We start from the raw sequence: 111,386 nt of genomic DNA on the forward strand, positions 1-111,386 counted from the left end.
CGGCGACCTGGCCCGCTGGGTCGTCGGCCCGGACGGCGCCGGGGTGATCGAGTTTCTGGGCCGCATCGACCACCAGGTCAAGCTGCGCGGCCTGCGCATCGAGCTGGGCGAGATCGAGAGCGCGCTGCGCGAGCAGCCCGGCGTCACCGAGGCCACGGTGATCGTCCGCGAGGACAGCCCGGGCGACAAGCGGCTCACCGCGTACCTGGTCGGCGAGGCCGAGCACGCCGCGCTGAAGGCGGCGCTGAAGGACACGCTGCCGGAGTACATGGTGCCGGCCGCGTTCGTCACGCTCGACGCGCTGCCGCTGACCCCGAACGGCAAGCTGGACCGCAAGGCGCTACCGGCGCCGGTGGTCACCCGCGAGGCGTCGGTGGCGCTCGTCGAGCCGCGCGACGACACCGAGCGGGCGCTGGCCGCGATCTGGTCCGAGGTGCTGGGCGTGGACACGCTCGGCATCGACGACGACTTCTTCGACCTGGGCGGGCACTCGATGCTCGCCACCCAGGTCGTCGCCAGGATCCGCAAGGCGGAGCTGGGCGGCCGGGCGGTCGGCGTGATGGACCTGTTCCAGCAGCGCACCATCCGGGACCTCGCCGCGTTCATCTCCGGCGACGCCGACCAGGCGGGGCCGCGCCGGCTGCTCTACGAGCTGACAAAGCCGATCCCGGCGGGCAAGCGGGTGCTGACGTACGTCTGCGTCCCGTACGGCGGCGGCAGCGCCATCGTCTACCAGCCGCTGGCCGACGCGCTGCCGGCCGGGTACGGGCTGTGGTCGCTGGCGATCCCCGGCCACGACGTGGGTCTCAGCGAGGACGCGCTGCCGTTCGACGAGCTGACCAGCCGGGTCGCCGACGAGATCCTGGAGCGGGTCGAGGGGCCGATCGCGCTGTACGGCCACTGCGGCGTGGGCAGCGCCATCCTCGCCGACGTGGCCCGCAAGGTGGAGGCGGCCGGCCGGGAGCTGGAGGCCGTGTACATCGGCGCGATGTTCCCGTTCGCCCGCCCGAAGGGCGTGATCGCGGCGCTGCGCGACCGCCTGGAGCGGCTCAGCAGCAACAGGCACTCGGCGAGCTGGCTCAAGTCGATGGGTGTGGACACCGACGAGCTGGAGCCGGAGCAGGCCGACCGGATCATCAGCAACATGCGGGCCGACTCCCGCGCCTCGGAGGAGTACTTCACCCGGCTGCTGGACCAGCAGGCGACGAAGCTCCGTACGCCGATCATCTCGGTGGTCGGCTCCGAGGACCCGGTGACCGACTACTACCGCGAGCGGTACGCCGAGTGGCAGTTCCTCAGCGACACGCTCGGCCTCGTCGTGCTCGACCAGGCCGGGCACTTCTTCCTCAAGTACCGGGCCGAGGAACTGGCCGAGATCGTCACCCAGGTGCACCCGGCGGTGGCCGCCGGGGACGTCGGCGCGCTGACGCCGGAGGCCCGCGGTGAGGACGCCGGCTGGGTGGTGGCCGACACGCTGCGGGTGGGGGAGGACCGCAAGCCCACCAAGACGGTCAAGCCGAGCATGGGCCGGTTCATGGCCATCACGACCGGCCAGCTCATCTCCAGCACCGGTTCCGCGCTGACCGCGTTCGCGCTGCCGATCTGGTTGTTCAACCGCACCGGTTCGGTGGCGAACCTCGGCCTGCTCTGGGCGCTCGCGCTGATCTGCGGTGTGCTCATGCTGCCGGTGGCCGGCGCGCTGGTCGACCGGGTCAGCCGGCGCCGGATCATGATGACGGCGAGCTGCTTCGCCGGCTCGGTGCAGCTGGTGCTTGCCGTCCTGCTGTGGACCGACAACCTGGTGCTCTGGCACATCTACATGCTGGTGGCGCTGAGTTCGGTGGCCGGTTCGTTCCAGCGGATCGCGTTCCAGTCGGCGGTGCCGCAGCTGGTGCCCAAGCGCTACCTCGGGCACGCCATGGGCATCACCCAGCTCTCCACCGGTGTGGCCACGCTGCTCATGCCGGCGTTCGCGGCCGGTCTGCTCGCCACCATCGAGCTGAAGGGCATCCTGCTGGTCGACGTGGCCAGCTACGTGTTCGCGGTGCTCACCCTCGCCGTGGTCCGCTTCCCGGACGCGCTGGGCTGGCGGCCCAAGGAGCGCCTGCTGGTGGCCATCGCCAACGGCATGCGCTACTCCTGGCGGCACCGCGGGTTCCGGCTGATGCTCGGCTACTTCGCGCTGGGCAACATCTTCCTGGCGCCCGCGCTGGTGCTCATCACGCCGCTGGTGCTGTCGTTCGGCAGCCCGACGCAGGTGGCGCAGGTGGCGCTGGCCGAGGCGGTCGGCGCGGTGCTCGGCGGCGTGCTCATGTCGCTGTGGGGCGGTCCGCGCAAGCGCCGCATGATCGGTGTGCTGATCGGCAACCTGGGCACCGCCATCGGCTGCGTGCTGATCGGCCTGGACGCGTCGGTGGCGATGATCTGCGTCGGCTTCTGCTGGCTGGCCATGTCGATGACCACCGCGCAGTCGATCTACGCGACGATCGTCCAGGTGAAGGTGCCGCAGCGCTTCCACGGCCGGGTGTTCAGCCTCAACCAGACCATCTCCTGGTCGACGCTGCCGATCGGGTTCGCGCTGCTCGCGCCGGGCGCCACCGCGCTGTTCGAGCCGATGCTCGCCCCGGGCGGGGCGCTGGCCGGTTCGGTGGGCGCGGTGATCGGCACCGGGCCGGGCCGGGGCATCGGCTTCGCGTACATCTGCTTCGGCGCGGCGCTGATCCTCGTCACGCTCGGCGGGTTCGCGATCCGGCTGCTGCGCCGGTTCGACCTGGAGGTGGAGGACTCCCTGCCGGACGACCTGATCGGCGCCCAGGAGCGGGAGAAGCGCCTGGCCGCCAAGGCCGAGAAGAAGGAACTCGCCTCGGTCTGACCCCGCCGCCCACCTGGTTGATCAAGGAGTTCGTGTCCGTTCCGGGCCTTCCGGGCGGCACGAACTCCTTGATCACCGGGGCTAGCATCGGTGTGGTGAGCGACGACGTCATCGATGCGCTGCTGCGGGAGACGGGGCGCCTCGATCCGTGCGCCGCCGTGGTCGAGGCCGGTGAACAGGACGTCGACGGGCTCACCGACTACAGCCCGGACGGTCACCAGGCCCGCGCCGATCTCGCCGCCCGCGCCCTGCGCCGGATCGAGACGCTGCCCGCGACCCCGCTGCACGCCCACCTCGCCGAACGGCTGCGCGCCCGGATCGCCTTCCACGACGCCGGGGAGGACCTGCGGGAACTGCACGTGGCGGCCACCGGCCCGCTCCAGCTCATCCGCCAGTGCGTCGAGTCCGCGGTGCCGGGCCGCGACGCCGGGGGCACGGCCTACGAGGACGGATGGGCCCGCGTCGGCGCGCGCCAGGCCGCGATCCCGGCCGCACTCGACGGGTACGGCCAGAGCCTCCTGCTCGCCGCCGCGCGCGGCCACCTGCCGGCGCGGCGTCAGGTGGAACTGGTGACGCGGCGCTGCCGCGCCTGGCTCGACGACGACATCGCCCTGGTGAAGCGGTACGGCGACGGCCCGCAGTGCGCCTCGTTGCAGGCGGCGGCGCAGGACGCGCGGGAGGCGTACCGGAGATTCGCCGCGACGCTCGCCGCGGACCTGGCGCCCCGGGCGCACGACGACGAGGCGTTCGGCCCGGCGCGGTACGCCCTCTGGGTGCGGGCCTTTCTCGGCGCGGAACCGGACCTGCGCGAGCTGTACGCGTGGGGCTGGGACGAGTTCACCGCGATCGAGGCGGACATCGTCGCGGAGGCGAAGGCCCTGGGCGGCACCGTGCCCGAGGTGCGGGAACGGCTCGACCGCCCCGACGCGCCGGGCGTCCTGCGCAGCCGGGACGAGTTCGCCGCCTGGCTCCAGGAGCTGCTGGAGGCCACCACCGAGCGGCTGCACGGCGTCCACTTCGACATCCCCGCGCCGCTGCGGCGCATCGAGTCACGGGTCACCACGTCCGGCGGCACCGCCTACATCGGGCCGTCGCGGGACCTGACCCGGCCGGGCCGGGTCTCGTGGCTGCTGCCCGACGGGCAGGAGCGCTTCTCGACCTGGTGGGCGTACAGCACCGCGTACCACGAGGGCGTCCCCGGCCACCACCTGCACCTCGGCTCGGAGGCGTGCCGGGGTGGCCCCGGGCAGCGGCTGAACCTGCTCGGCGGGCTCTCCGGCGCCCAGGAGGGCTGGGCCCTGTACGCCGAGCGGCTCATGGACGAACTCGGATTCTACGAGCAGCCGGGCACCCGGCTGGGCCACCTGTTCATGCAACTGCTGCGGGCGGCCCGGGTGGTGCTCGACATCGGCCTGCACCTGCGCCTGCCGATGCCGTCCGGCAGCACGCCGTGGACGCCGGACGCCGCGCTGGACCTGCTGCGCGACCGCTGCCACCAGGGGCCCTACGCACCACTGGAACTGGCCCGGTACCTGGGCCGGCCCGGGCAGGCGCTGACCTACAAGGTGGGGGAGCGGGTGTGGCGCGACGGCCGCGCGGCCTTCCCGGGCGACCGGCGCGCGTTCCACAACCGGGCGCTGGAACTCGGTTCGCTGGGACTGGACCAGCTCGCGAGCGCGCTCGCCGTCTATCCGGCGTCGTCGGCGGGCAGCTCCTCCGGGTCGGCCACCCACGCGGAGTAGACGGGCAGGCCGTCCCACGGCCCGCCGGCCGGGTCGGTGGTCACCGCCACCACCGCGTACGGGTGACCGAACCGCAGCTCGGCGACGCGGGCGACACCCTCCGGCGGCATGCCGGCCACCATGCCGAACGCGGTCACCGCGGCGGCCTCGAAGCCGTAGCGGCCGAACCGGGCCACTGCGGACTGCGCGGCGTCGAAACCCGGCGCGGCCAGGCCCAGCAGCTCGCCGAGCGCCCGGGCCGCCGCGTCGAAGCCGATCCCGGGCGCGGTCAGATCGTGCCGGCTCCGCGCCGACCAGCAGGGCAGCACCGCCGTGGCGCGTTCCTCCCGGCCGTCCGCCGCGAACGTGCGGATCGGCTTCTCCCGCACCGTCCACAGCGGCGTCTCGCCAAGCGGCAGGTCGAACAGCGGCCGGCGGTCCGGCATGGAGTCCGGAACGAGCGCGGCGGTGCTCGCCAGCTCCTGCGCGGCGGCCAGCACCTCGGCGGCCGGCACCTCGGGCGCGGCAGCCACCGACACCACGAGCATGCCGGCGCCGTCGTCGCCGGTGCGGGCCGGCACCGCGTGCACCGCCACGTCACCGGCCCGGCCGGTGGCAGCCAGCCAGCAGCGGTGCCCGAACGGGGGCGTACGCAGCACCCGGCTCAGCCGGCCGGACCAGGCGCTGCCCGTGCCCAGCTCCGTGCCCGGGGCGGTGTCGAACGGGTCGGCCCACGACACCCGGGTCGCCAGCGCGCTGGCCAGGATCAGCAGCGTGTCCGGGCCGACGTCGACCGGAAAGCGGTCGATCAGCCCGCCGGTACGCTCCCGCGCCCAGGCGTCGAGCGCCGCCTGGTCGGGCAGCGCACCACGTTCGGTGTTCTCCGGCAGGGCGGCCCGCCAGGCGTCCAGCTCCGCCGCCGGGGCGAGTTCCCACAGCGCGGTGGCCGCGGCGACCATCGGGTGCGGCGCGGCGAGCAGCGCCCGGGCCTCGGCGGCGGCGTCGTCCGGGTCGACGCCCAGTGCCTCGGCCAGCGCCGCGCGGGCGTCGCCGGTGGCGGCCGGGCCGGTCAGCGCCAGCAGCAGCCAGGCGCCCAGCGGCGAGGCGACGTGGTGGGTGTCACCGGCGGCGCGGTGCAGCCGCTCGGCGTAACGGGCCAGGGGTGCGCGCAGTGGAGTCACCGCTCCACTGTGCCCGCCGGGACCCCCCGTGTCAGGACCACAGCTCGAACGGTTCGTCGATCTCCGCGCCGGCCAGGAACGCGGGCAGCAGTTCGGGCAGCCGCCCGGGATAGCAGCGCGGCCGCTCGGCGAGCACCTCGGCCAGCGGCCACCAGCGGAACCCGAAGTAGTCCTCCACCTCGTAGTCCAGCCGCAGCGCCTCGTCCACGTCCGGTCCGGGGCCGGGCAGCCGTACCGTCACGACCACCTCGTCCTGGAGGTGCCGGCGCTGCCGGTGCCGGAAGCTGGCCCGCCGCCGCCAGGTGGGAGCGCCCACCTCGTCCGGGCCGATGGCGATGCCGGTCTCCTCGCGGAGTTCGCGGACCGCCGTTTCCCGGTACGTCTCGCCCGGGTCCAGCCCGCCGCCGGGTAGCTCCCACCACACGCCGAGGTCCGGGTGGTCCGGGTCGCGGGTGTGGAACAGCAGCAGACGGTCGGCGGCGTCGAGCACCACCAGCCGTACCGCGCTGCGCTCGAACAGCGGCAGATCGTCGGGCAACTCCACGGTTAGAGAGTAAGGAAGGGCCCCCTGTTAACGCCTCCGGTAGTAGAAGGGCCCCTTATTAACATCGCCCAGCGCGGGGGACGCCCGGGTGCGCCGCCCGGCGCCGATCCCACTCAGCCGGTGTCGACGACGCGGGCCACCTCGCCGGTAGCGGACGCACCCCGCCCGATAGGCTGCCCGCCGTGGCAGGTCTGTTGAAGAACGTGGCGTCGAAGCTCGGCCGGATCACCCGGGTGGCGCCCGCCCCCGCCCGCACCGGCGGGCCGATCCCGGCGCAGGTCGCGCGCCGCCGCCAGGTCAACGCGTTGCAGCGCCGCGAACTGTCGTACGCCCCGGAGCCGGACGGGCAGGCCGACCCGGGCGAGATCGTCTGGACGTGGGTGCCGTACGAGGACGACCCGCGTCAGGGCAAGGACCGCCCGGTGCTGGTGGTGGGCCGGCACAGCCGCACGCTGTTCGGGCTGATGCTGTCGAGCCAGAGCGACCGGGACGGCCAGCGGCACTGGCTGGCGCTCGGCCCGGGGGAGTGGGACCGGGACAAGCGGCCGAGCTGGGTACGCCTGGACCGGGTGCTCACCATGCGCGAGGACGGCATCCGCCGCGAGGGTGCGGTGCTGGACCGGCCCCGGTTCGACCGGGTCGGTGCGGCGTTGCGCGCCGGCTACGGCTGGCGCTGACCACCGGGTAGGGCCCGGGTCAGCACTCCGCGACGAGCTGGCGGGTCGGGCGGGCGGCGCCGAGCGTCTTCGCCTCGTACATGGCCGCGTCGGCGCGGCAGAGCGCGTCGGTGAGCTGCGTGGGGCAGTGCACGGGCGCGAGCCCGACCGAGGCGGTGACCTGGATGCTGCGCGCCCCCAGCGGGATCGGCGCGGCGAGCGCCTCACAGAGCCGCCGGGTGGCGTGCTCGATCCACCAGCGGTCCGCCGTCGGGCTGGCCAGCAGGCCGGCGAACTCGTCGCCGCCGAGGCGGGCGACCGGGTTGTTGCCGGCGAACGCGGCCAGCCGTTGTGCCACGCTGACCAGCACCTGATCTCCGGCGGCGTGCCCGTAGCGGTCGTTCACCTGCTTGAAGTTGTCCAGGTCGAGCACGACCGCGACGAGGGGCTGACCGGCCGGGTCGGTGAGCAGGGCGGCGGCCAGGCGGAAGAACGCGCGGCGGTTTGGCAGCCCGGTGAGCGGGTCGTGGCTGGCGGCGTGCCGCTCGGCGGCCAGCTCGGCCTGGAGCAGCTCGATCTCGGCTTCGGCGCGTAGGGCGCGGCGGCGCAACTGCCAGGCGGAGACGAGCGCGCCCGCCGCGGAGATGCCGGAGGCGATGGTCATCGGATCCGCCAACGCGTCCTCCTCACCGCAGTCCCGTAGCCGCGCGAAGCGGCATCCCCGGGGCCGGGCTCGGGTCACCGTACGTGAGCGAACCGGCACACCGTATTTCGGTTATCATGCTCTCTGTCCATTGCAGATGCAATAGCAGATGCACGTGCATCTCACTCCTCAGTCGACAGACGTCGCCACCCACCGCCCCTCCCCGCGGCCTCGGCTGGCTCATTCCCGAAGGACGCCCATGCAGCAACCCCCGAACGGCGTGCCCGTGACCGAGTTGCCACCGATGCGCTGGTTGAAGAGCCGTCGCAGCAACCCCAGCGGCAACTGCGTCGAACTGGCCGAGCTGCCCGGTGGTGGCGGCATCGCGGTCCGCAACTCGCGGCACCCCGAAGGGCCGGCACTCATCTACACGGTGGACGAGATCGCCGCGTTCGTGCTCGGCGCCCGCGACGGCGACTTCGACCACCTCATCCCGCCGTCCCGTACACGGGACTGACTCCGTCCGTACGGAGGAGTTCACCTCACTGTCGGTTCATGGCATGCTTACTCGTCGGCCGGGAGGGTGCCCGGCCGGTGCGGCCGGGATGCGAGGGCGGTCAGGTGGCGACGGTGCCCGTCGAGGGTGGTCCGACAAGCGGTCCGACAGTGCTGCGCATGTTGCTCGGCGGGCAGTTGCGCCGGCTGCGGGAGAGTGCCGGGGTCAGCCGCGAGACCGCCGGCTGGGAGATCCGCTCGTCGGAGTCGAAGATCAGCCGGATGGAGCTCGGCCGGGTCGGCTTCAAGGAGCGCGACGTGGCCGACCTGCTCACGCTCTACGGCGTCACCGCCCCGGAGGACCGCGCCGCGCTGCTCAAGCTGGCGCAGGACGCGAACAACCCGGGCTGGTGGCACCGCTACGGCGACGTGCTCCCGCCCTGGTTCCAGTCCTATCTGGGCCTGGAGGCGGCCGCCGCGATGATCCGCACCTACGAGGTGCAGTTCGTGCCCGGCCTGCTGCAGACCGCCGCGTACGCCCGGGAGGTGATCCTGCTCGGCCACCGCGGCGCGTCGGTGGCGGAGCTGGACCGGCGGGTGGAGCTGCGGATGCAGCGCAAGGATCTGCTGCGGCGCGCGAACCCGCCGCAGTTGTGGGCGGTACTCGACGAGGCGGTGCTGCGTCGCCCGATCGGCGGCGCGGCGGTGATGCGGGAGCAGATGGACGCGCTGATCGAGGCGACCTCCGGCCCGCATGTGCGGTTGCAGATCGTTCCGTTCGCCGCCGGCGGGCACGCGGCGGCCAGTGGTGCGTTCAGCATCCTGCGCTTCGGCGACGCCGACCTGCCCGACATCGTCTACATCGAGCAGCTCACCAGCGCGATCTACCTGGACAAGCGCGACGACCTCGACTTCTACGCCGAGGCGATGGAACGGTTGTGCGTGGAGGCCGTGCCGCCGGAGCGGACGCCGGAGCTGCTGACCCGCCTGCGCGACGAGCTCTACCCGGCCTGACCGGCTCGATGGCGGGCCGTGGCATGATCGGCGACCGAAGACAGTGGACGGTGGCACGCGAGTCGTGGAGGCGGCCTTGACCAGCGAAGCACCAGGTACGGCACCCGAGTCCGGCCGGATAGACACCACGGTGGCGCACCCCGCCCGCCGGTACAACTACTGGCTCGGCGGGAAGGACAACTTCCAGGCCGACCGTGACTCCGGCGACGCCATGGCCGCGCGGTTCCCGACCATCCGGCTCAGCGCGCTGGAGAACCGGCGGTTCCTGCGCCGCGCGGTGCGCCACCTGGCCGGCGAGGCGGGCATCCGCCAGTTCCTGGACATCGGCACCGGCATCCCCACCGCCGACAACACGCACGAGGTGGCGCAGTCGACCGACCCGCGCGCCCGGGTGGTCTACGTCGACAACGACCCGATCGTGCTGGCCCACGCCCGCGCGTTGCTCACCAGCTCCGCCGAGGGCGCCACCGCCTACCTGGACGCGGACCTCGTCGACCCGGAACGCATCCTCGCCCACCCTGATCTGCGCCGCACGCTCGAACTGTCCCAGCCGGTGGCGTTGATGCTGCTGGCGGTGCTGCACTTCGTGCCGGACGGCGAGGATCCGTACACGATCGTCGGCCGCCTGCTGGACGCGTTGCCAGCCGGCAGCTACCTGGCGGCCTCGCACGCCACCCACGACTACCTGCCGTCCGACGTGGCCGTCGAGGCGAAGGCGGCGGCGCGCGGCGGCGGCCCGCACGGCGTGATCAACCTGCGCAGCCGGGAGGAGTTCGTCCGCTTCTTCGACGGGCTGGAACTGGTCGAGCCGGGTGTCTGCTCGGTGGCCGAGTGGCGTGCCGACGGCGAGCCGGAGCCGCGCCCGTCGGTGATCGACGTCAGCATGTACGGCGGGGTCGCCCGCAAACCCTGACCCGGGGCTGCGTGCCAGGCGGTTGACGGGCCGGGGGGCCGCACGGGCAGACTGGAGGCATCATGTCGCCGTTCACGCCCGCCCTGCGCCTGCACGACCGGTACGTCCTGCGCGAACGCATCGGCCTCGGCGGGATGTCCGAGGTGTGGCGGGCCGACGACGAGGTGCTGCACCGGCCCGTCGCGGTCAAGGCCCTCGCCGGGCAGCTCGCCGCCGACCCGAAACTGCGGGCGGTGATCCAGCGCGAGGCCCGCGCGGCGGCGCGGCTCACCCATCCGCACGTGACCCAGGTGTACGACTACGGCGAGGCGACGCTGGACGGCGGCGTCGTGGTTCCGTACCTGGTGATGGAGCTGGTGGAGGGGCAGACGCTCGCCGACCGGCTGGCGGGTGGTCCGTTGGCCTGGCCGGACGCCGTGCGCACCGCCGGGCAGGTGGCCGGGGCGCTGGCCGCGGCGCACCGGATCGGCGTGGTGCACCGCGACGTCAAGCCGGCGAACGTGATGCTCACCGAGACCGGCGCGAAGGTGCTCGACTTCGGCATCGCCGCGCCGGCCGGCCCGCACCCGGTCACCGGGCAGACCGGCGCGCTGCTGATGGGCACGCCCGCCTACTTCGCCCCGGAACGTCTCGACCCGGGCCCGGCGAACCCGGCCGGCGACGTGTACGCGCTCGGCGTACTGCTGTACCGCAGCCTCACCGGCCGGGCCCCGCTGCCGGTGCGCAGCTGGGACGACGTGCTGGACGTGCGGCGCAACCGGCCGGCGGTGCCGCCGCCGCGGGTGCCCGGCCTGCCGCCGGAGATCGCCGACCTGGTGCTCGCCTGCCTGGCGCTGGAACCGGACCGCCGGCCCACAGCGGCCCGGCTCGCCGAGCGGCTCGGTGCGGGGCGCCCGGTGGACCCGCCGACGGCGATCCTGCCCACCGTGGCGCCGGTGGCGCACCCGCCCACGCTCGTCGAGCGGCCCTCTGTCGCCGCGTCCCGCCCGCCGGGGCGTCCCGTCGCGCCGCCGCGTCCGGCGGTCTCGTCGAACCGGCTGTTCGGGCTGCTGGTGGCCGGTGCGGTGGTGCTGCTGCTCGCGGTGGTCGGCTCGCTGGTGTGGGGTGACGGCTCCGGTACGCCGCCGGCCGCCGAGCCCACCGCCGGCCCGTCGACCGGCGCCGCCGAACGGCCGGCCCCCGAGCCCAGCAGCGCCGCGCCCCCGTCGACGGCGTCCGAGCCGGTGACGCTGCGTCAGCTCGGCGACCGGTTCGGTGAGCTGCTCGACCGGGCCGAGTCGGTCGGGCTGATCGACCGCAAGACCGCCGCCGACCTGCGCAAGAAGGCCGCCGAGCTGGATCGGGGCAAGCCGAAGGACAGGGGCAAGCGGGTCGAGGACCTGCGCGAGAAGATCGACGACGCGGCCGAGGACGACAAGATCGATGCGGTCACCGCCGCCGCGCTGCGCAAGCTGCTCGACGGCTACGAGCGGCTGCGCGGCGCCGACGAGGGCTGACCCGCCGGAGGCGCGACAGCGCGGATCGTCTCCGTCACCAGGGCCGCCGCCTCGGGCAGCAGCTCCGGATCGGGCGCGTGACCGGCGGCACGGTGCCGCACCGCCTCCGCCAGCCGGTCGAGCGGCCCGGAGACGGCGGCGTACGCGGCCAGCAACTCACCTGCCGCCGCCGCCAGCGGGTGACCCGGAGCGCCGGCGACCTCCGCGAGGATCAGCGCTGTCGTCGTCCGGTCCAGCGCCGGCGGCCCCTCGGCGCTGTCGGTCCAGTCGATGACCACCGGACCGGTCGCGGCCAGCATGCGGGCGCCCGCTCGCGCGGTGACGGCGCCCGTGTGGAACGCCTCCACCAGCGTCGGGCCGGTGACCCGGTCGAGCACCAGGTCGGCGCCCTCGGCGTGGTGCACCCGGGGCACCGGATAGCCGGCCCGGTGCAGGTGCCGCATCACCTCGGCCTCGGCCCGCACGTCGCCACCGTCGCGGTAGCGGCGCAGCACCTGCCCGCCGGGCAGCAGCCACACGTCGGCGGTGCGGCCGGTGGCGAGTGGGGTCGCCACCGGGAAGCCGGCCGGTGCCGGGCCGGTGCCCTCCGACGGTGCCATCCCGCCGAGCGTAGGCGATCCGTCCTCAGTGCAACGTCCCGGTGACCACCTCACCGGCGCCGGTGCCGGCACGGGCCACCGGCTCGCCCGCCGGTGACCAGATCCCCGAGCCACCCGCGGCCCGCGCGTACCCGCCGCCGGTCGAGCCGGCGAAGCTGGCCGTCACCACCCAGACGCCGTGCGCGGCGGCGACCCGGCGGGCACGCTCGTCCGGCACCGCCGCGTCGTCGGCGGACTCCAGCACCCCGGCCAGGTAGGCGTCCGCGCCGAGCGCCACCGTCGCCGCCGCGTGCTCCGGCGTCCCGGTGTCCTTGCACACGGCAAGCCCCAGCCGCCAGCCGTCCACATCGAGCACCGCCGGCTCCCGGCCCGGCCGCATGTGCCGCGGCTCCGCGCCACCAAGGCACATCTTCCGGTACGCCACCCGCACGCCCTCGCCGTCGACGGCGAGCACCCCGATGTGCGGCCCGGGCACCGGCGCCCCGGCCAGCGCCAGGGTGCCGGTTTCGGCGCAGGCCGCGCGCAGCGGTGCGAGCCGGGGATCGTCCGGGTCCAGCGGCGCGGCGGTCAGCTCGTAGCCGGTCAGTGACATCTCCGGGAAGACCACCACCCGGGCCGACGCGGCGCGTACGGCCTCGGCGTGGCGTACCGCGTTGCCCTCGACGTCGTCGGAGCGGGTGAGCGGCTGGGCGACGGCGATCCGCAGCGGCGTACGCATGACGTACACGATAATGGTTTCCATCACGCGTGGCCGTCCCCAGCTTCGCCCCGTAACGTTGGTCCGATGATCGGAAACGCACAGCTGCTCGCCGGCCCCCGGGTGAGCGCCGCGCGGGCGGCGGAGCCGTCCGGCGACGGAGTGGCCGGCTGGGTCACCGGCCTGATGGAACGGCTCGGTGGACCGGGTGCCGGCCTCGCGGTGGCGCTGGAGAACCTGTTCCCGCCCATCCCCAGCGAGGTGATCCTGCCGCTGGCCGGCTTCACCGCGAGCCAGGGCAAGATGAGCCTGGCCGGCGCCATCTTCTGGACCACGCTCGGGTCGGTGGTGGGCGCGCTGGCGCTCTACTACATCGGGGCGGCCCTCGGGCGGGACCGGATGCGTGCCCTGGCCGCGCGGCTGCCGCTGATCAAGCTGGAGGACGTGGACCGCACCGAGGCGTGGTTCCTGCGCCACGGCGTCAAGGCGGTGTTCTTCGGCCGGATGATTCCGATCTTCCGAAGTCTCATCTCCATCCCGGCCGGGGTGGAACGGATGCCGGTTCCGGTGTTCCTGCTCTACACCACGCTGGGCAGCCTGATCTGGAACACCACGTTCGTGCTCGCCGGCTTCCTGCTCGGCGAGCAGTGGCACGTGGTCGAGGCGTACGCGGGCACGTTCCAGAAGGTCGTCATCGTGGCCGTGGTGGCCGGGCTCTGCTGGTTCGTGGTCAGCCGGGTCCGCCGCTCCCGCCGGATCGCCGCCGCGCCGCCGGAACCGGAGCCGGCCCCGCAGTCGGAGCCGGCCCCGCAGGGCACCGTCTACCGGGGCGGCTGGTACACCCGGGCGGAGGACTGAGCGCCGGCCGGGCACGGCGGGTAGAGCGGGCGGGTGCCGGCGCCGGCGGCCCGGGCGGCCTCGTCGCTGAACCGGCAGCCGAAGTCCGGCGCCGCCACCGCGCTCCGGTCGGTGACCGGGTCACCGGCGGGGCGCTTGCCGGTGCGCACCCAGCGGACCAGGTCGTCCCAGGCGGCGCCGGCCTCGGCCGGGCTGAACTCGCAGTGCTGCGCGGTGCGCACCGCCCGCTGCACCAGCAGCCGGGACCGGCCGTTGCGGGCGACGTCCCGGGCGTACGCCTGCTCCATGCCCAACGGCACGAACAGGTCGCCGAGGCCGTGCAGGCTCAGCACCGGCGCGGTGGGCCGCCCGGCGATCCGGGGCACCTCGGTCAGGCCGGGTGAGAGCCGCTGGCGCAGGTTCTCCGGCGCGACCCGCCGCACGGTGGCGTTGAGGTTCACCGGCTGGTTCGGCGTGTACCTGGTGAACAGGTTCGTGGCGAGCTGGCCGGGACGCCGGGCGGGGGAGCCGTCCGCCTCGCTGACCGCGATGCCGAACAGGAAGTCCTTCCAGATCGCGAACGCGGCGTCGGTGCCCGGCCGCGGCCCGCCGGAGCGGTCCACGGTGACCGCGCGTAGCTGTTTGCCGAGGTCGTTCGTGGTGTCCGGGCCGCCCGGGGTCAGCCCGGCCAGGCCGAGCGTGACCTGGATCCGGGGCACCGCCGAGGTCAGGTAGTCGGGCGGCGTCGGGTACGCGCGCACCCCGGCCAGCGCCTGCGCGGCCAGGTTGTAGTCCAGGAAGAAGTCGAACAGCTCCTGGTCGCCGAGCACCCCGCACATCGGCAGCGCCCCGGCGTAGAAGCCCGGGTACTGCTCCAGCGACCGGCCGATGACGTGGCCGCCCATCGACACCCCGGCGACGAACACCCGGTGCGGGCGCCGGACGGTACGGGAGAACAGGTCGGCCAGGGCACGGGTGCCGCGTACGCCGGAGCGCACGTCGTAGCCGTTGCGGTCGTACGACGACGACGCCCACGCGTACCCCTGGGCGACCAGGCGCTGCCGCAGGTCGAAGCCGGGCGGCTCCGGCGACAGCTCGGTGCCCTGCCCGCGGTAGCCGTGCGCCCACATCACCAGCTCGCCGTTCCAGCGCCTGGGGATCTCGATGATGTATCCGGCGTTCGCGTGCACGCCCTGCCGCACGGTGGTGGCGGCGCCGTTCACGACCAGTGGCGGCAGCGGCGGGTTGACGATGGTGTAGCCGGGCAGCGGGCCGCTGCCGTCGGCGCTGCCGCCGGCGGCGGCGGGCGCCGCGCCGGTGAGGCCGAGCGCCAGCGTGAGGGCCGCGCCGACGGCGAGCAGCCGGCGGCGGACGGGTGAGGGCTGCATCGCTGCTCCCCGGGGGGACGGGTGCCACCCCGGGACGGGGGGTGACGACGCGGGACGGATGCCTACCGGCCGGTAGCGCACTGAACCTAGGCCGGGGGTCGAGCACTGTCAATCGCTGACCGGCCGCTCGGTCTGCGTCCGTCCCGCGGTCCGCTCAGACCAGGCCGTGCGCCAGCATCGCCTCGGCCACCCGCCGGAAACCCTGGATGTTCGCCCCGGCCACGTAGTCGCCGGGCAGGCCGAACTCCTCGGCCGTCGCCCAGCACCTGTCGTGCACGTCCCGCATGATCTCGCGCAGCCGCTGCTCGGACTCGCCGAACGTCCACGTGTCGCGGCTGGCGTTCTGCTGCATCTCCAGCCCGCTCACCGCCACCCCGCCGGCGTTTGCCGCCTTGCCCGGGGCGAACCGCACCCCGGCCCGGCCGAGGATCCGCACCGCCTCCGGCGTGGTGGGCATGTTCGCCCCCTCCACCACCGCGACGCAGCCGCCGGCGACCAGCGCGGCGGCCTCCGCGCCGCCGATCTCGTTCTGCGTGGCGCAGGGCAGCGCCAGGTCGCAGGGCACCTCCCAGACGTTGCGGTCCGCGACCGCCACCGCGTTGCGGGCGTGCTCCGCGTACTCGGCCAGCCGGCCCCGCCGCTGCTCCTTCAGCTCGCGCAGCAACGCCAGGTCGATGCCCTTCTCGTCGACCACGTAGCCGCCGGAGTCCGAGCACGCCACCACGGTGCCGCCGAGCTGGTGCACCTTCTCGATGGCGTAGATGGCCACGTTGCCGGAGCCGGACACCACGACCCGCTTGCCCTCCAGGCTGTCCCCGGCCTGACGCAGCATCTCGTCGGCGAAGAACACCGCCCCGTACCCGGTCGCCTCGCGGCGCACCTGCGCGCCCCCGTACGCCAGGCCCTTGCCGGTGAGCACGCCCGCGTCGTACCGGTTGGTGATCCGCTTGTACTGCCCGAACAGGTAGCCGATCTCCCGGCCGCCCACCCCGATGTCACCGGCGGGCACGTCGGTCTGCGGGCCGATGTGCCGGTACAGCTCGGTCATGAAGCTCTGGCAGAACCGCATCACCTCGCGGTCGGAGCGGCCCTTCGGGTCGAAGTCCGCGCCGCCCTTGCCGCCGCCGATGGCCAGCCCGGTCAGCGCGTTCTTGAAGATCTGCTCGAAACCGAGGAACTTCACGATGCCCAGGTAGACCGACGGGTGGAAGCGCAGGCCACCCTTGTACGGGCCGAGCGCGCTGTTGAACTCCACCCGGAACCCACGGTTGACCCGTACCCGGCCCTGGTCGTCCTCCCACGGCACGCGGAAGATGACCTGCCGCTCCGGTTCGCAGACGCGCTCGACCACCTCGGCGTACTCCGGATGCCGGGCCAGGGCCGGACCGATGCTCTCCAGTACCTCGCGGACCGCTTGGTGGAACTCCGGCTCTCCCGGGTTCCGGGCGACCACGCCGGCGAACACCGACTCGACGGTCTCCGGCATCACGGGCACCTCCTCTCGCCTGGGACGCAGGCCCTCTGGCCTGCGTCGCCCCAGGATACGAACGGTCTGCGGGGTGCGGTTCACTGGTCCGCGTGGACGCCACCATCTGGACGACGGCGCGGGACGCGCGCGCCTGGCTCGACGCCGCGAACGGCCGCGGCGACACCGAACTGACCTGTCGCATCCTCAAGATCGGCGAGGAGGCCGGCGAGGTCGCCGCGGCCTGGATCGGGCTGCTCGGGCAGAACCCGCGCAAGGGGGTGACGCACACCCGCGAGGACGTCGCCGCCGAGCTGGCCGACGTGGCGTTCACCGCGCTCGTCGCGATCGAGAGTCTCGGTCTGGACGCGCACGCCGTGCTGGCCGCGTGTGCCGGCAAGGTGCGGGAACGCACCGGAGTGGGAATGAACCGGGACGCCGAACCAGACGTATGACCCGGTGGGGACCGGCGAGAGGGGACGAGCATGACCGCATCCGAGGACGACCCCGACCTGGCCCGGCCCCGCTGGTCCGGCGGCGCCCGGCTGCTGGCCGCCGCCGCCGTGCTGGTGGTGGTGCTCGGCGCGGTGGCGGTCGCGGTGACGCTGTCCAACCCGGGCCGCCTCGGCGTGGTCTTCTCCGGCGGCGAGCCGTCGCCCCTTCCCGGGCGCGGCGGATCCGGCGGGGCGGGCGCCGCCGAGGTGGCCGGCGCCGAGACCCTCGCCGCGCCGCGCGGTGGCCGGCAGCTCGCCCAGTTCGAGCTGGTGGACGGGCTGACCCGGTTCACGCTGCGCGCCGCCGACCTCGGCGACGACCTGTACCGGATCGGCACGCCGGACGGTTCGGGTGTGACGCCGCGCCCGCAACTGGCCGGCGATCGGGTCCGGCTGCGGATCGAGGAGAACGGCCGCCCCGGTCCGGCCGCGGTCGAGGTGGTGCTCAACTCCCGGGTCACCTGGCGGCTGCGGCTGATCGGCGGCGTCAGCGAGCAGCGGCTCGACCTGGGCGAGGCCCGGCTCGCCGGAGTAGACCTGGTCGGCGGCGCCTCGCGTACCCGGCTGCTGCTGCCCCGGCTCGACGGCTCCCTCACCGTCCGGATGACCGGCGGGGTCAGCGAACTCACTGTGACGGTGCCCGGCGAGCCGCCGGCCCGGGTGCGGGTGGCCTCCGGCGCCGGCTCCCTGACCCTGTACGACGAGCGTCGCGGCGGGATCGCCGCCGGCGACCTGGTCAGCTCGCCGGGCTGGGACCGGGCCACCGACCGGCTCTACCTCGACCTGGTGGGCGGCGCGAACGCGGTGAGCGTCAGCGCGGACTGAGCGTACAGTCGGGGCGGTGGACCGTACCGAATCCCTGCCCGCGCAGACGCTCCCACCCGGCGTCGGCCCGACCGACCCGGGCAGCGTGCTGCTACCGGGCCACGACGTGCCGCTGGGTCGCTACACCACGGTGCGGCGGCTGCTGCCGCAGCGGCAGCGCCGGATGGTCGGCGCCTGGTGCTTCGTCGACCACTTCGGGCCCGACGACGTGGCCGACCGGCCCGGCATGGAGGTGCCACCGCACCCGCACACCGGCCTCCAGACCGTCACCTGGCTGCTCGACGGGGAGATCCTGCACCGCGACAGCCTCGGCAACGTGCAGCCCATCCGTCCCGGCCAGCTCAACGTGATGACCTCCGGGCGCGGCATCGCCCACTCCGAGCGCTCCCCGCTGGTGCACCCGCCGCTGATGCACGGCGTGCAGCTCTGGGTGGCACTGCCCGACCCGGCCCGGGCCGGCGACCCGGCCTTCGCCCACCACGCCGACCTGCCCCGCTGGCGCGACGGCGACCTGGACGTGACGCTGCTCGTCGGCGACCTCGGCGGGGAACGCTCGCCCGCGCTCGTGCACACCCCGCTGGTCGGCGCGCAGCTCGAGGTCCGGGGCACGGCGCCGGCCACGCTGCCGCTGCGTCCGGACTTCGAGTACGGGCTGCTGGCCATGTCCGGCGCCGCCGAGTGCGACGGCGTGGCGCTGGCCCCCGGCGCGCTGCTCTACCTGGGCCTCGGGCGGGACGCGCTGACGCTGGTCGCCGAGCCGGGCACCCGGCTGCTGCTGCTCGGCGGCACCCCGTTCGAGGAGCCACTGGTGATGTGGTGGAACTTCGTCGGCCGCTCGCACGAGGAGGTGGCGGCCGCCCGGGAGGACTGGATGGCCGGCCGCCGCTTCGGCGTGGTCGCCGACGACGCGGCCCCGCCGCTGCCCGCGCCCGCGCTGCCCACCACCCGGCTCAAGGCCCGCGACCGCAGCGGTGGCGTACGCGGCTGAATGCCGGGCCCGCACCGGGGTAGTCGGCGGCATGCCGACAACCACCACCAGGCCCGGCCTCGCGGACCGCAAGCGCCTCGCCCGCCGGCTCGCCGGGGACGGCCGAGGGTTCGCCGAGTGCTTCGGGTTCCGGGTGACGAACAACCCGGCCCAGTTGTTCCAGGTGCTGTACCTGGCCGTCCTGCTGGCCCGCCGGGGTGACTTCCACCGGGCGGTCGACGCGGCCACCGCGCTGCGCGACGTCGGCTGGGACACCGCCGCCCGGATGGCCCGCTCCCGGCACGAGGACCGGGTACGCGTGCTGCGCGCCGCCGGGCTGCGCGGTGACCTGGCGGGGATCGCCGACACGCTCGGCGACCTGGCCCGCACGATCGTCGAGACGTACCGGGGCGACCTGCGCCGGCTGCGGACCGCGGCGCACCAGGACCCGGGCGAGGAACGGCGGTTGCTCATCGCTCTGCCCGGAGTGGACGACGAGGTGTGCGACCTGTTCCTGCGGGAGGCGCAGGCGCTGTGGCGCGAGGCGGCGCCGGTGGCCGACCGGCGGGCGCTCGCGGCGGCCCGGCGGCTCGGGCTGGGACGCACCGCACACGACCTCGCCGGACTGACCGGCAGTGGCGAGTCGGAGCAACTGTCGTGGCTGGTCGGAGCGCTGGCGCGAGTGGACCTCGAGCGGCGCTACGCCGAGGTGACCGCCTGAGCGCGTACGTGCGCCCGGACACACTTCCGCGATTCTCACCCGTTCGGCTGATGCCGCGTCGTATGATGATCGTGGCAGCGATGCCCGCCCGGTTCGGGCGAACATCTCACCGCCGCGCGGTCGCGACCCGGTTCGGGCGTGAACCGCGCAGGGCAGGTGCTGCGTGGCGCCCCAGGTCGCGGTTCGCGACCCGGGGCGCTCGCCTGTCCGGGGCACGCGGACCAGCCACAGGGGAACGGCCACCTGCGACTGTCGCACGTCGTCCCCGGCACGCGCAGAGGCCGGCGGCCGTGTCGCCGCCGGCTCTCCCGCGGTGCTCAGATGCCGCGCAGATGCTGCGACACGCGCGGGTGGTTGTCCCGGGCCTGCGCCGCGCGCTGCGAGCGGCTCACCTCGGGGGCCGCGTCGATGCCGGCCGAGCGGGCCACCTCGGTGCCGTTGGCGTAGTCCACCGGGGGCAGCGCGCGCAACGCCCGCAACACGTCCGGCGGCGCGCCCTCCCGCTCCGCCTCGCGGATGACGTCGTCCTTCCCGGCCGGGTAGTCCAGCGCGGACAGGTACTCCAGGACATCCGAGTAACTCGCCATGGGTCGGGCTCCTCGCGGCAGTAGTTCGGGTCGTGACCGGGCGGCGGTTACCCGTCGCGCCGCTGCTCACGCCCGCGAACGCGGAAATCCCGCCCCCCGTTTCCGCCGCGCCGTCGCGGGTAGCCGCGGTGGCGCACCGAAGGGGGTACCACCGATGCACTACCTGACCTTCGTGAGCCGGGTCGCCCGGCTCACCGGCACCGGCGAGGACCGGGCCGCCACGCTCACCGCGGCCACGCTTCAGACGTTCGCGGAGCGGCTGACCGGTGGCGAGGTGCTGGACCTGGCCGCGCAACTGCCGAAGCCGCTGCGGGGGTTGCTCAGCCCCTATCCGCGTGACGAGGCGGCCGAACGGTTCGGCGCGGCCGAGTTCGTGGCCCGGGTCGCCCGCCGCGCCGGATGCGACGAGAACACCGCCCGGGGCGCGGTACGCGCCGTGTTCGTCACGTTGCGCGAGGCGATCAGCGGCGGCGAGTTCCAGGACGTCGTGGTGCAGTTCCCCCGCGACTACCGCGAACTGGTGGAACCGGCACTCGCCCCGGCCGCCACGCACCGGCGCTGACCCGGCCGGTAGGCGTCAGCCGATCACACCGGCGGCGCGCAGCGCGGTGATCCGGTCGGCCGCCATGCCGGCGGCCTCGGCGAGGACCTCGTCGGTGTGCTCGCCCGGCGTCGGCGGCGGCCGCCGCACGCCGGTAGGGGTGGCCGAGAAGCGCGGCGCGGGCGCGGGCTGGGTGACCCCGTCCGGCGCGACGAACGTGTCCCGGGCGCGCAGGTGCGGGTGCTCCGGTGCCTCGGCCCAGTCGAGCACCGGCGCCACGCAGGCGTCCGTGCCGGCGAGCAGCTCCGTCCACTCGTCCCGGGTCCGGGTGCGGAACAGCCGCGCCCAGGCGGCCCGTAACGCCGGCCAGTTCGCCGGGTCGTCCCGGTCCGGCGCGTCGTCGCCGTCGGGCGGGAAACCGGTGAGCCGGACCAGTTCGGCGTAGAACTGCGGCTCCAGCGAGCCCACCGCCACGTAGCGCCCGTCGGCGCACTCGTACGTGTCGTAGAAGGGCGCGCCGCCGTCGAGCAGGTTCACCCCGCGCGGGTCCTGCCACAGCCCGATGCCGCGCAGCGCGTGGATCTGGGTCGCCAGCACCGACACGCCGTCCACGATCGCGGCGTCGACCACCTGGCCGGGCCCGTCGGCGCGCACCGCGTGCAGCGCCGCCACCACCCCGAGGGCCAGCATCATGCCGCCGCCGCCGAAGTCGCCGAGCAGGTTCATCGGTGGCACCGGACGCTCACCGGCCCGGCCAACCCCGTGCAGCGCGCCGGTCAGCGCCAGGTAGTCGATGTCGTGCCCGGCGCTGTGGGCGAGCGGGCCCTCCTGCCCCCAGCCGGTCATCCGCCCGTACACCAGCTTGGGGCTGACGGCGAAACAGTCGTCCGGGCCGATGCCGAGCCGCTCGGCCACCCCCGGCCGGAAGCCCTCCACCAGCGCGTCCGCGCCGGCGACGAGCGCCAGCACGAGGTCACGGCCCGCGGGCTGCTTCAGGTCCACGGCGATCGAGCGGCGGTTGCGGTTCAGCAGGTCGCCGGGAAAGGCGCCGAACCCGCCGCCGCCGAGCCGGTCGACGCGTATCACGTCGGCGCCGAGGTCGGCCAGCATCATCGCCGCGAACGGCACGGGGCCGATGCCGGCCAGCTCGATCACCCGTACGCCGGTCAGTGGTCCGTGGTTCGTCACCCGCGTCACCATAGGGGCCCGGGTGACCCGGCGCCACGCCTCGCCGCCGCACAACGGTTGACCAGGGCAATCAACCCTGTCCCGACTTGGCGTCCGGTCCGGCGGTGACCTAGCCTTGTCCAGGCGAGGGGAGTACTTCCCACGAATCATTCCGGTCAGTACGGCAAGCCGCCGAGGCGAGCCCCGGGTGGTTGCCCACGGAAAACGTGGGTGAAGGAGACCTCGAACATGACACGGTGTTCGAGGAGGTTCCATGCCCGAATTGTCCCCGCTGGCTGCGTCCGAGCTGTCGTCGATCGGCACGCCCACGCTGTGGGCGGTCACCATCGTCGGCGTGCTCGTCCTGCTGGTGCTCGACTTCCTGGTCACCCGCAAGCCGCACGAGGTCTCCATCCGTGAGGCCCTGGGCTGGTCGGCCTTCTACATCGCCCTGCCGCTGGCCTTCGGCGCCTGGGTCTGGTCCCGCTGGGGCAGCCAGCAGGGCATCGAGTACCTCACCGGTTACCTGGTCGAGAAGTCGCTGTCGGTCGACAACCTCTTCGTCTTCATGCTGCTGCTCGCCGCCTTCGCGGTGCCCTCGGTGCTGGCCCAGCGAGTGCTGCTCTACGGCATCGCGGGCGCCCTGGTGCTGCGCGGCGTGTTCATCGCGCTCGGCGCCGCCGCGCTCAAGACGCTCGACTTCGCCTTCCTGCTGTTCGCGCTCATCCTCGTCGCCACCGCGGTGAAGCTGCTGCGCGACGCCCTCACCGGGCACGAGCAGGAGGTCGACATCAACAAGATGCGGTCGGTGCGGCTCCTGCGCAAGGTCATGCCGGTGGTCGACGAGTACCACGGCACCCGGATGACCATCCGGCAGAACGGCCGGCGGGCGCTCACCCCGTTCGCGCTCGTCGTCGTCGCCGTGCTGGCCACCGACATCGTGTTCGCCGTCGACTCGGTACCCGCCGTCTACGGCATCACCGAGGATCCGTACCTGGTCTTCGCGACGAACGCCTTCGCGCTGCTGGGCCTGCGGGCGCTGTACTTCGTGCTGCACGCCGCGCTGAGCCGGCTGGTGCACCTCAGCTACGGCCTGGCCGTCATCCTGGCCTTCATCGGCCTCAAGCTCGGCCTGCACTGGGCGCACGGCATCTGGGAGAGCGTGCCGGAGATCCCGACGGTGGCCTCGCTCGGCGTGATCATCGGCGTCCTGGTGATCGTCACCATCACCAGCCTGCGGGCCACCCGCGACAGCGGCGACGGCAAGCGCACTGTGGTGCACGAGACCCGGGGCGGCGGCTCGGCCTGAGGGAACCCCTGCCCCGGCGGGACCGGCGGTGGTACGACTGACGGGTGGGAATCGTCTCGCCCGGCTTCCAGGGCCGGCCCCGTACGTCCGCTCCCGACCTGCCGCCGGGGCAGTACCTCACCGAGGACTTCCCGGTGCTCTCCGCCGGCCCGACCCCGCGTGTCCCGCTGGACACCTGGGAGTTCGTGCTGACCGGTGAGGACGGCGCGGAGTACCGCTGGTCCTGGGACGAACTGATGGGCCTGCCGCAGGACACCCCGACGGTGGACCTGCACTGCGTCACCCGCTGGTCCAAGCTCGGCACCACCTGGCAGGGCGTCTCCCTGGACACGCTGCTCGACGGCGTCGACACCGACGCCCGGTACGCGCTCGCGCACTCCTACGGCGGCTACACCACGAACCTGCCGCTGGACGACCTGCGCGGCGGGCGGGCCTGGGTGGTGCACACGTACGACGGCGGGCCGCTGCCGGCCGAACACGGCGGACCGGCGCGGCTGCTCGTACCGCACCTGTACCTGTGGAAGTCGGCGAAGTGGGTGCACGGCATCCGGCTGCTCGTCGACGACCGGCCCGGCTTCTGGGAGACCGCCGGCTACCACGACTACGGCGACCCGTGGCGAGCAGCGCTACCAGGGCGACTGAGGTGGCGGCACCGGCCGAGGGGCGCCGCGTCGCGCCGCTGATGTGGCGGGTGGCCCGGCTGGCCGAGCGGCGGATCGAGACGCCCACCGCGCAGACCCTGGTGCTGGACGTGCCCGGCTGGCCCGGACACCTGCCCGGGCAGCACGTCGACGTGCGCCTGACCGCCGAGGACGGCTACCAGGCCGCCCGCTCGTACTCGCTGGCCGGCCCCGCCGACGGCGAGCGGATCGAGGTGACGGTGCAGCGGGTGCCCGACGGCGAGGTGTCGCCGTACCTGACCGGCACCTACGCCGAGGGCGACCCGGTGGAGGTGCGCGGGCCGGTCGGCGGCTGGTTCGTCTGGCGTACCGCCGACACCGCGCCGGTGCTGCTGGTGGCCGGCGGCTCCGGCGTGGTGCCGCTGATGGCGATGATCCGCGCGCGCCGGGCCGCCGGCAGCCGCACCCCGTTCCGGCTCGTCTACTCGGTGCGCACCCCCGACGACGTCATCTACGCCGACGAGTTGCGCCGCCGTGCCCGCGACGACCAGGGCCTGGACGTCGCGTACGTCTACACCCGGTCCGCGCCGCAGGGCTGGCGCGGCGAGCCGCACCGGATCGGCCTGGCCGACGTGAACAGCCACGGCTGGCCGCCCGAGATGGAGCCGCTGTGCTACGTGTGCGGTCCCACCGGATTCGTGGAGACCGTGGCCGACCTGCTGGTGGGGCTGGGTCACCCGACCCGGCGCGTGCGGACCGAACGGTTCGGCCCGACCGGCTGAGCACCCGAGGAGGGCGTATGACAGACCTGTCGTACCTGGACGGCAACATGCTCGACGGGCCGTTGCGCGAGCTGTTCGCCGTCGACCTCAGCGCCACCACCGGCCGCTGCGACGCCTGCGGGACGACCGGCCCGATGGCCGGGCTACACGTCTACTCGCACGCCCCGGGCCTGGTCGGGCGCTGTCCGGCCTGCGCCGGGGTGATGGTGCGGCTGGTCCGCGCGCCGCAGCGGGCCTGGCTGGACCTGCGTGGCACCACGTACCTCCAGGTGCCCATGCCGGCCGAGCAGGGCTTCCGCGCCGCGCCCTGACGCCTGCGCCGCCGCGGCGCGCTCCGGCACCCGCGCCTCGGCCGGGCCGCGCCGGCCGCGCCGGCGCAGCCGTCCGACCAGCTGCCCGACCGTCACCGGCACCACCGACAGCACGAGCTGGCCGTTGCGCGGGTCGACTGTCGCGGCCACCCCGTACAGCCGGGCGCCGTGCCGCAGCAGCCGGGGCCGCCCGGCGGCGAGCCGAGGGGCGCGCACCGCGGCGCCGCCGCGCCCGTGACCGCCGTCCACCTCGGCGCGCACCGGGTGGCGCTGCCCGCTCGCGCAGCTCGCGGCCAGGAGCCGGTCGAGGGCGAAGTCCGTGCGCAGCGTGCGGCCGGTCGGGTCGCCGGCGTCCATCCTCGTGGCGCCCACGACCGGACCGGCCAGCAGCCGCACCGGCCCGGCCTCCGAGGCGAACCGGGGGTACGGGCTGCGCGTGGTCACCGTCAGCGTGTGCCGGTCGGTCCAGCCCACCTCGACGGTGTCCAGCCGGGCCAGCCAGTCCGCGCGCACGTCGGTGACGTCGGTCCACCGGGCCGGGGCGCCCGGGTAGCCCGCGTGCCACCGGTCACCGGCGAACACCGTCGTCGGCACGCCCCGCCCGGTGTCCTGCTCGATGACCGCCAACAGGTCGTCGACCCCGCCCGCGGCCACCACGCCCAGGCGCAGCCGGGCCTCGACACCGAGCCGGTCCCGCAGGCCGTCGGTGACGTGCCGCCGCACCAGCCGGGCGACAGTGGCGTGTACCCGCTCCTGCGCGCCCCGGTCCAGGTGCCGGAAGTCGTCGCCGACGAGGTTCGCCAGTTCCAGCCCGGCGTGGCGGCGCAGCACCGCGTCCCGGCCCGCCCCGGCGGGGATCAGGTCGGCCACGTACGCGAACAGCCGCTCCACGCTGACCAGGCGCTGCTCCACCCGGCTGTGGTACGTGATGTTGCGGGCGTCCAGCCGTCGTACCGCGTGGTAGTAGTCGTAGTCGGCGAGCACCGAGATCCGCCGCGCGTGGTAGCAGGCGGCGAGCGTGAACGGCTGGTCGCTGAGGACCGGCATGTCCTCCGGGAAGCGCAGCCCGAGCCGGTCCACCAGGTCGCGCCGGAACAGCTTCGTGTTCGCCAGCGACCAGGGCAGCGCCGAGTCGAACAGGCTCACGTCCACCGCGTTGCCGCCGGCGAACACGTCGGAGAAGACGTGCCGGCCGTTGACCCCCACCACCTTGCCGACCACCACGTCCGAGCCGTACCGGTCGGCGGCGGCGAGCAGACGCTCCAGGGCCTCCGGGCCGAGCCGGTCGTCCGAGCCGAGGAAGAAGACGTACCGGCCGGTGGCCAGGTCCAGTCCCCGGTTGCAGGGCGCCGCCGGACCACCCGAGTTGGGCTGATGGACCACCCGTACCGTGCCGGGGTACTTCGCGGCGTACCGGTCCAGCAGGCGGCCACTGCCGTCGGTGGACCCGTCGTCCACCGCCACGATCTCCATCCGGTCCGGCCCGATGGTCTGCCGCAGCACCGAGTCGAGGCAGGACCGCAGGTAGCGCAGCGTGTTGTAGACGGGTACGACGACGCTCACGTCGGGGTGGCTCGTCGCGGGTGGGCGGTGCGTGGTGGGTGGGCGGTGCGTCGCCTCCTCGGCTGCCACAGCTGCTCCTTCACGGTCGCCCGGACGATCCGGCGCGACCCAGCGTGGTGGAGCGACCCGTCCGGGTGACGACACCGGCGTGACGGCGAGGTGACCGGCAGGCAGCCGTTGGATACGCGCGAAAGGGCCCGACCCCCGCGGTGGGGGTCGGGCCCTTTGTCGTTGTCGTTGTCGTTCGGTCAGGAGCTGTAGCCGCGGCTGGCGATCCAGCGGGCGAGCTCGTCGACGTCCATTCGGTAGGAGGCCTGGTTCGGGTTGGCCGAGTCGGCGATCGTCACGACCTTGCCGTTGTCGCGGTAGCCGACGACGCTGATGTAGTGGCCGCCCTCGAAGGAGTGGGTGTTGCCGTCGGTGTCGGTGGCGGTGCCGGCGATGTTGGCGACCACGGCGCGGCCGTCGTCGACGGTCTTGACCACGTCGGCGCGCAGCTTGTCGACCTTGTCCCGGTCGCGGGCCTTGTCCACGGGGATCTCGGTGGACTTGTAGACGTCCTTACCGGTCTCCTTGTTCAGCACCGGGGTGATGTCGTTGATGGAGTTGGTGCCGGACTCGGTGGTGCCCATCTCCTTGGCCATGGCGTGCACGTCGATGTTCTTGCCCTGCACGCTCAGGGCGTTACGCGCGGCGGCGGGGCCGCAGAAGTAGAAGTTGGGCTGGGCTTCGTAGCGCACGTCCAGCTCCCGCTCGCCGTGGCCCTTGCGGTCGGCCACCACGGTGGTGGTGCTGGTGGTGGGGGCGGCGTGGGCGGCGATGGCGGGACCGGCGATGCCTCCAGCGGTGGCGGCGATACCGGCAGCGGTCAGAGCGGTCTTGCGCAGCAGAGTGGTAGCCATGATGGTTGCCTCCCTGAAGTGGGGGATGACGCGGCAAACGGGGGGTGCCGCGAAAAGGGGGGAAAGTCTTCGGGGTGCCCGTCGAAGGGCTGGCACGCGGGCGCCCTGGAGGGGCCTGCTGTGCGCGGCTCGGGGATGTAACGACGACCGGCCCGGTGTCATTCCCGGCGGTGGTGACTCCGTCCGGGGCTGACGGCCCGAGGGCGTTGCCTGCTGTCCGCGGCTCGGGGATGTAACGACCGGCGGGCCGGGGCCATTCCCTGACCTGGCGATCCGCTCGACGCCCCGGTGGGCCGGTGCGCGGCGCTCGACCCGGTGCCTCGGCGGCCAGTCATGTACAACGCCCCGCGCCCGCCACCGATTCCAGCCTCACGATGGCACCGACCACAGCCCGTCAGGGCCACCGCAGCCGAACCGGACACCCGACCCGATACGGACCGACCTTCGCTGTTAGCCCGACAGGCCCGCGCGGACCTCGCAGACCTCGCCGAACGGGCGCTCGTAGACACGAACGGCAGGACCTGCTCCCAACAAGCGAGATCCGCAGGCCACATGACAGGAACTGAAGAGATCTTGGTACGAAAGGGCCCCTATGGGGCCGTTTCCTACCAAGATCTGCGGGCTGGCTCCGGAGCGAGGCGGTCACGCGGTCGCGGTCCGCCGGAATGGGCGGCGGGTGGAGTGCATCCCGGGTGGGGCGGGACAGGGGCGGTGGCCGAGAGTGGAGCGGTGCGATATCTGCGCAGCGACGGCCGCGTCGCCATCCGCCGTCCCCGCCCCGCCGACGAGGCGGAGTTCGTCGCCGCCGCCCGGCGCAGCCGCGACCTGCACCATCCGTGGCTGTCAGCGCCGGACGACGCGCAGATGTACGCGGCGTACCTGCGTAAGATCCGGCGGCGGGACAGCTCCGGGTTCCTGTTCTGCGACCGGGAGAGCGGCGAGATCGCCGGGTACGCGAACATCAGCGGCATCGTGCTGGGCGCGCTGCGCGGCGGCTACCTCGGGTACGCGGCGTTCCGCCCGTACGCCGGGACCGGGCACGCCTCGGCCGGGGTGCGGCTGGTGATCGGGTACGCGTTCGGGCCGCTGGGGCTGCACCGGCTGGAGGCGAACATCCAGCCCGGCAACGAGCCGTCGAAGCGGCTGGCGCGACGGCTCGGCTTCCGGCTGGAGGGGTTCTCCCCGGACTATCTGTTCATCGACGGCGCGTGGCGCGACCACGAACGCTGGGCGATCACCGCCCCGGACCGGGCGGACCCGGCGCCGGGACGGTGACCGAGCGGCCTCAGCTACCGGGCTTCGGGAAGGCGACCGGGCTGCGGTGCCCGGCCCGGTCGACCGCGCGTACGCCGAAGAACACGTTGTCCTTGGACAGGTCGATGGTCACCTCGGTGACGTCGCCGACCGGCAGCACCTTCTGCCGTCGGCGCCGGGTGCGTCGCTGACCGCGTCCATCACGTCGGTGGCACGGGAGTCGTAGTGGCCGGTGATGACGTACACCCGCTCTGGTGTGACGTCGCCGCGCAGGGTCGCCACCACGTTGGTGATGGTGGTCGGCTCGGGAATGCGGGAGGCGGGCTGCTGCACGTACGACTGGAGTTCGACAGTCATCCGGCCGCCGGACGCGGCCGCGTACCCGGACAGTTGGGCGTGGATCCAGTCGCGGGCGGCGCCGATGCCGCGTACCGGATCGGTCTGGCTGGACAGGGTGTGGCGGGTGCCGAACGCGGCGAGCCGGCGCACGACGGCCTCGATCCGGCGGCTGTCGATCTCGCGCAGCAGCGCGGTCAGCTCGGCCGGGGCGTTGCGGCCGGGCGGGGCGGCCCGGACCCGGGGGAGCGCCGGTCGCGGCGGCGGCCGGGGCGGCGGTGAGCGGGGTCGCGACGGCGGCGGCGGTGGCCGCCGCTGAGGCGGTGAGGAAGGTACGCCGGCTGGGCCTTGTGGGCCGGCCCTCGGCGGTCTCGTGGTTTCCCATCCCGGCATCCTCGCGCCGCTCGCGTGGAATGTCCATATAGCTGCCGATGGATGGATCATGGGCACGTTTGTCGCAGGTCTGCCCGGGAACCGCAGAAGGCATGACGAAACCACGTGTGGTGATCGTGGGGGCCGGGTTCGCCGGGTACCACGCGGCCAAGACGTTGCGCCGGCTGGCCCGCGACCGGGCCGAGATCGTCCTGCTGAACACGACCGACTACTTCCTCTACCTGCCGCTGCTGCCGGAGGTGGCGGCCGGCGTGGTGGAGCCGACCCGGATCGCCGTGCCGCTGGCCGGCACGCTCGACGGCGTTCGCGTGGTGGTCGGCGAGGCGGACCGGGTCGACCTGCAGAACCGGTGGGTCGGCTACCGCTCGGTCGAGGGCGAGCACGGGCAGCTCGCGTACGACCGTCTCGTGCTCAGCGTCGGCAGCGTCAACAAGCTGCTGCCCATCCCCGGCGTGACCGAGTACGCCCACGGCTTCCGTGGCCTGCCCGAGGCGCTGTTCCTGCACGACCACGTGGTCCGGCAGATCGAGCTGGCCGAGCTGACCGAGGACCCGGCCGAGCAGCGGGCCCGTGCCACGTTCGTGGTGGTCGGCGCCGGCTACACCGGTACGGAGGTGGCCGCGCACGGGCAGCTGTTCACCGACCGCCTGATGGCCCAGCGCCCGCACCTGAAGGTCCGGCCGCGCTGGATGCTGCTGGACGTGGCGCCCCGGGTGCTGCCCGAACTGGACCGGCGGATGTCCGTCACCGCCGACCGGGTGCTGCGCAAACGCGGTGTTGACGTGCGGATGGGCACCTCCGTCGCCGAGGCCACCCCGGACGGCGTGATGCTCACCGACGGCGAGTACGTCCCGACGTGCAGCCTCATCTGGTGCGTCGGCGTACGCCCCGACCCGTTCGTGGCCGAGCTGGGCCTGCGCACCGAGAAGGGCCGGCTGGTGGTCGACGAGTTCCTCAACGTCCCCGGCTACCCGGATGTGTTCGCCTGCGGCGACGCCGCCGCCGTGCCCGACCCGACCCGCCCCGGGCAGGTGTGCGCGATGACCGCGCAGCACGCCCAGCGGCAGGGCAAGCTGGCCGCGCACAACATCGCCGCCTCGTACGGCCAGGGCGAGCGCAAGTCGTACAAGCACCACGACCTGGGCTGGGTGGTGGACCTCGGCGGCAAGGACGCGGCGGCGAACCCGCTGAAGGTGCCGCTCGCAGGGCTGCCCGCCAAGGCCGTCACCCGGGGCTACCACCTGCTGGCCATGCCGGGCAACCGGCCCCGCGTCGCGGCGGACTGGGCGCTGGACGCGACGCTGCCCCGCCCCGCCGTGCAACTCGGCCTGGTGCCCGCGAACGCGGTGCCGCTGGAGAGCGAGTCACCGGAACTGGCCCGCCGCCACTGAGCGCCGCCCGTACGCCGGCCGGCTCTCACCCGCCGGCCGGCGGCCGTTCGGGTGTTCTGGCGCTACCGGCCGGACCTGTGTCGGGCGGCTCGGCCGGATCGCCGTCGGCGGGCTGCGGCAGGGCCTGCCGCCCGGCCGGGACGAACTCACGCAGCAGCACCTGGACGATGCCCGCCGCCGGGATCGCCAGCAGCGCGCCCACCAGGCCGGCCAGCTCGACCGACAGCAGGACGCTCACCAGCACCGTCAACGGGTTCAGCCGGACCGCGCGGGCCATGATGACCGGTTGCAGCAGATGGTTCTCCACCTGCTGGTAGACCACGAAGAAGACAAGCACGACGAGGCCGGCGGTGGGGGAGTGCAGGAACCCCGCGCCGGCCGCGACGGTCGCCCCGAGCGTGGCGCCGACCAGCGGGATCAGGTCGAACACGGCCACCGCCAGCGCGATCACCGCGGCGAACGGCACACCGAGCAGGAACAGCACGAGGAACGTCAGGCCGCCGCAGATCACGCTGATCAGCAGGTTGCCGCTCAGGTAGCCGGTGACGATCCGGGACGAGTCACGCCCGATGCGCCGCAGCCGCGCCGCTGTGCCGTCGCCTGTCAAGCGCAGTGTGGCGGCCACGATCCGCGGCGCCTCCAGGACCATCAGGTATGCCAGCACCACCACGGTGACCAGGGCGGCGACTGCCTGCACCACGCTGCGGACCACCCCCACCGTGGGGTCGCCGAGCCGGGCGCCGTACCGGCGCAGCCGGCCGGGTTCGGCGTACCGGAGCAGGTGGAAGCGGTCCAGCAGCCGCCCGACCGGCCCCTGCCCGGCCTGCGCCTCGCGCACCAGGTCCGGCACCCGGTCGGCGAAGCGGCCCACCTCGTCCACCAGCGGCACCACGATCAGCGCGCCGAGGGCGGCGAACAGCGCGAACGCGGCCAGGAAGACGAGCAGGGTCGCCAGCGCCCGGCGGCGTACCCGGCGTTCGAGACGGTCCACGAGCGGTTTGAGGGCGACCGCGAAGAACACCGCCACCAGCCCCCACACCAGCACCCGGCGGGTGGCCCAGACCAGCGCCAACGCGACCACCGTCGCGAGGACGAGACCGATCACGATCAGCGTCCGGCGCGCGGTGGACCGGTCGTCGGCGGCGCTCATCCGGCGCGGCTACCCGCCGCACCCCAGGGGAAACCGGCTCAGCCCAGGTCGGCGTCGGTGACCGGGTGGGCGCCGGCGGCGAACGCGTCGAGCGTCGCGGCGTGCAGCACGGTCCCGGGCACCGGGTCGGCGGCGACGCGGTTGGCGAGCCGGCGTACCGGGAGACGGTCCGGCGCGGGCGAGGCGGCGAGCACCACGTTGCCGTACCGCCGGCCGCGCAGCATCCGCCGGTCGGCGATGAGGCAGACGTCGGCGAACACCGCGCGCAGCGTGGCCACCTGCGCCCGGGTGTGCGCCAGCGGCGGCAGGTCGGTGAGGTTGATCAGGTAGAGGCCGTCCGGGCGCAGCACCCGGGCCACCTGCGCCGCGAACTCGACCGCCGCCACCTGAGGCGGCATCCGGGCCGCCCGGTAGACGTCGGCCACCACCACGTCGTACGTCCCGGACGGTGCCTCGGCGACCGCCTCCCGCGCGTCGCCGAGCGCCACCACCACCGCGGGCGGCAGGGGCGGCAGCTTACGCCGGACCAGCTCGACCACGCCCGGATCGCGCTCGATCACCCGCTGCGCCGAACCGGGCCGGGTGCTCGCCATCCAGCGCGGCAGCGTGAGCGCGCCGCCGCCGAGGTGCAGCGCGCACAGCGCCGCGCCACGCGGGGCGGCCACGTCGATCGCGGCGGCGATCCGCCGCACGTACTCGAAGTGCAGGTACCGGGCGTCGGCCACGTCGACGTACGACTGCTCGACCCCGTCGGCCAGCAGCGTGCGCCCGGACGGACGGGCCGGGTCCACCACGATCTCCAGGGTCTCGGTGTCGTCGTGATCCACGGCGGGACACGGTACCGCGCGGTCGCGGGCGGCCCCGGCCCGCGTGGGACCGGGGCCGTTCCGCCGCCGGCTCAGCCGGCCGCCATCCCGGCGCCGGCCTCGTCGATCGCCGCGTCCACCCGGTGCGCGAGGTCCACGTCCGCCGCGGTCACGCCGTCGACCTGCTGGGTCCGGACGGTCAGCACGGCGTTGTCCGGGTCCGGCCGCCCGATCTGCGGCGACCGTCCGACGTCGGACTTGAGCCGGTCCAGCCGGTCGAGGACCCGGTCCAGGTTGCCGCCGGGCAGCTCGATCGTGCGCACCAGCGACCGCCTGTCGCTGGACCAGTAGGGCAGCGTGGCGAGCGCGTCACGCAGCTCCGCCTCGGTCAGCGGCGCGGTGGCCGAGGACGCGCCCACCAGGCCGCCGCCGAAGTCGGTCGGCCCGAGCAGGTCGCGCAACCCGTCGGGTACGCGCAGCGACTCGACCAGTTCCGCGTCGGCCTCGGCGAGCGCGGCGAGCGTCGCCTCGGCCTGGTAGCGCGCCTGCTCCGGGGTGAGGCGGCTGTACCGGCCGACCTCGGCCAGGAAGCCGGGCAGGTCGCGGCGGCGTTCCATGCCGTGCACCGGCACCACGTCGTGCAGGGTCAGCGGCACCGCCTCCAGCAGCCGCTCCCGTTCCGCCTCGTCCAGCGCCCGCGCCAGGGCCAGCACGGTGGCCTCCGCCGCTACCTTGGCTTCGCGGAAGTCCACCCCGGCGCGCCGGCTCACGTCGTCGACGAGATCCCGGTAGCCCATCGAGACTCCGGGTGACGGCACCGGGTCCGGCAGCGGGCGCGGACGCTCCGCGACGGCGACCGGCGGCGGCGCGGGACCACCCCGGGTGCTGTCCGGCTTGTGCCGTCCGGCCGGCGGCGGGCCGGACCGGTCGTGCTGGTCCAGCGAGGTGACCTGCTTGGACGCGCTCAGGCTGGCGCCGGTCTGGCTCGGCCGCCGCCCTCGCTCGCGGGCCTCGCGGGCCAGGGTCCGGCGGCGCTGGTTGTCGCCCTCCATCTGCTTGCGCATCGTCGCACCTCGTTCCTGGGTCGGTTGCGCTTGCGCCGATCGCGTTCCCGGCGCTGGCGGGAAGGTAACGGCGGACCGCCCGGCGGACGCTTCACTCGCTGCGGGTGAGGAGTGCTCACCCTGGCGGGCGGCAGGCTCGGACGGACCGGACAACTTCCGACGCACGCGGAAGGGCAGGTCGACATGAAACGGATCGTGGAGATCGTCCCCGCCCGTCCCGGCTGGTACGCCCGCTGGCGGATCGGCCCGGACGCCACCCGCTCGTACCCGGTGACCCTGTGGGCGCTGCTGGAGCAGCACGACGGCAGCGGACGCGAGGTCGTCGGCGTCGACTGTGTCGGGCAGTGGCCCGGAGCGGACGACGACGACATGAGCGGGGACTTCGTCCGTTATCTGTTCCAGACGCCCGATTCCGGTGCTCCGGAGGACGTCGAGGCGCCGGTCACGCCGCACCGGCAGGCCGCGCCCGCCGCCTGAGCCTTCCTCCCGGCCCCCGGCCCCTGGTCCCAGGGTCGGGGGCCACCCCTGTCCACCGGCTGGTCAGCCCGCTTCGCGGGGGTCAGCCGACCTCGCGGGCGCCGCGGGTCAGGTCGCGCGGCGGGGCGGCCAGCAACTCGGCCAGGCCGGTGCGGTCCAGCAGGTGCTTGATCTGCGGGTTCAGGTGCAGCAGGCGGATCGCCCCGGTGCCGGCGCGGTGGATCACCACGAGCGCGCTCAGGCCGGAGGAGTCGCAGAGGTCCACCCCGGCGAAGTCGAGTTCCAACTCCTGGTGACCCTCGCGGCGCAGGTGGGCCACGGCGTCGACGAGCTCGGGCGCGGTGTCGAAGTCCAGTTCCCCGGCCAGCCGCACCCGGGCGGAACCGGCGCCGAGCCGGTCCACCTCGATGGTCAACATCTGGGAGGGCACATGTCCATGTTCCCAGCCGGGCCCGGCCGGGAAACCCCCGGGGTCACGCGGACGCGGTCGATCCCGGCGCGGGACGGCCGGGCGCGTCGTCGACCGGCGAACGCTCGAGCAGGCCGGTGACGCCGGTCAGGTCGAGGATGGTCTCCAGGAAGCGCGGGACCGCACGCAGCTCGATGGCGGTGCCCGCCTGCTGGCCCTCCCGCCAGGCGTGCACGATCACGGACAGGCCGGTGCTGTCCATGAACTGCAGGTCGCCGAAGTCGAACACCAGCGTCGCGGGGCACCCGGCGAGCAGCCGGTCGATCTCGGCGCGCAGCGGGGCCGCCGTGGCGTACGCCAGGTCGCCGCCGACGACGACGACCGGGACGGCCGGGTCGGAGCGGTCCACGGAGACGCTCAGCGGGCTCGCCTCGGGCCTTCTCCGTTGAGGAACCACGTCACGCCTTTCCGCGGGCTGCCGGCCGGGCCGGGATTGACAGGATCGTAACAACAGCGGCCTCACCTCGCTGGACGCGCGAGCCGGCCGGCAGCGCCGCGGGGTGGCGGTCCCGGCACACCGGCGTAGGGTGGTCGGTGAGACGTGACCACAGGCGCCAGGTCCGGCGCCCCCGGGTGTCGACGAGGAGAGTGGGGCTCAGCTGGTGACTGCTGCCGACGTCAGGGGTGCCGACCCGGGCGACGGACGGATCTCCACGCCGAGCGCCGCACGGGCCCCGGCGTGGTCCTCCGCCGCGCCGGTGCCGTCCGCCCTGCCGCCGCTGGCAGCCGACCGCGACCTCACCGTGCCGAACTGGTCCGAGGTGGTCGAGCACTTCCGCGAGGGCCTTGTCGTCTGCGACGCCGACGGCGTCGTCCAGCACGTGAGCCCGGTCGCGGAGCGGCTGATCCCCGAGGTGACCCCCGGCGAGCTGCTGGCCGCCGCCGGGCCGGCCCCGCTGCGCGGCGACAGCCCGGCCGAGTTCACCCACCACGGGCGCCGGCTGCGCGTACGGCCGGTCGCGCTGTCCCACCGCCGCCGCTGCTGGTACGTCGACGACGTCACCGAGATCGTCAGCCGGGCCGACGCGCTGCTCGCCGAGCGGGCCCGATCCGCCTTCCTCGCCGTGGTCGGCGAGAAGCTCGGCAATCCGCTGCACCCGGATCGCGCCGCCGCCGCCGTGGTGCGCCTGGCGGTGCCCACCGCTGCCGACGTGGCGGTCCTCGTGCTCGCCCCGCGCTCCGGCCGGGCACGCTGGTGGCGGGCGGTACGCGCGGACGACCGGGCGCCGGTCGTGGACAGCGGGATGCTGGCCGCCCCGGCGCTTCCCGCGGCCATCGAGGCGGGCCTGGCCGGCACCGAGCCGCACGAGCTGGACTGGCTGGTCGAGCAGGCCGCCGAGGCGGGCTGGCTGCCCGGCCTGGACGCCTCCGGCGCCACCGCGCGGGTGGTGCCGCTGCCCGGCCGGGAGGCGCCGGCCGGTGCGCTGCTGGTGGTCCGGCGTGCCGACCGCTGGTACGACGAGGCCGACGTGGACCTGGTCCGCGCGTTCGCGGCCCGGGCCGGCGCGGCGCTGACCACCGCCATGCTCTACCGCGACCAGGCCGAGGTCGCCGACACGTTGCAGGCCAGCCTGCTGCCGGTCGAGCCGGCCGCCGCGACCGGCGTGCAGTGGGGCACCGCGTACCGGCCGGCGCAGGCGGGTCTGCGCATCGGCGGCGACTTCTACGGCTCGCACCGGCTCGCCGACGGCGGCTCGGTCTTCTTCCTCGGCGACGTGTCCGGCAAGGGCGTGGAGGCGGCCGTGTTCACCGGCCAGCTGCGTCAGTGCCTGCAGGCGCTGCACCGGGTCGAGACCCAGCCGGGGCGGCTGCTGAAGCTGCTCAACGACGCGCTGCTGGAGACCACGCAGGCGCACGGGCAGGGCCGGTTCGCCACCATGGTGCTCGGCGTGGCCCGGCCGCAACGCGACGGCGGCCTGACGCTCACCCTGGCCGGCGGCGGGCACCTGCCGCCGCTGGTGCTGCGGGAGTCCGGCGACGTCGAGGTGGTGCCGCTGCGCGGCATGCTGATCGGCGTGGTGCCCGATCCCCGCATCGGCGAGGTGACGGTGCACCTGGCGCCGGGGGAGACCTGCCTGTTCTACAGCGACGGGGTGACCGAGGCGCGCGGCGGCCGGCGCGGTGACGAGCAGTTCGGCGCCGAGCGGCTGCTCAACGCCGTGACCGGTTGCCACCGGATGCCCGCGCCGGCGCTCGCCGAGCGGATCGAGCAGGTGACCTGCGACTGGCTCGCGCACGGCGACCACGACGACATCGCGGTGCTGGCGCTGCGGGCCACCGGTCCGGCCGGTCGCGCGCCGCGACACCTGCACGCTGTGCCGGATCCGGCCGGGACCGAACGACCGAGGGAGTTGTCCGCGTGACAGTGCCGACCGTGGAGGCCGACCCGGGTCACGCCTTCGCCAGCTACCTGGAGTGCCTGGCCGACGCCGACGAGGCCGCCGCCGTGGCGGTGGCGCGTGGGCTGCTGGAGGCGGGCGTGCCGGCCGAGCGGGTGCTGCTGGACCTGGTCGCCCCGGCCCAGGCCGAGGTGGGTGAACGCTGGGCCCGCAACGAGTGGAGCGTCGCCCAGGAGCACGCCGCGACCCACATCAGCGAGCGGGTGGTGGCCGCGGTGGCCGCGTACGCCGATCCGCGCCCGACCCGGGGGCGGATCGTGATGGCCTGCATGGACGGGGAGTGGCACGCGTTGCCGGCCCGGCTGGTGGCCGAGGTGCTGCGGCTGCGCGGCTGGCAGGTGATCTTCCTGGGCGCCAGCGTCCCGGCCGCGCACCTGGTGTCCTACCTGCACCGCTACGACGCGGAGGCGGTCGCGCTGGCCTGCGCCCTGCCGATGCGGCTGCCGCACGCCCACCGGATGGTGGAGGCGTGCCGCCGCTCCGACGTGCCGGTGGTGGTCGGTGGCCGGGGCTTCGGCGACGACGGCCGCTGGGCGCGCGTGCTCGGTGTGCCCTGGGCGCCCGACGCGCCGGCCGCGGCGGATCTGGTGGCCGACGAGCGGGCGCTGCGCGAGACACCGCCCGCGCGGCTGGACCACCTGGCCGACGACGAGTACGCCAGCCTGGTCAAGCGGCGCGGCGAGCTGATCGACAGCGCCCTGGCCGATCTGCGGGAGCGGGTGCCGTCGACCGCCGACTACACCCCCGCGCAGCTCGACTCCACGATCAGCGACCTCGGCTACATCGTGGACTTCCTGGCCGCGGCGCTCTACGTGGACGACGCGACGCTGTTCACCGGCTTCGTCGAGTGGCTGGTGGAGATCCTGGTCAGCCGCGGGGTGCCGGCCGGCGCGGTGGGGTTGACGCTGGAGCACTATGGACACCAGCTTCGCGACTTCCCGCGCGCGGCCGCCTTCCTCGACCGGGGCCGGGCCCTGGTGGGCGGGTTGTCGGCGGCGGGCCGCTGACGGGCCCGCGGCTGGCCGTCGCATATACTTGCACCACTGCAAGGGTTCGCCTGCGGTGGGAGCGAGAGGGGCCACTGTGACGTTCACCGTCACGTACGCCCAGCGGGACGGGGGCGGCGCCCGCCTCCTGCTGGCCGGCGAACTCGATCTCAGCACGGCCGGCGAGCTGAACTCGACGATCGACCGGCTGGTCGCCGAGGGGCGGCGCGAGCTGCTGCTCGATCTCACCGGCCTGACGTTCTGCGACTCCACCGGCATCGCGGCGTTCGTCCGCGGGGACAACCTCGTCGCCGCCGACGGCGGCTGGCTGCGGCTCACCGGGGCGACCGGCCGGGTCGCCCGGGTGCTCCAGGTGACCGGGCTGGCCGAGGTGCTCCACCACGACCGCGACACGGTCGACCCGACCGCGTCGGCCGCCTCCTGATCCGGTACATTTCCCCGCCAGCAGCCGGCCGTGTGCCGGGCGCCCTCCTCACCACGAAGCAGGTAACCCGATGGGTCAGACCAGCCCCAGCCCCGTTCGCATCCTCGTGGTGGACGACGACCCGGGTGACGTCCTGATGATCGAGGAGGCGCTCGCCGACTCGGACGTCGACAAGGTCATCGACGTGGTCGCCGACGGCCAGGAGGCGATGGAGTTCCTCCGCCGCGAGGGCCGGCACGCCGAGGCGCAGCGCCCGGACGTGATCCTGCTCGACCTGAACATGCCCCGGATGGACGGGCGGCAGGTGCTCGGCGAGGTCAAGGGTGACGAGAGCCTGCGGACCATCCCGATCGTCGTGCTGACCACCTCCAACGCCGACACCGACGTGGTCAGCAGCTACACGTTGCAGGCGAACGCGTACGTGACGAAGCCGATCGACCTGGACGACTTCAACGACGTGGTGCGCCGGATCGACGAGTTCTTCGGCCGGGTGGTCGTGCTCCCGAAGCACCAGTAGGGGCGCGGAGTCCGGGCCCCCGCATCCTGAACATTTTGCGGGAACGGCCGCGCCGGGCGCGTACCGACCCGCAGGATCGGCAGGTGGGGGACGTACCGGCTGCCTGGGGGGCGACGCATGAGGTTCTCGGTGGTGGAGGCCGGCTACGACCGGCGGCAGGTCGACGCCTGCCTGGACGAGCTGAGCCTGCGGCTGGGTCGGCTGGCGGCGCGAGCGGAGGGCGCCGCCGGGGCCGGCCGGGAGTGGGACCAGATCCGGTCGGACGCCCTGCACCTGTGCGACTTCCTGCACCGTCGTACCGCCCCGGTCGAGGAGGGCGCGTCGCGCCCCTCGCCGGCCGAACGGGAGGCCGCCGAGCTGCTGGCGGCGGCCCGCGCCGAGTTGGAGGCCGCCCGCGAGGAGGCCCGCCGGTTGCGGGAGGAGGCGTACGCCGAGGCGGTGCGCGCGCGCCGCGAGTTCGAGGCGGCCCTGCTGGCCCGCCGCCGCCGGGAGTCCCGGATCGACGAGATCCTGGCCGGTGCGCGGGGCGAGCGGGTGCCGGTGGACACCCCGGCCGCCGCGGCGAGCGTGCGGCCCGCCGGCACCGGGAGCAGCGCCGCCTGACCCGGGTCAGACCAGCGCCGCCACCACCGTCGAGGCGCGCTTCTCGTGCCGGGCGTACGCGTCCGGGTAGGCGGACACCTGCACCGCCTGGGCGGCGGCGGTGACGCTCATGTCCTCCCAGCCCGGCACCTCGCGAAGCGCGGCGTAGAAGGCGCGGGCGGCGTACGCCGGTCGCATGAGCTGGGCGACGGTGCCCCAGCCGCTGCTGGGCCGCTGCTGGAACAGCCCGACCGAGTCGTGGTCGGAGCCGCTGCCCTGGTGCGGGTGGTCGAAGGACTGCGGCAGCGCGTCGCTGGCCAGGTTGTAGAGGTCGCTCTCCTGCATGGCGGTGGCCACCGCCACGACCATGGCCCGGCGGGGCATCCTCATGTCCCGTCCCACGTCGACGATGGCCTTGGCGTTGTCCATCTGCCGCTGGTCCAGGCCGGCGACCGGGCGGGGGCGCTGCGCGCGTACCGGCTTCTGCGGCGGCTTCGTCGTCGCCGGGGCCGTGCTGGGCGTGGGAGCCGGCGGCGGCAGGGCCGCGGCGGCCGGTGGCGCGACCCGGGTGAAGTCGCGGGAGGCCCGCTGCTCGGCGGCGGCCCGGTCGGCGACCGCCTCGCGTACCTCCAGGTGCGCCGGGCCGCTCTCGCCGACGCCCGCCACGCCGATCAGGCCGAGGCAGCAGGTGACGCCGGTGGCCACCGCGACCCGGCCGGACACGGTCCGGGACGGGCCGCGCCGGGGCGGTTCCGGGGCACGGTGACGTCCCACCCGCCGTTCGGCTGATGCCGGGTCAATCGTTCGGCGAACCGGGCGGTTGGCGGGCGGCGGCTGATGATCGGACTCGTCGGGATGCACCCGCCGAGGCTAGAAAGCCTGCGGGCCGTTGCCATCGGGGTGATTGGTGGCATGCGCCACAATCCGCCGCATTGGCGGGCGACATTAAGTACTGCCGATCATGAGAAGCGCTAATGGTGCGTACCCGAAAGAATGCCTATGTCGGTTTCGGCAGTGCGAAACGGGCGTTCGGCGGCGCCGGTGGCGACTGACGCGCACCTCCACCGTTCGGCCGACGGTGCCGTGGTCGGCCGGCCCGCGCCCGCCGGCGGTCCGCCGACCCGCCGGATCGACCCCCGGCGATCCGGCGGCGCCCGCACCGGAGCCTCGTGGATCATGGCACGCCGCCGCGCGGCGTCCCGGGCGCTCGCTACGATTCCGACGGTGACGCAGCGGATGGCCGACGAGCGCCCGCCCGGCCCCCGCAGCCGGCGCGGCGCCCTCGTCATCGCCTGCGCCGTGCTGCTCGCGCTGCTGCTGGCCGGGCACCGGGCGGTGCCGAACGTACACGGCCTGGGCAGCCTGGTGGACAGCGTCACCCCGCTGCTCGGCGTCGCCGTACCGCTGCTCGCGCTCGTGGCGCTGCTGCGCCGCTCCCGGGCGGCGTTGCTGGCGGTGCTGCTGCCGGCCCTGGTGTGGGCGGCGCTCTACGGGCGCGCGTGGCTGCCCCCGGCGGCCGCCGCGGACGGCGTCACGGTCCGGGTGGCCAGCCAGAACCTGCGTGCGGGCAACCCCGACCCGGCCGCCACGCTGGGCGCGCTCACCGGCGAGGCCCCGGACCTGATCGGGCTCCAGGAGGTCGCCGACGGCGACCGGGTGGCGTCGGCGCTGGCCGGGCGCTACCCGCACCGGGCGGTGGTGTCGACTGTCGCGCTGTGGAGCCGGTGGCCGATCCGTGAGGCGCGCGGCGTGGACACCGGGCTGGGCTGGGACCGCGCGCTGCGGGCCGTGGTCGCCGGGCCCCGGGGCGACCTGACCGTGTACGTGGTCCACCTCGGGTCCGCGCGGGCCGGGCACACCGCCACCCGGGACCAGACCGTCGCCGCGCTCGCCGACGCGGTGCGCGCCGACCGGTCCGACCGGCTGGTGGTGCTCGGCGACCTGAACACCGCCACCACCGACCGGGTCTTCGACCCGCTGACCCGGCTGCTCGGCGACGCGCAGGCCGAGGCCGGGCAGGGATTCGGCTTCACCTGGCCGGCGGAACTGCCTGTCACCCGGCCGGACCACGTCCTCTACCGGGGGCTGACCCCGGCCACCGCCGGGGTGCTGCACACCCCGGCCAGCGACCACCGCGCGGTGACCGCCGGCTTCCGCTGGTGAGCGCTCAGTGCCGGCCGTTCTCCGCCGGGGTCACGGTGAGCCGGTGCCGGCTCGGGTCGCCGCTGGAGAAGGGCCAGAGCCGGTCGGCGTACGCGACCAGGTCGGCCAGCTGTTCGCGGGTCAGTCCCGCCGAGGAGATCTCGGCGTGCACGTCGGCCCGGTAGCGGCCGTCGTCGTCGCGGCCCAGCTTCGCCTCGGCGGTCACCTGCACGGTGTGCGCCTCGTCGGTGATCTCCCCGGCCGCCTCCACCGCCGCGTGGTGCAGGCAGGAGGCGAACGCCGCGGCCAGGAGCTGCTCCGGCGTCAGGCCGGTGCAGTGCGGCGCCAGCGGGGACGCCAGGGCGGAGGAGAGCCCGCCGTCATCGGTGCGTACGTGACCGCCCGCCGCGGTCGCCGTGGCCGTCTCGGCCAGCCAGGAACTCGGATCCGGCATCGCGTTCCTCCCGTCACTCACCGGCCCGCGTTCCCGGACCCGCGGCGGCGAAACCGTGCCCGGGCCGGCAGTAGGAGCGCTCAGCCGACCCGGCCGCTGGTCGCGGCGTCGACGGCCATCGCCTCGGTGGCCTCGGCGGCGGCCCGGCTGGTCCACGGCGACACCTGCGGGACGCGCTGCCGGGGCAGGATCGCCGTCATCGGCACGTAGACCCGGGCGTCCACGGCCTCGGCCAGCAGCAACGCGGCCATCGGGCTGGTCGGCCGGGCACCCGGGTCGGCGTCGAGGCAGCTCCGGCACAGCTCGGCCACCTCGCCCGGCAGGCCGGGCACGTCGGGCAGCGGGCGGGGCGGCCGGCGGCGGCGCGACCCGAGCAGCTGTGTGGTGCTGGCGGCCTCGTACGGCAGTTCACCGGTGAGGCAGTAGTACAGCAGCACGCCGAGGGCGTACATGTCCGCGGCCGGGGTGGCCGGCTGCCGGTCGAGCTGCTCCGGAGCCAGGTACGCGGGGGTGCCCACCACGACGCCGTCCGGGGTGTGGTCCGGTGCGCCGGCCGGGGTGGCGATGCCGAAGTCGAGCACCTTCACCCCGCACGGGGTGAGGATCACGTTCGCGGGCTTCACGTCCCGGTGCACGATGCCGTGGGCGTGCGCGGCGGCCAGCGCGGCGCACACCTCGGCGCAGACCCGTACCGCGATGCGCCAGTCCAGCGGCCCGCCACGCAGGTGCGCGGCGAGGGTCTCGCCCTCGGCCAGCTCCATCACGATGTACGGCACCGGCCGCCCGTCCGGCAGCGTCGCGGTGCCGAAGTCGTGCACGCTGGCCACGTTCGGGTGCACCAGCCGCGCCGCCGAACGCGCCTCGGCCCGGATCCGGTCCACCGAGCCGGCGTCGCCGTCCAGCGCGGGGGAGATGAGCTTCACCGCGACGGTACGGTCCAGCACGCGGTCGTGCGCGCGCCACACCTCCGACATGCCACCCAGGCCGGCTCGCTGTTCGAGCTCGTACCGCCCGCCCAGCGTCCTCATCGCCCACTCCTCGCCTCGTCCGGTGTGCCCTCCGGTCCCGCTACCCGGCCCCGGAGCTGTGCAAACCGCCGGGGGCCGCCGCTCCGGCGGGGTAGCTTCGCGGCGGGGGACTCGACGGACGGAGGGCGGCGGTGGCTCTGGTGCGCGTACGGTTCGTCGGCGGACCGGCCGACGAGCTGACCCGGGATCTGCCAGCCGGTCCGGGCGGCGCGCCGCCGCCCCGGTGGGTGCTGCGGCATCCGGAGGAACCGGCCGAGGGTGTGGCCGACCATCTCTACGAGCGCGACGACCACGCGTCGCCCGGTGGCTGGACGATGCGGTACGTGCACACGTTCCCGTTCGGCGCGACCGAGTGAGGCGGCACGGCGGCGCCGCCCGGGACGTCAGGCCGGCCGGACACCTGTGGTGCCGAGGATGACCGAGGCGACCAGTTCCGGATCGTCGTGCATCGGCACGTGCCCGCAGCCGGGCAGGTCCAGGTGCCGCGCGGCGGGCAGCCGGGTACGCGCCAGCGCCGCCTGCCGGTAGGGCAGTATCCGGTCCCGCGTACCCCAGGCCACCGTGACCGGCACCGTGGGCGCGCCCGCGTAGGCGTACCCCCGGCCCGCGCGGGCGACGGCGCGGAACGCCCGTGCCTGGCGCAGCGCGCGGGCGTCGGCGAGCGCGTCGTCGAGCGCCATCCGGTTCGGCCGGGCCAGGATCATGCCCATCGCCAGCATCCGCAGCGCGGGCGCGGCGAACAGGCGGCGCAGCACCGGCTCGGGCAGCCGGGCCGCGTTGCGGTGCAGGGACAGCACGGTCAGCGCCCAGCGCAGTTCGCGTGCGGTGCAGAAGCCGGCCGGTGACAGGGCGGTCGCGGAGGTGACCGCGCCGAGCGCGGCCAGCTCCAACGCGATCGCGCCGCCGAGGCTGTTGCCCGCGACGTGCGGGCGTTCCAGCCCGAACGCGGCGAACAGCTCGGCCATGGCGGCGGCCAGGCCGGACATGTCGGCGGGCAGCCCGGCGGCGGGCACCGGGGAGCGGCCGAAGCCCGGCAGGTCGACGGCGATGACGTCGTGCGCCTCGGCGAGGCGGTCCAGCACCGGCCGCCAGGCGCCACAGTGGTGACCGATGCCGTGCAGCAGCACCAGCGGCGGTCCGGCGCCCCGCCGCTCGTAGACGACGTTCACCGGCGTGGTCACGACCGCGCCCGCGGGGTGCTGGCGCCGAAGCCCCGGCCCAGCGCCCGGGACTGTTCCTCGATCAGCGGCACGGTGGCCCGGGCGGTCCGGCCCACCAGCCGGTCGGCCAGCGGGCTGACCAGCACCGACCGCACGGCCTGCACGCCCGCTACGGCGCGCGGCACGTACACCCGGCGGCTGCGGCGCTCGATCGCCCGGACGAACGCCTCGGCGCACTCGGTCACGGTGGTGGTGCGGCGCAGCGGCCACGGCAGCTTCGCCAGGGCCGTGGAGAAGGCCGGCAGATCGGCGCGCGCCTCGCGGACCAGGTCGGTGTCCACCCACGACGGATGGGCGGTGCCGACCGCCACCCCCCGGTGCGCCAGCTCCAGCCGGACCGCGTTGCCGAACTGCTCGACGCCCGCCTTGGAGGCGCAGTACGCGGCCATGCCGGGCAGCGCGGCGAACGCCGCCGCCGAGGAGACGATCAGCAGGTAGCCGCCCCGGTCGACGAGCGCCGGCACGGTCGCCGCGGCGGTGCGCATCACCCCGATCAGGTTGACCTCGACGGTACGCACCAGCGCCTCGACGTCGCCGACGGCGATCGTGCCCCGGTTGGCGACCCCGGCGTTGGCGACCACCGCGTCGATCCCGCCCAGTGCCGCCACGGTGCCGTCGACCGCCTCGGCCAGCGCCTGCTGGTCGGTGACGTCGGCGGCGAACCAGGCGTGTCCCGGGCCCAGCTCGGCGGCGAGCGCGGCGAGCCGGTCGGGTTCCAGCCCGACCAGTGCCAACCGGGCGCCGCGTGCGGCGGCGAGGCGGGCGGTGTGCTCGCCGATGCCCCGGGCCGCCCCGGTCACCAGCACCACCTTGCCGGCCAGCCGGCCGGACAAACGACCGTCGATGGACATGCCGGGAAGTTACCACTGGGTAGCCGGGGTGCGGAAGACCTCGCCGGACCTGGCCGGAACGCCGCCGCGCGGCGCGCACAGCTGGTACACAGGATCGGGACAGCCCGGCGACAGCGGGTCCGCCCACGATGGGGGCATGGTCATGAACGCGCAGTCCGCGCAGGGTCGCATCGAGCTGCGCCGACCGGACGGCGAACCGGTGCGGGTGCTTGTCGTCGACGACGAGCCGACACTCACCGACCTGCTCTCGATGGCCCTGCGCTACGAGGGCTGGCAGGTCGCCACCGCCGGCAGCGGCATGTCCGCGGTCACCACCGCCCGCCAGTTCCGCCCGGACGCGGTGGTGCTCGACGTGATGCTGCCCGACCTGGACGGCTTCCAGGTGCTGCGCCGCCTGCGCGAGCAGTTCCCGAGCGTGCCGGTGCTGTTCCTGACCGCCCGCGACGCCGTGGAGGAGCGCGTCGCGGGGCTCACCGTCGGCGGCGACGACTACGTCACCAAGCCGTTCAGTCTGGAGGAGGTGATCGCCCGGCTGCGCGCGCTGCTGCGCCGCTCCGGCTTCGCGGTCGCCGCCCGCGAGGAGGCGGTGCTCACCGTCGGCGACCTCACGCTGGACGAGGACAGCCACGAGGTGCGCCGCGGCGACGACCTGATTACGCTCACCGCCACCGAGTTCGAGCTGCTGCGCTACCTCATGCGCAACCCGCGCCGGGTGCTCAGCAAGGCGCAGATCCTCGACCGGGTCTGGAACTACGACTTCGGCGGCCAGGCCAACGTGGTCGAGCTGTACATCTCGTACCTGCGCAAGAAGATCGACGCGGGCCGCGCGCCCATGATCCACACATTGCGCGGGGCGGGTTATGTCCTCAAGCCCGCCGAGTGACGGGCGCGGCCGGCTGCGCAGCCGCCTGGCCGGCTGGTCGCTGCGCCGCCGCCTGGTGCTGTCCGTGGTGGCGCTGCTCGCGCTGGTCAGCGTCGGCATCGGCGGCCTGACCACAGTCGCGCTGCGACACTTCCTGATCGACCAGATCGACAACCAGCTCAGCTTCGGCGACCGCCGGCCCGACGACCTCGAACGCTGGGCCCGGCGGGGCATGGACCCGCCGCGCCCGGGCCAGCGGCCCGGCCAACCGGACTCCGACGAGGTGGCGCCGGACCCCCCGGGCGGCTTCCCGCCGGGCTCGATCGCGGTCCGGGTGCCGGTCACCGGAGAACCCGTCGGCCGGGTCCGGTCGGAGAACGGCGACAGCGAGGAGGTGCCCAGCGCCGACCTGGCCGCGCTGGTCCGCGTACCCGTCGGCGAACGCCCGCGCACGGTCGTCGTCGGCGGCGACCGGGGCGAGTACCGGGCGGTCGCGCTGCGGTCGCCGCGCGGCGACGGCGACGTGCTGGCCCTCGCGATCCCGCTGGCCCAGGTGGACGACACGGTCATGTGGATGCTCGTCGCGCAGGCCGGGGTCATCGGCGCCGGACTGGTCATCGCCGGGGCCCTCGGCATGCTCATCGTCCGGGTCACGCTGCGCCCGCTCAACCGCGTCGCCGCCACCGCCGCCCGGGTCACCGAACTGCCGCTCGACCGCGGCGAGGTCGCCCTGTCCGTGCGGGTGCCGGCCGCCGACACCGACCCCCGCACCGAGGTCGGGCAGGTCGGCGGCGCGCTCAACCGGATGCTCGGCCACGTGGCCGCCGCGCTCGCCGCCCGGCAGGCCAGCGAGACCCGGGTACGCCAGTTCGTCGCCGACGCAAGCCACGAGCTGCGCACCCCCCTCGCGGCCATCCGCGGGTACGCCGAGGTGGCCCGCCGGGGCCGCCAGGAGGTGCCGCCCGACGTGGCGCACGCGCTGCGCCGCGTCGAGTCGGAGAGCACCCGGATGACCAGCCTCGTCGACGACCTGCTGCTGCTGGCCCGGCTGGACTCCGGCCGTCCGCTCGCCGCCGAGCCGGTCGACCTGACCGCCACGGCGGTGAACGCGGTCAGCGACGCGCACGTCGCCGGACCCGACCACCGCTGGCAGCTCGACCTGCCCGACGAACCGCTCACCGTCACCGGCGACGCCCACCGGCTGCACCAGGTGCTGGCGAACCTGCTGGCGAACGCGCGGGTGCACACCCCGGCCGGAACCACTGTCACCGTCCGGCTCGCGCCCGCGCCCGGCGGCGTCGAGCTGCGCGTCACCGACGACGGGCCGGGCATCCCGGAGCAGCTACAGCCGGAGGTCTTCGAGCGGTTCGCGCGCGGCGACAGCTCCCGCTCCCGCGCCCAGGGCAGCACCGGCCTGGGGCTGGCCATCGTCGCCGCCGTGGTGGAGGCGCACCACGGGCGCGTCGACGTGGTCAGCCGGCCCGGCCACACCGCATTCACCGTCTGGCTCCCCGGATCCACAGCAGACGCATAGGCCACGCATGGCAGCGGGTCAGCGGGCGCTCCGAGGCTTGCCGGCATGGACAGAACCGAGAGCCTGCCGACCGCGCCCACGGCCGATCCACCCGGCGTCGAGCCGGCCCCCGCGCCCGTACCCCTGGAGACCCGCGCCGGCCGCGACCCGCGCTGGGCCCGGCCGGCCCTGCTCGGCCTGCTGGTCGTGACCACGCTGCTCTACCTGTGGGGACTGGGCGCCTCCGGCTGGGCCAACGCGTTCTACTCCGCCGCCGTGCAGGCCGGGTCGCAGAACTGGACCGCGTTCTTCTACGGCTCGTCCGACGCCGCCAACTCGATCACCGTGGACAAGACCCCGGCCTCGCTCTGGCTGATGGCGCTCTCGGTGCGCATCTTCGGCCTGAGCAGCTGGTCGATCCTGGTGCCGCAGGCGCTGCTCGGCGTCGCCTCGGTCGGCGTGCTGTACGCGACGGTCCGCCGCTGGCACGGCCCGGCCGCCGGACTGCTCGCCGGGGCGGTGCTCGCGCTCACCCCGGTGGCGACGCTGATGTTCCGGTTCAACAACCCGGACGCGCTACTGGTGTTCCTGCTGGTCGCCGCCGCGTACGCCACGGTGCGCGCGGTCGAGACGGCGAGCACCCGGTGGATAGCGCTGACCGGCGTGCTCGTCGGCTTCGGCTTCCTCACCAAGATGCTCCAGGCGTTCCTGGTGATCCCGGTCTTCGCCGGGGTCTACCTGCTGGCCGCGCCGACCGGCCTCGGACGGCGCATCCGCCAGCTCCTGCTGGCCGGGCTCGCCGTGGTCGTCTCCGCGGGCTGGTGGGTGGCGATCGTCGAGCTGGTGCCGGCGAGCGCCCGCCCCTACATCGGCGGCTCGCAGAACAACAGCATCCTGGAGCTGACGCTCGGCTACAACGGCCTGGGCCGTATCACCGGCGACGAGGTGGGCAGCGTCGGCGGCGGTGGTGCACGGCCCGGCGGCGGTGGACCGTTCTCCGGTCAGGCCGGGCTGCTGCGGATGTTCGACACCGAGGTCGGCGGGCAGATCTCCTGGCTGCTGCCCGCCGCGCTGATCCTGCTGGTCGCCGGGCTGTGGCTGGCCGGGCGGGCGCCACGTACCGACCGGACCCGGGCCGGTCTGCTGCTCTGGGGCGGCTGGCTGCTGGTTACCGGGCTGATCTTCAGCTTCATGTCCGGCATCTTCCACGCCTACTACACGGTCGCCCTGGCTCCGGCGGTCGGCGCGCTGGCCGGCATCGGCGTCACCGGGCTGTGGCGGGCCCGTTCCGGTGCGGCTTCGGCTGCGCTCGGCCCGGCCGCGCCGGCCCGGTGGCGTGGGTTCGCCGCCACGCTGGTCCTGGCCGCCACGCTCGCGGTCACCGCCTGGTGGTCCTGGCGCCTGCTCGGCCGCACCCCCGACTGGCATTCCTGGCTGCGCCCCACGGTGCTGGCCGTGGGCCTGACCGCAGCCGTCTTCCTGGCCGCGCCGGCGTTCCTCACCCGCCCCCACCGGCCCGTTCCGCCGTCTCCCACCTCCCCGCCGTCTCCCACCTCCCCGCCCTTGCCCGGCTCCCCGCCCTCCTCGTTGATCAAGGAGTCTATGTCCGGGAGCGGCGATCACGATGACGCGAACTCCTTGGTCAACTCGGGGGCAGGGGAGGGGGCGGCTGGGCCTCGGGGAGGGTTTGCCGGGCGGGTTGTGCGGTGGGTGGCGCCGGTGGTGTCCGTCGCCGGGATCGCGGTGGCGCTGGCCGGGCCGGCCGCGTACGCGATGCAGACCGCCGCCACCCCGCACAGCGGCTCCATTCCGAGCGCGGGGCCGGCCGGAGCGGGTGGCCTCGGTGGCCCGGGCGGCCCGGGCGGGCGGATGCCGGGCGGCGGGAACGGGCAGTTCCCCGGTGGCCCGGGCGGCGGGAACGGGCAGTTCCCGGGCTTCCCTGGCGGCCCGAACGGCACCGGCTCCAGCGGCACGGGCCCGGACGGCGGGGCGAACGCCGGTGGATTCCCCGGATTCCCGGGCGGTGGTTCGGCTCCGGGCGCGCCCGGCGGCGCCGGCACCGGCACCGGCACCGGCACCGGCGGCGCCGGTCCGGAGCGTGGCACGGGCCCGGACGGCCGGGGCCAGCGCGGCGGGGGCATGGGCGGGCTGCTCGACGCCCGCGAGCCGAGCGCCGAGATGACCGCGCTGCTCACCGCCGACGCGGACCGCCACACCTGGGTCGCCGCCACGGTCGGCTCGAACAACGCCTCCGGCTACCAGCTGGCCACCGGCCGGCCGGTCATGCCGATCGGCGGCTTCAACGGCAGCGACCCGTCGCCGACGCTGGCCCAGTTCCAGCGGTACGTCGCCGACGGGCGGATCCACTACTTCCTCGGCGGCGGCGGGTTCCGCGCCAACGGCGGCAGCAACGCCTCGGCCGAGATCGCCGCGTGGGTCGCCGACAACTTCACCGCGACCACCGTCGACGGCGTGACCGTGTACGACCTGAGCAGCGGAAAGCAGGGCTGAGCGGTGGCGGAGACGTACGCGCCCCGGGCGGCTGTGCAGGCCCGGCCCGCCGCTGGCAGCGCGGTGCTCGACGTGGTGGTTCCGGTCTACAACGAGGAGGCCGACCTCGGGCCCTGTGTCCGGCGGTTGCACGCGCACCTGACCGCGCACTTCCCGTACCCGTTCCAGATCACGGTGGCCGACAACGCCAGCGTGGACGGCACCCCGGCGGTGGCGCGGGCGCTCGCCGACGAGCTGCCCGGGGTGGGGGTGCTGCGCCTGGACGAGAAGGGACGCGGACGGGCGCTGCGCGCCGCGTGGTCGGCGTCGCCCGCGCCGGTGCTCGCGTACATGGACGTGGACCTGTCCACCGACCTGGCCGCGTTGCTGCCGCTGGTGGCGCCGCTCATCTCGGGGCACTCGGACCTGGCCATCGGCACCCGGCTGGCGCGGACGAGCCGGGTGGTCCGGGGCGCGAAGCGGGAGGTGATCTCGCGGGGCTACAACCTGCTGCTGCGGGGTGCGCTCGCGGCGCGGTTCTCCGACGCGCAGTGCGGGTTCAAGGCGATCCGTGCCGACGTGGCCGCCGGGCTGCTGCCACTGGTACGGGACACCGGCTGGTTCTTCGACACCGAGCTGCTGGTGCTGGCGCAGCGGGCCGGGCTGCGCATCCACGAGGTGCCGGTGGACTGGGTGGACGACCCGGACAGCCGCGTCGACATCGTCGCCACCGCGCTGGCCGACCTGCGGGGCATCGGCCGGCTGGGCCGGGCGCTGGCCACCGGGGCGCTGCCGCTGGCGCAGCTACGCGCCCAGCTCGGCCGGGGACCGTTGTCGGCGCCGCCCGCGCGCGTGCCGGCCGGTCTGCCGCGCCAGCTCGTGCGGTTCGCCGCGGTGGGCGTGGCGAGCACGCTCGCGTACCTGCTGTTGTTCCTGCTGGCCCGCGGACCGCTCGGGGCGCAGCCGGCGAACCTGCTGGCGTTGCTGCTCACGGCGGTGGCGAACACGGCGGCCAACCGGCGACTCACGTTCGGGGTCAGCGGGCGGCGGCACGCCGGCCGCCACCACCTCCAGGGCCTGCTGGCGTTCGCGCTGGGCCTGGCCCTGACCAGCGGCTCCCTGGCCGCGCTGCACGCCGCCATCACCACCCCGAACCGCGCGCTGGAGCTGACCGTCCTGACAACGGCCAACCTGGCCGCGACAGCCCTGCGCTTCCTCCTGCTCCGCCTGGCCATGCACCACCGCCGGTAACCCCTTCCACCCGTCGATCATGAGGTTGACGGCGCGACACGCCGGGCGCCGACACGGTCAACTTCATGATCGACGGGCGGGTGGCAGGGTTGGGGCGTGTACCGGGAGTGGGCGGCAGTGGGGGTTCCGGGCGGGGTGCTGTGGAGCAGCGTGTCCGGCGGCAGCGAGACGCGGGTGCTGCCGGACGGGTGCGTCGACCTGCTCTGGTCCAGCCGGTCCGGGCTGCTGGTCGCCGGTCCGGACCGCACCGCGCACCTGTCGCGGTCGGCGCCGGGGGACCTGTGGATCGGGCTGCGCCTGCCGCCGGGCACCGGCCCGGCCGTGTTCGGGGTGCCGGCCGAGGAGCTGCGGGACCGCCGTGTACCGCTGGCCGACCTGTGGGGCCGTGCCGCCGCCGAGGTGACCGAGCGGGTCGAGGCGGCGCTGGCCGCGCCGGGCGGCGAGGCCGCCGGGGTGCTGACCCGGGTCGCCCGCGACCGGCTGCGCGCGGCCGGCGGCCCCGACCCGCTCGGCGCGCGGGTCGCCGCCCGCCTGGCCGCCGGGGCCACCGTGGCCGCGACCGCCGCCGAGGTCGGCCTCGGCCCGCGCGCCCTGCACCGGCGCAGCCGGGCCCTGTTCGGGTACGGCCCGAAGACGCTGGCCCGCATCCTGCGGATGCGCCGCGCGCTGGACCTGGCCCGCGCCGGTGCGCCGCTCGCCGAGGTGGCGGTGCGCATCGGGTACGCCGACCAGGCCCACCTGACCCGCGAGGTACGCGAGCTGGCCGGGGTGCCGCCCACCCGGCTGCTCGGCCGCGACTGAGCGCCGGTCAGCCGGCGGCGGGCAGCGGGGCGAACAGGTCCACCCCGTTGCCGTCCGGGTCGTGCAGGACCGCGTACCGCTGGCCCCAGAACGCGTCCCACGGCGGCAGCTCACCGTGATGCCCCGCGCCGGTCAGCTCGGCGTACCAGCGGTCCACCTCGGCCGGGTCGGCGCAGCGGAAGGCCAGGCTCATCCGGTTGTTGCCGCCGGACGGGTCGAAGTCGGGGTGGAAGCTGCGGATCACCTCGACCGTGTCCCAGGCCAGCCGTACGCCGTTCGGCAGGGTGACCTCGACGTGCCCTTCCGTCTCGGTGCCGGCCGGGATCGGCAGCCCCAGCCGCCGGTAGAAGTCGAGCGTGCGGGCCATGTCGGTGACCACGGCCCCGATCAGATCGAACTGCGGTGTCATGCCGGCCACGGTAGACACGACCGGCCCGGCCCGTCTTGAACGGATCGGACGGGGGACGAGTGGCCGGTGTGGCCGCGCGGCCGCTCGCCGAGACGTTACGGTGGGGGACAAGCCCGGCTTAGAGCAATAAAGCTCCCATTCCGGGCGTGCACATGATGACCGGCGACGGAAGGAAAGCAGCCGTGACGCATCTGGCCTACCTGGACGCGGGATCCGGCAGTCTCATCGTGCAGGCGGTGGTCGGCGGGGTGGCCGGGGTGGCCGTGGCCGCCAAGCTCTACTGGCGTCGCCTGACGTCCCGGTTCCGGCGTCAGCCCACCGACCAGGGCCCGGCGGCGTGACGATCCCCGACACCGGCGTCCGCGTCGAACCCGGATCCTTCCGCGACCCCGGCAACCGGGTGTTCCACCGGGGCGAAGAGGTGCTGCGCGGGCTCGACGAGCGCTCCACCCGCGACTGGCGGGCGCTGTCGGTCACCGACTTCTTCCGGCGGGCCACTGCCCGGGGACAGATCGTCGGCACCGAGGAGCTGACCCCGACCCCTGTCGACGCGCCCTGGACCACGATGCTGCGGCACGAGCGGATCCCGTTCGTCTCGCACCCGTACGAGTGGTCGTCAGCAATGCTGCGCGACGCCGCGCTGCTGCACCTGGACGTGCTGCGGGCCGCCCTGGAAGCCGGCTTCACCACGAAGGACGGCTCCGCCTACAACGTGCAGTGGCGCGGCGCGCGGCCGGTCTTCATCGACGTCGGCTCGTTCGAGGCGCTGCGTGACGGCGAACCCTGGGCCGGCTACCGGCAGTTCTGCCAGACGCTGCTCTACCCGCTGCTCATCCAGGCCCACCTCGGGCTGGACTTCCAGCCGTTCCTGCGCGCCCGCGTCGACGGCGTCGAACCGGACCAGATGCGCCGGCTGTTCGGCGGCACCCGGCGCTGGCGGGCCGGCGTGCCCACCCACGTGCACCTGCACGGGGCCATGCAGGCCCGCAACTCCGCCGCGAGCACCACCGACGTCCGCGCCCAGCTGCGCGCCGCCGGGTTCTCCCGCGAGCTGGCCCTGACCACGGTACGCGGACTGACGAAGCTGGTCCGCCGCCTCGACCACCGGCCCGGCGGCAGCCACTGGTCGGACTACCAGCGCACCTGCGCGTACTCGGTGCCGGACCGCCAGGCCAAGGAGGAGTTCGTCGACCGGGCGGTGGCCGCCGTCGGTGGCGGCTCGGCGCTGGATCTGGGCGCCAACGACGGCCGGTACGCCCGTATCGCCGCCCGGCACGCCGCGCACGTCGTCGCCGTCGAGCAGGACCCCGCGGTCGTCGACACGCTCTACCGCGCGCTGCGCGACGAGGGCGAGACACGGATCCTGCCGCTGGTGATGGACCTGGCCGACCCGTCGCCGGGCGGCGGCTGGCGCGGCGTCGAGCGGGCCGCGTTCGCCGACCGGGCCCGCGCGGACACCGTCCTGGCCCTGGCCGTCGTGCACCACCTCGCGATCGGGCGCAACGTGCCGCTGCCCGAGGTGCTCGACCAGCTCACCGCGCTCACCGCCACCGGCGGCAGCCTGGTGGTGGAGTTCGTCCACCCGGACGACCCGATGGCCCGTCGGCTGCTGGCCAACAAGCCCGACGGCCTGTTCCCGGACTACCGGCGCGACGCCTTCGAGACGCTGCTCGCCCGCCGGGGCCGGGTGGTCGCCCGCACCGAGCTGCCCTCCGGCACCCGCACGCTCTACCAGGTGGTGGTGGGTGGCTGAGGACACCCTCGCACCACCCCGGGACCACGCCGCCGTCCAGGTCCGGCGGGAACGCCGGCAGTGGTGGCGGGCCGAGGCGGCCCGGCTGGCCGAGGTGGTGGCGCTGGCCGGGCTGGTGGTCACCCAGCCGCTGCTCGACGTGCTCGGCCGCAGCCCCGACTTCTTCCTGTTCCACCGCGCCTCCCGGACCGACGTGCTGCTGCTTGTCGCCCTGATCACGCTCGCGCCGACGATGGTGCTCGCGCTGCTGGGCGCGCTGGCGCTGCTCGGCACGCTCGCGCTGCCCGCCGGGCGTCTCATCCGGGCCGCCGTGCACTCCGCGTTCGTGGGCCTGCTGCTCGCCGCGCTGGCGGTCCAGGTCGGCCGGCACGTCACGCCGCTTCGGGGCGTACCCCTGCTCGTCGTCGCCGGTGTGGCCGGTGCCGCCGGGGTGGCCGCGCACCGGCGGTGGCGGGCCCTCCGGCGGGTGCTGCGGGTGGCCGCCGCCGGGCCGCTGGTGTTCGTCGGGTTGTTCCTGTTCGCCTCGCCCGCCTCGGCGGTGGTGCTGCCGCGCGGCGAGGGCGGCGCGGCCGGTGTGGCCGGCGCGGGCGCGCACCCGCCGGTGGTCATGATCGTGCTGGACGAGCTGCCGCTGGTGTCCCTGCTCGGCCCGGACGGACGGATCGACGCCACCCGCTACCCGAACTTCGCGGCGCTGGCCGGCGGGTCGACGTGGTACCGCAACGCCACCGGCGTCAGCGGCTGGACGCCCTACGCGCTGCCCGCGATGCTCACCGGACGCTACCCGGAGCGGGGCGTGGCGCCGCACTACTCGCAGTACCCGGACAACCTGTTCACCGCGCTCGGCGGCCTCTACCGGATCAAGGCCGAGGAGAGCATCACCCGGCTCTGCCCGCCGAGCCGCTGCGAGCAGGCCACCACCCCGGAACAGGGGCTCGGCGTGCTGGTCCGGGAGAGCGGCAGGCTGCTGGGCCGGATCGCCGCGCCGGTGGACAGCCGGATCGACCCCGAGGACTCCTACCGCGAGCGGACCGCCGCCGAGGCCGGGCTGGACGCCGCCGAGCCGGTGCCTGACGACCCGAAGTTCCGCTGGGACACGCTCGACGACAACCAGCCGGCCCGGTTCACCTCGTTCCTGGCCGGGCTGCGCCCCGACAGCCGGCCCACGCTGCACTTCCTGCACCTGCTGATGCCGCACTCGCCGTGGGCGTACCTGCCGTCCGGGGCGCACTACACGGCGCCGGAGGACCTGCCGAACGACGGCGCCGGCTGGGTCGACCTGGCCCGTGCCCGGCACCTGGCCCAGCTCGGCTACACCGACCGGCTGATCGGCGAGACGCTGCGGACGCTGCGCGCCTCCGGCCTCTACGACAAGGCGCTGGTGGTGGTCACCGCCGACCACGGGGTGAGCTTCCGCCGCGACTGGCAGGGGCGGGGGATGGACGCCATCGACCACGCGGCGAACGAGGTGGCCTGGGTGCCGATGTTCGTCAAGGAGCCCGGCCAGCGCGCCGGACGCGTGGACGACCGCAACTGGGAGCACGTCGACCTGCTGCCCACCATCGCCGACGAGACGCACATGCGGGTGCCCTGGCGGATGGACGGCCGGTCGGCCAAGGCGGCCCCGCGCGAGCGGGCCGACAAACGCTTCTACGACCGCCCCGGCCAGCCGGTCACCGTCACCGGCGGTGTGCCCGCCCCGCTCCCGCCGCTTCCCGTCGACCCGCTCGTCGGCACCCGGGTCGGTGACGTACCGGTCGGCGGGACCGCCACGGTCGCGAACCGGGACGCATTCGACGCTGTCGACCCGGCCCGTGGCGGGCTGCCCGCGCTGGTCTGGGGCACCGTGCCGGACGGCGTACCCGACGGCACCCGGCTCGCCGTGGCGGTCAACGGGACGGTCGGCGCGGTGGTGCCCGTGGTGCCGCCGGACGCCGGTGGGCGGCGGTTCGCGGCACTGCTCGCCGACGACCGTCTCTTCGCCGCCGGAGCCAACCGGCTCGACCTCTACCGGGTCGGTGACGGCGGGACGCTGCGGCGGCTCACGCTGTCGTGACGGACCTCCCGAACGTGCCCATGGCCGCGCTCCCAACCGGTTTCCGAACCGGCTGGCCGGGAAACAGGTGACGCACACCTCACCCTCAAACCATGACGAGCGGTGTTCTCCGCGCCGTGATTACGGTAGAAGCGAAGGCAATTCAACGAAGATCTTGCCGGCGAAGCGAGGAACAGATGACGGAAGTCAAGCTCGACCACCCCGGTGGGCAGCTGTCGATGCCGGTGCAGTCCGCGGTTGAGGGCCCCGCCGGGATCGGGGTGAGCAAGCTGCTCAAGGAAACCGGGATGACCACGTACGACCCCGGTTTCGTGAACACCGCGTCCTGCTCGTCCGCCATCACCTACATCGACGGTGATGCCGGCATCCTGCGGTACCGGGGTTACCCGATCGACCAGCTGGCCGAGAAGTCCTCCTTCCTGGAGGTCTCCTACCTGCTGATCTACGGCGAGCTGCCGTCCCAGACGCAGCTCACCGACTTCAGCGAGCGGATCCGGCGGCACTCGCTGCTGCACGAGGAGATGCGCCGCTTCTTCGACGGCTTCCCCCGCGACGCGCACCCGATGGCCGTGCTCTCCTCGGCCGTCAGCGCCATCTCCACCTTCTACCAGGACAGCCTGGACCCGTTCGACTCCGAGCACGTGGAGATGTCCACGGTGCGCCTGATGGCGAAGGTTCCCACCATCGCCTCGTACGCGTACAAGAAGTCGATCGGGCAGCCGCTGCTGTACCCGGACAACTCGCTGGGCTACGTCGAGAACTTCCTGCGCATGACGTTCGGCGTACCGGCCGAGCCGTACGAGGTCGACCCGGTGGTCGCCCGGGTGCTGGACATGCTGTTCATCCTGCACGCCGACCACGAGCAGAACTGCTCCACCTCGACCGTGCGGCTGGTCGGCTCCAGCAACGCCAACCTGTTCGCCTCGGTCTCGGCCGGCGTGAACGCGCTGTTCGGGCCGCTGCACGGCGGCGCCAACCAGGCCGTGCTGGAGATGCTCCAGAAGATCCAGGCCGACGGCGGCGACGTCCGCTCCTTCGTGCAGAAGGTGAAGGACAAGCAGGACGGCGTGAAGCTGATGGGCTTCGGGCACCGGGTCTACAAGAACTACGACCCGCGCGCCGCCATCGTGAAGAAGGCCGCCCAGGACGTGCTCGGCCGGATGGCCAAGCCGGACCCACTGCTGGACCTCGCGGTGCAGCTGGAGGAGATCGCGCTCGCCGACGACTTCTTCGTGTCCCGGCGGCTCTACCCGAACGTGGACTTCTACACCGGCCTGATCTACAAGGCCATGGGCTTCCCGACGAAGATGTTCACGGTGCTGTTCGCGCTCGGCCGGCTGCCCGGCTGGATCGCGCAGTGGCGCGAGATGATCAACGACCCGGAGACGAAGATCGGCCGCCCGCGGCAGATCTACACCGGCGCCGCCGAGCGGGACTACGTCCCCGCCGCCCAGCGCTGAGGTGCAAGGAAGGGCCCCTTCTTAACGCCTCCGGTAGAGGAGGGGCCCTTTTTAACACGCGGACGACGAAGGCCGCCGACCCTGCTCGGGTCGGCGGCCTTCGTCCTGTGCACCGGGGTGCGGGGCGTTAACAAGGTGCCCTTCCTCTACCCGGGGCGTTAAGAGGGGGCCCTTCCTTACCGCAGGCCGGCGGCGGTGAGGAGGTTGCCCTCGGGGAGGGCCGGCACTGGGTGGCCGTGGGCCATGCGGTGCTGGGCGCGGGCGGCGGTGAACGCCGGGTCGCCGGCGATGGCGGCGGCGTACGCGGCGGCCGTGCGGGACGCGATGGCCGCCCAGCCGTACTGCTCGTGCACCATGGCGCGGGCCCGACGGGCGAGCGCGCGGGCGTGGTCCCGGTCGGACAGCAGCGTGTGTACCGCCTCGGCCAGCCCGTCCGGGTCGTGCGGGGCGAACGTCATCCCGGTGACGCCCGGCTCGACGATCTCGGCCAGCCCGCCGGTACGGGCGACGGCGAGCGGCGCGCCCGCGGCGGCCCCCTCCAGCGCGACCATGCCGAACGGCTCGTAGATGCTCGGCACCGCGAAGCAGTCCGAGGCGGCCATCACGGCGGGCAGCTCGGTGCCGCCGAGGAACCCGGGCATGCTCACAGTGCCGCCGAGCCCGAGGCGGTGCACCTCGCGCTCCAGGTCGGCCTTGTACGGCCCGTCGCCGACGATCACCGCGCGCAGGCCGGGGTGCCGGTCGCGCAGCCGGGGCAGCCCGGCCAGCAGGTGCTGCACGCCCTTCTCGTACACCAGGCGGCCGGCGAACGTCACAAGCGGGCCGTCGGCGGCGAACCGGGCCCGCGCGGCGGCGACCGCCGAGGCGGGCACCCGCCAGCGGTGCGGCTCGACGCCGTTGGGCACCACGTCCACCCGGGCCGCGTCCACCCCGAACAGCGCGCCCACCTCGTCGCGCATGTAGCCGGAGCAGACGATCACCCGGCCGGACTCGCCGGCCAGCCAGTGCTCGACACCGTGGATGGTGCGGTTCATCTCCTCCGGCAGCCACCCCTGGTGCCGGCCCGCCTCGGTGGCGTGGATGGTGCTGACCAGCGGCACGTCCAGGTGCTCGCGCAGCGTCATCGCGGTGTGTGCGACGAGCCAGTCGTGGGCGTGGATGACGTCGTACGAGCCGGACTCGGTGGCGCGCAGGGCGGCCCGGGTGAGCGTGTGGTTGAAGGCCATGGTCCAGGCCAGCAGCGACGAGGTGGCGAGCGGGAACCGGACCGGGTCCTCGGCGGCGCGGACGACGCGTACGCCGTCGGCGTACTCCTCCAGGGGAGCGCCCTCGGCGTGGCGGGTGACGACTGTGACCTCGTGCCCGGCGGCGGCCAGCGCCACTGACAGCGCGTGCACGTGGCGGCCGAGCCCGCCGACGAGCACCGGCGGGTACTCCCACGACAGCATCAGGATGCGCCGGGACCGGGGCGCGGACCCGACCGGCGACGGGGGCGCCGGGCGGGAGGTGAGGGTGGGCCGGTGGAGCCGGTCCGTCGCGGTGGCGGGCTGCGCGCCGACCCGCAGAGTGGTCACGTGGATCTCCGTCCATGCATGGTGAGGCACGCCGGCTTCGGTGGCGGCGTCGAGCGATGGTGAGGGGTGGCCGAACGGCCGGGCGGGCCCGCGGGCGCAGGTCCGGATCCAGGAAAGTCCATCCGCGGCCGGCGCGCATCTCGAAAGGGGCGATCGTGACGGATGACACCCGAACGTCTATCCGTTCTCAGGAGGGTGGATTCGGTTACGGTCCGAACGGATGGATTGGTCGTGGCGACGACTGGGCATCACCGGCGTGCGCATCGGCGGTCTCCCCTGTCCGGTGCGCTCACGATCATGGGCCGAAGGAGCGACATGCAGGTCTGGCCGGGCGAGAGCTACCCCCTCGGCGCCACGTACGACGGGATGGGCACCAACTTCGCGATCTTCTCCGAGGTGGCGGAGAAGATCGAGCTCTGCCTGTTCGACGAGTGGGACATCGGCACCGAGCGCCGGGTGGAGCTGCGCGAGGTCGACGCGTACGTCTGGCACGCCTACATCCCCGGCGTCGAGCCCGGCCAGCGCTACGGCTACCGCGTGCACGGGCCGTGGAACCCGGCCGAAGGGCTGCGCTGCAACCCGCACAAGCTGCTGCTCGACCCGTACGCGAAGGCGGTCGACGGGGAGGTCACCTGGCACCCGTCGGTCTACGACTACGAGGTCGGCGGCGACCCGGACCGGATGAACACCGTCGACTCGGCGCCGTACATGCCGAAGTCGGTGGTGGTGAACCCGTACTTCGACTGGGGCAACGACCGGCCGCCGCGCACCCCGTACCACCACTCGGTGATCTACGAGGCGCACGTGCGCGGGCTGACCATGCGCCACCCGGGCATCCCGGAGGAGCTGCGCGGCACGTACGCGGCGATCGCCTCACCGGTGATGATCGAGCACTTCAAGCGGCTCGGCGTGACGGCTGTGGAGCTGATGCCGGTGCACGAGTTCGTGCACGACCACCGCCTGGCCGACCTGGGGCTGCGCAACTACTGGGGCTACAACACCATCGGCTTCTTCGCCCCGCACCACGGCTACTCCGCGCTGGGCCGCCTCGGCCAGCAGGTGCAGGAGTTCCGGGGCATGGTCAAGGCGCTGCACGCCGCCGGCATCGAGGTCATCCTCGACGTGGTCTACAACCACACCGCCGAGGGCAACCACCTCGGGCCGTCGCTGAGCTTCAAGGGCATCGACACACCCAGCTACTACCGGCTCTCCGAGTCCGACCGGCGCTACTTCGTCGACTACACCGGCACCGGCAACAGCCTCAACGTGCGCAGCCCGCACTCGCTGCAACTGATCATGGATTCGCTGCGCTACTGGGTGACCGAGATGCACGTCGACGGCTTCCGGTTCGACCTGGCGGCCACGCTGGCCCGCGAGTTCTACGAGGTGGACCGGCTGTCCACGTTCTTCGAGGTGGTGCAGCAGGACCCGGTGGTCGGCCGGGTCAAGCTCATCGCCGAGCCGTGGGACGTCGGCCCCGGCGGCTACCAGGTCGGCAACTTCCCGCCGCAGTGGACCGAGTGGAACGGAAAATACCGCGACACGGTCCGTGACTTCTGGCGCGGCGAGCCGGCCACGCTCGCCGAGTTCGCCTCCCGCATCTCCGGCTCGGCCGACCTCTACCAGGACGACGGCCGACGCCCGTTCCACAGCATCAACTTCGTCACCTGCCACGACGGGTTCACGCTCACCGACCTGGTCTCCTACAACGACAAGCACAACGAGGCCAACGGCGAGGACAACCGGGACGGCGAGAGCCACAACCGGTCCTGGAACTGCGGCGTCGAGGGGGAGACCGACGACCCGGGCGTACGCGCGCTGCGTGCCCGGCAGCGGCGCAACTTCCTGGCCACGCTGATGCTGTCCCAGGGCGTGCCGATGCTCGGCCACGGCGACGAGCTGGGCCGCACCCAGCGCGGCAACAACAACGCCTACTGCCAGGACAGCGAGATCGCCTGGGTCGACTGGGACCGGGCCGACGACGAGCTGCTGGACTTCGTCCGCCGGCTCACCGACTTCCGCAACCGGCACCAGGTGTTCCGCCGCCGCCGGTTCTTCACCGGCCTGCCGGTGGGCGGCCGGGCCACCGGTTCCGGGCTGCCGGACCTGGCCTGGTACACCCCGGACGGCCGGGAGATGACCGGCGAGGACTGGGGCAACGACTTCGGGCGTTCGGTGGCCCTGTTCGTCAACGGCGACGGCATCGGCGAGCGCGGCCAGTACGGCCAGCGCCACCGGGACGACTCGTTCCTGCTGCTGTTCAACGCGCACGACGCGCCGCTGGACTTCACGCTGCCGGGCGAGGAGTTCGGCAGCGGGTGGGAACTGGTGATCAGCACCGCGGAACCCGACCCGGAGAAGACGACGCTCGTCGAGGCGGGCGGCACGGTCTGCGTGCCGGACCGCTCGCTGCTGGTCCTGGAGAGGACGGCCTGACCGATGCCCGACACCCCTCGCTCGACCTACCGGGTCCAGGTGCGGCCCGGCTTCGACCTGGACACCACCGCCGAGCTGACGGGCTACCTCGCCGCGCTCGGCGTCACCCACCTCTACACCGCGCCCCTGCTCACCGCCACCCCTGGCTCCACGCACGGCTACGACGTGGTCGACCACCGCGCGGTCAACCCGCAGCTGGGCGGCGAGGCCGCGCGGGCGCGGCTGGTCCGGGCGCTGCGCGCGGCCGGGCTGGGCCTGGTCGTGGACATCGTGCCCAACCACGCCGGGGTGGCCCGGCCGGAGGCCAACCCGGCCTGGTGGGACGTGCTGCGGCGGGGACGCGACTCGGCGTACGCGCGCTGGTTCGACATCGACTGGGAGCGCGGGCGGCTGCTGCTGCCGGTGCTCGCCGACACCGCCGACGCGCTCGACGACCTCAAACTCGTCGGCGGGGAGCTGCGCTACCACGAGCACCGCTTCCCGGTCGCCGACGGCACCGGCGACGGCACGCCCCGCCAGGTGCACGACCGGCAGCACTACGAGCTGGTGAACTGGCGGCGCGGCGACGCCGAACTGACGTACCGCCGGTTCTTCGCCGTGTCCGACCTGGCCGGCCTGCGGGTGGAGGACCCGGAGGTGTTCGACGCCACCCACGCGGAGATCCTGCGCTGGGTCGACGCCGGGGAGGTCGACGGCATCCGCGTCGACCACCCGGACGGGCTGCGCGACCCGGCCGGCTACCTCGCCCGGTTGCGCGCCGCCGCGCCCGGGAGCTGGCTGGTGGTGGAGAAGATCCTGGAGTACGGCGAGGACCTCCCGGACTGGCCGGTCGACGGCACCACCGGCTACGACGCGCTGGCCGCCGTGTCCGGGTTGTTCGTCGACCCGGACGCCGAGGCCGACTTCACCGCGCTGGACGGCCGCCTCACCGGGCGGCACACCTCGTGGGAGGACCTGACGCACGCCACCAAGCTGGAGGCCGCCACCCGGCTGCTCGCCGCCGAGCTGACCCGGCTGGCCGCGCTCGTGCCCGAGGTGCCCGGCGAGCAGGTCCGCGCCGCCCTGGCCGAACTGGCCGCGTGCTTCCCGGTCTACCGCGGCTACCCGCCCTCCGGCGCCCGGCACCTGGCCGCCGCCCGCAGCGAGGCAGGCCGCCGCCGTCCCGACCTGACCGGCGTGCTGGACGCGGTCACCGCCCGGCTACGCGACCCCGGACACGAGCTGGCCGCCCGGTTCCCGCAGCTCACCGGCGCGGTGATGGCCAAGGGCGTGGAGGACACCGCCTACTACAGGTGGAGCCGGTTCGTCGCCCTCAACGAGGTCGGCGGCAGCCCGGCCCACTTCGGCGTGCCAGCGGCCGAGCTGCACCGCTTCGCCGCCGCCCGGCACGTGCGCTGGCCGGCGAGCATGACCGCGCTCTCCACCCACGACACCAAACGCGGCGAGGACGTCCGCGCCCGCCTCGCGGTGCTGTCCGAGCTGCCCGGCCGCTGGGCCGAGCGGGTCGCCGACTGGATGTCCCGGGCGCCGCTGGCCGACCCCGCGCTGGCCCACCTGCTCTGGCAGACCGCCGTCGGGGCGTGGCCGATCGAACGGGACCGGCTGCACGGGTACGCCGAGAAGGCCGCCCGGGAGGCGTCGGTCGCCACGAGCTGGGCCGATCCGGACCCGACCTTCGAGCACGAGCTGCACGCCCTGGTCGACCGGATGTACGACGACCCGGAACTGCACGCGCAGATCACCGCGTTCGCCGCCGAGATCACCCCGCCCGGCTGGTCGAACGCGCTCGGGCAGAAGCTGGTGCAGCTCGCCATGCCCGGCGTGCCGGACGTCTACCAGGGCACCGAACTGTGGGAGAACTCGCTCGTCGATCCGGACAACAGGCGGCCGGTCGACTTCGCCGTACGCCGGGACCTGCTGGCCCGGCTCGACGCCGGCTGGCGGCCCGCGGTGGCCGCCGACGGCGCGGCCAAGCTGCTCGTGGTGTCCCGGACGCTGCGGTTGCGCCGAGACCGCCCGGACCTGTTCGGCGGCTACCGGCCGGTGCCGGCGCGCGGCCCGGCCGCCGCGCACGCGGTGGCCTTCGACAGGGGCGGCGCGGTGGCGGTGGCGACCCGGCTGCCGCTGCGGCTGGCCCGCTCCGGCGGCTGGCGGGACACGGCGGTGTCACTTCCCGTTCACGAGTGCACCGACTTGTTCACCGGACGGGTCTACAGTGGTTCTGAGCTGCTCCTGGATGATCTGCTGAGCACCTACCCCGTCGCCCTCCTCGCACCCACCGACTCTGTGGAGGCCGCCGCATGACCGAGTTCACGGTATGGGCGCCCGAGGCCACCCGGATGCGGCTGCGCCTGCCCGGCGTCGCCGACCACGAGATGCGTCAGGGGCCGGACGGCTGGTGGCGGGCCGAGGTGCCCGACGCCGGGCCGGGCACCGACTACGCGTTCCTGCTCGACGACGACGAGCAGGCCCTGCCCGACCCCCGCTCGGCCTGGCAGCCGGCCGGGGTGCACGGGCCCAGCCGGCTCTACGACCACGCCGCGTTCGCCTGGACCGACGCCGGCTGGACCGGCCGGCAACTGCCCGGCAGCGTGCTGTACGAGCTGCACATCGGCACGTTCACCCTCCAGGGCACGTTCGACGGGGCGATCGCGAAGCTCGACCACCTGGTCGACCTCGGCGTGGACATGGTCGAGCTGCTGCCCGTCAACGCGTTCAACGGCGAGTACAACTGGGGTTACGACGGCGTCTGCTGGTACGCCCCGCACGAGCCGTACGGCGGCCCGGACGGCCTGAAACGGTTCGTCGACGCCGCCCACGCCAAGGGCCTGGGGGTGATCCTCGACGTCGTCTACAACCATTTCGGGCCCTCCGGGGCCTACGCGCCGCGATTCGCGCCGTACCTCACCGAGCAGAGCAACACCTGGGGCCGCACCGTCAACCTGGACGGCCCGCACTCCGACGGGGTACGCCGCTACATCGCCGACAGCGTGCTGGGCTGGCTGCGCGACTACCACGTCGACGGGCTGCGGCTGGACGCCGTGCACGCCATGCCGGACGGCCGGGCCGTGCACTGGCTGGAGGAGGTCGCCGCCGAGGTCGAGGCGCTGTCGGCGCACCTGGGCCGGCCGCTGTCGCTGATCGCCGAGAGCGACCTCAACGACCCGCGCCTGATCACGCCCCGCGAGGCGGGCGGGTACGGCCTGCACGCCCAGTGGAACGACGACGCCCACCACGCGCTGCACACGCTGCTCACCGGCGAGCGGCAGGGCTACTACGGCGACTTCGGCTCCCTGGAATGCCTCACCGACGTGCTGACCGGCGGGTTCTTCCACGCCGGCACCTGGTCCAGCTTCCGGGGCCGCAGTCACGGCCGCCCGGTCGACAGGCAGCGCACGCCCGGCCACCGCTTCGTGGCGTACCTGCAGAACCACGACCAGATCGGCAACCGGGCCACCGGCGACCGGATCTCCGCCACGCTCTCGCCCGGCCTGCTGCGCGTCGGCGCGACGCTGCTGATGACCGCGCCGTTCACGCCGATGCTGTTCATGGGGGAGGAGTGGGCCGCCGCCACGCCGTGGCAGTTCTTCACCAGCCATCCCGAGCCGGAACTGGCCGCGGCGGTCGCCACCGGCCGCCGGCGGGAGTTCGCCGACCACGGCTGGGCCACCGACGACGTGCCCGACCCGCAGGACCCGCAGACGTTCCTGCGGTCCCGGCTGGACTGGGCCGAGCTGGACAAGCCCGAACACCGCGAGACGTACGACCTCTACCGGCGGCTGATCGCGCTGCGCCGCTCCCGGGCCGACCTGTCCGACCCCCGGCTGGACCGGGTCGACGTCCGTCACGGCGACCGGTTCCTGGTGATGCGGCGCGGCGACACGCTCGTGGTGGCGAACCTGGCCGACCGGGCGCAGCGGATCAACCTGCCCGGTGTGGTACGCCGCGTGCTGCTCACCACCTCCGAGGGCGTCACGGTGATGCGCGACGGCATCGAGCTGCCGCCCGAGTCGGCAGCCATCGCGGCGCTCTGACCGCTCACCGGTGAAGTTTGCGCCGTACCGCCTCGGCGTCGGCGTGACCGAGCTCCTCGTACAGCGCGAGTGACCGCCGCCAGGCGTCCCGGGCCGCGTCCGCCCGCCCGGCCGCGGCCCATGTGTCGCCGAGGTGGTCCAGCACGATGCCTTCGGCGTGCCGGTCACCGATCTCGGCGAACAGGGCGAGGGCCTGCTGGTAGCAGTCCACGGCGTGCTCGTACTCGCCCAGGTGGTGGTGGGCGAAGCCGATGCTGTCCCACGTGTTCGCCTGCCCGTACGCGCTCCCTGCCTGCTCGGACAGGGCGAGCGCGCGGCGGCAGAAGGTGATCGCGTCGTGGTGCTCGCCGAGCTGCGAGTGGTACCAGCCGATCGCGTTGAGCGCGACCGCCTGCTTGAGCGGGCTGCCGACCCGTTCGTAGAGGGCGAGACTTCGCCGCGCGTGCGGCAGGGCCTCCCGGGGCTGCCGCTGCCGGTCGTGCAGCATGCTGAGGTCGAAGTGGGTGTGCGCCCGCCCCTCGTCGTCGCCCAGCGCGGCGAACAGATCCAGCGCGGCGAGCAGGTTGCGCTGCGCCTCGGCGTACCGGCCGAGGTTGGAGCAGGCCCCGGCCAGGAGCCGGTGTGCCTGGGCCTGGGCCGGGCGGTCGCCGGACCGCCGGGTCGACTCGACCGCCCGGCGGGCCACCGCGGCCCAGTCGTGCCAGTGGCCCTGCCTGTCGAAGTAGGTCGCCAGGGTCCACGAGAGCTGACCGGTGGCGACGTCGAGGCCGGCGCCGGCGGCGTACTCGATGGTCGCGAGGAGCACCTGATGTTCGCCGGTGAACCAGGCCAGCGCCGCCGCCAGGTCGTCGAGCCGTTCGGCGGTCACCCCCGGCGCGGCGGGGGCCAGGGTCAGCGGATCGCGCTGCGGGGACAGCAACAGCGCGGCCGCGTGCGCGGTGTGCAGGTGGTGGTCGACCAGCCGGCGCAACGCGGACCGGGAACCGGCCGGGTCGCCTCTCGCCCGCTCGACCGCGAAGCTCCGGACCAGGTCGTGCATGCGGTACCGGCCGGCGACGTGTTCCTGCACCAGGTGCGCGTCGAGCAGTTCGCGCAGCGGCCGGCGCAGCTCGTCGGGCGTACGGGCGGTCAGGCTGGCCGCCGCGGCCCGGCCGATGTCCGGGCCCGGGGCGAGGCCGAGCAGCGCGAACACCTCGGCCGCAGCCGGGGTGAGCGCCGCCAGCGATCGGGACAGCACCACCCGCAGGTTCGTCGTCACCTCGTCGCCGGCCAGCACGTCCAGCGGGCTGACCGCTGTGGTCAGCTCGGCCGCGACGGACGACAGGGCCAGTTCGGGGTTGAGTGCGGCGCGGGCCGCCACGATCCCGAGCGCCAGGGGCAGACCCCCGCAGAACCGCAGGATGTCCGCGACGGCGTCCGGCTGTCCCGCCACCCGCGTGGCGCCCACCTGCCGGACGATCAGCTCGCGGGCCTCGTCGTCGGGCAGCACGTCCAGCGGCAGCGGTCGCGCGCCGTGGGTGGTGACGAGACCGGCCAGCTGCCGTCGGCTGGTCACCAGGACCGCGCTCGTGGGGGTGCCGGGCAGCAGCGGGATCACCGTGGCGGCGTCGCGGGCGTCGTCGAGGACCACCAGCAGCCGGCGGCCGGCGACGAGCGTGCGGTACAGCGACGCCTGGGCCTCCGGATCGGCCGGGACACGCGCCGACTCGACGCCGAGCGCCTCGAGGAAGCCGCGCACCGCGACCGGCCACCCCACCGGGTCCGAGGTCGGGTCGAAGCCGCGCAGGTTGACGTAGAGCTGCCCGTCGGGGAAGCGATCGGCGTTGGCGTGCGCCCACCGCAGGGCGAGCCAGGTCTTGCCGACACCACCGCCGCCACCGATGGACGAGATCACCACCGGGGACCCGGCGCCGTCCGGGCGTCCCGCGTCGCCGAGTTGTTCGTCGAGGCGCGCGAGCTGGGCGGTCCGGCCGGCGAAGACGCCTGGTGACGCGGGTAGCTGCCGGGGCACGGTGCCCCCACCCCGTGCCGTGCCGGTCGGGCCGGTGGCCGTCGCGCTCGGTTCTTCGCCGCCCGCCGGCTCCGGCGGTGCGACCGCCGTGTCGGCGGTGAGGATCTGCTGGTAGAGCTGTGCCAGCGGCGGGCTGGGGTCGGCGCCGATCTCGGCGGCCAGCCGGCGGCGCAGCCGGTGGAAGTGTTCGAGGGCGTCCGCCTGCCGCCCGCACCGGTACAACGCGAGCATCGCCTGCGCCGCGAGGCGCTCGTCCCACGGGTGCCGGCCGCTCAGATCCAGCAGGTCGGGGAGAAGGCGGGCGTGCGCGCCCCGGCGCAGCGCGATGTCGTTGCGGTCCAGCGCGGCCGCGAGCCGCTGCCGGTCGAGGGTCTGCCGGTAGGCCGTCAGCCACGGCGTGGTCAGCCCGTCGAACGCGTCGCCGCGCCAGAGCCCCAGCGCCCGCTCCAGGCAGCCGATCGCCGTCGCGTCGTCCGCGGCGCGCCGGGCCCGCTCGGTCAGCGCGCGGAAGCGGTGCAGATCGACGCGGTCCGGATCGACGGCGAGCAGGTAGCCGGGATGGCGCCGGACGATACGGACCTCGTCGGCGCCGGCCAGCGCCTGCCGCAGCCGGGACAGGTAACCACGCAGCGTGGTGGCGGCCCCGTCCGGCACCTCGTCGCCCCAGACCCGGTTGATGAGCTGTCCGGTCGGGACGACACGGTTGGGCTCGACCAGAAGAGCGGCGAGGACGCACTGCTGACGGGCGTGACCGATCCGGACCGTCCGGCCGTCGACCCGGACGTCCAGGTCGCCGAGCACCCGGAACTCCACCGCCACGGGCTGTCACGGTAGCCGCGTGCGGTCATGGTCGGACCGGGCTTGACGACGATCCGACAGGCGGGGGCGCGACGGTGCGCGGGGCCCGTTCTCCGAGCCCCGCGCACCGCCGTGCCGACGGGGTCACGGGCAGTTGACCACGATTTCCACACTGGGCCGGCAGTCGTCGAACACCACGTCCGGGCCGCCGTCACCGTCGTCCACGCCGGGACCGCCGACCAGGGTGTCCCCGCCCTTGTCGCCGAAGAGGTGGTCGTCGTTGCTGCCGCCGTCCACGCGGTCGTTGCCGTCCAGGGCGCTGGGCCCGATGAACCGGTCCCCGTGGATGGTGTCGGCGCCGCCGTCGCCGTGGAGGTTGTCGTCACCCAGGTCGCCCCAGATGTCGTCGCCGTTCAGCCCGCCGTAGACGATGTCGTCGCCGGTGTTGGCCTTGATGTCGTCGTTGCCGGCGAGGCCGCAGATGATGTCGTCGTAGACGCTTCCGACGATGACGTCGCGAAGGGTCGTGCCGATGATGAACTCCGGGCCGTTGGTGTTGGGGCTGACGTAGCGCCCTCCGGCGACGACGTACACCGTGGTGTACCCGGCCGGCACGGGCGCCCCGGAGTACGGGCCGCAGTCGGCGGGGACCACATAGGCCGCCGACGCCGGGGTGGCGCCGCCGGCCAGGCCCGCGGCGGCCAGGCCGAGCGCCCCGATCACCGAAGCGACGGTACGCGGGGTGAAGAGGTGATTGTGTGACATGACGCTTCTCCTTGCGGTTGTTGTGTACGAGAAGCGTCACCGGCGAGCGTTCAGCGGACGTGCAGCAAACGTGCAACCGGGGCGGGGAGCGGTGAGTTCGTCCGGGGGGCGTGGTTCCATCTCTGACGACCCGACCCTGGAGGCTTCATGTCCGACACGCTGACCCGCCGTGAGCTGTGGGCGCTCGCGCACGCCGAGCGCGCCGCACTCGCCGACGACCTCGCCGGACTCGACGCGGCTCAGTGGGCGCGGCGCTCGCTGTGCGGCCGGTGGACGGTGCAGGAGGTGGTCGCGCACCTGACCGCGGCGGCGAGCGTCGGCCGCGCCCGCTGGGTCGCCAGCGTGGTCGGCGCCCGGTTCGACTTCGACCTGCACAACGACCGCCGGCTGGCCGAGCACCGGGGCGCCGGCCCGGGGGAGACGCTCGACCGGTTCCGCCGGATCATCGGCAGCACCACGTCGACGTTCGGCCCGACCGAGGCGTGGCTCGGTGAGGTGGTCGTGCACGCCCAGGACATCCGGCGTCCGCTCGGCCTGGCAGGGACGCCCTCGGTCGAGGCGGTCACGCCGGTCGCCCGGTTCTACGCCGGGCGGGACTTCACAGTGAACGGTCGCAGCGCCATCGACGGCCTGCGGGTGGAGGCGACCGACGGGCCGTTCACCGCCGGCACCGGTCCGTTGGTCAGCGGCACCACCCTCGCGCTGACGATGGCGATGGCCGGGCGGGCCGCCTATTGCGACGACCTCACCGGGCCGGGCGTGCAGACGCTGCGGGAACGCTGCACGCCTGCTTGACGACGGCCGGCGGCGTCGGGAACGCGGGAGAGCCGCCGGTCGGGTGCTTGCGGCGGGTCCGGTCGGCGCGGCGGATCCCGATCACCGCGGGCGAGACCGATCGGCGCGGGCAGGGTGCCAGGGCGTCGGCGGCCCGGGTCACGACCTCGGCAGTGTCAGGATCTCCGCGCCGTCGTCGGTGATGGCGATGGTGTGCTCGCTGTGCGCGGTGCGGCAGCCGGTCGCGCTGCGCAGCGTCCACCCGTCGGCGTCGGTGACCAGCGTGGCGGTGTCCGCCATCACCCACGGTTCCAGCGCCAGCAGCAGCCCGGGGCGCAGCGGGTAGCCGCGCCCGGGCCGGCCGGTGTTCGACACGTGCGGGTCCTGGTGCATGGTCGAGCCGACACCGTGACCGCCGAACTCGGTGTTGACCGAGTAGCCGGCTTCGGTGAGGACCGAGCCGATGGCGTACGAGAGGTCGCCGACGCGCGCGCCGGGACGGGCCGCGGCGATCCCGGCGCGCAGCGCCCGCTCGGTGGCGTCGATCAGCGCGACGCTCTCCGCGGGCCGGGCCTCGCCGACGAGGAAGCTGATCGCGGAGTCGGCCACCACCCCGCCCAGCGAGATGGCCAGGTCGAGGCTGAGCAGGTCGCCGTCGGCGAGCGCGTAGTCGTGCGGCAGCCCGTGCAGCACCGCGTCGTTCACCGAGGTGCAGATGTAGTGGCCGAACGGTCCGCGCCCGAACGACGGCTCGTAGTCGACGTAGCAGGACTGCGCCCCGGCCTCGGTGATCATGCACTGTGCCTGCCTGTCGATGTCGAGCAGGTTCGTGCCGACGGTGGTGCGGCTGCGCAGCGTCCGCAGGATGTGGGCGACCAGGGCGCCGGTGTCCCGCGCCCGCCGTACGTCGGTGGGGCTCAGGATCTCGATCATGCGGGCGCCTTCCTCGCGCGACCAATAAGTATCCCGGTCATGTTATCCCGGTATTAGAATCCTGGCATGGTCCGGTTGCCCCTCACCCCCGCCGAGGTCGAGCGCGGGCAGCGTCTGGGCGCGCTCCTGCGCCGTGCCCGTGGGGAGCGCTCGATGCTGCTCACCGCGCTCGACGCCGGCGTGTCGCCGGAGACGCTCCGGAAGATCGAGTCCGGCCGGGTCGCCACGCCCGCGTTCCCCACCATCGCGGCCATCGCCGACGTCCTCGGTCTCTCCCTCGACGAGGTGTGGTCCGAGATCAACCGATCCGACGCCGCGGTGCGTCTTGCGCCGTCCGAGCGGCGGCTGGCCTCGTAGGGCCGCCCCGTCGACGGGGGAGCATACCGAGTATGTATGCTCCCGGCATGCCACCCTCGCGTCGCGCCGTCACCCTCGTCGTCCCCGTCGCCGGATTCCTGCTCGGCTTCCTGGACTTCGTCTGGATCAAGTGGGTGCCGTACCCGTTCGCCGAACTCGGCAACTCCACAGCCACCTGGGCCGTGGCCGCGTTCGCGCTGGGCTGGTGGATCCGGTCGGGCGCGGTACGCGCCGCCGTCGCCGCCAGCATCCTGCTGATCGTCGCGGTGCCCAGCTACTACCTGGCGGCGACGCTGCTCCAGGGCGACGACCTCGCGATGATCTGGGCGCTCACCTCGTTCGTCTGGATGGCTTTCGGCGTGGTGGCGGGCGTGGTGTTCGGTGTCGCCGGGATCTGGGCGCGGACCGACGGGTGGCGGCGCGTCGTGGGGGTCGCGCTGCCGGTGGCCGTGTTCGTCGAGGAGGCGCTGCGGTTCGCGCTGAAGTCCGGGTCCTATCCCGGAGCCTGGTGGAACGTGGCGATCGACCTCGGACTCGCCGCGTTGCTGGTGGTGCTGATCGGCCGGTCCGCCCGGGTGCGGCTGCTGGCCGCCGCCACGGCGCTCCCGCTGGCCGCGCTCGGCGCGCTCACGTTCACCGTCGTCGCCGGCTGACTAGACTCGCAGGCCATGGGATCGCTCGTCTTCAGCCTCAACCTCACACTGGACGGTTGCGTCGACCACCGGGAGGGGGTCGTCGACGACGAGTCGCACGCCTATTTCACCCGCCTCATGGACGAGTGCGGGGCGGTGCTGTGGGGTCGCGTCACCTACGAGTTGATGGAGGCCTACTGGCCGGCCGTCGCCCGCGGCGACCGGGAGGCGGCGCCGGCGATGCGTGAGTGGGCGGCCAAGCTGGAGGCCAAACCCAAAGTCGTGGTGTCGGCGACGCGCACGGACTTCCCGTGGGCCAACAGCCACCACATCGCCGGCGACCTGCGCGAAGGGGTGCGGAAGCTGAAGGACGCGACCCCGGCCGGCGTCCTTCTCGGAAGCGGCGGGCTCGCGGCCGAGCTCGACCGGCTGGACCTGATCGACGAGTACAGGCTGCTCATCCATCCCCGGATCGCCGGTCACGGCCCGACGCTGTACGAGGACGGGCTGCCCGGCACACGCCGGCTCGAACTGCTCTCGGCGCAGCCGTTCCGCAGCGGCGTGGTGGCCATGCACTACCGCCGCGCGTGCTGACCCACCGGAGTCCGTCGCCGTCAGCTCGCCATCGGCCGCGACCGGTGACGACGACGCCCGGCCGGGGGAGAGGCCGATGAGGCGACGGCAGGCGATCGCGGCGGTGCTCACGACGGCTCTGGCGGCCGGCTGCACGACGGACCGGCCCGCCTCCGCGCCCCGGACCACCGCGTCGGCCGCATCGACCACCTCGGCGACGCAGAGCCCCTCGCCGGTGCCCGCGCCGCCGGAACTGGCGGCCCTGGAACGGCGCTCCGGCGCCCGGATCGGCGTCTACGCCGTCGACACCGGCACCGGCCGCACCCTGGCGCACCGCGCCGACGAGCGGTTCGCGTACGCGTCGACCTGCAAGGCGCTCGCGGCGGGTGCGATGCTCGCCGCCACGTCCGACGCCGAGCGGGACCGGGTGGTCCGCTACCGGCGCGCCGACCTGGTGGCGCACTCGCCGGTGACCGAACGGCACGTGGACACCGGGATCACGCTGCGGGACGCCGCCGAGGCGGCGGTGCGGTACAGCGACAACACCGCCGGCAACCTGCTGTTCGACGCGCTCGGCGGTCCGGACGGCTTCGCGCGGGCGCTCCGCGACGTGGGCGACCGGGTCACCCGGCCCGCCCGCACCGAGCCGGAGCTGAACGCGGCCACACCGGGCGACGAGCGCGACACCAGCACGCCCCGCGCGCTGGCCGGTTCGCTGCGCGCGTACACGCTGGGTGACGCCCTGCGGCCCGCGGACCGCGACCTGCTGCTGGGCTGGATGCGGGCCAGCACCACCGGGAGTGGCCTGGTCCGGGCCGGCGTGCCGGACGGCTGGCAGGTGGCGGACAAGTCCGGCACCGGCGGGTACGGCACCCGCAACGACATCGCCGTGATCTGGCCGCCCGGCCGGGCGCCGATCGTGCTGGCCGTCCTGTCGAGCCGGGACGGCCGCGACGCGAAGCCCGACGACGCAGTGGTCGCCGAGGCCGCGAAGGCGGCAGTGACGGCGCTGCGCTGACCTCCCGCCCGGTCAGGGGATCGGCCACTCGTGCACCGGCCGGTTGCTGTGCATCAGGTCGACGTAGTGGCGGACCACCTCGCGCAGGGCCGCCGGCCGGTCCATGTGGTCGGCCGACTCCAGCCGGTGCAGCGTCTCCACCTGCCACGTCGCGCCGTTGCGGCCGGTCAGGCAGCGCTGCTCGACGATGCCGAGCAGCCGGTCCCGTTCCGCCGGGTCCAGGCCCCACCGGTCCAGTCCCAGATGGGCCAGCGGCAGCAGCCGGCGCAGCACCAGCTCGGTCACCGGCAGGTAGCCCAGCCCGGGCCAGAACACCTGCGCGTCGATGCCGTGCCGGGCGCAGGCGTGGAAGTTCTCCTCGGCCGCGCTGAAGGACATCTGCGACCACAGCGGACGGTCGGCCTCGGCGAGCGCCCGTACCAGGCCGAAGTAGAACGCGCCGTTGGCGACCGTGTCCAGCACGGTCGGCCCGGCCGGCAGCACGCGGTTCTCCACCCGCAGGTGCGGCCGGCCCTTGGGCGCGTCGTACACCGGGCGGTTCCACCGGTAGACGGTGCCGTTGTGCAGGCGCAGCTCGGCCAGCTTCGGCACCCCGCCGCTGTGCAGCGTGGCCGCCGGGTCCTCCGGGTCGCAGACCGGCAGCAGCGCCGGGAAGTAGCGCACGTTCTCCTCGAACAGGTCGAACACCGAGGTGATCCAGCGCTCGCCGAACCACACCCGCGGGCGTACGCCCTGGGCCTTGATCTCCTCCGCCCGGGTGTCGGTGGCCTGCTGGAACAACGGCACCCGGGTCTCGCGCCACAGCTCCCGGCCGAAGAACAGCGGAGAGTTCGCGCCGAGCGCCACCTGGATGCCGGCTATCGCCTGGGCCGAGTTCCAGTAGTCGGCGAACTGCGCCGGGCTGACCTGGAGGTGGAACTGGGTGCTGGTGCACGCCGCCTCCGGCGTGATCGTGTCGGCGGTGGTGGCCAGCCGCTCGACCCCGCTGATCGCGATCGGCAGGTCCTCCCCGCGGGCGGCGAAGATCTGCTCGTTGAGCAGCGCGTACCGGGGGTTCGCCGACAGCGTCTCGGCGGTCAGGTGCTCGGGACGCAACGTCGGCAGGATCCCGATCATCACCATGTGCGCGCCGACCGTGCGGGCCTTGGACTCGGCGGCGTTCAGGCTGGCCCGCACGTGCTCCTCGAACGCGGCGGTGCCGGTGCCGGCCAGCCGTCGCGGCTCGACGTTGATCTCCACGTTGAACTGGCCCAGCTCGGTCTGGAACGCCGGGTCGGCGATCGCCTCCAGCACGTCGGCGTTGCGCATGGCCGGGTCGAAGCCGTCGTCGACCAGATTCAGCTCGATCTCCACGCCGGTCATCGGCCGCTCCACGTCGAACCGGGACTCGCGCAACATCTCGGCGAACACGTCCAGGCACCGCCGGACCTTCTCGCGGTAGCGGGCCCGATCCTCCCGGCTGAAGGTCCGCACGCCGACGTCCTCGCCCATGGTCACCACCCTGTCACAGTTGGTTCTTCCCAACCTCGCACGGAGCGGCGGGTCAGGAAAGGCCCGGGGGCCTTTCTGTACCCCGTGTCGGCCCCGGTGACCCCCGTCGCGGCGGTCCGGGTTGCGTCCGGACGGACCGGTCCGGGCGGCTAGCATGGGCGGCCGACGGCGAAGGGGAGTGGCTGATGCGCGACGGGTGGACCCGGGCGTTCGTGGTGGTGGCGTTCGCCGAGGCGTGCTCCTGGGCGGCGCTGCTGGCCGGCATGGCGGTCAAGTACGGCCCGCCCGGAAACGAGATCGGCGTCAAGATCTTCGGGCCGATCCACGGCGGGCTGTTCGTGCTCTACGGGCTGCTGACGCTCCTGGTGGCCCGCCGGCGCCGCTGGACCCTCGTGCAGACCGGGCTGGCCCTGGCCGCCGCCGTGCCGCCGTTCGCCACAGTGCTGTTCGAGCGCTGGGCGCAGCGCCGGGGTCTGCTCGACACGCCCGCCGCGGCCGAGCGGCCGCTCACTCCCGCCGGTCGCTGAGCGCGGCCGCTCACCCCCGCCGGTCGCAGCGCGCGACAGGCTCCTCGGTGAGGGAGACGGCGAGCTCCGGGCGGATCACCGTGTGCCGCGACACGCCCTACGTGAGCGCCGAGCAGGCGGCCACGCCGAACAGCAGCACGGCACCCAGCGTCGCCTGCAGCAGCAGCGCCGGCCCCAGGTGCGACCAGAGCGTGGCCGTACGCGGGGTCAGCAGTTGCCCGGTGGTCAGGTTGACGATCCGCTCGATCCGCGGCGGCAGGTCCTCGTCGCGCTGCCCCCGCAGCGTGAGCTGGACGTGGTCGCCCGGGTGCAGCGCGCTCTGCGGCAGGTGGCCGTGCAGCTCGACCTCGACGAGCCGGCCGGTGGTGTCGCGTACCCGGACCGGGGTGACCAGGAACTCCGGCCCCTTCTTCAGGTCCTTGAAGCTGCGCCGGGCCCCGCCGCCGCCACTGCTGAGCAACGCGCGCACCACCTTCAGCAGCAGCCCCACCACTCCCGCGGCGGTGAGTACCGCGACCAGCACGGGCTGCCCGACCCGGACCTCCCGGGCATAGCCCTCCAGCAACCGGACCAGACGCCCGGTGACGACGCGTTCCGTCGGGTGGACGACGCGTCGGTCGTACAGCTCCGTGCCCATGTTCACCACCGAGAGTCCCGTTGCGTGCACAGATGGTATCGATCCTTCGGGTTGAACGACGTGAATGAACAGCGGTCACGCCCGGGCCGCCGGCAGGTGAACTCCGCCGGGGCGCGGGTATGCGTGCGGCCGAGCCGGAAAGGGGTCGAGCATGCAGCTGTCCTTCCTGCGCCCGCTCTACGACCGTCCCGGGCCGTGGTGCTCGGTCTACATGGACGCCTCCCGCGACACCCAGGACGCGCGAGCGCAGGTCGACCTGCGCTGGCGGGCCCTCAAGGGCGACCTGCTGGGGCAGGGCGCCGACCCGCTCACCGTCGAGGCGGTGGAGGAGGTCGTCCGCCGGCACCAGCCGATGCCCGGCGACTACGGCATAGCCGTGTTCGCCAGCCGGGGTCGCGTGGTGCTCACCGAGTACCTGTCCGCGCCACCGCTGCGCGACCTGGCCAGCTGGTCGGCGCTGCCGCACACCATGCCGCTGGTGGCCCAGCGCGGCGAGCAGGTGGCCTGGGTGCGGGTGCTGGCCGACCGTACCGGCGCGGACGCGATGGCGGTCAGCGCCGGCGGGGTGCCCCGGCGGGCCCAGGTGCGGGGCGGGCAGAGCCGCCAGCTGCGCCGGGTGCAGCCGGGCGGCTGGTCGCAGTCCCGCTACCAGCGTGCCGCCATGGAGGCGTGGCACCAGAACGCCGGTGACGCCGCCGCGGCCACCGCCGACCTGGCCGAGCGGGTCGGTGCCGACGTCGTCGTGGTGGCCGGGGACGTCCGGGCCACCGGCATGATCGCCGCCCAGCTGCCCGCGCGGTGGCAGGACGTGCTGGTCCGCACCGACGCCGGCGCCCGCGACGTGGGCGCTGACGACACGCTGATGGACGACATCACGGTGCAGACCGTCGCCGAGGTCGCCGACCGGCGCGTCACCGCCGCGCTGGACCGTTTCGGCGTTCAGGAGGACGTCGGCGCCGGCCTGGACGCCGTGGTCTCCGCGCTGCAACGCAACCAGGTCGACACCATGCTCATCGTGGACGACGCGTCGGCCGACGGCGAGCTGTGGGTGGGCCCCGAGCCGACCGAGATCGCCACCGACCGGGCGCAGCTGGCCGACATGTCGGTGGCCGACCCCCAGCGGGTACGCGCCGACGCGGCGCTGCTGCGCGCGCTGATCGGCACCGACGCGGACCTGACAGTGCTCGCGCCGGAGGAGGCGCCGGAGCTGACCGACGGGGTCGGCGCGGTGCTGCGCTACGTCGACGCGGGCACGCCGGGGCGCGGCAATGGCTGAGCGGATCGTCGCCGACCTGGTGGTCGAACGCCTGCGGGCCTGGCGGGTACCGCGGGTGTTCGGCTGTCCGGGCGCGGCGGTCGCCCCGCTCGTGGGCGCGCTCGACGACGCGGGCGGGGATCCGGCGTTCGTCCCCGCCCGGCACGAGGAGACCGCCTCGTACATGGCCACCGGGCACGCGAAGTTCACCGGCGGCGTCGGGGTCTGCCTGGCCACCCAGGGGCCCAGCGCGGTGCACCTGCTCAACGGCCTCTACGACGCGAAGCTCGACAGCAAGCCGGTGGTCGCGATCGTCGGCGAGGACGTCACCGGTCCGCTCGGCGGCGCGCACGAGGAGATCGGGCTGAGCCGGCTCTTCGGCGACGTGTGCAACCAGTTCGTCCGCTACGGCCGCCGGCCCGAACAGGTGCCGGCGCTGCTGGACCAGGCGTTCCGTACCGCAGTGGCGACCCGCAGCCCGACCTGCGTGGTGCTGCCGCGGGCGTTGCAGGTCACCGCCGTGCCGGACCTGCTGCCGCAGGCCGCCGGGGTGGTCACCGCGACGCCCGGCGAGCCGCTGGCCCGGGTCATGCCGCACGACGCCGACCTGGACGCCGCCGCCTCGCTGCTCGGCAACGGGCAGCGGGTGGCGATGCTGGTCGGGCAGGGCGCGCACGGCGCGGCCGGGGAGATCGTCGCGCTCGCCGACCGGCTCGGCGCGGGCGTGGCCACGTCGCTGCTGGGCAAGCCGGTGCTCGACGAGCGGCTGCCGTTCCACACCGGCGTGCTGGGCGAGGTCGGCACCACCGCCGCCGCGCAGCTCATGGGCGCCTGCGACACACTGCTGATGATCGGCACCAACGATCCGTGGACCGACTGGTTCCCGATGCCCGGCCAGGTACGCACCATCCAGATCGACATCGACGGCCGGCGCATCGGCACCCGCTACCCGGTGGACGTGCCGCTGGTCGGCGACGCCGCCGAGACGCTGCGGGCGCTGCTGGCCCGGGTGCCGGAGCATCCCGGCCGCGAGTGGCGCGGCACGGTGGAGAAGATGGTGGACCGGTGGCGGGGAGCCGCCGCCGAACGCGCCGCCTCGCCCGCCGACCCGGTCGACCCGCGGCTCGTGCTCCGCGAGCTGTCCGCCCGGCTGCCCCGGCGCGCCGGTGTCGCGGTCGACGTCGGCTCGGTCGTCTACTGGTACGCCCGGCACCTGGAACTGCCACCGGGGGTGCAGGCCCGGCTGTGCGGCACGCTCGGCTCGATGGGCTGCGCGCTGCCGTACGCGGTAGCGGCCAAGCTGGCCCGCCCGGACGAGCCGGTGTTCGCCCTGCTCGGCGACGGCGCGATGCAGCTCAACGGCCTGGCCGAGCTGATCACGGTGGCGCACCACTGGCCGCAGTGGCGCGACCCCCGGCTGATCGTGCTGGTGCTGAACAACAGGGACCGGTCCGGCGTCGGTGGCGGCCGGTCAACGGGAGAGCGGCGACCCGAGGTGCCGTACGCCGGGTGGGCCCGCCTGCTCGGGCTGCACGGCGTACGGGTGGACCGGCCCGACCTGGTCGGCGCCGCCTGGGACGAGGTGCTGGCGGCCGACCGGCCCGCCGTCCTGGAGGCGGTGGTGGATCCGGCCGTGCCGCTGGACGCGCCCGAACCGGCGCTGGCCGACCTGCGCGGCCTGGTGGCCGACGGGGACGCCGCCCGCCGGGTACGGGAGCGGGTGATCCAGACCGAGGCCATCGCGGCCGACGAAGTCGTTTAGCGGCATCGGGGCGGGGCACTGCGACCGGGCGCAACCGTCCCGGGAGGTCACATGTCAGTCGCCGCCGTCAGCCGATACGGCCCCGCGCCGCTGCCCGCGGCGCGCGGGCCGGTCTCCGCCGCGCTGCTGACCGCGCTGCGCGGGGCGCCGGGGGAGCTGCCGGCCGGGCTGGGTGCCGGGTTCGAGGCGGTGGCCGCGCCGCTGACCGACGAGGATCTCCAGCTCACCCTGTTCCTCTGCTACGAACTGCACTACCGGGGCCTCTGCGGCGTCGACGAGGAGTGGGAGTGGGAGCCGTCGCTGCTGGCGCTGCGCGCCCGCGCCGAGCGGCCGTTCGAGGCGGCGCTTCGCGAGCTGGCCGGCCCGCTGCCCGCGGTGCTGCCGGCCGCCGTGCCCGGCGCGCTGGCCGGCCTGGTGGCCGCCGACGACGGGCCTCCGCTGGCCGCGACGCTGCAACGGCGGGCCGACCTCGGCCGGTTCCGCGAGTTCGTCGTCCACCGCTCGATCTACCACCTGCGCGAGGCCGACCCGCACAGCTGGGCGCTGCCCCGGCTCGGCGGGCCGGCGAAGGCGGCGCTGGTGGAGATCCAGACCGACGAGTACGGCAACGGCCGGCTGGACCTGATGCACGCCGAGCTGTTCCGCACCACGATGGACCGGCTCGGCCTGGACACCGGCTACGCCGCCCACCTGGACCGGGTACCGGCGGTGACACTGGCGACGAACAACATGATGTCGCTGTTCGGCCTGCACCGGCGGCTGCGCGGGGCGCTGCTCGGGCACCTGGCCGCGTACGAGATGACCTCGTCGTTGCCGAACCGCCGGTACGGCAACGGACTGCGCCGGCTCGGCTTCGACGCGGTCGCCACGCGCTTCTACGACGAGCACGTCGAGGCCGACGCCGTGCACGAGCAGATCGCCGCGTACGACATGTGCGGCGGGCTGGTCCGGGCCGAGCCGGCGCTCGCGTCCGACGTGCTGTTCGGCGCCGCCGCCGCGCTGGCGCTGGACGGCCTGTTCGCGGCACACCTGCTGACCGCCTGGTCGGCCGGCGGGTCGTCCCTGCGCCCGCCCCAGCGCACTCTGGCCGCCGCCTGACGCGATCTTGCACTTCGGGCCCTCTGAGTGCCCGGTTCGGGAGGTTTGCCGGGGCCCGAAGCGCAAGATCGGCGAGGGTGGGGGTCAGGGCTCGCGGTCGCTGCCCGCCCGGAAACCGGTCACCTTGTGCGTGCCGTCGCAGAACGGCTTGATCGCGCTCTTGCCGCATCGGCACAGCGCCACGGTGCCCTGGCGCGTCTCGATCGGCGTGCCCTCGGGCGTGACCAGCGCGAAGTCGCCGCGTACCAGCAGCGGTCCGTCCCGGTACGGGGTGATGGTCGCCGCCGGGGTGCTCTCGTCGTCGGGCATGCGCGGTGCAGTGCCCGTCCCCGTCCGGCCCAAACCCGCACCCGAGCGCCGTTGCGCCCGCGACGGCGGGCACGCGGCGCGACGGCGTACCTGGGTGTGGCGGGCGCTGCCGTTACCGGGCGGGCCTTGGTCCTGACCCGTGGGGAGATGCCCCGTTTAGACCCCAGAGGGACGGGAAGCCGGGCCGCGTGGTGAGCGAACGAGTCGAACGGGTCAGCGGCGCCGGCCTGCCCGCGGAGCGGGTGGTGGCCGCCGGTAGCGCCGCCCGGATCCTGGTCGCCGCGACCGTCCGGGCGCTGCGTGGCGACGACTGCGCCGACCTCGGCCACCCGGGCGCGCTGTCCCGCCTCACCGGCGCGCCCGAGCCGGTACGCCGCGCCGCCGCCGTCCGGTCCGCCGGGCGGGCGGCGCTCACCGCCGGTCAGATCGCCGCCGTGGACGCCGAACGGGTGGCCGGGTGGTTCACCGGTCAGTACCCGGACCGGCGCTGGCCCGGCGTGGTCCTCGGCTCGCCGCACGGCGCCGCCGCCCACCTCGCGGTGGCGCTCGGCGTGCCCTGGCTGCCGGCCGGATTCGAACTGGCCGGGCAGTGGACCAGGGGGGCGGTGGACCGCCCGGACGCCGCGCTCGCGCACGGGGCCACGCTCGCCGCCCGGCTGCTCGACGGCAACCCGCGCGTGCACGTCCGCCAGGTGCACTGCCCGGCCAGCCGGGGCGCGGCGGCCGGCGCGGCGGTCACGTTCGCGGTGCGCTGGCGCACGCTGCCGAAGGCGTACGCGCGCTTCCTGGCCGACCGGCTGGAACCGGCCGCTCCGGTGCTGCTGCTGCACGACGCCCGGACCTGGCCGGTCCGTGACGGCGGCGACGGGCACAGCTTCCAGTCCGGCTGCCCGGCCGGCGGCCTGGACCCGGTCGACTTCCACCCGGACGCCCACGCCCTCGGCGCGGTGCTGCGCGCGGCCGGCGGGGACGAGAAGCGCTGGACCGCGCCGGAGGTCACGGTGGCGGGCGCGTTCGCCGAACACGGCGTGGAGCCCGGTTTCGAGCACGACGCCCGCTCCTTCGGCGACCGGCACGGGCATCCGCTGCACCGGGTGGTCGTGCCCCAGCCCGACGCGCTCAGCGCGGTGACCGCCGACCTGTACCGGCGCTGGCTGCGCCGGGCCGGCAAGACCGGGGACCGGCTGGTGGTGGAGTGCGGCCGGCTGCTCGACCCGGGGCAGGTGCTGCGGGCCGGGCTGGTGCCCTACTGGTGCGAGAACGCCACCGCGCGCCGGGTCGCCGGCGTCGAGTGGTGGCTGGCCGGCAGCGAGCCGTTCAGCTCGGTGGACGTGCTGCCCGAGCCGCCCGGTCTGCGCTCGCCCGCGTACGCGGGACTGCCCCAGTGGCTGGCCGTGGCCGGCTTCGGGCGGCGCCGGCGGGCAGTGGACCGGGGCGCCGCCCGGGGCTACCCGGTCGCCTCGGTACCCACCCGACGTGCCACGGAGGTGTTGCGCAACCAGCCCTGCGACCTGCCCGTGCCGCCGCCGCTGCGGATGGCCGAGGCGCTCACCGCGCTGCGTGACGCGGGCGCCCACCAGGGCCTGCTGGTCTGCTGACCGCCGCCGGGCACGGCTGCCCGGCCAACCTGGCGAAACATCCTCGCGATCCTGCGGTCCGTGATTGAGTACCTACGGAGCGGGAAGACCGCTCGCCGCGAAACGGCCCACGACGCCGTGCGGCGGGTAGCCGCCGCTCTCGACGTAATCCGTCACGTAACCCAACTTCCTCACCCGGAGCGTGGTGCGACCACGCGCACGACCGGTTCCGACCGGGCGGGGGCTCTTTGGCGAGGGGGCGCGGATGTTCGGACAGACCACCACACCCACACCACCGACCACCGACCGGGGTCTGGAGGACCTGGACGCCGCGGCGCTCGCGTACGCGGCCCGGATCGAAGGGCTGCCACCGGAGCGGCGGCAGGAGGCGCGGGACGACCTGGTCCGGTTCGCGTTGCCGTTCGCCGGCCGGCTCGCCCGCCGCTACCGGGGACGCGGCGAGCCGCTGGAGGACCTGGAGCAGGTGGCGCGTCTCGGCCTCGTCAACGCCGTCGACAGGTACGACCCGGAACGCGGCTCGTTCACCGCGTACGCGGCCATCACGATCGTCGGCGAGATCAAACGGCACTTCCGCGACCGCACCTGGGGCGTGCACGTGCCGCGCCGGCTGCGGGACCTGATCCTCGAGGTGGGACAGGCGACGGCGACGCTGACCAGCGAGCTTTCCCGCGCTCCCACGGTGGCCGAGCTGTCCGCCCGGCTGGAGACGCCGGAGGAGGAGATCCTGGCCGCGCTGGAGTCGGCCGCCGGCTACAGCCCGGCGTCGCTGAACGCGCCGGTGGGCGGGGAGAGCTCGGCCGAGTTCGGCGACCTGGTCGGCGAGTCCGACCACGCGCTGGAGTCGGTGGACGACCGGGTCACCGTCAGCGGCCTGCTGCACCGGCTGCCCTGGCGGGAGCGCCGCATCCTGGCGATGCGCTTCTACGGCAACCAGACCCAGGCGGAGATCGCCGCCCGGTTCGGCATCTCGCAGATGCACGTGTCCCGGCTGCTGTCGCGGGCGCTGACCTGGCTGCGCCAGGCGATGCTCGCCGACGCGCCGCCGCCCTGGCAGAACGGCACGGCCGAGGCCGAACCGGCGAAGGCCCGGATCTCGGTGAGGCAGAACGGCGACCGGGTGGTCGTCGAGGTCGGCGGCGAGGTGGACCGGGCCGGCGCGGACCAGTTGCGCCGGGCCGTGCTCCAGGCGGTCACCGGGCAGCCGCGCGAGGTGGTGGTCGACCTGGTCGGGGCCGGTGGCTTCGACGCCGGTGGAATCGCCGCGCTGATGGCCGGCCGGGACGCCGCCGCGCGTACCGGTGTGCCGCTGCGGCTGACCCGGGTGCAGCCGGCGGTGCGCCGCTCCCTGGTCGCGGCCGGACTGCCGCCCGCCGACTGACCCGCCGCACGCACGTACCGCGCCGGCTTCCCGCCTTGGGGAGCCGGCGCGAGGCGTACGACCAGAGGGCCGGCGCCGTGCGGCGCCGGCCCTCTGGCGGTGTCCTCAGTTGTCCGGCGTGTCCCCGTGCCCGCGCGGGTGCCGCCACCTGTCGTCCGGCTGGTCGCCGCGTTCGGCGTTGAGCGCGCTGCCCTCCGGTTCGTCGGTCTCCTCGAAGCTGGGCCGGCGCACCTCCTCCGGCTCCGGCACCTCCACCGGCCGGGCCCCGGACTGCGGCGCCGGCTGGTAGTCCACCGCCTCGGGCGCCCCGTACGCGCCGCCGAGCGACGGCGCCTGCGGCACGTCCCGCTCGTGGTGCAGCTCCTCGCGGAACGTCTGCGGCGGCTTGGTGGTGCGCTGCGGCAGGTCCCGGCCCAGGTCGGAGACGAGCGGGCCGTACTTGAGGTCGAACGCCGGCCGCTCGGAGCGGATGCGCGGCATCCGGTCGAAGTTGCGCAACGGCGGCGGGCAGCTGGTGGCCCACTCCAGCGAGTTGCCGAAGCCCCACGGGTCGTCAACGGTGACCACCGCGCCGTACCGCCACGACTTCCAGATGTTCCAGATCACGAACAGGGTGGACGCGCCGAGGACGAACGAGCCGATGCTGGAGATCGTGTTCAGCGTGGTGAAGCCGTCGCCGGGCAGGTAGTCGGCGTAGCGGCGGGGCATGCCCTCGTTGCCCAGCCAGTGCTGCACCAGGAAGGTGGCGTGGAAGCCGATGAACATGGTCCAGAAGTGCATCTTGCCCAGCCGCTCGTCGAGCAGCCGCCCGGTCATCTTCGGGAACCAGAAATAGAGGCCACCGAACGCGGCGAAGACGATGGTCCCGAACATCACGTAGTGGAAGTGCGCCACCACGAAGTAGCTGTCGGTGACCTGCCAGTCCACCGGCGGGCTGGCCAGCAGCACCCCGGTCAGGCCGCCGAGCAGGAACGTCACCAGGAAGCCGACGGCGAACAGCATCGGTGTCTCGAAGGTGATCTGGCCCTTCCACATGGTGCCGATCCAGTTGAAGAACTTCACCCCCGTGGGCACCGCGATCAGGAAGCTCAGGATGCTGAAGAACGGCAGCAGCACCTGCCCGGTGGCGAACATGTGGTGCGCCCAGACCGTCATCGACAGCACGGTGATGGCGACGGTCGCCAGCACCAGGCCGGTGTAGCCGAAGATCGGCTTGCGGGAGAACACCGGGATGATCTCGGTGATGATGCCGAAGAACGGCAGCGCGATGATGTAGACCTCGGGGTGGCCGAAGAACCAGAACAGGTGCTGCCAGAGCATCGGCCCGCCGGTCGTCGAGTCGAACACGTGCGAGTGCAGCAGCCGGTCCGAGGCCAGCGCCATCAGCGCGGCGGCCAGCAGCGGGAAGACGAAGATCACCAGGACGCTGGTGAGCAGCGCGTTCCAGGTGAAGATCGGCATCCGGAACATGGTCATGCCGGGGGCGCGCAGCGTCACGATCGTGGTGATCAGGTTGACCGCGCCGAGGATCGTGCCCAGACCGGACACGGCCAGGCCGACCACCCACAGGTTGGCGCCGACGCCGGGGGAGTGCTGCGCGGTGCTCAGCGGCGTGTACGCGGTCCAGCCGAAGTCCGCCGCGCCGGCCGGGGTGGCGAACCCGCCCACGACCATCAGCGCGCCGAGGAAGTAGAGCCAGTACGCGAACGCGTTCAGCCGGGGGAACGCCACGTCGGCGGCGCCGATCTGCAGCGGCACCAGGTAGTTGGCGAACCCGAAGAACAGCGGGGTGGCGAACAGCAGCAGCATCACCGTGCCGTGCATGGTGAACATCTGGTTGTACTGCTCGGGGGAGACGATCTGCATCCCCGGCCGGGCCAGCTCCGCCCGGATGATCAACGCCAGGACGCCGCCGACGATGAAGTAGGCGAACGACGTCATCAGGTAGAGCATGCCGATCTGCTTGGCGTCGGTGGTACGCAGCAGACGCCACAGCGCGTTGCCCTTCACCGCCTCCCGCGTCGGTCCGGGGAACCCCCCGAACCGGGCCGGCGCCAGGATCGCGGGCCCTCGGTCTCGTGCCGGTTCCGTGACTACCCGCTTGGGCATGGCATCTCACCCCGTGGTGACGACAGACAGGACGGGCGGGCGTACCCGGCCCTTTGCCCATGTAACCAGGCGAGAGCGGAGAATTCGGTCAATTAGCCGGGAGCATGGCCCAGACGACCTTGCCGGCACCGACCGGAGTGCTGCCCCAGCGCTGGGTCAGCTCCCGCACCAGCATCAGCCCGCGGCCCCCCTCGGCGCGCGGGTCACGGCTGGTCGCCGCGCGGGCGTCGGCGGGGTTGCCGTCCATCACCGCGACCCGCAGGTACGGCCGGCGCAGCGTCAGCGTCACCTGCATCGGCGTGCCGGCGTGTCGCACCACGTTGCCGACCAGCTCGCTGAGCACCAGCGAGGCCGGACCGGCCAGCTCGGGCACGTTCCACCTGCCGCACGCCTCGGTGACCAGTTCCCGGGCCCGCCGGCAGGCGCCGGTGACCGGCTCCAGCCGGACCCGCAGCCGGGGCGCCGCCGCCGCGCCGGCCAGCGCCGTCGCCTCGGCGCAGTCCCGGCGGACCGGCACGACCCGGCAGGCGGTGGTCTCAGCCAGCCAGGCCGCCGTCTCGGCGCAGGGAGCGGCGAGCACCATCGGCACCGCCGGCCAGTCCGCGGCCCGCCGCGCCGCGGCGGCGAAGACGGACAGCGCCAGCGGTTCGCCGACCTCGATCTCCTCCAGGTCGACCACGAGGGCGTCCGGCTGCGCCGCGAGGCAGCGGTCCAGCACCTCGTGGACCGCGCGCATCGTGGTCAGGTCGAGCGCTCCGGCCAGCCGTACGACAGTGACCGGCGACTCGTCGCGGACCTCGCACCTGATCCGGGTCACCATCGCCGCCTCGTTTCCATCTCGTCGGGGAGGGTCGCCCTCGCCGGGGAGGGCCGCCCGGTCGGGGTCGGTCGCCGCCGTCCCGCAGCCGGAGGACTACCGACGTACCCGGGCCCCGGACCGGCGAAACCGGGCGTCCGGGGCCGCCGGTGGGCAGGTCAGTGACGGTCCCCACGGCGTGCCGCGAACAGCCCCAGCGCCAGCATGGCGGCGCCCAGCAGCAGGTGCAGCCACGAGTCGGCGCGGTTGACCGCGAGCGCGTTCGCCGCGTCGCGGCGGTCGACGGCCAGCCCGTAGAGCCACAGCGCCAGATAGACCGCCCCGGCGCCGACCAGGAACGCGCGGGCCCCGGCCACCGTGCGGGCCAGCACCAGCCCGGCCGCGCCGAGCACCAGGTGCACCAGGTTGTGCACGGCCGAGACCTGGAACACCCCGAACAGCCGGGCGCCGGAACCCGGCCCGGCGAAGCGCAGATCCGCGAAGTCGCCGGTGATGCCCGGCACGAAGCCCAGCGCGCCGAGCAGCAGCAGGAGCACGGCGAACCCGGAGGCGATCCGGCGTACCGGCGCCCGCCCGTCGGCCGGGTTGCGCCGCGCCCGGGAGTGCGCCATCGAGTTCGTCACGCCGGCCTCCTCGCCACCGCGGGATGCGCCGGTTTCCCGCGCCCGGCGGGGGCAAACGCCGGCCCGGCCACGCGGGGCGGGCCGGTGGACGTGGTCGACCGGGTCAGGCGGGCTGCAACGGCAGCGCCACGCCCGCCCGGACCCGGTCGTACAGCTCCACGTACCGCTGCGCCATCCGGGCCGGGGTGAACCGCCGGGCCGCCTCTCGCCGGCACTCGGCCGGATCCAGCCCGGCGGCGGCGAGCACCAGGTCACCCAGCTCCTGCTCGTCGCCGGTGAGCAGGCCGGTACGGCTGTGCTCGATCAGCTCGGGCAGGCAGCCGCGGGCGGTGGCGACCACCGGCGTGCCGAGCGACAGCGACTCGACCACGGCGGTGCCGCCCGGTTCCTCCCAGCGCAGCGGGAACAGCGACGCGCGCGCGGAGGCGACCAGGTCGTCGCGCTCCCGCCCGGCCACCGTGCCGACCCAGCGCACCCGGTCGCCGTCGACGTGCGGCGCGACGTGGTCGTAGAAGAAGCGCACGTCCGGGTTCTGCCGCGCCTCGTCGCCGGCCGCGGCCAGATCCTCCGGCCGGTGGTACGGGCCGACCGGCCCGGCCAGCACCAGCCGGAAGCCCGCCTCGTGGGCCAGCCGGGCGCCCAGGTCCTGCCCCTTGCCGGGGTTGATCCGGCCGAGGATGACCACGTGGTCGCCCTTGGGCGCCGGCGGCTGCCGGTCCGCGTCCACGGCGAGGGGGGTGGACAGGTGCACGTGCCCCACCGAGTGCGCGCGCAGGGCCTCGGGGGCGCGCGCCAGCTGCGACGCGGAGACGCCGTTCACCCGTACCCGGTCGCCGCCGTCGAGGTTGCCGTACAGCTCGGGGTGCTTGGCGAGGTCCCAGTGCAGCGTGTGCAGCACCGGCGGGGCGTCCGGGCCCATCGCGGCGAGGGTGGCCAGCCCGACCGCCTCCACGTGGTCGTGCACCAGGTCGATGTCGTCGCGGGCGTGCAGCGTGCGCACCACGCCGGACAGGTGCGCCTGGGAGACGCCGCAGACCTGGTTGTACGGCCGCTGCAAGGCGTGGAACTGGCCGTCCGGGAAGACGGCGATCTTCTCGTCGACCGGCAGCGTGCTGCTCTCCACCGAGGCCAGCACCACCCGTACGCCCAGCCTGCGCAACTCCGGCACCAGGGTGGCGATCACGTTCTCGATGCCGCCGTAGCCGGGTGGCGGCACGGACAGCCACGGCCCGGCGTTCATCAGCACGGTGAGCGTCATGTGCTTTCCTCTCCCGGGCTCGTCCCGCTCACGCGGCGACCCGGCGACGGGGGAGACGGTGCCGCAACTGCGCCAGCGGCGGGCGTTCCTGCACTGACACGTCGTTCACCACGATCTCGCGGTCCAGGTTGGGCAGCGCCTCCGAGCCGCCCCGGCGGAACTGGGTCAGCAGCGCGGTCGGCGCCGTCCCGGGCGCGGCCCACCCGCGTCGTTGCAGCCGGGACCAGGCGGTCAGCATGATCTGCGCCGACATCCGGCCCAGCGCGGCGGTGTCCTGGTGCCGGTGCTTGCGCTCACCCAGGTCGACCTGGGCCAGCGCGTCGAGCCCGACCAGTTCCAGCAGGTCGATCAGCATGGCCGTCTCGACGCCGTAGCCGGTGACGAACGGCACCCGCTCCAGCACCTCCCGGCGGCCGGCGTACTCACCCGCCAGCGGCTGCACGAAACCGGCCAGCTCCGGCCAGAACAGGTTCAGCAGCGGCCGGGCCATCAGCTCCGTCACCCGCCCGCCGCCGTCGGGCTCCACGCTCGTCGCGCCGACCAGCGGCCGGTGGTAGAAGCCCTTCACGAACTCCACGCTCGGGTCGGTGAGCAGCGGGCCGAGCAGCCCGGTCACGAAGTGCGGCCGGAACTCGCGCAGGTCGGCGTCGACGAACGCGACCACGTCCCCCTCGGCCGCGGCCAGGCCGGCCCAGAGCGCGTCGCCCTTGCCGGTCAGCCGGGGCAGCCCGCTGGTCATCGCGTCCTGGCTGACCACCTCGGCGCCGGCCGCGCGCGCGACCCGGGCGGTCCGGTCCGTGGACCGGGAGTCGACCACGATCAGCTCGTCGACAAGCGGTACGCGGTCCATCAGGTGTTCCCGGACCGTCGACACGATCGCGCCGACCGTCGCCTCCTCGTTGCGTGCGGGCAGCACGACGCTGACCCGGCTGTTCCCCTTGGCCCGCACCAGTAGTTGCGCCGGCCAGTCGGCGGCGGTGCTGGTGCGGTACGTGGCCCACGCCTCCACCACTGGTGAGACGGTCGAATCTGACTCCCGCACGGGCACCCCCATCGATGGTGGAATCGCTGACCTGGTTTTCCCAATCCCGCATCCGCGCTAACCGGATCTTGCCCAACAACCTGATCACCTGGCGCGTACCGGGAGGTTCCGGGCGGATGAACGTTACGTTGCGCCCCCGGCGGCGTTTGGCGCGACGCCGTCGGGGGGAGTGGTGACCCCAGTCTCTGGAGTCGTGGCGAGAGGTTGTGGTCGATGCGTGCCTGCCGGGTGGGACTTGTCGGAGCCGGCGGGGTGGCGCAACGCCACGCCCGGGTGCTCACCGGCTTCGAGGACGTGGAACTGCTCGGCGTGACCGACGTCGCGCCGGACGCGGCGCGGTCGCTCGCCGGCACGTACGGCGGCCGGGTGTTCCGCGACGTGGACGAGCTGCTCGCGGCCGGCCCGGACGCGGTGTACGTGTGCGTGCCGCCGTTCGCGCACGGACCGGCCGAGGAGGCGGTGGTCGCCGCCGGGGTGCCGATGTTCGTGGAGAAGCCGGTGGCGCTCGACCTGGACACCGCCGAGCGGATCGCGGCCCTGGTGGAGCAGCGGGGACTGCTCACCGGCGTCGGGCACCACTGGCGCTACCTGCACGTGGTCGAGGAGGCCCGGCGGCTGCTCGCCGGCCGTCCGGTCCGGATGGTGAACGGCGCCTGGCTGGACAAGGTGCCTCCGGTGGCCTGGTGGGCGCGGCGGGACCGCTCCGGCGGCCCGGTGGTCGAGCAGGCCGCGCACGTGCTGGACCTGATCCGGCTGCTGGCCGGCGAGGCGGTCGAGGTGAGCGCGTACGGCGACGGCGCCCCGCCGCCGGTCGACGGCGCCGACATCGACTCGGTGACCGCTGCCACGCTGCGCCTCGGTTCCGGCGCGGTCGGCACGCTCGCCGCGTCCTGCGTGCTCGGCTGGAAGCACCGGGCCGGCGTGGAGGTCCTCGCCGACGGGCTGGCGCTGTGGCTGTCCGAGGACGGCCTGACAGTGCGCGACGGCGACGGCGAACGGCACCTGCCCGCCGATCCGGACGCCGCGCGGGTGGCAGTCGACCGGGCGTTCGTCGACGCCGTGTGCGGCCTCGGCGACGACGTCCGGGTGCCGTACGCCGAGGCGCTGCGCACCCACCGGCTCGCGCTCGCGGTGGCCGAGTCGGCGCGTACCGGGCGGCCGGTGGCGCTGCCGACCGGCCCGGCGGCCCGGCTCACCGCGGCGGTCGCGGACGCGGGGGTGAGCGTCGATGCGTGACCGGGTGGTGGTGGTCCCCGGCCCCGGCCGGGTCGAGCTGGCCGAACTGGACGCCCCGGAGCTGCGCGACGGCACGTTCCGGGTGGAGACGCTCTACAGCGGCGTGTCCGCCGGCACCGAACTGAGCTTCGTCAAGGGCACCAACCCCTACCTGCACGTCACCTGGGACGCCGCGCTCGGGCTGTTCCGGCCCGGGGAGGCGGCCACGCCGTACCCGGTGACCCGGCTCGGCTACATGCAGGTGGGGCGCGTGGTGGAGAGCCGGACCCCGGCCGTCGCGGTGGGCGAGGTCGGCGCCATGACGTACGGGCACCGCAGCGGCTGGGTCGCCGACCCGCTCGCCGAGCGGTTCGTGCCGCTGCCCGACGACCTGGACCCGCTGCTCGGCGTGTACGTGGCGCACATGGGCCCGATCTGCGCCAACGGGCTGCTGCACGCCGCCGCCGACCTGTGCGGCACGGACGTGCGCACGCTCGGCGACGGCGTACGCGGCCGCCGGGTCGCTGTGGTCGGGGGCGGCGTGGTCGCGCTGCTGACCGCGCTGTTCGCCCGCCGGCACGGCGCAGCCTCGGTGGTGGTGGTCGACCCGACGCCGGCCCGGCGGCAGGTCGCCGAGGCGCTCGGCCTGGACACGCTCGACCCGGACGCCGACGACCCGGCAGTGGTGCTCAAGACACGGTGGAACCACGCCGCCGGGGACCGGGGCGCCGACGTGGTCTTCCAGTGCCGTGGCCAGGACTGGGCGTTGCAGCTCGCGCTGCGCCTGCTGCGCCCGCAGGGCACGGTGATCGACCTGGCGTTCTACCAGGCGGGCGCGGACGCGGTGCGGCTCGGCGAGGAGTTCCACCACAACGGGCTGTCGCTGCGCTGCGCGCAGATCGGCCGGGTGCCGCGCGGGCTGGCCCCCACCTGGGACCGGGAGCGGCTGTCCGCGGAGACGGTGGAGCTGCTGCGCCAGTACGGCGACGTGATCCGCAAGCACCTGATCTCGGCCGTGGTCCCGCTGGACGAGGCCCCGGCCCTGCTGACCGACCTGGCCGAACGCCGCCGCACCGAACTCCAGGTGATCCTCACCCCCTGACGGGCCCTCGCCCGAGCGCGTCGATCATGAGGTTGGCGGCGACAAAACGGACACGAAACGCCGTCAACCTCATGATCGACGGAAGCGGACCGGAAGGGGTGGACCCGGCGCGCGGCGGGCGGGGGTCACAATCGGCTCCGGTTCGCGTACCGTTGCGGCTCATGGGTGTGTCGCAACGGTTGAAGACCAGGTTCCGTCGATTCCTCCAGCGCCCGGGGACGACAGTCGACCTGGCTCCGCTGGAGAAGCTGCTGCCGGCGATCGAGGCGCGCGAGGCGGACCTGGAGCAGCTGTCCGACGCCGAGCTGACCGAGGCCGCCGGCCAGGCGTCGGGTTACGAGGAGATCTGCGCGATCGGCCGCGAGGCGGCCCGGCGCGGGCTCGACCAGCGCCCCTACGACGTGCAGCTGCTCGGCGCGATGGCGCTGCTGTCCGGCAAGGTCGCCGAGATGGCCACCGGTGAGGGCAAGACGCTAACCGCCACCGTCGCCGCGTACGGGCACGTGCGGCTGGGCAACGGCCCGGTGCACGTGCTCACCGTCAACGACTACCTGGCCCGCCGGGACGCCGAGTGGATGACTCCCGTCTACGACCTGCTCGGGCTCACCGTCGGCTGGGTGAACGAGGCGTCCACGCCCGACGAGCGGCGTGCCGCGTACGCCTGCGACGTCACCTACGTCTCGGTCAGCGAGGCCGGCTTCGACTTCCTGCGCGACCAGCTCGTCACCGACCTGGCCGACCGGGTGCAGCCGCCGCTGAAGACCGCGATCGTGGACGAGGCCGACTCGATCCTGATCGACGAGGCCCGGGTGCCGATGGTGCTCGCGGGCGCCGTCGGCGGCGAGCAGGACCCGGTGCACGCCGCCGCCGCGCTGGTGCGCGGGCTGCGCAAGGGCAAGCACTACACGGTCGCCGACGACGGCCGCAGCGTCGCCTTCACCTCGGTCGGCCTCGCCACCGTCGAGGCCAAGCTCGGCGGCATCGACCTGTACGACGAGGAGCACGTCGGGCAGCTCTCCGCGGTGAACGTGGCGCTGCACGCGCACGCCCTGCTGCACCGCGACGTGGACTACATCGTCCGGGACGACTCGGTCGAGCTGATCGACGAGATGCGCGGCCGGGTCGCCCAGCGCCGCCGCTGGCCGGACGGGCTCCAGGCCGCGGTCGAGGCGAAGGAGGGCCTGGACGCCACCGCCGAGGGCGAGGTGCTGGGCACGATCACCGTGCAGGCGTACATCGCGCTCTACCCCACTGTCTGCGGCATGACCGCCACCGCTGTGCTCGTCGGTGACCAGCTCCGCGAGTTCTTCGGCCTCGAGGTCGCGGTGATCCCGCCGAACACCCCCTGCGTCCGCGAGGACGAGCCGGACCGGATCTACGCCACCCGCGCCGAGAAGGAGGAGGCGCTGGTCGACGAGATCACGCGCTGCCACCAGGCGGGGCGGCCGGTGCTGGTCGGCACGCTCGACGTCAAGGAGTCCGAGGGGCTGGCCGCCGCGCTCGAGGCCGCGGGGGTGTCCTGCGTGGTGCTGAACGCGAAGAACGACGACGAGGAGGCCGGCATCATCGCCGAGGCCGGCGCGTACGGCGCGGTGACGGTCTCCACCCAGATGGCCGGCCGGGGCGTGGACATCCGGCTGGGCGGCAGCGACCAGGCCGACCGGGACCGGGTGGCGGAGCTGGGCGGCCTCTACGTGATCGGCAGCGGCCGGCACGACAGCCGCCGGGTCGACGACCAGCTCCGCGGCCGGGCCGGCCGGCAGGGCGACCCGGGCGGGTCGGTGTTCTTCGTCAGCCTGGAGGACGACCTGGTGGTCCGGCACGCCGGCGACACCGTGCCGCCCTCACCCCGGATGAACGCCGACGGCCTGGTCACCGACCCGCAGGTCGACTACGCGGTCGAGCACGCCCAGCGGGTCGCCGAGGGTGTCAACCACGAGATCCACCGCAACACGTGGCGCTACAGCCAGGTGATCGAGCAGCAGCGCAAGGCGCTCGCCGAGCGCCGCGAGCGGCTCCTGACCAGCGACATCGCCGCGCTGATGCTGCTGGAGCGGGTGCCGGAGAAGGCCGGCGAGATGGACGAGGACCTGCTCGCCGACGTGGCCCGCAAGATCGCCCTCTACCACCTGGACCGGCTCTGGGCCGACCACCTGGCCGAGCTGTCCGAGGTACGCGAGGGCGTGCACCTGCGGGCGCTGGGCCGGCTCGACCCGCTCGACGAGTTCCACCGCAGCGCGGTGCCGGCGTTCAACGCGCTGGTGCCCGAGATCGAGACGCGGACCGTGGCCACGTTCGAGGAGACCGAGTTCGACGAGGGCTGGGAGCCGGACTCGTCGAAGCTGGTACGGCCGAGCGCCACCTGGACGTACCTCGTGCACGACAACCCGTTCGGCTCGGAGCTGGACCGGCTGATCGCCTCGGTGGGCCGCCGGCTCATCTCCGGGTCGCGCTGACCGTCGCGAAGGGCCCCTTCCCGGTCCCGGGAAGGGGCCCTTTTTGCGCGGTTTCGCGCGCGGTCTGCGAGGGTAGTAGGCCGGGGCCCGGCCACAGGAGGGACGGACATGGGACAGGCAACGGTGCCGAACGGGGAGACCGCGTGGACGGTGGGTGCCACACCCCGATGAACCTCGACACGCGCCAACCCATGATCGACAACCTCAACGTGCTGGAGACGGCCGCGCTGCTGCGTGAGCTGACGGCCGGCCTGATCGGTGCGGCCGGGTTCGACGAGGCGCTGGACCGCCTGGTCCGGATCGCCCGCGACGCCGTGCCGGGCGTGGACTGCTGTGGCTTCACCGTGCTGCGCGCCGGTGAGCCGGCCGGGGTGGCCGCCTCCGACCCGGACCGCGCCGAGCTGGACGACCTGCGGCACGGTCCGGACACGCCGGCGATGGCCGCGATCCGCCGCCGGGAGATGATCATCTCGGCCGGGCCGCCCGGCGAGACGCGCTGGCCGGCCTGGAGCGAGCGGGCCCGGGCGCTCGGGGTGCACGGGGTGATCTCCGCCCCGGTCGACGTGGACGAGCAGGTGATCGGCGCGATCAACCTGTACGCCGAGTCGCCCGGCGCGCTCACCCCCCGGCATCAGCTCACCGCCATGCTGCTCGCCGAGCACGCCGGGCTGCTGCTCGCCGCCGCGCGGGACCGCGAGCGGGCCGCCACCCGGGCCGGCCAGCTCGACGACGCGCTGCTGGCCGAGGGGGTGGTCGGGCAGGCCGTGGGCGTGATCATGACGCAGCGGGGCTGTCCGGCACCGGAGGCCCTTCAGGTGCTGCGCAGCGCCGCGTCCTCGCTGGACATCCCGCTACGCGAGGTGGCCGAGCGGCTCGTGCTCACCGTCTCCCGGCCCCGGGACAACTGAGCGACAGTCGTTTCACCTCGCGGCGCCTCGGGTAGCACTCTGGACTGGTGAGCTGCGCCGACCTGGGGAGGAAGCGATGCAGAGCCGGCTGCGGGTGCAGGGGCATCCCATCCAACCGATGCTTGTCACGTTCCCGTTCGGCCTGTTCGTCTGCGCCGTGGTCTTCGACCTGGCGGATGTGGCCGGTGGTCCGGCGTTCCTCGGTGAGGTGGGCTACTGGACCGCCGTGGCCGCGCTCGTCGCCGCCGGCTTCGCCACCGTCGCCGGCCTGGTCGACCTGTGGGACGTCCGCGCCGGGCGGACCAGCCGGAACGTGCTGACGTTCAACCTGGTGAACGCCGTCATGGCGGCGCTGTTCCTGCTCTCCTGCCTGATCCGGGCGAACGCGCCGCAGCGGGGCGCGAACGGCGCCCTGCTCGCCGCCGAACTCGTCGCGCTCGCCGTCGGCGCGGTCGGCGTGGCCCTGGGCGCGCGGTTGATGCAGCAGTTCGAGCGGGTCACCGAGCCGAGCGGCTTCGAGACGTTCGGCGACGTGCCGGCCGGGTCCACCGTCGAGATCGCCCGCCCGCGCCCGTTCTGACCCGGCCGGCACCGACGAGCTGCGTCGCCCGGACGGGCGGATCAGCGCCGGGGGAGCGTTCGTCGCGTCTCCCTCATCGAGGCCCGCCGGGCCGGTGGGCCACGGCGTGGTGCGCGGCCAGCACGTCGGCGCCGAAGTCACCGGCCGGGCGGCGCAGGACGGTGTGCGCGTGGTTGCCGTCGTCTGTGGTGTTGTCGTACTCGATCAGCAGGTCCTCGCCCTGCACCCGGTAGTAGTGCCGCCGGCCCGGCTCGACCGGGCCGGCCCAGGCGAAGTGCAGCTCGCCGCCGCCGAGCCGGTCGGCCTCCCGGGCCGCCAGCTCGGGCGGCAGCCGGTCCAGGTAGAGCGCGACCAGCCGGTCGAGCAGCGCCCGGCCGGTCGGCCGCAGCCGCCCCCGGGGTACGCCGAGCGGGTCGAGCCGGTCCGGTGCGGTGGCCCGGGTGGCGCTGATGATGTCGGCGGGCGCCTCCGCGGCGATGATCGCGGCGGACCGGCCGCCGGGACCGAGCGCGTCGAGCAGCTCGCGGGCCAGGTCCTCCTCCGGGCCCAGCGGCCGGGTGACCGGGCGGCCGGCGTGCCGGACGGTGGCCGGGTTGGCGCCCAGGAAGATCGGCGCGGGGGAGACGCGGTCGTCGGCGACCGTCATGCTCACCGACAGGTGGTGTCCCTCGAACCGCCAGCCCCAGCTGTCGTCGCGGGCCGGGTCGCCGAAGACGGACACCCAGTAGTCGCCGCTGTGCCGGCCGCGCCGCCAGTCCTCCGCCCGGTCCAGCACCTCTTCGAGGGCCATCACGCTCATGGCCTGCGCGTACGCGGCCGGGCTGAGCGCGGTGGCGAGCAGCCGGTGCGCCGCCTTGCGGGCGGTGACGTCCAGGCCGGCGAGCGTGACGCCGGGCCGTGGCCGGGGCCGGTACTCCAGCCACCGGCGGGCCGGCTCGTCGTCGAGGGCGTGCCGGGCGGCGTGGCGGGCCGGTTCGTCCAGCGCGGCCAGGAACGCCGTCGCGGCGGTGCGCATCTGCTCGGGTACGGGATCGTCCACGGTCCCTGTATACCGCTCGCCGGTCACGCGCGGCCGAGCAGCGCCAGCATGTCGGGCAGTTCGAAGAACCGCGCGGTCTCGACAGCGGACGGGCCGCCGTGGTCCGGGTCGGCGCCGGCGTCGAGCAGCGCGCGGACCGCCGCCTCCTGGCGCCGGAACACGGCCGCGGCGAGCGCGGTCTGTCCCCTGTCGTTGACCCGGGCCGGGTCGGCGCCCCGGGCCAGCAGCGCGGCCACCGTCTCCGGGTGGGCGTGGTACGCGGCGAGGATCAGCAGCGTGTCGCCCTTGGCGTTGGTGAGGTTGACCGGCAGCCCGGCGTCCACGTTGGCGGCCAGCTCCTCGGTGGCGCCGGCCCGGGCCAGGTCGAACATCCGGTGGGCGAAGGCGATGGTCTCGTCGTCGAGTTCGTCGGGCATCCGCCCAGGCTATGGCGTCGCGGCCGGACGCGCCTGGTAGCTTCGCCAGCCGGGCACGGGAGGCGCGCGCATGGACGATCGGGTGTACGTGGGCAACGCGGCGGTGGACGGCGCGACCGACGCGGGCTGGCTGCTGGGCCACTTCAAGCCGGCCGGGGACGTGCGGCACAGCACCGACGTCGAGGTGAAGTGGGGCGTGCACCCGGCGGGGGAGACCCGGTCCCGGTGGGCCACCGGTGAGCGGCGTACCGCCCTGCTGGTGCTGATCAGCGGCGCGTTCCGGATCGAGTTGCCGGACCGGACGGTGGTGCTGCGCGCGCCCGGTGACTACGTGGTGTGGGGGCGGGGCGTGGACCACTCCTGGTACGCCGAGCGGGAGTCCACGGTGCTCACCGTCCGCTGGCCGTCGGTGCCGGGCTACAAGGTGGATCCGCCGGTCCTCCGCTGAGCGCGACCGGCGTCCCAGCATCTGGTATTACCTACTAAACCGATAGGCTTTACCGTCTAAGCTGTGCGGGTACATCCGCTCCGCACCGTGAGGACGCACCGCCGATGACCAGCACCGCTCCCGCCGACCTGCTCGCCGTCGCCGCCCGCTGGGCCGACCCGCACGCCTGGCCGGTGCCGCTGCGGTTCGAGGCTTCCGACCGCTGGTATGCCCGGCTGGACGCCGACGACGAGCACGAGGTGTGGGCGTTGAGCTGGCTGCCCGGGCAGGGCACCGACCTGCACGACCACGGCGGCTGCGCGGGCGCGTTCCTGGTCGTGGCCGGCGTGCTCACCGAGGAGACGGTCAGCGGCGGCCGGCTGCGCCCGCACCGGCTCGCCGCCGGAGCCGGCCGGCGCTTCGGCGTACGGCACGTGCACCAGGTCACCAATCACGGCGACGCGCCCGCCGTCAGCGTGCACGTGTACCGGCCGGCGCTGACCCGGATGACCCGCTACCACCTCGTCGCCGGCCGGCTCCGGGTCGCCGAGGTGGCCCACGCCGGCGTGGCCTGGTGACACCCCGCAACCCGACGAACGGAAGGACGCCCCGATGGCGCAGACCCCCACCCGCACCGAGCGCTGTCCGGTCCCACCGCCCGGCTCGCGCGGCATCGACGAGATCCTCGCCGCCGCCCGTGCCCGCCTGCGCCGCCTCGACCCGGAGCGGGCCCACCTGGCGTGCCGGGGCGGCGCGCTGCTGGTGGACATCCGCCCCGCCGCCCAGCGTGCCGCGCAGGGCACCGTGCCCGGCGCGCTCGTCGTCGAACGCAACGTGCTGGAGTGGCGCTTCGACCCGCGCTGCGCGGCCCGGCTGCCGCAGGCGACCGGCTACGACGTCCCGGTGATCGTGCTCTGCCAGGAGGGCTACACCTCGTCGCTGGCCGCCGCCGCGCTCCAGGACATCGGCCTGTGCCGGGCCACCGACGTCGTCGGCGGCTTCGCCGCCTGGCAGATCGCCGGCCTGCCCACCCTCGGTCCCACCCCGCCGACCCGACCCTCGTCCGCCGCGCCCCCGGTCACCGCCGGCGGGGCGCTCCGCTGACCGTCCCGCCACGACCGGCGGGGCGGGGCGACCGCCCGCACAGGAGGCTCCCATGTCCGTCGTCGCCCTCACCACCCGTCCGGCCCGCTCGGGCCGCCCCGACCGGGCCGGGCCGCCCCGGCCGCGTACCGCACCGACGCTCACCATCACGCTCGACCTCGGCGCCGGGCCGCTGACGCCGGGCCTCGCGCGCCTGGTCGACCTGCTCGACGAACTCGCCGCCACCGGCGAGGGACTGGCCCAGCCCGACGGCCCGGCCGGCCGTACCGTGCTCGACCTGCGCCGCGGCGAGGCGCCGGCGCTCGCCCCCGGCGGCGTGCGCATCCTCACCGGCACCCGGCGGGTCCGGCACGGTGGCACCGAGGTCATGCTCACCCGCATCGAGTACGACCTGTTGCTGTTCCTCGCCGAACACCCGCGCCGGGTGTTCACCCGCCTGCAACTCCTCGCCAACGTCTGGGGCTACGAGCACGCGGTGGCGCGCACGGTGGACGTGCACGTCCGCCGGCTGCGGGCCAAGTTCGGGCCGGACACGCCGTTGGTGACCACCGTGTACGGCGTGGGCTACCGCCTCGCCGACGACGCCGCGATCACGGTGGACCGCGACGCCTGAGCCCGGCCCGGCCGGCACGCGGCGCACCCGGATCCCGGGTGCGCCGCGTTGACCTCGCCGACGCATCCGGCATTGTGAACCCTGGGGCAGACCCCCCTACCAGAGGCGATCCGGCGCTCTGCTGTAATCAACGGGCCTCGCACGCAGAGCGAGCACGCGGCTCCGATGTGTTCGTCAAATGTCACATTCACGCAACGCAACCGCCCCTTGACCCTCGCGGAGACGCCGGGAAGCATCGATGCAGCGGCGTCCCGGGCCGTGGGGAGATACCCGGACCAGCCCAAGGAGGACCATGTCGGTCAGCCCCGCCTCGTCGCGCGCCGGATGGCATACGTCCCAACCCGCGGTCCCCGGTCGGCCCCCCGGCGGCCAGCGTCGTCCCGCGAACACCGCCGCGCCCATGCTCACTGTCACCCTCTCCATCCCCCTGGCGTGCGAGGAGTCGCTGACCCCGGCCGCCCGCCGGCTGCTCGACGCCGCCCGCGAGATGCTCGAACACGGTGACGCGGTGGTCAGCGCGGCCACGGTTCCGGCCGAGCGCCGGCCCGACGGCGTCCCGGCCGGCCGTGCCCCGGCGCGTCCGCTCGCCCCGACCATCCCGGCCCTGCACATCCTCGCGTCGTCCCGGTCGGTGCTGCGCGACGGCGAGCCGCTGCCGCTGACCCGCCTGGAGTTCGACCTGCTGCTGCACCTGGTCGCCCACCCGCGCCGGGTGTTCACCCGGCTGCAACTCCTCAACGCGGTCTGGGGGTACGAGCACGCCGGCGTCCGCACCGTCGACGTGCACGTGCGCCGGCTGCGCGGCAAGGTCGGTGTGGACGTCCCGCTCGTCACCACCGTCTACGGCGTCGGCTACCGGCTCGCCGACGACGCCCGCGTCACCATCGACCGCACCGGCTGACACCGGGGACACCACCCGCCGATCGCCGCCGGACGGAGCCCCGACCGCCCGGAGCAGATCATGTGGTGACCCGCCCGCCCGCGCGGCACGATGGTCCGATGCGCGTCCGCCCGATCAGCCCCGACCGGCTCGTCACCGAGCTGGCCGAGCGTCTCGCCCGCACCGGGACGCCCGGTCGGCTGCGGGTCGCCGTGGACGGCCCGCCCGCCGCCGGCCCGGACGCGCTCGCCAGGGCGCTCGTCGACCCGCTGCGCGCCGCCGGCCGGCCGGTGCTGCACGTCCGCGCCGGCGACTTCCTGCGCCCGGCCTCGGTACGCCTGGAACACGGCCGCACCAACCCGGACGCGTACTACGAGAGCTGGCTCGACGAACCGGGACTGCGCCGCGAGGTGCTCGACCCGGCCGGCCCGGACGGCTCGGGCCGGCTGCTGCCGTCGCTGTGGGACACCGCCGCCGACCGGGCCAGCCGGGCCGCGTACGTCGAACTGCCGCCCGGCGGGGTGGTCCTGGTCAGCGGCGCGCTGCTGCTCGGCGGCACGCTGCCGTTCGACCTCACCGTCCACCTCGTGCTCTCCCCGGCGGCGCTGGAACGGCGTACCGACGCCGCGCTGCGCTGGACCCTGCCCGCGTTCGCCCGCTACGCCGGCGAGGTCGACCCGGCGTCCTTCGCCGACGTGGTGGTCCGGGCCGACGACCCGCGCCGCCCGGCCCTGGTCGAACCCGCCTGACCAGCCCCTACCGACTCGCGGGAAACACTCAGGAAACAGGCGGTTTGGTGCGCTGAGGGGACGGGTAATCGCCCGGCTCACAGAGCACGGGTGATCTCGTCGCCCGCGCATCCACAGTCGGACCGGATCCGGGGCGCTGGCCGCCCCGGTCCGGTATGAGGACGTAGGAAAGGCAGGCAGCGATGCTCGTCCACGACACGACAGCCACCGGCCGCTCCCAGGCGGAGGTCGACCAGATCCGGCAGTCCCTGCGGTCGCGGTACGACGAGCTGACCGCCGAGTACGAGCACACCATGGCGCAGAGCCAGGTGCTGCGGCTGGTGGAGGTCGGCGACACCGCCGGCGACGACCAGGCCGACAGCGGCACCAAGACCGCCGAGCGGGACACCGCGCAGTCGCTGCTGCGCACCATCCTGGACCGGCGGGCCCAGTTCGAGCACGCGCTGACCCGCCTGGACGAGGGCACCTACGGCTTCTGCGAGGGCTGCACCGCCCCGATCCCGGTGGAACGGCTGGAGATCTTCCCGTCCGCCACCTCCTGCGTGGCCTGCAAGCAGACCCGGGAGCGGCGGGCGGCCTGAACGCCGTTCCGGTTGCCGGTCGGTCCTGCTGGGCGGTGAGCTCCTGCCATGGGTGAGATCAGGGTGGGCACCGCCTCGTGGACCGACCGGACACTGCTCGACTCCGGCTGGTACCCGGCGAGCGCCGACACGCCGGAGAAACGACTGGCCTACTACGCCCGGCAGTTCCCGCTGGTCGAGGTGGACGCGACCTACTACTCGCCGCCCGCCGAGCGGACCGCCCGGCTGTGGGCCGAACGCACACCGGCCGGGTTCACCTTCAACGTCAAGGCGTTCAGCCTGCTGACCGGCCACCCCACCCGCGTCTCCGCGCTCTACAAGGACCTGCGCCCGGAGACCGGCAAGCGCAACGTCTACCCCGGCGACCTGCCCGCGCAGGCGTACGAGGAGGTCTGGACCCGGTTCCTGTCCGCCCTCGACCCGCTGGTCGACGCGGGCAAGCTGGGCGCGCTGCTGTTCCAGTTCCCGCCCTGGTTCACCATCAAGCGGGACAACAAGCAGTACCTGCTGGAGGTGGCCCGGCGGTGCGCGCCGCTGCGCCCGGTCTTCGAGTTCCGCCACGCCTCCTGGTTCGACGGCGACAACGCCGAGGAGACGCTCGGTTTCCTGCGCGAGCACGACCTGCCGTTCGTCTGCGTGGACATGCCGCAGGGACACAAGTCGTCCGTCCCGCCGGTGCTCGCGGCCACCGCCGACCTCGCGGTGGTCCGCTTCCACGGCCACAGCGACAAGTGGACCAGCAAGGACATCCACGAGAAGTTCGGCTACGACTACTCGAAGCGGGAACTGCGCGACTGGGCGCCGAAACTGCGCGAGCTGGCCGGTGACGCCGAGCAGACGCACGTCCTGATGAACAACTGCTACCGGGACTACGCGCAGCGCAACGCCGCCACGCTCGCCGGCCTGCTGGACGCCTGAGCGTCTCACCCGATCCGGGTGAGGCCCGCTCACCCGCCCCCGCCGCAGCATGGACAGTGGCGCCGCCAAAGGCGCCGCGACGAGGAGGTGGGTCATGACGGTACGGGTGGTGGCGGACCGGCGCCGCGGTGGCGTACTGCACGTGATCGGCGGCTCCGAGGCACCCCGGCGGGGCGAGCGGCCCGGCCGGTTCAGTCCGACCCGGCTGTGGCGGGGCCCCAGCGGCCCGCCGCGCCGCGCCGACGACCGACGCTGGGAGACCGACGCACGGGGGTGAGCCCGATGGCCGAGCAGTTGTTGTCCGCGTTCGAGTCCTCGCTGGACAAGACGAACGTGATCCTCAAGGAGATCGAGTCCGCGTACGGCTGGCCGAAGGAACGGCGCAACCAGTCCTACGCCGCGTTGCGTACCGTGCTGCACCTGCTGCGCGACCGGCTGCCGGTGCGGGAGAGCGCCGAGTTCGCCCAGCAGTTGCCGGTGCTGGTGCGCGGGATCTACTTCGACGGCTGGCAGCCGGAGAACGTGCCGATCAAGCTCAACCGCGACGACTTCCTGTACGAGGTGCGCCAGGGCTTCCCGTACGACGTCGAGGGCGGCGCGCAGCGGGTGGCGCAGGTCGTGCTGGACACGTTGCGCCGGCACGTCACGCAGGGGGAGTGGCAGGACGTGAAGGCCACCCTGCCGCAGGACCTGCGTCAGCTCATTCCCTGACCGGCACCCGGACCGGCCCGTCCCGCCCCCTCGGCGGGGCGGGCCGCCGGCGTGCCGGCCAGGAACATCGCCGTGCCCTACTGAAGGTTGATCGGGAAGACCTCGAACGTGGCGCCGAACCGCGCGCCGAGCCGGCTGCCGGCCGGCCGGGCCATGCCCTCCAGGAACTCCTCGGCGTCGAAGCCGCCGTCGCCGAGCCCGCTCAGGTACGCCCCGTGCGCCCGCAGCGAGGCGACACCCTTGTCGAACGTGTCGGTCACGTCCACCCCGTGCCGGGCCACCGGCGACCCGGCCGCCCACACCTCGCGGACCCGCGACCACGGCTGGACGCCGTCGGTGAGCTGCTCCGGGAAGATCCACCGGTTGCCGGCGTCGCGGACCGCGTCCAGCGTGGCCCGGCCGCAGGCGATGTGGTCGGCCTGGTTCAGCGCGTACGCCCCGTCCCAGGTCTCCCGGAAGTTGTTCGTCAGCACCACGTCCGGCCGGTGCCGGCGCACCACGGCGGCGATGGCCCGGCGCAGCGGCACGCCGTACTCCAGCAGCCCGTCGGGCAGGCCGAGGAACTCGACGACGGACACCCCGACCACCGCGGCGGAGGCGCGCTGCTCCTCCTCGCGCACCACCCGGGCGCGCTCCGGCGTCATCCCGTCGATGCCCGCCTCACCGCTGGTGAGCAGGCAGTACACGACCTCCTTGCCCTGCCCGGTCCAGCGCGCCACAGCGGCTGCGGCGCCGAACTCCAGGTCGTCGGGGTGGGCCACCACTGCCAGCGCCCGCTGCCAGTCCTCGGTCAGCGGGGTGAGCGGTTCCGGCTGCGTCACGTGCGTCTCCTCGCCTGTCGTCCTCCCGCCATCCTGGCATCCGGCCCTCCCGGCCGCTTGCCCCGCGAACCGTCCGTACGACGGCGTCCGGGCGTCTACGGTGGTTAGAGAAGATCGGGCGTGGGGTACCACCCGCTGCACACGGACCCCGGCACGACGCGGGGCGGCACACCGAGGGAGCACCCATGGCATTGAACGACGACGACATCCAGAGCAGCGGCGGCAGCGGCCTGGAGGGCCCGGCCGACGGCGGTGCGACCCCGGGTCAGCACGACGGTGGCGCGGACGGTGGCGCCGAGGGCCCCGCTGACGGTGGCGCGACGCCGGGTCAGCACGACGGTGGCGCGGACGGTGGCGCCGAGGGCCCCGCTGACGGTGGCGCGACGCCGGGTCAGCACGACGGTGGCGCGGACGGCAGCGCCGAGGGCCCGGCCGACGGTGGAGCGACCCCCGGTCAGCACGACGGCGGCGCCGACGGCAGCGCCTGACACATGAGCACCACGCACGCCGACCCGCCGGGTGGCCACGGCCGCCCGGCGGTTGCGTTCTCCGCGTCCGAGGCGCTGGCCCGGTGCGTGGCGGTGGATCCGGCGAAGTTCGCCGCCGACCACTGGGGGTGCAGCCCGCTGCTGTCCCGCGCCGCCGACCTGCCCAACCCGCACGGCTTCGCCGACCTGCTCAGCCCCGCCGACGCCGACGAGCTGCTCAGCCGCCGCGGCCTGCGTACCCCGTTCCTGCGGGTCGCCAAGGACGGCCAGCTCGTGCCGGCGGCGCGGTTCACCGGCGGCGGTGGCGCGGGCGCCGAGATCGGCGACCAGGTCCTCGACGAGAAGGTGCTGGCGCTGTACGCCGACGGCGCGACGCTGGTGCTGCAGGGCCTGCACCGCACCTGGCCGGCGATCGTCGACTTCACCCGCGACCTGGGCACCGCGCTGGCCCAGCCGTTGCAGGTGAACGCCTACCTGACCCCGGCCGGCAGTCAGGGCTTCGCCACCCACTACGACACCCACGACGTGTTCGTGCTCCAGGTGGACGGGCGCAAGCACTGGCGGATCCACCCCCCGGTGCTGGCCGACCCGCTGGAGCGTCAGCCCTGGGGCGGCCGGGCCGACGAGGTCTCCGCCACCGCCGAAGGACGCCCCGAGCTGGACGTGGTGCTCGAGCCGGGCGACGCGCTCTACCTGCCGCGCGGCTGGCTGCACAGCGCCCAGGCGCAGGAGTCCAGCTCGCTGCACCTGACAGTGGGCATCAGGGCGCTGACCCGGTACGCGGTGGTCGAGGAACTGCTCGCGCTCGCCGCCGAGGACGCGCGGCTGCGCGCGAGCCTGCCGTTCGGGCTCGACCTGGCCGACCCGGACGCGGTCGAGCCGGAGCTGACCGAGACCGTCGAGGCGCTGCGCGACTGGCTGCTGCGGGCCGACCCGGCGGCGGTGGCCGGCCGGCTGCGGGCCCGGGTCTGGCCGGCGTCCCGACCGGCGCCGATCCGGCCGCTGGCGCAGGCGCGGGCGCTGGCCCGGCTGACGCCGGACAGCGAGGTCACGGCGCGCGGCGGCCTGCGCTGGCAGCTCGCCCCGGCCGCCGACGGCCGGATCACGCTGCGGGTGCCGGACCGGACGCTCACCCTGCCCGGCACCTGCGAGGCGGCGCTGCGCGCGCTGCTCACCGGCGAGGTGACGCGGGTCGGCGACCTGCCCGGCCTGGACGACGACGCCGATCGCCTGGTGCTGGCCCGCCGCCTGCTCAAGGAAGCGGTCCTGGTCCCCGCCTGACGGGCGCGATCATGAGGTTGACCGGCGGCGCGACGGCGTGTCGCGCCGCCAACCTCATGATCGACGCGGCGGAGCCGGCCGGGGGTCAGCGGGCGTATGTCGCCGTCAGCAGGAGCAGGGTCGTCACCAGACCCGAGGCGGCCACCAGGATCATCGGGCGCGGGGTCAGCACCGCGTGCCGCCGGTCGGCCAGCAGCCGGGCCGGCGCCAGCCCGATCACCGGGCCGAGCAGCGTCACCACCAGCGCCAGCACCGGCAGGCCCACCGCCAGGTCGCCGCTGGACCCGGCGCCCAGCGCCCGCGCACCCACCCCCAGCGCGTACGCCACCAGCGCGCCGCCGATCCCGCACGCGATCAGCAGCGGGTTCACCGATCCGGGCAGTTCGCCCGGCGCCCCGGTGCGCTCCAGCAACTCCCGGACCGCGCGCAGCAGCGGCACCGGATCACCGGCGGCGCCGCGGACCGGGCCGGGCGGGTCACCCAGCCGCCGGGCGCTCACGCCCAGCCGGGCCCGCAGCTGCGTCCACAGGTGAGCGACCTCGCCGTCGACGCGCTCCACCAGCCGGGCCGCCTCGGCCACCTCCTCCTCGGCCTGCCGGACCTGCTCGTCGGCCCGCGCCACCGCCAGGTCGGCGGCGGCCACCTGCTGGGCGTACCAGGTGTGCGCCTCGGCCCGCTGTGCGGTCACCCGGGCGGTCAGCTCGGCGAGCCGGCGGATCTGCGCGCTGTACGTCTCACTGGCAACCGGTTCGTTCATCGGGAGGGACCATAAGGGATGATCACCTGTCCGGTGCGGTGCACCGCCCGGTCGAAGTAGAGACCGCGCCACGGCCGGGGATACCAGTCCGGGCCGCCGCTGCCCGGATAGAGCGAGGAGCCCAGCTCGCCGCCCTGCACGTCCAGCGCCACCCAGGCGCCGATCTGGTCCGTGCGCGCGCCCGCGCCGCCCAGGTCGACGCGCATCCGGGCCACGCCACGCCACCACGCCAGCACGTGCGTACGCCGTTCCGGCCCGTCGTGCAGGATCCGGCGCAGCTGCTCCAGCCCGGTGCGCGTACCGGCCTTGCCGGCCAGCGCCGCGGCCGCCGCGTCCACCGCGTACAGCAGCAGGAAGTGCGGGGTACGCGCCGCACCCGGCGCGCCCAGCCCGTCGCCCACCTCGGCCATCAGCTCCGGCACGGTCTCCTCGTCGTACCAGGAGGCGTCGCCTTCCAGGTCCTCGTACAGGGCACGGGCGGCCGGGTCGGCGTCCGGGTCCAGGCAGGCGATGGAGAACCGGGCGGTGCCGGGCCGGTACTGCCGGGCCAGCGAGCGGGCGGCGGCGTCGAGCACCGCGCACGCCTCGTCCACCCGGGTGCCCAGCACGGCCAGGTTGCGGCCCGGCGCGCGGGGCAGGCGCAGCGCCGCCGAGCGGGACTGCACGTCGATGATCTCGCCGAGCAGCGCCACCGGGCTGCGCGACACGCCCTGCTCCGGCGCGGTCAGCGCGCGGAAGTCCGGCGCGTCGGCGAGCTTCGGGATCGCGTCGCCGTCGAACAGCCGGGCCGGCGCCGCGTCCTGCGGGCGCATCCGCCACAGCCGGTGCTGAAGCTCGCTCCACGTCTCCCAGTCGCTGGCCGACGGGATCCGGGCCACCTCGTTCCCCTCGGCCAGGCCCGACTCGGCGTTGATCACCGCGTGGTGGCGGGGCAGCGACTGCGCGGCGTCGTTGCGCTCGGCCAGGATGCGCAGCGCCTTGGGCAGCGCGATCCGCAGCGTGAACTGGGCGACGAGCGCGGGCCGTCCCCACAGCGCCTCGATGCCGCGCACGTCCTGCGACGCGAGCACCAGGTGGATGCCCTGCGACCGGCCTCGCCGGGCCAGGTCCTCCAGCAGGTCGGCGGCCTCCCGGGCGACCACGTCCCGGCCGGCCAGCAGCGCCTGGAACTCGTCGACCACCGCCACGATGCGCGGCCAGTGCCCGTCCGGGTCCACCGCGCGCAACTCGGCCAGCTTGGTGACCTCGTGCTTCTTCGCCGCGTCGGCGCGGCGGCGCAGCTCCTCGGCGAGGAAGCGCAGCAGCGCCAGGCCGAACTCCCGGTCGGTGTTGACGTTGATGCCGACCAGCCGCATGTGCGGCAGCCAGCTCGGATCCCGCCGGCCCTGCGCGAACCGGGCGAAGGACACGCCCTCCTTGAAGTCCAGCAGATAGAACTCCAGCTCGGCGGGGGAGTAGCGGACGGCGAGCGCGCCGATCCAGGCGAAGAGCAGGTTGGTCTTGCCGGTGCCCGACGGGCCGCCGATCAACGCGTGCGGCGGGTAGTCGCCGAGGGTGAGCAGCACCTGCCGCCCGTGCGGGCCCTCGCCGACCGGCGCGGTGAGCCCGTGCGCCGAGTCCTCCCGCCAGTACTCCTCCGGCGGCGGGAGCAGGTCGGTGAACGGTGTCGGCGGCGGGCCGGCGGCCACCCGGGACGCCACGGTGCGGCACGTCTCGGTGACCAGGGCGGGCGGCGGCGGCGCGTCGAGCACCACCGGCAGCCCGCCGATACGGGCGTCGTCCGGCTCCACCGTGATCCGGGTGACCGTCGGGTCGCCGGGCAGTTCGATGCCGCGGACCACCAGGTGCACGCCGCACGCCGCGCCGGTGCGTACCACCCGGTCGAGCTGGCCGCGCTCGTGCCGGGACAGCTCGTCGCCGCCGAGCAGCACCGCCACCCGCCACGGCTCCGGGCGGCGTCCGGTGGCGGCGGCCAGCTCACGCAGCGAGCCGTACTCACCGGCGAGCACCGTGGCGTTGATCCGGCGGATCTGCTCCACCAGGTCGTCAAGCAGCCGGCCCAGCCCGCCCGGCCCGACGAACGTGAGCAGCCCGGCAGTGCCCAGCGGCGCGAACCCGGCCAGGCCGCCGCCCAGGTGTTCCGGGTCGTATCCGTACAGCCGTACCGCGCCCGGGTCGGCCCGCCCGACCGAGCGCAGCAGCAGCGCCGGCACCACCGCCGCGAGGCCGTCCCGATCGCCGCCGGCCAGGTGCGCGTGCCCGGCGTCCAGCAGCGGAACCAGCGCCGGCACCGGTTCGGCGCCGTCGAGGCGTACCGTGCCGATGCGCGACGCGCCCGGCGGCTCGGACCGTCCGGCGGGCGTGGCCTGCCAGCGGTCCCAGGGCGCGGAGGCCGCGCCGGGCGCCTCCCGCTGCGCCGCGGCGGCGGCCCGCCGGGCCAGCTCGGCCAAGCGGGCGGTGTGCCGGGCGTCGATCTCGGCCAGGCGCCGGTCGCGCGCGGCGCCCACCCGGTCGGGCACCGCCGCCGCGGCCCGGCGGGTACGGGCCAGCCGCTCCCGCCCGGCGGCCAGCTCGGCCTCGGCGGCGGTGAGGCGGGTACGGGTGGCGCCCAGGGCCTCGGAGAGCATCCCCCGGACCCGCGTCACCAGTTGAGCGCGGACGTCAGGCACGGGGCGGCTCCGGTTCGTCGGTGTCCTTGGGCAGGTCCCGGCCGAGCCGGTCGAGCAGCACGCCGGTGAGCACGCCGGCGGTGACCGCCGGGTCGGCCGCGTGCGGCTGCTCCGCGTCGTCGGCGCGGCGCGGCGGGGGCATCCGGCAGACCCGGGTCAGCAGCGTGTCCAGCACCGGCGGCGGCAGCCCGGGCAGCAGGTCACGGACCCGCGAGTCCAGCGCGCCGCGCAGCCGGGGCAGGTCGTCCGCGCGAGGCGGATGGCCGAGCAGCTCACCGGCCAGCTCGCGCAGCAGCGGCGGGGTGATCGCGGCCAGCCCCAGCCCCACGTCGGCGTGTGCCCGGCGCAGCTCGCGGTGCAGCCGGTCCCGGTCGCCGGAGCGGACCCCGGCGGCCACCCGGCGCAGCAGCTCGTGGGCGTCCCCGACGCGCTCGTCCGGCTCGTCCGCCGCCGGATCCCGGCCGCCGGTCAGCTCCGCCACCCGCACCGCCCACCAGCGCCGTACCGCCGGTTGCTCACCCGGCTCGGCGGCCGGGCCGGGCGCGGGCGGTTCCTGGCCGCGCGGCGTGTCGTGCTTCGGCCGCGCCTCGCCCGGCGGCGCCGGGCGCGCGCCGTCGGGGGCCAGCCCGATCGCGGCCAGGTACGCGGTGAGCTGCTCCTGTGCCACGCGCAGCGCGTAACCGGCGGTCTCGGCGTGCTCGGTGGCCGAGGACAGCTCCGGCACCCCCATCGGGTCGGACGACTCCTGGCGCACCCAGCGCAGCCGCTCCTGCGCCTGACCGAGCTTCTCCAGCGCGACGGCGAGCTGCGCCAGCGGCAGTTCCTCGGCGGCGGCACGGACCTGCGCGCCGATGTCCTCGACGATGGACACGGCCGGGCCTCAGAGCGTCGCGACGTAGAGCTGTGCCTGCTCCACCGCGACGAGTGTCGCGGCCAGGCACTCCTCCAGCTCCTGACCGGCCTGTGTCAGCGAGGCCTGCGCCGCCTCGACCGTCTCGTGCCCGCTGCCCTCCAGCGCGCCGGCCAGCGTCTGCTGCGCCTCGGCCAGCTTCTCGCCGGCTGCCTGCACCGCTGTCTGGCCGTCACCGATCTGCTGGAGAGCGACATCGATGGCTGCCTTCAGCTCGGCAACGCTCGCCACGGGGACCTCCTGGGGGCGAAAGAGATCTCCATTACAACCCATCGGAACGGGTGGACGAACATCCACCCTCGCGGCGTGACGACCCGCGTGTCCGGTTGCCGCCCTGACGTGCGTGAAGATCCCGCCGGGCGGCATCCCGCGGTCCCGTCGCCGGTCCCATCGGCGGGACTAACGGCCCAGCCAGCGCGGGCCGCGCACCTCCGCGCCGAGCGCGGTGACCCGCTCGCGCAGTTCGCGGTCGGCCGTGACCACCACCCGCCGCCGGTCCGGCGCGGCGGCGACCAGCTCGACCACCGTGTCGTCGCCGGAGCCGGGCGCGGACACCACCTCCACGCCGGGCGCGGGCGGTGTGCGCCGGGCCGCGCCCTCCACCACCAGCACCACCTGCACCGGCGGCGGCAGCTCCGGCGGCACGCCCGCCTCGCCGACCGGCGCCAGCGCGTCGCGCAGCCGGGCCGCCGCGCCGGCCCGGTCCCGCCACCAGCCGTCCGGGCGCGAACCCACCACGTTCGCGCCGTCCACCACCAGCAGCGCTCTGCTCTCCATGCCCCCCAGCCTGCCATCCGGTCGCGTTTGTCGCGCCGACCGCCGGGTAGCCACCGCCGACCGTGCCGCGCGTGCCGGGCGCCGGTCGTGCCGACTGACTGCGGAGGACGATGATGATGGGACCGGGCGACTTCGGCAACGACCCCTGGGACGAGTTCCTGGCCCGATACTTCGGCCGGGGCGAGGGGGGACGCCGGCCGGCGCACCGGGTCGACATCACCCGCCTGATGACCGCCGACGCCCGGGAGATGCTCGCCGACGCGGCCCGCCGCGCCGCCCAGAAGCACAGCAACGACCTGGACACCG

General features: G+C 74.5%; 109 protein-coding genes and 2 pseudogenes (2 of these 111 cut by a window edge). 68 read left to right on the top strand and 43 right to left on the bottom strand.

All coding sequences use genetic code 11. From position 1 onward, the window contains the following. Positions 1-2,872: the 3' portion of an amino acid adenylation domain-containing protein gene (locus AB0D28_RS09665; protein WP_357384025.1), read on the top strand. The gene continues 2,615 nt to the left of window position 1, outside the view; the window shows 2,872 of its 5,487 coding nt (coding positions 2,616-5,487); its start codon lies beyond the left edge, outside the window; the stop codon is at positions 2,870-2,872. Positions 2,873-2,967: 95 nt separating this feature from the next. After that, positions 2,968-4,614: a DUF885 domain-containing protein gene (locus AB0D28_RS09670; protein ID WP_357384027.1), complete on the top strand. Its 1,647-nt coding sequence runs from the start codon at positions 2,968-2,970 to the stop codon at positions 4,612-4,614. Here AB0D28_RS09670 and AB0D28_RS09675 read toward each other — a convergent pair. Beyond that, a complete protein-coding gene (locus tag AB0D28_RS09675; protein ID WP_357384029.1) occupies positions 4,560-5,774 on the bottom strand; it encodes a hypothetical protein in 1,215 nt (404 codons plus the stop codon). The two genes, AB0D28_RS09670 and AB0D28_RS09675, sit on opposite strands and share 55 nt — an antisense overlap. A 31-nt stretch (positions 5,775-5,805) precedes the next feature. Further along, positions 5,806-6,318, bottom strand: a complete 513-nt coding sequence (locus tag AB0D28_RS09680) for an NUDIX domain-containing protein (RefSeq protein ID WP_357384031.1) — start codon at positions 6,316-6,318, stop codon at positions 5,806-5,808. A gap of 182 nt (positions 6,319-6,500) precedes the next feature. On the opposite strand from AB0D28_RS09680, the gene AB0D28_RS09685 reads away from it, so the two are divergent. Then, complete coding sequence (locus AB0D28_RS09685) at positions 6,501-6,995, top strand: type II toxin-antitoxin system PemK/MazF family toxin (protein WP_357384034.1); 495 nt, start codon at positions 6,501-6,503, stop codon at positions 6,993-6,995. Between the two features lie 19 nt (positions 6,996-7,014). On the opposite strand, the gene AB0D28_RS09690 is transcribed toward AB0D28_RS09685, so the two are convergent. Continuing rightward, positions 7,015-7,650, bottom strand: coding sequence for a GGDEF domain-containing protein (locus AB0D28_RS09690; RefSeq protein WP_357384036.1), 636 nt, complete (start codon positions 7,648-7,650; stop codon positions 7,015-7,017). Positions 7,651-7,876: 226 nt separating this feature from the next. On the opposite strand from AB0D28_RS09690, the gene AB0D28_RS09695 reads away from it, so the two are divergent. The 4 genes from AB0D28_RS09695 (at position 7,877) to AB0D28_RS09710 (ending at position 11,535) form a co-directional block, all read left to right on the top strand. Continuing rightward, on the top strand, positions 7,877-8,134 hold the full coding sequence (locus AB0D28_RS09695; protein ID WP_013285958.1) for a DUF397 domain-containing protein: 258 nt from the start codon (positions 7,877-7,879) through the stop codon (positions 8,132-8,134). 104 nt (positions 8,135-8,238) lie between these two features. Then, complete coding sequence (locus AB0D28_RS09700; RefSeq protein ID WP_357384281.1) at positions 8,239-9,126, top strand: helix-turn-helix transcriptional regulator; 888 nt, start codon at positions 8,239-8,241, stop codon at positions 9,124-9,126. Between the two features lie 76 nt (positions 9,127-9,202). Continuing rightward, complete coding sequence (locus tag AB0D28_RS09705; RefSeq protein ID WP_357384038.1) at positions 9,203-10,039, top strand: SAM-dependent methyltransferase; 837 nt, start codon at positions 9,203-9,205, stop codon at positions 10,037-10,039. A 62-nt stretch (positions 10,040-10,101) separates the two neighbouring features. Continuing rightward, positions 10,102-11,535 (top strand): protein kinase, encoded by a 1,434-nt coding sequence (locus tag AB0D28_RS09710; RefSeq protein WP_357384040.1) that lies wholly within the window; start codon positions 10,102-10,104, stop codon positions 11,533-11,535. Here the strand turns inward: AB0D28_RS09710 and AB0D28_RS09715 are convergent. Then, positions 11,502-12,134: a phosphotransferase gene (locus tag AB0D28_RS09715; RefSeq protein WP_357384042.1), complete on the bottom strand. Its 633-nt coding sequence runs from the start codon at positions 12,132-12,134 to the stop codon at positions 11,502-11,504. The two genes, AB0D28_RS09710 and AB0D28_RS09715, sit on opposite strands and share 34 nt — an antisense overlap. A gap of 25 nt (positions 12,135-12,159) precedes the next feature. Continuing rightward, on the bottom strand, positions 12,160-12,852 hold the full coding sequence (locus AB0D28_RS09720) for a carbon-nitrogen hydrolase family protein (RefSeq protein WP_357384044.1): 693 nt from the start codon (positions 12,850-12,852) through the stop codon (positions 12,160-12,162). A 66-nt stretch (positions 12,853-12,918) separates the two neighbouring features. On the opposite strand from AB0D28_RS09720, the gene AB0D28_RS09725 reads away from it, so the two are divergent. Next, positions 12,919-13,689: a DedA family protein gene (locus tag AB0D28_RS09725; protein WP_357384046.1), complete on the top strand. Its 771-nt coding sequence runs from the start codon at positions 12,919-12,921 to the stop codon at positions 13,687-13,689. Here the strand turns inward: AB0D28_RS09725 and AB0D28_RS09730 are convergent. Further along, a complete protein-coding gene (locus AB0D28_RS09730; protein ID WP_357384048.1) occupies positions 13,653-15,056 on the bottom strand; it encodes a hypothetical protein in 1,404 nt (467 codons plus the stop codon). The two genes, AB0D28_RS09725 and AB0D28_RS09730, sit on opposite strands and share 37 nt — an antisense overlap. A 154-nt stretch (positions 15,057-15,210) precedes the next feature. Beyond that, the gene (gene gdhA / locus AB0D28_RS09735) at positions 15,211-16,542 is read right to left on the bottom strand and encodes an NADP-specific glutamate dehydrogenase (protein ID WP_357384050.1); all 1,332 of its coding nucleotides are present in this window, start codon (positions 16,540-16,542) and stop codon (positions 15,211-15,213) included. A 92-nt stretch (positions 16,543-16,634) separates the two neighbouring features. On the opposite strand from gdhA, the gene AB0D28_RS09740 reads away from it, so the two are divergent. The 4 genes from AB0D28_RS09740 to AB0D28_RS09755 are packed head-to-tail and all read left to right on the top strand — an operon-like array spanning position 16,635 to position 19,528. Beyond that, a complete protein-coding gene (locus AB0D28_RS09740; RefSeq protein WP_357384052.1) occupies positions 16,635-16,976 on the top strand; it encodes a MazG-like family protein in 342 nt (113 codons plus the stop codon). Between the two features lie 30 nt (positions 16,977-17,006). Next, positions 17,007-17,840, top strand: coding sequence for a hypothetical protein (locus AB0D28_RS09745; RefSeq protein ID WP_357384054.1), 834 nt, complete (start codon positions 17,007-17,009; stop codon positions 17,838-17,840). A 16-nt stretch (positions 17,841-17,856) separates the two neighbouring features. Beyond that, positions 17,857-18,828, top strand: coding sequence for a pirin family protein (locus AB0D28_RS09750; protein ID WP_357384056.1), 972 nt, complete (start codon positions 17,857-17,859; stop codon positions 18,826-18,828). Positions 18,829-18,859: 31 nt separating this feature from the next. Next, positions 18,860-19,528, top strand: a complete 669-nt coding sequence (locus AB0D28_RS09755) for a hypothetical protein (protein WP_357384058.1) — start codon at positions 18,860-18,862, stop codon at positions 19,526-19,528. Positions 19,529-19,845: 317 nt separating this feature from the next. On the opposite strand, the gene AB0D28_RS09760 is transcribed toward AB0D28_RS09755, so the two are convergent. Beyond that, a complete protein-coding gene (locus AB0D28_RS09760; RefSeq protein WP_030502657.1) occupies positions 19,846-20,115 on the bottom strand; it encodes a DUF2795 domain-containing protein in 270 nt (89 codons plus the stop codon). A 154-nt stretch (positions 20,116-20,269) separates the two neighbouring features. Between AB0D28_RS09760 and AB0D28_RS09765 the strand changes: the two genes are divergently transcribed. Continuing rightward, positions 20,270-20,677 (top strand): DUF2267 domain-containing protein, encoded by a 408-nt coding sequence (locus AB0D28_RS09765; protein WP_357384060.1) that lies wholly within the window; start codon positions 20,270-20,272, stop codon positions 20,675-20,677. A gap of 15 nt (positions 20,678-20,692) precedes the next feature. On the opposite strand, the gene AB0D28_RS09770 is transcribed toward AB0D28_RS09765, so the two are convergent. After that, the gene (locus AB0D28_RS09770; protein ID WP_357384062.1) at positions 20,693-21,856 is read right to left on the bottom strand and encodes a CaiB/BaiF CoA-transferase family protein; all 1,164 of its coding nucleotides are present in this window, start codon (positions 21,854-21,856) and stop codon (positions 20,693-20,695) included. 241 nt (positions 21,857-22,097) lie between these two features. Between AB0D28_RS09770 and AB0D28_RS09775 the strand changes: the two genes are divergently transcribed. The 4 genes and pseudogenes from AB0D28_RS09775 to AB0D28_RS09790 all read left to right on the top strand — a co-directional run. Next, positions 22,098-23,132, top strand: coding sequence for a TerC/Alx family metal homeostasis membrane protein (locus AB0D28_RS09775; RefSeq protein WP_357384064.1), 1,035 nt, complete (start codon positions 22,098-22,100; stop codon positions 23,130-23,132). Positions 23,133-23,176: 44 nt separating this feature from the next. Next, positions 23,177-23,774: pseudogene (locus tag AB0D28_RS09780) on the top strand (sulfite oxidase-like oxidoreductase). A 40-nt stretch (positions 23,775-23,814) separates the two neighbouring features. Next, entirely contained in the window at positions 23,815-24,534 is a 720-nt protein-coding gene (locus AB0D28_RS09785) for a ferredoxin reductase (protein WP_357384283.1), read from the top strand. 47 nt (positions 24,535-24,581) lie between these two features. After that, positions 24,582-24,752, top strand: a pseudogene (locus AB0D28_RS09790) (DUF6510 family protein); the annotation flags it as partial. On the opposite strand, the gene AB0D28_RS09795 reads toward AB0D28_RS09790, so the two are convergent. Together AB0D28_RS09795 and AB0D28_RS09800 are read right to left on the bottom strand one after the other, a co-directional pair. Next, positions 24,678-26,477: a glycosyltransferase gene (locus AB0D28_RS09795; RefSeq protein ID WP_357384066.1), complete on the bottom strand. Its 1,800-nt coding sequence runs from the start codon at positions 26,475-26,477 to the stop codon at positions 24,678-24,680. The pseudogene AB0D28_RS09790 and the gene AB0D28_RS09795 sit on opposite strands and share 75 nt — an antisense overlap. A gap of 179 nt (positions 26,478-26,656) precedes the next feature. Continuing rightward, complete coding sequence (locus AB0D28_RS09800; RefSeq protein ID WP_357384068.1) at positions 26,657-27,310, bottom strand: C39 family peptidase; 654 nt, start codon at positions 27,308-27,310, stop codon at positions 26,657-26,659. 729 nt (positions 27,311-28,039) lie between these two features. Between AB0D28_RS09800 and AB0D28_RS09805 the strand changes: the two genes are divergently transcribed. Continuing rightward, on the top strand, positions 28,040-28,585 hold the full coding sequence (locus AB0D28_RS09805; RefSeq protein ID WP_357384070.1) for a GNAT family protein: 546 nt from the start codon (positions 28,040-28,042) through the stop codon (positions 28,583-28,585). A 108-nt stretch (positions 28,586-28,693) separates the two neighbouring features. On the opposite strand, the gene AB0D28_RS09810 is transcribed toward AB0D28_RS09805, so the two are convergent. After that, complete coding sequence (locus AB0D28_RS09810; protein ID WP_357384072.1) at positions 28,694-29,053, bottom strand: hypothetical protein; 360 nt, start codon at positions 29,051-29,053, stop codon at positions 28,694-28,696. Between the two features lie 332 nt (positions 29,054-29,385). On the opposite strand from AB0D28_RS09810, the gene AB0D28_RS09815 reads away from it, so the two are divergent. Then, positions 29,386-30,684, top strand: a complete 1,299-nt coding sequence (locus AB0D28_RS09815) for an NAD(P)/FAD-dependent oxidoreductase (RefSeq protein ID WP_357384074.1) — start codon at positions 29,386-29,388, stop codon at positions 30,682-30,684. 25 nt (positions 30,685-30,709) lie between these two features. Here AB0D28_RS09815 and AB0D28_RS09820 read toward each other — a convergent pair whose 3' ends face one another. The 3 genes from AB0D28_RS09820 to AB0D28_RS09830 form a co-directional block, all read right to left on the bottom strand. Continuing rightward, positions 30,710-31,834 (bottom strand): AI-2E family transporter, encoded by a 1,125-nt coding sequence (locus AB0D28_RS09820; RefSeq protein WP_357384076.1) that lies wholly within the window; start codon positions 31,832-31,834, stop codon positions 30,710-30,712. Positions 31,835-31,872: 38 nt separating this feature from the next. Next, complete coding sequence (locus AB0D28_RS09825; protein ID WP_357384078.1) at positions 31,873-32,661, bottom strand: fused MFS/spermidine synthase; 789 nt, start codon at positions 32,659-32,661, stop codon at positions 31,873-31,875. Between the two features lie 71 nt (positions 32,662-32,732). Further along, entirely contained in the window at positions 32,733-33,704 is a 972-nt protein-coding gene (locus AB0D28_RS09830; RefSeq protein ID WP_357384080.1) for a DUF2267 domain-containing protein, read from the bottom strand. Positions 33,705-33,887: 183 nt separating this feature from the next. Here AB0D28_RS09830 and AB0D28_RS09835 point away from each other — a divergent pair, with 183 nt between their 5' ends. Next, positions 33,888-34,181, top strand: coding sequence for a hypothetical protein (locus tag AB0D28_RS09835; RefSeq protein WP_357384082.1), 294 nt, complete (start codon positions 33,888-33,890; stop codon positions 34,179-34,181). Between the two features lie 82 nt (positions 34,182-34,263). Here the strand turns inward: AB0D28_RS09835 and AB0D28_RS09840 are convergent, their stop codons facing one another. Both AB0D28_RS09840 and AB0D28_RS09845 read right to left on the bottom strand, forming a co-directional pair. Continuing rightward, positions 34,264-34,611, bottom strand: coding sequence for an STAS domain-containing protein (locus tag AB0D28_RS09840; RefSeq protein ID WP_357384084.1), 348 nt, complete (start codon positions 34,609-34,611; stop codon positions 34,264-34,266). A 43-nt stretch (positions 34,612-34,654) separates the two neighbouring features. Further along, positions 34,655-34,999 carry an STAS domain-containing protein gene (locus AB0D28_RS09845; RefSeq protein WP_357384086.1) on the bottom strand — a complete coding sequence of 115 codons (345 nt, stop codon included), beginning with the start codon at positions 34,997-34,999 and terminating at the stop codon, positions 34,655-34,657. A gap of 253 nt (positions 35,000-35,252) precedes the next feature. Here AB0D28_RS09845 and AB0D28_RS09850 point away from each other — a divergent pair, with 253 nt between their 5' ends. The 5 genes from AB0D28_RS09850 to AB0D28_RS09870 all read left to right on the top strand — a co-directional run bounded on the left by AB0D28_RS09850 (position 35,253) and on the right by AB0D28_RS09870 (position 39,600). Further along, positions 35,253-37,013: a PP2C family protein-serine/threonine phosphatase gene (locus AB0D28_RS09850; protein WP_357384088.1), complete on the top strand. Its 1,761-nt coding sequence runs from the start codon at positions 35,253-35,255 to the stop codon at positions 37,011-37,013. After that, positions 37,010-38,056, top strand: coding sequence for a cobalamin-dependent protein (locus AB0D28_RS09855; RefSeq protein WP_357384090.1), 1,047 nt, complete (start codon positions 37,010-37,012; stop codon positions 38,054-38,056). Before AB0D28_RS09850 ends, AB0D28_RS09855 begins: the two co-directional genes overlap by 4 nt. A gap of 76 nt (positions 38,057-38,132) precedes the next feature. Beyond that, complete coding sequence (locus AB0D28_RS09860) at positions 38,133-38,480, top strand: STAS domain-containing protein (protein ID WP_357384092.1); 348 nt, start codon at positions 38,133-38,135, stop codon at positions 38,478-38,480. A 70-nt stretch (positions 38,481-38,550) separates the two neighbouring features. Then, a complete protein-coding gene (locus tag AB0D28_RS09865) occupies positions 38,551-38,997 on the top strand; it encodes a response regulator (RefSeq protein WP_357384094.1) in 447 nt (148 codons plus the stop codon). A gap of 117 nt (positions 38,998-39,114) precedes the next feature. Continuing rightward, positions 39,115-39,600, top strand: a complete 486-nt coding sequence (locus tag AB0D28_RS09870; RefSeq protein ID WP_357384096.1) for an ATPase — start codon at positions 39,115-39,117, stop codon at positions 39,598-39,600. A gap of 6 nt (positions 39,601-39,606) precedes the next feature. On the opposite strand, the gene AB0D28_RS09875 is transcribed toward AB0D28_RS09870, so the two are convergent. Next, complete coding sequence (locus tag AB0D28_RS09875; protein WP_357384098.1) at positions 39,607-40,353, bottom strand: hypothetical protein; 747 nt, start codon at positions 40,351-40,353, stop codon at positions 39,607-39,609. Positions 40,354-40,803: 450 nt separating this feature from the next. On the opposite strand from AB0D28_RS09875, the gene AB0D28_RS09880 reads away from it, so the two are divergent. Next, a complete protein-coding gene (locus AB0D28_RS09880) occupies positions 40,804-41,742 on the top strand; it encodes an endonuclease/exonuclease/phosphatase family protein (RefSeq protein WP_357384100.1) in 939 nt (312 codons plus the stop codon). Between the two features lie 4 nt (positions 41,743-41,746). Here AB0D28_RS09880 and AB0D28_RS09885 read toward each other — a convergent pair whose 3' ends face one another. Further along, a complete protein-coding gene (locus tag AB0D28_RS09885; protein WP_174531207.1) occupies positions 41,747-42,175 on the bottom strand; it encodes an OsmC family protein in 429 nt (142 codons plus the stop codon). Positions 42,176-42,255: 80 nt separating this feature from the next. Continuing rightward, a complete protein-coding gene (locus AB0D28_RS09890; RefSeq protein WP_357384103.1) occupies positions 42,256-43,203 on the bottom strand; it encodes a serine/threonine-protein kinase in 948 nt (315 codons plus the stop codon). Positions 43,204-43,334: 131 nt separating this feature from the next. Here AB0D28_RS09890 and AB0D28_RS09895 point away from each other — a divergent pair, with 131 nt between their 5' ends. Continuing rightward, positions 43,335-43,559 (top strand): hypothetical protein, encoded by a 225-nt coding sequence (locus tag AB0D28_RS09895; protein WP_357384105.1) that lies wholly within the window; start codon positions 43,335-43,337, stop codon positions 43,557-43,559. Between the two features lie 27 nt (positions 43,560-43,586). Here the strand turns inward: AB0D28_RS09895 and AB0D28_RS09900 are convergent, their stop codons facing one another. After that, positions 43,587-44,384: an alpha/beta fold hydrolase gene (locus tag AB0D28_RS09900; protein WP_357384107.1), complete on the bottom strand. Its 798-nt coding sequence runs from the start codon at positions 44,382-44,384 to the stop codon at positions 43,587-43,589. Next, positions 44,381-45,274 (bottom strand): SDR family oxidoreductase, encoded by an 894-nt coding sequence (locus tag AB0D28_RS09905; protein WP_357384109.1) that lies wholly within the window; start codon positions 45,272-45,274, stop codon positions 44,381-44,383. Before AB0D28_RS09905 ends, AB0D28_RS09900 begins: the two co-directional genes overlap by 4 nt. Positions 45,275-45,416: 142 nt before the next feature. On the opposite strand from AB0D28_RS09905, the gene AB0D28_RS09910 reads away from it, so the two are divergent. The 5 genes from AB0D28_RS09910 to AB0D28_RS09930 all read left to right on the top strand — a co-directional run bounded on the left by AB0D28_RS09910 (position 45,417) and on the right by AB0D28_RS09930 (position 52,191). Further along, positions 45,417-46,157, top strand: coding sequence for a response regulator transcription factor (locus tag AB0D28_RS09910; RefSeq protein ID WP_357384285.1), 741 nt, complete (start codon positions 45,417-45,419; stop codon positions 46,155-46,157). Further along, the gene (locus tag AB0D28_RS09915) at positions 46,135-47,670 is read left to right on the top strand and encodes an ATP-binding protein (RefSeq protein ID WP_357384111.1); all 1,536 of its coding nucleotides are present in this window, start codon (positions 46,135-46,137) and stop codon (positions 47,668-47,670) included. The genes AB0D28_RS09910 and AB0D28_RS09915 overlap by 23 nt, the downstream gene beginning before the upstream one ends. A gap of 45 nt (positions 47,671-47,715) precedes the next feature. Continuing rightward, entirely contained in the window at positions 47,716-50,160 is a 2,445-nt protein-coding gene (locus tag AB0D28_RS09920) for a glycosyltransferase family 39 protein (protein ID WP_357384113.1), read from the top strand. Positions 50,161-50,163: 3 nt separating this feature from the next. Next, positions 50,164-51,390, top strand: coding sequence for a dolichyl-phosphate beta-glucosyltransferase (locus AB0D28_RS09925; protein ID WP_357384115.1), 1,227 nt, complete (start codon positions 50,164-50,166; stop codon positions 51,388-51,390). A 96-nt stretch (positions 51,391-51,486) separates the two neighbouring features. Beyond that, positions 51,487-52,191 (top strand): helix-turn-helix transcriptional regulator, encoded by a 705-nt coding sequence (locus tag AB0D28_RS09930; protein WP_357384117.1) that lies wholly within the window; start codon positions 51,487-51,489, stop codon positions 52,189-52,191. A gap of 7 nt (positions 52,192-52,198) precedes the next feature. Here the strand turns inward: AB0D28_RS09930 and AB0D28_RS09935 are convergent, their stop codons facing one another. Next, positions 52,199-52,600 (bottom strand): VOC family protein, encoded by a 402-nt coding sequence (locus AB0D28_RS09935; RefSeq protein ID WP_357384119.1) that lies wholly within the window; start codon positions 52,598-52,600, stop codon positions 52,199-52,201. Positions 52,601-52,782: 182 nt separating this feature from the next. Here AB0D28_RS09935 and AB0D28_RS09940 point away from each other — a divergent pair, with 182 nt between their 5' ends. The 4 genes from AB0D28_RS09940 to AB0D28_RS09955 all read left to right on the top strand — a co-directional run bounded on the left by AB0D28_RS09940 (position 52,783) and on the right by AB0D28_RS09955 (position 57,869). Beyond that, complete coding sequence (locus tag AB0D28_RS09940) at positions 52,783-52,941, top strand: hypothetical protein (RefSeq protein WP_354871788.1); 159 nt, start codon at positions 52,783-52,785, stop codon at positions 52,939-52,941. Beyond that, positions 52,938-54,353, top strand: a complete 1,416-nt coding sequence (locus AB0D28_RS09945) for a methyltransferase domain-containing protein (RefSeq protein WP_357384121.1) — start codon at positions 52,938-52,940, stop codon at positions 54,351-54,353. The genes AB0D28_RS09940 and AB0D28_RS09945 overlap by 4 nt, the downstream gene beginning before the upstream one ends. Further along, on the top strand, positions 54,346-56,409 hold the full coding sequence (locus AB0D28_RS09950) for a sulfatase-like hydrolase/transferase (RefSeq protein WP_357384123.1): 2,064 nt from the start codon (positions 54,346-54,348) through the stop codon (positions 56,407-56,409). Before AB0D28_RS09945 ends, AB0D28_RS09950 begins: the two co-directional genes overlap by 8 nt. A gap of 176 nt (positions 56,410-56,585) precedes the next feature. Further along, complete coding sequence (locus tag AB0D28_RS09955) at positions 56,586-57,869, top strand: citrate synthase (RefSeq protein ID WP_357384125.1); 1,284 nt, start codon at positions 56,586-56,588, stop codon at positions 57,867-57,869. A 176-nt stretch (positions 57,870-58,045) separates the two neighbouring features. Here AB0D28_RS09955 and AB0D28_RS09960 read toward each other — a convergent pair whose 3' ends face one another. Beyond that, positions 58,046-59,443, bottom strand: coding sequence for a glycosyltransferase family 4 protein (locus AB0D28_RS09960; RefSeq protein WP_357384127.1), 1,398 nt, complete (start codon positions 59,441-59,443; stop codon positions 58,046-58,048). Positions 59,444-59,758: 315 nt separating this feature from the next. Between AB0D28_RS09960 and glgX the strand changes: the two genes are divergently transcribed. Genes glgX through treZ form a run of 3 tightly spaced genes read left to right on the top strand, consistent with a single transcriptional unit; the run spans position 59,759 to position 65,913 of the window. Next, complete coding sequence (gene glgX, locus AB0D28_RS09965) at positions 59,759-61,879, top strand: glycogen debranching protein GlgX (protein WP_357384129.1); 2,121 nt, start codon at positions 59,759-59,761, stop codon at positions 61,877-61,879. Between the two features lie 3 nt (positions 61,880-61,882). Continuing rightward, the gene (treY, locus tag AB0D28_RS09970) at positions 61,883-64,183 is read left to right on the top strand and encodes a malto-oligosyltrehalose synthase (RefSeq protein WP_357384131.1); all 2,301 of its coding nucleotides are present in this window, start codon (positions 61,883-61,885) and stop codon (positions 64,181-64,183) included. Beyond that, on the top strand, positions 64,180-65,913 hold the full coding sequence (gene treZ / locus AB0D28_RS09975; protein WP_357384133.1) for a malto-oligosyltrehalose trehalohydrolase: 1,734 nt from the start codon (positions 64,180-64,182) through the stop codon (positions 65,911-65,913). Before treY ends, treZ begins: the two co-directional genes overlap by 4 nt. Before the next feature lie 4 nt (positions 65,914-65,917). On the opposite strand, the gene AB0D28_RS09980 is transcribed toward treZ, so the two are convergent. Both AB0D28_RS09980 and AB0D28_RS09985 read right to left on the bottom strand, forming a co-directional pair. Further along, positions 65,918-68,743: a BTAD domain-containing putative transcriptional regulator gene (locus AB0D28_RS09980; protein WP_357384135.1), complete on the bottom strand. Its 2,826-nt coding sequence runs from the start codon at positions 68,741-68,743 to the stop codon at positions 65,918-65,920. A 123-nt stretch (positions 68,744-68,866) separates the two neighbouring features. Beyond that, positions 68,867-69,487: a hemolysin gene (locus tag AB0D28_RS09985; protein ID WP_357384137.1), complete on the bottom strand. Its 621-nt coding sequence runs from the start codon at positions 69,485-69,487 to the stop codon at positions 68,867-68,869. A 147-nt stretch (positions 69,488-69,634) separates the two neighbouring features. On the opposite strand from AB0D28_RS09985, the gene AB0D28_RS09990 reads away from it, so the two are divergent. Further along, complete coding sequence (locus AB0D28_RS09990) at positions 69,635-70,282, top strand: maleylpyruvate isomerase family mycothiol-dependent enzyme (protein ID WP_357384139.1); 648 nt, start codon at positions 69,635-69,637, stop codon at positions 70,280-70,282. Positions 70,283-70,420: 138 nt separating this feature from the next. On the opposite strand, the gene map is transcribed toward AB0D28_RS09990, so the two are convergent. Continuing rightward, positions 70,421-71,194 (bottom strand): type I methionyl aminopeptidase, encoded by a 774-nt coding sequence (map, locus tag AB0D28_RS09995; RefSeq protein ID WP_357384141.1) that lies wholly within the window; start codon positions 71,192-71,194, stop codon positions 70,421-70,423. 66 nt (positions 71,195-71,260) lie between these two features. Between map and AB0D28_RS10000 the strand changes: the two genes are divergently transcribed. The 4 genes from AB0D28_RS10000 to bla all read left to right on the top strand — a co-directional run bounded on the left by AB0D28_RS10000 (position 71,261) and on the right by bla (position 73,774). After that, positions 71,261-71,551: a helix-turn-helix transcriptional regulator gene (locus AB0D28_RS10000; RefSeq protein WP_357384143.1), complete on the top strand. Its 291-nt coding sequence runs from the start codon at positions 71,261-71,263 to the stop codon at positions 71,549-71,551. 47 nt (positions 71,552-71,598) lie between these two features. After that, positions 71,599-72,204 (top strand): DUF6518 family protein, encoded by a 606-nt coding sequence (locus tag AB0D28_RS10005; RefSeq protein ID WP_357384145.1) that lies wholly within the window; start codon positions 71,599-71,601, stop codon positions 72,202-72,204. Between the two features lie 15 nt (positions 72,205-72,219). Beyond that, a complete protein-coding gene (locus AB0D28_RS10010) occupies positions 72,220-72,777 on the top strand; it encodes a dihydrofolate reductase family protein (RefSeq protein ID WP_357384147.1) in 558 nt (185 codons plus the stop codon). 76 nt (positions 72,778-72,853) lie between these two features. Then, positions 72,854-73,774, top strand: coding sequence for a class A beta-lactamase (gene bla / locus AB0D28_RS10015; RefSeq protein WP_357384149.1), 921 nt, complete (start codon positions 72,854-72,856; stop codon positions 73,772-73,774). Positions 73,775-73,786: 12 nt separating this feature from the next. On the opposite strand, the gene AB0D28_RS10020 is transcribed toward bla, so the two are convergent. Then, the gene (locus tag AB0D28_RS10020; protein WP_357384151.1) at positions 73,787-75,265 is read right to left on the bottom strand and encodes a glutamate--cysteine ligase; all 1,479 of its coding nucleotides are present in this window, start codon (positions 75,263-75,265) and stop codon (positions 73,787-73,789) included. A gap of 185 nt (positions 75,266-75,450) precedes the next feature. Between AB0D28_RS10020 and AB0D28_RS10025 the strand changes: the two genes are divergently transcribed. After that, entirely contained in the window at positions 75,451-75,792 is a 342-nt protein-coding gene (locus AB0D28_RS10025; protein ID WP_357384153.1) for a DUF3817 domain-containing protein, read from the top strand. Between the two features lie 97 nt (positions 75,793-75,889). Here AB0D28_RS10025 and AB0D28_RS10030 read toward each other — a convergent pair whose 3' ends face one another. Continuing rightward, positions 75,890-76,438, bottom strand: a complete 549-nt coding sequence (locus AB0D28_RS10030) for a hypothetical protein (RefSeq protein ID WP_357384287.1) — start codon at positions 76,436-76,438, stop codon at positions 75,890-75,892. 142 nt (positions 76,439-76,580) lie between these two features. Between AB0D28_RS10030 and AB0D28_RS10035 the strand changes: the two genes are divergently transcribed. Genes AB0D28_RS10035 through AB0D28_RS10045 form a run of 3 tightly spaced genes read left to right on the top strand, consistent with a single transcriptional unit; the run spans position 76,581 to position 80,544 of the window. Beyond that, positions 76,581-77,705 carry a Vms1/Ankzf1 family peptidyl-tRNA hydrolase gene (locus AB0D28_RS10035; RefSeq protein WP_357384155.1) on the top strand — a complete coding sequence of 375 codons (1,125 nt, stop codon included), beginning with the start codon at positions 76,581-76,583 and terminating at the stop codon, positions 77,703-77,705. Beyond that, a complete protein-coding gene (locus AB0D28_RS10040) occupies positions 77,698-79,446 on the top strand; it encodes a thiamine pyrophosphate-binding protein (RefSeq protein ID WP_357384157.1) in 1,749 nt (582 codons plus the stop codon). Before AB0D28_RS10035 ends, AB0D28_RS10040 begins: the two co-directional genes overlap by 8 nt. 51 nt (positions 79,447-79,497) lie before the next feature. Next, positions 79,498-80,544: an iron-containing redox enzyme family protein gene (locus AB0D28_RS10045; protein WP_357384159.1), complete on the top strand. Its 1,047-nt coding sequence runs from the start codon at positions 79,498-79,500 to the stop codon at positions 80,542-80,544. Between the two features lie 84 nt (positions 80,545-80,628). Here AB0D28_RS10045 and AB0D28_RS10050 read toward each other — a convergent pair whose 3' ends face one another. Continuing rightward, entirely contained in the window at positions 80,629-80,853 is a 225-nt protein-coding gene (locus tag AB0D28_RS10050; RefSeq protein WP_357384161.1) for a CDGSH iron-sulfur domain-containing protein, read from the bottom strand. A gap of 188 nt (positions 80,854-81,041) precedes the next feature. On the opposite strand from AB0D28_RS10050, the gene AB0D28_RS10055 reads away from it, so the two are divergent. Both AB0D28_RS10055 and AB0D28_RS10060 read left to right on the top strand, forming a co-directional pair. After that, on the top strand, positions 81,042-82,451 hold the full coding sequence (locus AB0D28_RS10055; RefSeq protein ID WP_357384163.1) for a hypothetical protein: 1,410 nt from the start codon (positions 81,042-81,044) through the stop codon (positions 82,449-82,451). Positions 82,452-82,695: 244 nt separating this feature from the next. After that, entirely contained in the window at positions 82,696-83,829 is a 1,134-nt protein-coding gene (locus AB0D28_RS10060; RefSeq protein ID WP_357384165.1) for a SigB/SigF/SigG family RNA polymerase sigma factor, read from the top strand. A 105-nt stretch (positions 83,830-83,934) separates the two neighbouring features. Here AB0D28_RS10060 and ctaD read toward each other — a convergent pair whose 3' ends face one another. From ctaD to AB0D28_RS10085, 5 genes are all read right to left on the bottom strand, one after another. Beyond that, entirely contained in the window at positions 83,935-85,938 is a 2,004-nt protein-coding gene (gene ctaD, locus AB0D28_RS10065; protein ID WP_357384167.1) for a cytochrome c oxidase subunit I, read from the bottom strand. A gap of 88 nt (positions 85,939-86,026) precedes the next feature. Next, positions 86,027-86,758, bottom strand: a complete 732-nt coding sequence (locus AB0D28_RS10070; protein ID WP_357384169.1) for an ATP-binding protein — start codon at positions 86,756-86,758, stop codon at positions 86,027-86,029. A gap of 155 nt (positions 86,759-86,913) precedes the next feature. Next, positions 86,914-87,366: a DUF4383 domain-containing protein gene (locus AB0D28_RS10075; protein ID WP_357384289.1), complete on the bottom strand. Its 453-nt coding sequence runs from the start codon at positions 87,364-87,366 to the stop codon at positions 86,914-86,916. A gap of 115 nt (positions 87,367-87,481) precedes the next feature. Then, the gene (locus AB0D28_RS10080; protein ID WP_357384171.1) at positions 87,482-88,636 is read right to left on the bottom strand and encodes a glycosyltransferase; all 1,155 of its coding nucleotides are present in this window, start codon (positions 88,634-88,636) and stop codon (positions 87,482-87,484) included. 28 nt (positions 88,637-88,664) lie between these two features. Continuing rightward, positions 88,665-89,678 carry a glucosyl-3-phosphoglycerate synthase gene (locus tag AB0D28_RS10085; protein ID WP_357384173.1) on the bottom strand — a complete coding sequence of 338 codons (1,014 nt, stop codon included), beginning with the start codon at positions 89,676-89,678 and terminating at the stop codon, positions 88,665-88,667. A 213-nt stretch (positions 89,679-89,891) separates the two neighbouring features. Here AB0D28_RS10085 and AB0D28_RS10090 point away from each other — a divergent pair, with 213 nt between their 5' ends. From AB0D28_RS10090 to AB0D28_RS10110, 5 genes are all read left to right on the top strand, one after another. Then, entirely contained in the window at positions 89,892-90,914 is a 1,023-nt protein-coding gene (locus tag AB0D28_RS10090; RefSeq protein ID WP_357384175.1) for a Gfo/Idh/MocA family oxidoreductase, read from the top strand. Next, positions 90,907-91,995 (top strand): zinc-binding dehydrogenase, encoded by a 1,089-nt coding sequence (locus tag AB0D28_RS10095; RefSeq protein ID WP_357384177.1) that lies wholly within the window; start codon positions 90,907-90,909, stop codon positions 91,993-91,995. Before AB0D28_RS10090 ends, AB0D28_RS10095 begins: the two co-directional genes overlap by 8 nt. Positions 91,996-92,156: 161 nt before the next feature. After that, complete coding sequence (secA2, locus tag AB0D28_RS10100) at positions 92,157-94,451, top strand: accessory Sec system translocase SecA2 (RefSeq protein ID WP_357384180.1); 2,295 nt, start codon at positions 92,157-92,159, stop codon at positions 94,449-94,451. A gap of 167 nt (positions 94,452-94,618) precedes the next feature. Continuing rightward, positions 94,619-95,359 (top strand): GAF and ANTAR domain-containing protein, encoded by a 741-nt coding sequence (locus tag AB0D28_RS10105; protein WP_357384182.1) that lies wholly within the window; start codon positions 94,619-94,621, stop codon positions 95,357-95,359. Between the two features lie 76 nt (positions 95,360-95,435). Next, positions 95,436-95,939 carry a DUF2231 domain-containing protein gene (locus AB0D28_RS10110; protein WP_357384184.1) on the top strand — a complete coding sequence of 168 codons (504 nt, stop codon included), beginning with the start codon at positions 95,436-95,438 and terminating at the stop codon, positions 95,937-95,939. 73 nt (positions 95,940-96,012) lie between these two features. On the opposite strand, the gene AB0D28_RS10115 is transcribed toward AB0D28_RS10110, so the two are convergent. Together AB0D28_RS10115 and AB0D28_RS10120 are read right to left on the bottom strand one after the other, a co-directional pair. Beyond that, positions 96,013-96,978: a DUF3500 domain-containing protein gene (locus AB0D28_RS10115; protein WP_357384186.1), complete on the bottom strand. Its 966-nt coding sequence runs from the start codon at positions 96,976-96,978 to the stop codon at positions 96,013-96,015. 23 nt (positions 96,979-97,001) lie between these two features. Further along, positions 97,002-97,394, bottom strand: coding sequence for an ankyrin repeat domain-containing protein (locus AB0D28_RS10120; protein ID WP_357384188.1), 393 nt, complete (start codon positions 97,392-97,394; stop codon positions 97,002-97,004). 70 nt (positions 97,395-97,464) lie between these two features. On the opposite strand from AB0D28_RS10120, the gene AB0D28_RS10125 reads away from it, so the two are divergent. From AB0D28_RS10125 to AB0D28_RS10170, 10 genes are all read left to right on the top strand, one after another. Continuing rightward, on the top strand, positions 97,465-97,842 hold the full coding sequence (locus AB0D28_RS10125) for a hypothetical protein (RefSeq protein ID WP_013476996.1): 378 nt from the start codon (positions 97,465-97,467) through the stop codon (positions 97,840-97,842). A gap of 104 nt (positions 97,843-97,946) precedes the next feature. Then, positions 97,947-98,399, top strand: a complete 453-nt coding sequence (locus AB0D28_RS10130; protein ID WP_357384191.1) for a cysteine dioxygenase family protein — start codon at positions 97,947-97,949, stop codon at positions 98,397-98,399. A 34-nt stretch (positions 98,400-98,433) separates the two neighbouring features. Next, on the top strand, positions 98,434-98,925 hold the full coding sequence (locus AB0D28_RS10135; protein ID WP_357384193.1) for a rhodanese-like domain-containing protein: 492 nt from the start codon (positions 98,434-98,436) through the stop codon (positions 98,923-98,925). A 52-nt stretch (positions 98,926-98,977) separates the two neighbouring features. After that, positions 98,978-99,538 carry a winged helix-turn-helix domain-containing protein gene (locus AB0D28_RS10140; RefSeq protein WP_357384195.1) on the top strand — a complete coding sequence of 187 codons (561 nt, stop codon included), beginning with the start codon at positions 98,978-98,980 and terminating at the stop codon, positions 99,536-99,538. 292 nt (positions 99,539-99,830) lie between these two features. Continuing rightward, the gene (locus tag AB0D28_RS10145; protein WP_357384197.1) at positions 99,831-100,439 is read left to right on the top strand and encodes a winged helix-turn-helix domain-containing protein; all 609 of its coding nucleotides are present in this window, start codon (positions 99,831-99,833) and stop codon (positions 100,437-100,439) included. A 98-nt stretch (positions 100,440-100,537) separates the two neighbouring features. Beyond that, positions 100,538-101,167: a uridine kinase gene (locus tag AB0D28_RS10150; protein WP_357384199.1), complete on the top strand. Its 630-nt coding sequence runs from the start codon at positions 100,538-100,540 to the stop codon at positions 101,165-101,167. 182 nt (positions 101,168-101,349) lie between these two features. After that, on the top strand, positions 101,350-101,748 hold the full coding sequence (locus AB0D28_RS10155; protein WP_269706492.1) for a TraR/DksA C4-type zinc finger protein: 399 nt from the start codon (positions 101,350-101,352) through the stop codon (positions 101,746-101,748). Positions 101,749-101,796: 48 nt separating this feature from the next. Beyond that, entirely contained in the window at positions 101,797-102,666 is an 870-nt protein-coding gene (locus AB0D28_RS10160) for a DUF72 domain-containing protein (protein WP_357384202.1), read from the top strand. Positions 102,667-102,760: 94 nt separating this feature from the next. Further along, a complete protein-coding gene (locus AB0D28_RS10165) occupies positions 102,761-102,943 on the top strand; it encodes a hypothetical protein (protein WP_357384204.1) in 183 nt (60 codons plus the stop codon). A 5-nt stretch (positions 102,944-102,948) separates the two neighbouring features. Continuing rightward, the gene (locus AB0D28_RS10170; RefSeq protein ID WP_357384206.1) at positions 102,949-103,377 is read left to right on the top strand and encodes a DUF2267 domain-containing protein; all 429 of its coding nucleotides are present in this window, start codon (positions 102,949-102,951) and stop codon (positions 103,375-103,377) included. A gap of 77 nt (positions 103,378-103,454) precedes the next feature. On the opposite strand, the gene AB0D28_RS10175 is transcribed toward AB0D28_RS10170, so the two are convergent. Beyond that, a complete protein-coding gene (locus AB0D28_RS10175; RefSeq protein WP_357384208.1) occupies positions 103,455-104,198 on the bottom strand; it encodes a PIG-L deacetylase family protein in 744 nt (247 codons plus the stop codon). A gap of 185 nt (positions 104,199-104,383) precedes the next feature. Between AB0D28_RS10175 and AB0D28_RS10180 the strand changes: the two genes are divergently transcribed. Continuing rightward, positions 104,384-104,686, top strand: coding sequence for a hypothetical protein (locus tag AB0D28_RS10180; RefSeq protein WP_026268594.1), 303 nt, complete (start codon positions 104,384-104,386; stop codon positions 104,684-104,686). 3 nt (positions 104,687-104,689) lie between these two features. Next, entirely contained in the window at positions 104,690-105,967 is a 1,278-nt protein-coding gene (locus AB0D28_RS10185) for a cupin domain-containing protein (protein ID WP_357384211.1), read from the top strand. Between the two features lie 85 nt (positions 105,968-106,052). Here the strand turns inward: AB0D28_RS10185 and AB0D28_RS10190 are convergent, their stop codons facing one another. The 5 genes from AB0D28_RS10190 to AB0D28_RS10210 form a co-directional block, all read right to left on the bottom strand. Further along, positions 106,053-106,724 carry a hypothetical protein gene (locus AB0D28_RS10190; protein ID WP_357384213.1) on the bottom strand — a complete coding sequence of 224 codons (672 nt, stop codon included), beginning with the start codon at positions 106,722-106,724 and terminating at the stop codon, positions 106,053-106,055. Next, on the bottom strand, positions 106,721-109,393 hold the full coding sequence (locus AB0D28_RS10195) for an FtsK/SpoIIIE domain-containing protein (RefSeq protein WP_357384215.1): 2,673 nt from the start codon (positions 109,391-109,393) through the stop codon (positions 106,721-106,723). The genes AB0D28_RS10190 and AB0D28_RS10195 overlap by 4 nt, the downstream gene beginning before the upstream one ends. Next, positions 109,386-110,264, bottom strand: a complete 879-nt coding sequence (locus AB0D28_RS10200) for a hypothetical protein (RefSeq protein WP_357384217.1) — start codon at positions 110,262-110,264, stop codon at positions 109,386-109,388. The genes AB0D28_RS10195 and AB0D28_RS10200 overlap by 8 nt, the downstream gene beginning before the upstream one ends. A gap of 9 nt (positions 110,265-110,273) precedes the next feature. Beyond that, on the bottom strand, positions 110,274-110,534 hold the full coding sequence (locus AB0D28_RS10205; protein WP_013286060.1) for a hypothetical protein: 261 nt from the start codon (positions 110,532-110,534) through the stop codon (positions 110,274-110,276). Between the two features lie 168 nt (positions 110,535-110,702). Continuing rightward, the gene (locus AB0D28_RS10210) at positions 110,703-111,080 is read right to left on the bottom strand and encodes a hypothetical protein (protein ID WP_357384219.1); all 378 of its coding nucleotides are present in this window, start codon (positions 111,078-111,080) and stop codon (positions 110,703-110,705) included. A gap of 113 nt (positions 111,081-111,193) precedes the next feature. On the opposite strand from AB0D28_RS10210, the gene AB0D28_RS10215 reads away from it, so the two are divergent. Then, on the top strand, positions 111,194-111,386 hold the 5' end (the start) of the coding sequence (locus AB0D28_RS10215) for an ATP-dependent Clp protease ATP-binding subunit (protein WP_357384291.1). The gene runs 2,357 nt beyond the window's last position; only the first 193 of its 2,550 coding nucleotides appear in the window; its start codon is at positions 111,194-111,196; the stop codon falls past the right edge of the window.

This window comes from Micromonospora sp. NPDC048169 (genome assembly GCF_040652815.1).
In the GTDB taxonomy this organism is placed as follows: Bacteria; Actinomycetota; Actinomycetes; order Mycobacteriales; family Micromonosporaceae; genus Micromonospora.

What these genes read in the sequence shown, in the direction of transcription:
- AB0D28_RS09695 (WP_013285958.1), top strand. Translation starts at nt 7,877, where the DNA reads ATGCAGCAACCCCCGAACGGCGTGCCCGTGACCGAGTTGCCACCGATG.
- AB0D28_RS09710 (WP_357384040.1), top strand. Translation starts at nt 10,102, where the DNA reads ATGTCGCCGTTCACGCCCGCCCTGCGCCTGCACGACCGGTACGTCCTG.
- AB0D28_RS09715 (WP_357384042.1), bottom strand. Translation starts at nt 12,134, where the DNA reads ATGGCACCGTCGGAGGGCACCGGCCCGGCACCGGCCGGCTTCCCGGTG.
- AB0D28_RS09720 (WP_357384044.1), bottom strand. Translation starts at nt 12,852, where the DNA reads ATGCGTACGCCGCTGCGGATCGCCGTCGCCCAGCCGCTCACCCGCTCC.
- AB0D28_RS09725 (WP_357384046.1), top strand. Translation starts at nt 12,919, where the DNA reads ATGATCGGAAACGCACAGCTGCTCGCCGGCCCCCGGGTGAGCGCCGCG.
- AB0D28_RS09730 (WP_357384048.1), bottom strand. Translation starts at nt 15,056, where the DNA reads ATGCAGCCCTCACCCGTCCGCCGCCGGCTGCTCGCCGTCGGCGCGGCC.
- gdhA (WP_357384050.1), bottom strand. Translation starts at nt 16,542, where the DNA reads ATGCCGGAGACCGTCGAGTCGGTGTTCGCCGGCGTGGTCGCCCGGAAC.
- AB0D28_RS09745 (WP_357384054.1), top strand. Translation starts at nt 17,007, where the DNA reads ATGACCGCATCCGAGGACGACCCCGACCTGGCCCGGCCCCGCTGGTCC.
- AB0D28_RS09755 (WP_357384058.1), top strand. Translation starts at nt 18,860, where the DNA reads ATGCCGACAACCACCACCAGGCCCGGCCTCGCGGACCGCAAGCGCCTC.
- AB0D28_RS09760 (WP_030502657.1), bottom strand. Translation starts at nt 20,115, where the DNA reads ATGGCGAGTTACTCGGATGTCCTGGAGTACCTGTCCGCGCTGGACTAC.
- AB0D28_RS09765 (WP_357384060.1), top strand. Translation starts at nt 20,270, where the DNA reads ATGCACTACCTGACCTTCGTGAGCCGGGTCGCCCGGCTCACCGGCACC.
- AB0D28_RS09770 (WP_357384062.1), bottom strand. Translation starts at nt 21,856, where the DNA reads ATGGTGACGCGGGTGACGAACCACGGACCACTGACCGGCGTACGGGTG.
- AB0D28_RS09775 (WP_357384064.1), top strand. Translation starts at nt 22,098, where the DNA reads ATGCCCGAATTGTCCCCGCTGGCTGCGTCCGAGCTGTCGTCGATCGGC.
- AB0D28_RS09785 (WP_357384283.1), top strand. Translation starts at nt 23,815, where the DNA reads ATGTGGCGGGTGGCCCGGCTGGCCGAGCGGCGGATCGAGACGCCCACC.
- AB0D28_RS09800 (WP_357384068.1), bottom strand. Translation starts at nt 27,310, where the DNA reads ATGGCTACCACTCTGCTGCGCAAGACCGCTCTGACCGCTGCCGGTATC.
- AB0D28_RS09815 (WP_357384074.1), top strand. Translation starts at nt 29,386, where the DNA reads ATGACGAAACCACGTGTGGTGATCGTGGGGGCCGGGTTCGCCGGGTAC.
- AB0D28_RS09820 (WP_357384076.1), bottom strand. Translation starts at nt 31,834, where the DNA reads ATGAGCGCCGCCGACGACCGGTCCACCGCGCGCCGGACGCTGATCGTG.
- AB0D28_RS09830 (WP_357384080.1), bottom strand. Translation starts at nt 33,704, where the DNA reads ATGCGCAAGCAGATGGAGGGCGACAACCAGCGCCGCCGGACCCTGGCC.
- AB0D28_RS09835 (WP_357384082.1), top strand. Translation starts at nt 33,888, where the DNA reads ATGAAACGGATCGTGGAGATCGTCCCCGCCCGTCCCGGCTGGTACGCC.
- AB0D28_RS09865 (WP_357384094.1), top strand. Translation starts at nt 38,551, where the DNA reads ATGGGTCAGACCAGCCCCAGCCCCGTTCGCATCCTCGTGGTGGACGAC.
- AB0D28_RS09870 (WP_357384096.1), top strand. Translation starts at nt 39,115, where the DNA reads ATGAGGTTCTCGGTGGTGGAGGCCGGCTACGACCGGCGGCAGGTCGAC.
- AB0D28_RS09885 (WP_174531207.1), bottom strand. Translation starts at nt 42,175, where the DNA reads ATGCCGGATCCGAGTTCCTGGCTGGCCGAGACGGCCACGGCGACCGCG.
- AB0D28_RS09890 (WP_357384103.1), bottom strand. Translation starts at nt 43,203, where the DNA reads ATGAGGACGCTGGGCGGGCGGTACGAGCTCGAACAGCGAGCCGGCCTG.
- AB0D28_RS09905 (WP_357384109.1), bottom strand. Translation starts at nt 45,274, where the DNA reads ATGTCCATCGACGGTCGTTTGTCCGGCCGGCTGGCCGGCAAGGTGGTG.
- AB0D28_RS09910 (WP_357384285.1), top strand. Translation starts at nt 45,417, where the DNA reads ATGAACGCGCAGTCCGCGCAGGGTCGCATCGAGCTGCGCCGACCGGAC.
- AB0D28_RS09915 (WP_357384111.1), top strand. Translation starts at nt 46,135, where the DNA reads ATGTCCTCAAGCCCGCCGAGTGACGGGCGCGGCCGGCTGCGCAGCCGC.
- AB0D28_RS09920 (WP_357384113.1), top strand. Translation starts at nt 47,716, where the DNA reads ATGGACAGAACCGAGAGCCTGCCGACCGCGCCCACGGCCGATCCACCC.
- AB0D28_RS09935 (WP_357384119.1), bottom strand. Translation starts at nt 52,600, where the DNA reads ATGACACCGCAGTTCGATCTGATCGGGGCCGTGGTCACCGACATGGCC.
- AB0D28_RS09955 (WP_357384125.1), top strand. Translation starts at nt 56,586, where the DNA reads ATGACGGAAGTCAAGCTCGACCACCCCGGTGGGCAGCTGTCGATGCCG.
- glgX (WP_357384129.1), top strand. Translation starts at nt 59,759, where the DNA reads ATGCAGGTCTGGCCGGGCGAGAGCTACCCCCTCGGCGCCACGTACGAC.
- treY (WP_357384131.1), top strand. Translation starts at nt 61,883, where the DNA reads ATGCCCGACACCCCTCGCTCGACCTACCGGGTCCAGGTGCGGCCCGGC.
- treZ (WP_357384133.1), top strand. Translation starts at nt 64,180, where the DNA reads ATGACCGAGTTCACGGTATGGGCGCCCGAGGCCACCCGGATGCGGCTG.
- AB0D28_RS09985 (WP_357384137.1), bottom strand. Translation starts at nt 69,487, where the DNA reads ATGTCACACAATCACCTCTTCACCCCGCGTACCGTCGCTTCGGTGATC.
- AB0D28_RS09990 (WP_357384139.1), top strand. Translation starts at nt 69,635, where the DNA reads ATGTCCGACACGCTGACCCGCCGTGAGCTGTGGGCGCTCGCGCACGCC.
- map (WP_357384141.1), bottom strand. Translation starts at nt 71,194, where the DNA reads ATGATCGAGATCCTGAGCCCCACCGACGTACGGCGGGCGCGGGACACC.
- AB0D28_RS10000 (WP_357384143.1), top strand. Translation starts at nt 71,261, where the DNA reads ATGGTCCGGTTGCCCCTCACCCCCGCCGAGGTCGAGCGCGGGCAGCGT.
- AB0D28_RS10005 (WP_357384145.1), top strand. Translation starts at nt 71,599, where the DNA reads ATGCCACCCTCGCGTCGCGCCGTCACCCTCGTCGTCCCCGTCGCCGGA.
- AB0D28_RS10010 (WP_357384147.1), top strand. Translation starts at nt 72,220, where the DNA reads ATGGGATCGCTCGTCTTCAGCCTCAACCTCACACTGGACGGTTGCGTC.
- bla (WP_357384149.1), top strand. Translation starts at nt 72,854, where the DNA reads ATGAGGCGACGGCAGGCGATCGCGGCGGTGCTCACGACGGCTCTGGCG.
- AB0D28_RS10020 (WP_357384151.1), bottom strand. Translation starts at nt 75,265, where the DNA reads ATGGGCGAGGACGTCGGCGTGCGGACCTTCAGCCGGGAGGATCGGGCC.
- AB0D28_RS10025 (WP_357384153.1), top strand. Translation starts at nt 75,451, where the DNA reads ATGCGCGACGGGTGGACCCGGGCGTTCGTGGTGGTGGCGTTCGCCGAG.
- AB0D28_RS10035 (WP_357384155.1), top strand. Translation starts at nt 76,581, where the DNA reads ATGCAGCTGTCCTTCCTGCGCCCGCTCTACGACCGTCCCGGGCCGTGG.
- AB0D28_RS10040 (WP_357384157.1), top strand. Translation starts at nt 77,698, where the DNA reads ATGGCTGAGCGGATCGTCGCCGACCTGGTGGTCGAACGCCTGCGGGCC.
- AB0D28_RS10045 (WP_357384159.1), top strand. Translation starts at nt 79,498, where the DNA reads ATGTCAGTCGCCGCCGTCAGCCGATACGGCCCCGCGCCGCTGCCCGCG.
- AB0D28_RS10050 (WP_357384161.1), bottom strand. Translation starts at nt 80,853, where the DNA reads ATGCCCGACGACGAGAGCACCCCGGCGGCGACCATCACCCCGTACCGG.
- AB0D28_RS10060 (WP_357384165.1), top strand. Translation starts at nt 82,696, where the DNA reads ATGTTCGGACAGACCACCACACCCACACCACCGACCACCGACCGGGGT.
- ctaD (WP_357384167.1), bottom strand. Translation starts at nt 85,938, where the DNA reads ATGCCCAAGCGGGTAGTCACGGAACCGGCACGAGACCGAGGGCCCGCG.
- AB0D28_RS10070 (WP_357384169.1), bottom strand. Translation starts at nt 86,758, where the DNA reads ATGGTGACCCGGATCAGGTGCGAGGTCCGCGACGAGTCGCCGGTCACT.
- AB0D28_RS10075 (WP_357384289.1), bottom strand. Translation starts at nt 87,366, where the DNA reads ATGGCGCACTCCCGGGCGCGGCGCAACCCGGCCGACGGGCGGGCGCCG.
- AB0D28_RS10080 (WP_357384171.1), bottom strand. Translation starts at nt 88,636, where the DNA reads ATGACGCTCACCGTGCTGATGAACGCCGGGCCGTGGCTGTCCGTGCCG.
- AB0D28_RS10090 (WP_357384175.1), top strand. Translation starts at nt 89,892, where the DNA reads ATGCGTGCCTGCCGGGTGGGACTTGTCGGAGCCGGCGGGGTGGCGCAA.
- AB0D28_RS10095 (WP_357384177.1), top strand. Translation starts at nt 90,907, where the DNA reads ATGCGTGACCGGGTGGTGGTGGTCCCCGGCCCCGGCCGGGTCGAGCTG.
- secA2 (WP_357384180.1), top strand. Translation starts at nt 92,157, where the DNA reads ATGGGTGTGTCGCAACGGTTGAAGACCAGGTTCCGTCGATTCCTCCAG.
- AB0D28_RS10105 (WP_357384182.1), top strand. Translation starts at nt 94,619, where the DNA reads ATGAACCTCGACACGCGCCAACCCATGATCGACAACCTCAACGTGCTG.
- AB0D28_RS10110 (WP_357384184.1), top strand. Translation starts at nt 95,436, where the DNA reads ATGCAGAGCCGGCTGCGGGTGCAGGGGCATCCCATCCAACCGATGCTT.
- AB0D28_RS10120 (WP_357384188.1), bottom strand. Translation starts at nt 97,394, where the DNA reads ATGCCCGACGAACTCGACGACGAGACCATCGCCTTCGCCCACCGGATG.
- AB0D28_RS10125 (WP_013476996.1), top strand. Translation starts at nt 97,465, where the DNA reads ATGGACGATCGGGTGTACGTGGGCAACGCGGCGGTGGACGGCGCGACC.
- AB0D28_RS10130 (WP_357384191.1), top strand. Translation starts at nt 97,947, where the DNA reads ATGACCAGCACCGCTCCCGCCGACCTGCTCGCCGTCGCCGCCCGCTGG.
- AB0D28_RS10135 (WP_357384193.1), top strand. Translation starts at nt 98,434, where the DNA reads ATGGCGCAGACCCCCACCCGCACCGAGCGCTGTCCGGTCCCACCGCCC.
- AB0D28_RS10140 (WP_357384195.1), top strand. Translation starts at nt 98,978, where the DNA reads ATGTCCGTCGTCGCCCTCACCACCCGTCCGGCCCGCTCGGGCCGCCCC.
- AB0D28_RS10145 (WP_357384197.1), top strand. Translation starts at nt 99,831, where the DNA reads ATGTCGGTCAGCCCCGCCTCGTCGCGCGCCGGATGGCATACGTCCCAA.
- AB0D28_RS10150 (WP_357384199.1), top strand. Translation starts at nt 100,538, where the DNA reads ATGCGCGTCCGCCCGATCAGCCCCGACCGGCTCGTCACCGAGCTGGCC.
- AB0D28_RS10155 (WP_269706492.1), top strand. Translation starts at nt 101,350, where the DNA reads ATGCTCGTCCACGACACGACAGCCACCGGCCGCTCCCAGGCGGAGGTC.
- AB0D28_RS10160 (WP_357384202.1), top strand. Translation starts at nt 101,797, where the DNA reads ATGGGTGAGATCAGGGTGGGCACCGCCTCGTGGACCGACCGGACACTG.
- AB0D28_RS10165 (WP_357384204.1), top strand. Translation starts at nt 102,761, where the DNA reads ATGACGGTACGGGTGGTGGCGGACCGGCGCCGCGGTGGCGTACTGCAC.
- AB0D28_RS10170 (WP_357384206.1), top strand. Translation starts at nt 102,949, where the DNA reads ATGGCCGAGCAGTTGTTGTCCGCGTTCGAGTCCTCGCTGGACAAGACG.
- AB0D28_RS10180 (WP_026268594.1), top strand. Translation starts at nt 104,384, where the DNA reads ATGGCATTGAACGACGACGACATCCAGAGCAGCGGCGGCAGCGGCCTG.
- AB0D28_RS10185 (WP_357384211.1), top strand. Translation starts at nt 104,690, where the DNA reads ATGAGCACCACGCACGCCGACCCGCCGGGTGGCCACGGCCGCCCGGCG.
- AB0D28_RS10190 (WP_357384213.1), bottom strand. Translation starts at nt 106,724, where the DNA reads ATGAACGAACCGGTTGCCAGTGAGACGTACAGCGCGCAGATCCGCCGG.
- AB0D28_RS10210 (WP_357384219.1), bottom strand. Translation starts at nt 111,080, where the DNA reads ATGGAGAGCAGAGCGCTGCTGGTGGTGGACGGCGCGAACGTGGTGGGT.